The following is a 112223-nucleotide window of genomic DNA, read 5'->3' on the forward strand; positions in this document are numbered from 1 at the left end:
AGACCCCACGGAAGTGCCTGGGCTTCCGAACCCCCGCCGAAGTCTTCCGCGCCCATGTCCTTGGCCGAGGTCATCGCAAGGCGAAACTCTCCACCAAACCAAAGTCGCATCTGGGCTAGCGCGCCCATGCGAGGCCCCGTTTTTCCCCGTCTTCCGGGCTTATTTCATCAAGACCATCACAAGGACGAAGGCCAGCATCCCCAGCGGCGGAAGCAGCATCATCGCAGCGAAGCTCCAGGCGGTTTCGGTCACCTGGGCCTCTTGCGCCAAGCGGTCCACAGCGCTCTCGGGATGACCCGGCGCGCGGTTGATGCGGGTGCCCAGGGCCTTGACCTCGGCCTCCTCGAGCCCAAGGAGCGTCAGATCGAGCGTGACGTTCTTGCCCCCCGCCAAGGGCCGCAGGACGAGGTAATCGCCAACGCGGCCTCCACGCGAATGCATCGAATAGCCCCAGACCGAGCCATAGTCGGCGAGAAGCAGCTGCCGCCTGCGACCGTAGAGGCCGGTGTAGCAGATCATCTCGGGTGTCCAGGAAAGCCTTGGAGTTCCAATCACCTGGCTGTAAGCCATCGCTGCCAGCAGGCCCGTGAGCACGATCCGCACGAGCCAGGTTCCGAGACCCGCCTGGCTCCAAAGAGTCAGTGCAAGGACCCCGCCGACAAGGAGGTAATGTTTCGCCCGCTTCGCCGAGCTTGCACGATAGGTCTCCATCCCGCGACCCTGCCCGCGCGGCGTGAACCTTTCAAGCCCCTTCACATATTGCGAAACGACTATATATCTGCCATGCTGAGCCCATCCCCCGGAGGCCCCCATGTCGCCCGAAGTCCACAGCTTTTTCGACCCCGCCACCAACACGATCAGCCATATCGTCCGCGACCCCGGCAGCCTGGCCTGCGCCGTGATCGACTCGGTCATGGACATCGACTATGCCGCCGGGCGCATCACCACGAGCCATGCGGACGAGATGATCGCTTTCATCCGCGCCAAGGGCTGGGTGCTGGAGTGGCTGATCGAGACCCATGTCCATGCCGACCACCTTTCAGCGGCGCCCTATATCCAGGCGGCCTTGGGCGGCAAGATCGGCATCGGGGCGCAGATCACGGTGGTGCAAGAGGTCTTCGGCAAGATCTTCAACGAGGGCACCGAGTTCCAGCGCGACGGCAGCCAGTTCGACGCGCTGTTTCAGGACGGCGATACCTATCAGATCGGCGCGCTCACGGCGCGGGCGATCCATACGCCGGGCCATACGCCGGCCTGCATGACCCATGTCATGGGCGATGCGGCCTTCGTGGGCGACACGCTCTTCATGCCCGACGGTGGCTCGGCCCGGGCCGATTTCCCCGGGGGCGATGCCGGGCAACTTTATGATTCCATGCAGAAAATCCTCGCCCTGCCCGATCAGACCCGGCTTTTCATGTGCCATGACTATGGCCCCAATGGCCGCGACATCAGGTGGGAGACCACGGTGGCCGAGGAACGCGCGCACAACATCCACCTGGCCGGGCGCACGCGCGAAGAGTTCATCGCCATGCGCGAGGCGCGGGATGCGACGCTGGCGGTGCCCAAGCTCATCATCCCCTCGCTTCAGGTCAACATGCGCGCTGGAGAGATCCCGACCGACAGCGCGGGCCGCCCCATGCTGAAAGTGCCGATCAACGGTCTCTGACGCCTTGGCTTGCGAAAAATCCGGCTTCCGGGCATAGTATTGCCAAGGCCCGGAAAGGGTTTGGCAAGACAAGTCCTGCAAGATCGGGACAAAGAGGCAGCATGGTCGAAGTGGTGAAGAAAACCCGTGTCTTGACGGATGCGACACAATCCCCCCGGCCCGAAGGCGGCTGGTCGCATGCGATCCGCACGGTCAAGGATGCGGTGATCGCGACCTCGACCCTGCAAGACCTGGTGCAGCCTGCGGGGGTCTTCGACGCCAAGGGCGACTTTGTCCATGAATCCGTGCTCTGGCGCGGGCGGGCCTTGATGGTCCCGCCGGAAACCATGCCCGAACCGGTCGAAACCCTGCCCGGTCGCTGGCTTTGGGCGGGCGTGCTTCTGAACCATTTCGGCCATTTCCTGGTGGAATCCAGCGGGCGGCTTTGGGGGATCGACGCGGTTCAGGGCAAGCTGGACGGGGTCATCTTCATCTCCAAACGCGACGCCGACGAAGAGGGCGAGGCGCTGGAGCTTTCGGCCTTTCACCAGGGCTTCATGCGGCTTCTGGGCCTTGACCTGCCCTTCAAGGTGGTGACCCAGCCCACGCGGGTCGAGGTGCTGGAGGTGCCGGGCCAGGGCTTCGGCATCGGCGCGCTGGCCTCGGGGATCGCGCCTTTCCGCCAGTTCATCCGCAGCCGCTTCGCCAAGGATATCGCGCCGGAAGGCCCTGAAAAGCTGTATATTTCCCGCTCCGGTCTTTCGGCGGTGCGCGGCGGCATCCTGCATGAAGAGCGCATCGAAGAGCTGCTTTCCCCCCAGGGCTACGAGGTCTTCCACCCCCAGAAGCACCCGATGGAGGTGCAGATCGCCCGCTACAAGGCGGCCAAGCAGATCGTCAGCCTCGATGGCTCGGCGCTGCATCTCCTGGCCATGGTCGGGCGCGAGGATCAGCAGGTCGCCATGATCAAGCGCCGCGATTCCGGGGCTTCGACCTCGATTGTCGCCCATCTGACCGGCTTTACCGGGCGGGCGCCCGAGGTCATCGACGTGATCAAGCAGGATTGGGTGCGCTCCGACCGCAAGAAGGCCGACCGGACCTCGATCGGCGAGCTGGATTTCGCGCGGCTCGCGGGGGAACTGGTCGCACGCGGCTTCCTGCCCCAGGGCATCACGGCCGAGGCCTTGAGCCCGCGTCAGGCCGAAAGGGCTATCATCCAGGTCGAAAAAGACCTGCGGCGGCGGAACCTGACCTTCCGGCCGGTGCCGCGCGGGGTGGATCCCGCGACGATCCCCCTGCCCCTGCGCGCCACGCTCTCGCGGTCGGAGATGAAGGAAGCCAAGCGCCAGCGCCAGGCAGAGGAAGCGCCCAATCCCTTGAACGCCCGCCGGATGGAGCGGATCAATCGCCGCTCTGTGAAGGATGCGGCGGAGTAGGGCCTAGCCCCCCGCGTTTTCCGCTGCCCTGCGCGCCTCGCGGGCCAGTCGCCTTGGGTTGACGGGCTTGGTCGCATCCGGCTTCGCGCGGATCTTGATCTTCTTGCCCTTGGTCGCCTTGGCCTGACCCTCCGCCACGATGTCGCGCTTGCGCTGGCCGCGTTCCTTCTTGGCGGGCTTTGGGTGGTCCAGGCCAATGGGGCGGAAATACAGCCCCTTTTTCGGCATCTGCCCCTCGAGCCCGGCAATGAAGTCACCGACTTCGGGCGCCGAGAAGCCGGTCAAGGCCTGGTCCGGCGCCAGGAACCCGTGTTCCGCCAGCTTCTCGCCCAGGAGCTGGAAATCCACCTCGCCATAGGACATGTTGTCGGCAAAGCGGCGGTCCGACCGCATCCAGTGCCGCTGGATCGCATCCAGCACCACGGGGCTTTGCCCGGTGAAGCCCGCCAGGTGATCGACGATCCCATCCGGCGCCGAGCCCGGGCGGCGCTTGATCACTGCGACGCGCTGATCCGGCCCGGCCACCAGCGCGAAAAGATGCAGCGCCGAGCCGTCGATGCTGATGACCTGTTTCGCCGCCTTGTAGCGCGCGATCTGCGCCTCGAGCCCGTGTTCCTGCGGGTGGAAAGCCTCGTAGCCATGATCCTGCAACTGCGCCTCGAGCCGGCTTTCCAGCACGATCCCGCCCAGGTCCGCATCGAGCCTGCTGCGCGAGATGTAAAGCTTGTCGCCGCCCTGAGGCGCGATATCCTTGGCAAAGCGCGTTTGGACAAAGTGCCGGAAATGCGCCGCCCCGCCGATCAAGGGCCCGATGCCGAAACCCTGCCCCGGCACGACCAGCGTCTCGACCCGCGTGGGCCTGGTGACGATCCGCACCGGCAGGTCGGTCTGCAAGAGCCGCAGGAAGAGCCTCTGCCAGGGTTTCAACTCGGGCGATGGCCCGGAGGAAAAGCCGCTTTCCGGGATAAAGAGGATGCCATCGACCTTCTCATGATCGAGCCCCCAGAGACGGCCGAGGCTTTCCATGATGAAATGGCCGAAATGGTCCATCAGGACGCCGCCCCAAAGCCAGCGGCCCGCCAGGGGCTCGGCCTCTTCGGGGAAGGGCGGCGGGGTCATCAGCGCCCTGCCCCGCCAATGCACCGCCTGGGGCACATAGACCCGGTCGGCGTCGAAAACCCCCGAAGGGTGGACGAGATAACCCTGGTTGACATGGGCGATGGTGGCCTGATCCACCACGCGCAGGCTGCCCGACCAGCCACCCGCCGCATGGGGGGCGGTGTTGGGATCATCCGAGGGCGTGAACTTCCAGGCCATCAGTGCTGCGCCTCGCCTTCCTGTTCGACGGTAAAGAAGAAATCCGGCGCCAGGCTTTCGGCGAGCGCGATTTCATCGGGGATGACATGGGGGCCGATGGCAAAGACGGCCGAGCCGAAATGCGCCTGGCGATGGGTCAGGTTGCGCATCCTTTGCCCGGTCAGCTCCTGGTAAAACGCCATCTGGTCCTCGCGCGTTTTCAGCTCCGCGATCTTCTCGCGGTGCTTGGCGACGGAGTAGTCATGCGCCGCCCGGATCTCGGGGTCGGAGAGAAGCCGCTCTATCTCGGCCTGCAACCTTGGCAGCATCCGCATGATCGAGCGGTCCTGGTCGACGTTATGCGACATGCGGAACCAGTAGTTCTTGCCCTGGTCGCGGTCAGTGTGGTTCACGCGGCCCCGGTCGCGCTTCACGAGGAAGCTCTCGACCGACCTTACAGCGTAATGATTGAGCTGCACCCAATCATAGCCATAGGTCGAGGTCGTCGAGCGCCACCCGTTCCGCAGCGTGCTCTTCGGCATCGGCTTGCCGTTGCCGTTCACCCAATGGATCTTCTCCCAATGTTCGGGCTGAAGACCTTTGGGCCGATGGACCCCGAACTTGCGGAAAATGTCGATCCGGCGGAAGAGCGTCTTGAAGCCCCAGGCCTGGTGCGGCTTGCGGATCAGCTCGGGCGCGCAGCGGTCGAACTGGGCAATGATCGGCTGATCGACATAATCCACCACGCCTGAGTCTCCGAAAAGCCGCCAGGTCATCGAGATCAGGTTTGCGCCCTCGCAAGCCCGGTACAGGTCGGAGAGCGTGCCATCCCCGATCTTTATGTCAATGAATTCATCGACATCCATGCAGACGGCCCAGTCGGCCTCTTGCACCACCGGCTCGCTCTCGCTGGCCTCCAGCGCGGTATACTGCGGGCTCTGCGCATCGCCCTTTTGCCAAGGATTGGCGCGGTGCTGGCAGATCCCCTTGTCCTGCAACAGCTGAAGAAAGGTATCCGTCCCATCCGTGCAGTCATTGGTATAGACGATGAAACCATCCACCCCGATGACCCGGTGATAGGCGATCCATTCCAGCAGAAAGGGCCCCTCGTTCTTCATGCAGGTGACGATCGTGGTCTTGAGATCCTCGGGCGCCTTGTCGCCCGCCTCCTTGACCTCGGTCGCAGGCGCGCGGACCGGGTCGTGGCCCAAGGCGCGGGCCAGGTCCAGAAGCCGCGCATCCTCGATCACCGAGGTCTTGGGGACGAGCTTGGAGGTGGCTTGACCCGGCACCCGCAGCCCCATGGCGCGCCAGAACATCAACGTGGGGGCGTCGTCAGGCGTATCGGTCACCCGCACCAGCCGCCAAGAGCGCGAGAGCCCCGCAACACGCGGACAGACCGCCCAGCGGCTGATGCCGAAGCTTTGGTCGAATTGCCGGACGATGTGGTCGCCGAAAGCCGCCTCCCGTCCCGCCCGCACCCGCCAGGGGTAAGAGGGCACCCCGGCGAGGCGGATGGCCCCATGGCTCTGCACCAGGTCGAAAGGGTTGGCGCCCAAGGGCAGGATATCGCAGGCGTCAAGACAAGCCACCGCCCGCGCCTCGGCCAGGAAGCGCCACTTGGCAAGCTCATAGACCAGGGCCTCGGCGAGGTTTGAACGCCAGGGATCGGGCGCAGGCGCCTCCATCCGCCCGCGGCCCGGGGCGGCGGGGGCCATATAGACCTCGGTCAGGGCGGGCTCCGGCTTGCCCAAAGGCAGGGGGGAGGTCAGGAGGACGACGGTCATCTCGACCTCCAGCGCCTCCAGCGCCTGGGTCAGGGCCGCCTCGAACCCCGGCTCCGGGGTCTCGCATCGGTCGTAGAAAACCGCGCCGGAGACGCCAAAAGCCAGGGCGTGATGCGCCAGGCCTTCCGCCAGTTGTGCGGGCGTCTCGGCGAGGCGGCTGCCCAGGATCACATTGCGCCCCCGGAAGAGCCCAAGCTCCGCCGGGCTTTCGGTCAGGGCAACCCGGACGCCGGATTTCAGCGCCACCCCCCCCTCGCCCCGCGCCACGAGCATGACCGAGCCGCCCATCTCATGGGCCTCCTCGATGATGACGGCGCCCAAGGCGCGGGCCGGGTCGAAGCCCTGCACATCCGTCCCCGCGCCGAAAAAGACGCGGAGCCGCCCGTCCTCACCCCGGACGGCGTCCAGAAGCCGCGCGTCTTTGTCGCTTGCGCCAAGCTTGCGGCGCAGAACCTGAACCGCCATCAGCCCTTCTTCGCCTTCTGCCGCTCGGCCTTGCGGGCCTGGCGTTCCTCTTCCGACCTTTTGCGGGTCTTTTCCTCGGTCTCCGTCTCGGGCGCCGCAGCCCCGAGATGGGCGGCGGTAAAGACCTGCATGACCCTCGCCACGCCCGCCTCGGTGACCTGGCGGAAGTTGGGTTCGAAGAACGAGATCCCTGCCCTTGTCGAAGTCACGATTTCATAAGACGGGAAGTAGTCGACCTCGGGGAAGTCTTCGTAAAGCTCCCCCGCCACCGCCCGCAGCACCGATTTCGACCAGGTGGTCGCGGCCAGGATATGCCCGCCCGAGGCCGTCGCCGTCAAAGGCACCGGCGAAACCGTGAGCAAAACCCGCAGCTTGGGGTTGGTCTCTTTCAGCCGCGCGAGCGCCGCCACCAGGTCCGCCCGCACCTCTGCCGCGCGGAAATTTACAAAGCCATGGACCGACGGATCATAGACCCCCGCCACCGTCCCCGGCGCAATCGCATAGACCTGGCCCGAGGGCTTGTGCATCCAGGCCTCGGTCAGACCCAGGGTAAAGATGAAGACATCGGCCTGGGAGAAGACCTCCTTCACCGCCGCGAGGTGCTTGACGCGGGCGGCTTTCACCGCCTCGGCGCTGTCGAGGCCTTGCGGGTCGACATTGGGCCGCATCGCATCATGGAAGCGGCCGCCCTTGGTCCAGATCGCGTCGAAGTCGCGCGGGCCGTCCCAGGCTTCCTCCATCAACTGCCGCAGCTGGCGGGTGGTGTAGATGTTCCCATAGCGCGCCGAATACATGCCGTAGCCGTTCTCGCCATGCCGCTCCGGCGCCAGCCCTTCTGGTGCGGGTTCGGCATCCAGCACCGTGAAGCCATTCTTGCGGAGCGCCCGGCCGACATGCTGGGCAAAGCAGGAGCCCGCCGTGACGATGCGGTCAGTCTTCGACAGGGCCCATTTCGGACGGTAGAGATCAGCGGGGGGATAATCGCCCTCCTGATAGCCGGTGCGCCAGAAGGCGCGGGGCTCAAGGCCTTGATAGGGAGATATCTTTTCCATCCTGTCCTCACATGCGCTGCAGGGCGGGCAGAACCTCGGGCCAGATCGCGGCGCCGAAATCCCCGTTCATATGGGCGGCATCCGTGCCCCCACCCTCACCCGAAATCAGCCGCGAGGCGTCCTTGTTATAGGCGAGCCGCGTGGTGATCCCATGGGCGACGGTAACAGCCGGCTGCGGCAGAAATTGGGCATGGGGGGGGAGGCTCGCGGCCACCGTGTCACGGAACATCTGGCCGATGGCATCGCCGTCGCCCGCGCTGATCGCCGCCTCCCAGCCATAGTCCGGCACGCCCTTGGCGCCTGCCCGGATCCATTCGGCCCAGAGCGGCTCGGCCAGGGCCAGGACCTTGCGGCCCTGCAGATGCCCCGCCGTGACCCCCATCAGCGTATCGGCATAGCGTTCGGTCAGGAAGTCGCGGGCGAAACCGGGATGGACCAGGCCCTTGCCTTCCGTCCCCTTCAGGCCGACCCAGGCATGGCTCTTGTAGAACCTCAGGATGCGCTTGACCGAGACATTGAGGCCGATGAGGAAAAACGCTTCATAGTCGTCGAGGACGATGTGATCCGCGCCGCCCATGCGCTGGAAATGCTCGGCGATGTCCTTGCGTTTGGGCGTCAGGCGGCCATTCTCGGCGCGCAGATGGCGGACGCCGTCCGAGGGGGCACCGAAGAAAACAGGCGTCAGATCAGGGGCTTGGCCCTTGGCCTTCAACTGGTCCCAGCCAAGCTTCAGGGCCGCGATATGCGAATTGCCGATGACGCAGAGCCTCATTTCGCAAAGGCCTCCAAAAGTTCGTCCTCGCAGACCACCTTGGCGGCATCGCCTTTCTTGTCCTTGTTCCGCGCCCGGCGTTCCTTGCGGCGCTGGCGCTTTTCGCGGTCAGATTCCTCGGCGGCCACGGGGGCCGGGGTTCCGCCAAGGGTATCGAGGTCGCCCCCTTGTGCCAGATGGGCCAAGGCCGCAGCGCCTCCGCCCCCCGACAGGCGGCGGAGGAGCAGCGCGTCGAAGACCGGGTCATGGGTGACGCCGGGCACCGAGGTCAGGGCGCGCAAGGCCACTTCGATCGCCACGGGATCGGGCTGTTCCATCAGCGAGGGTTGCAGGGTCACCTGCACCACAATCCCGGGATGGGCCTTGCGCAAAAGCTCAACCAGCGCCGCAAGATCGTCCTGCATCTCTTTGACGGTAAAGGAAACCTCGGAGAGCTTCACCCCCGTGGGCAACGTCACCCCCTTGGGCCGCGCGCCAAAGACCGTGCCCGCGCCATCCACCATGGCGCGCGTCGTGCACAGCGGCAGGATCAGCCGGTCCACCTCGGCCGGGAGCCGCGCCACGGCGGCCAGATGCGCCAGGCGGTAAGCCAGCATCGCCTCTTTCGGCAAGCCCTCGGGATCGACCTCGGGGCGCAGACCATCGACGGCCAGCCCATCGGCGCCCTTCCATATCCAGCCCTTGGGCAGCTCGCAGCGCAAAAGCTGCAGGGCGGCGCGCGGATGGCCCAGAAGCCCGGCCCGCACCGTCGCCCGCCCGTAATGCCACTTGGCGGCGACCTCGGGCGCCACGGTCTTGGGCGCAGGCTCCAGATCGACCGGGGCCAGCCCTGCCGCCCGCAGCACCTCGGCCACCGACCAGAGCCCATCCCCGCCCAGAACCCCCACCTTGGAGCTTGCCAAGCCGGTTTCGGGTCCGGTTTCTTCGTCTTCCATCGGTCCTGCTCCGTTTTTGCCAAGATAGGCGGCAGGGCGGAGAATGGAAAGGGATTGTTGCCAAATCGTCTACAACACCGATTATTGGTGGCGCAGTGCCTCGATCGGGTCCAGACGCGCCGCCCGCCGCGCCGGGAAATAACCGAAGACCACCCCCACCACGGCGGAAAAGACGAAGGCAGCCCCGGTGATCCGCCAATCCGGCACGAAGGCGATGTTGAGCGCAGAGGACCCCGCCCAGCCGAGCCCCAGCCCGACGATCACCCCGATGAAGCCGCCGATCAGGCTCAGGACCACGGCCTCGACCAGGAACTGCATCAGCACCTGCCCCTCCGTCGCGCCGATGGCCATGCGGATGCCGATTTCCCGCGTCCGTTCCGTCACGCTGACCAGCATGATGTTCATGATCCCGATGCCGCCCACCAGCAGAGAAATCGCGGCCACGGCAGACAGCAAGCCCGTCAGCGTCCCGGTGATCCCGGTCAGCATCGAGGAAATCTGCTTCATGTCGAAGACGTTGAAATTGTCGTCCTGGTCGTCCGTCAGCCCCCGCCTTTCGCGCATCAGGGCCTGGATCTTGGGCGTGACCTCCTCGGCCGTCACGGCATCCGAAAAGGTCACCGAGATCGAGGAGACATTGGAATTCCCCGCGATCCGCCGCTGAAAGGCCTTCAGCGGCATGATCACCGTGTCATTGTCGTCCGACCCGAAGGTCGAGGCGTCCCGCTTGGTCAGAAGCCCCACGACCTCGCAGGTGATCTTGCCGATCCGCATGGTGATCCCCACCGGATTGCCCTGCCCGATCAAGGCCATGGAGGTCGACGTTCCGATGACGCAGACGGGCGTCCCGGCCCGCAGCTCTTGCTCGGTGAAGACGCGGCCTTCGGACAGGGTCCAGCCGCGCACCGGGAAATAGGCATTGTCGGTGCCGGTGACCGTCACGGCATGGGTCACATCGCCGTAAACCGCGTTCAGCGTCCGCGTGGCGGCAGGTGTCGCCGCCACCAGGTCGGGGATCTCGGTCAAAAGCGCCTCGACATCGGCGGCCTTCAGGGGTGGCGCGTCGTTCTGCCCGCCCCCCGGCCCCCGCCCCGGCTGCCCTGGCCGCACCATCAGCAGGTTCGACCCCAGGGAGGCCACATCCGACTGCACCCTCTGCGTCGAGCCCTGGCCCACGGTCACCATGGCGATGACCGAGGAAACCCCGATGACGATGCCCAAGACGGTCAGAAAGCTCCGCAGCTTGTTGCGGGCCACGGTCAAAAGCGCCAGGCGGAAGGTTTCAATGAGCATCTTGGCGAATGTCCGATTGCAGGCGGCCATCGACGAAGGTGGCGACGCGGGTGGCATAGGCGGCCATATCGGGCTCGTGGGTGACCATGAGGACCGTCATGCCCTCGTCCCGGTTCAGCTGCTGCAACAGAAGCATGATCTCGCGGGACCGCGCGGAGTCCAGGTTCCCCGTCGGCTCATCGGCCAGGATCAGCTGGGGCCGCGTGACGATGGCCCGCGCGATGGCCACACGCTGCTGCTGGCCGCCCGAAAGCTCGCTGGGCTTGTGGCCCGCCCGGTCCGCCAGCCCGACCTTGCCCAAGGCCGCCAGCGCACGTTCGCGGCGTTCGTCCTGGGGCACGCCCTGGTAGACCAGCGGCAGTTCGACATTCTCCAGCGCCGTGGTGCGGGGCAAAAGGTTGAAACCCTGAAAGATGAAGCCCAGGAAGTTGCGCCGAAGCAAAGCCCTCTGGTCGCGGTCCAGCCCGCCAACCTCTTGCCCCATCAAGAGATACTGCCCCGAAGAGGGCGTATCGAGGCAACCGATGATGTTCATCGTCGTGGATTTCCCCGAGCCCGAAGGCCCCATGACCGCGATGAAATCCCCACGGTCCACGCTGAAATCCACCCCATCCAGCGCCCGCACCATGGCCTCGCCCGTCCCGTAAGACTTGGTGATCCCCCGCAGCTCGATCATTCGGCGACCGTGGTCTGGGCCGTCACCACGAGGTCGCCAGCCTTGAGATCGCCCTCCAGCACCTGGGTCAGCGTGCCATCCGTGGCCCCGGTCTTGACCTGGACCTTGGCAGGCACCCCGTCGCGCAGGACGTAAAGCCCGCGGAAACCCTCGCGGTCGGGCTCGTTCGAGACCGTGGTCCGGTTGCCCCGATTGCCGCCGGGGCCGCCGCCCGAGAAGAGCACACCGAGGAGCCCACTGGAAGATTGCGTCGCAACTGATTGACGCGGAGGAGAAAAACGGAAGGCCGCATTGGGGACGGTCAAGACGCCCTTGACCTCTTGCACCGTGATATCGGCCGAGGCCGTCATGCCCGGCCGCAGCCGCAGGTCGGAATTGTCGATCGACAGGATGGTCGGATAGGTCACGATCCCGTCGACGGTCTGGGGCGCGTAATGCAGCTCTGACACCTGTGCCGGAAAGCTCTCCCCCAGCCAGGCGTCGACCGTGAACTCCGCCGGATTGTCCAGCGCCACCTTGCCGACATCGGCCTCGGCGACATCGACCGACAGCCGCATCTGCGCCAGGTCATGGGCCAGGGTGAAGAGAACGGCGGTCTCCGAGGCCGAGGCATTGACCGTCTGGCCCACATCGGCCGAGACCTCCAGAACCATGCCGTCGATGGGCGAGGTGATGACCGCCTTGGCCAAAGAGGTCTCCGACAGAAGTACATTGGCCTCCGCCACCTGGACCTGGGCCATGGCCTGGGCCAGACCGGCCTCGGCGCGGCGCGCGGCGGTGGCGGCGGTGCTCAGTTCGTCATCGGTGTTGAGCCCCTTGTCGTGGATCTTCTGCACCCGGGCGAGCGTGGCCCGCGCCGCCTCCAGCGCCGCCTCGGCATCCGCCACTTGCGCCTTTTGCGCGGCCAAGGTCGCCTGGTCGCGGGCAAGCTCGGCCTGCAAGGACGAGGTATCCAGCCGCGCCAGCACATCGCCCTTCTTGACCCGGTCATTCACCCGGACCGCCATCTCGGCAATCGTCCCCGAGATGAGGGACGAGACATCGACCTGCTCGATGGGCTCCACCGTGCCGACAGCGGTGATCTGCACGACGATATCGCGCGTGGCGACCTCGGAGCTCGTGTAGCTGACCGCAGGCGTCGAGTCCGAGCCCCGGCCATAAACCCAAGCCCCCCCGCCGCAGAGGGCGACCAGCAAGGCCAGCACCAGCCAGCCCTTCCATCTCCGCCTCTTGCGGCGCGTGATCTGTTGCAGCACCTCTGCCCCGGTCTCGGTCATCGTCGTCCCCTTGGAAGGCCCAGTCCCCTATCTGGGCCGGTCGGTCGTGGGGATCAACGCCCGGGCCACGGGATTCCGTCGCGGGCCGGCGATTATTCCACCTTGCAGGCCCTGACCAGCAAGAGCCCGGTCGCCGCATAGACGACTGCCGGGAAATCCTTCAAAAATTGCCCGACCGCGATCAGATTGGCCTTGCGCCCGGGATCGCTTTCTTCCGCCGCGGAGTCCCATGCGAAATAGCCCGAAGAGGCGATATCCGGATAGTTCGGCGGATAGAAGGCTTCCGCGCCATTCGGCATCGTGGCCGTCAGACTGCCATCAAAGCCCATGACCGTCGTGACCGCCCCCTCCGCCGTGTCCCGCCCCGGAGCCACGTCCGAGCGCCATTCGATCCGCCCCGTGTCACAATCCAGCCGGAACCCCAGCGCCAGGCTTTCCTCCGGCACCCAGATTGCAAGGCCGCCCCGCGCCCCGCCCTTCTCTGGCGCATAGTCCCGCAACTCCACCCGGAAGCCGCCGAAATCATGCGAAGCCATCAGCACCTCGGCGCCCGCCAAACCCGGCCACAGCGCCAAAACCACGATCCAGATCGTCTTCACGCCCGCCTCCTTTCCCAAGCCTGCAAATTCATCTGTTCACAAATATCCCACGGGAGGGTCCGGAGGGGTGTGAAACCCCTCCGGGCCTGCCGCAAAACAAGGGGCCGGAGGTTCGCACCCCCGGCCCCAAATTCGCCCGTCCGAACGACTCAGGCCTGGACCATCTTGGCCACTTCGGCCGCGAAGTCTTCTTCCTTCTTCTCGACGCCTTCGCCGACCATCACGCGGGCATAGCCGGTGATCTCGACGCCGGCTTCCTTGGCCGCCGCCTCGACCGTCAGGTCGGGGTTGATGACGAAGGCTTGGCCCAGAAGGGTGTTTTCCGCCAGGAACTTCTTCATCCGGCCCGGGATGATGTTGTTGTGGATCACGGCCTCGGGCTTCGGCTTGGCCGAGGAGGCGTTTTCTTCCAGCGCCTTGGCGGTCTGCACGGCCAGCTCACGCTCCACGACCACCGGGTCGAGGGTCGCTTCCGAGAGCGACAGCGGGTTGGTCGCGGCAATGTGCATGGCGAACTGCTTGCCGATCTCTTCGGCGCGGGCCGCATCGCCGTTCAGCGCGACCAGCACGCCGATCTTGCCCATGCCAGCGGTGGCGGCATTGTGGACATAGGAGACGACGGTCGAGCCTTCCAGCACATGCATGCGGCGGAAGTTCAGGTTTTCCCCGATCCGCGCCACGGCTTCCTGGATGACTTCCTCGACCTTCTTGCCGTTCAGATGCGCGGCCTTGCAGACCTCGACCGATTCGCCGACGGTCAGGGCCACATTGGCCACGTCACGCACCAGCGCCTGGAAATCGGCGTTCTTGGCGACGAAGTCGGTTTCCGAGTTGATCTCGACGGCGACGCCGCGCCCGTTCGACACGGCCACGCCCACCAGGCCCTCGGCGGCGACGCGGTCGGCCTTCTTGGCGGCTTTCGCCAGGCCCTTGGTGCGCAGCCAGTCCACGGCGGCTTCCATGTCGCCATTGGTCTCGGTCAGCGCCTTCTTGGCATCCATCATCCCCGCGCCGGTCGATTCGCGCAGTTCCTTCACCATCGCAGCGGTGATCGTCATGTCAGACTCCAGTCCTTGAAAGGGTCAGGGGAGCCCATAGACTCCCCCGATTTCCGTTTTATGACAGGCCCGATCCCGGGCCAGCCCTCAGGCTTCGACGGCTTCTTCAGCCGGAGCCTCGTCCATGGCACCGAGGTCGATGCCCGCAGCGCCCATCTGGGCCGACATGCCGTCCAGGGCAGCGCGGCTGATCAGGTCGCAATACATGGCGATGGCGCGCGAGGCGTCGTCGTTGCCGGGGATGATATAGTCCACGCCCTTGGGCGAGCAGTTGGTATCGACCACGCCGACGACCGGGATGCCCAGCTTCTTGGCCTCGGTGATGGCCAGGGCCTCTTTGCCAACGTCGATGACGAAAAGCAGGTCCGGAACGCCGCCCATGTCGCGGATACCGCCCAGGCTGGCCTGCAGCTTCTGCTGGTCACGCTCCAGGTTCAGACGCTCTTTCTTGGTCAGGCCCTCGGCGCCCGAGGCCAGGATTTCGTCGATCTGCTTCAGGCGCTGGATCGAGTTGGAGATGGTCTTCCAGTTCGTCAGCGTGCCACCGAGCCAGCGGTGGTTCATGTAATACTGCGCGCATTTCTCGGCCGATTCGGCGATCGACTTCTGCGCCTGGCGCTTGGTGCCGACGAAGAGGATGCGGCCGCCCTTGGCGACGGTGTCACGGACCACTTTCAGCGCCGCGTCCAGCATCGGAACGGTCTGGGTCAGGTCAAGAATATGGATGCCATTGCGGTCGCCATAGATGAACTCGCCCATGCGGGGGTTCCAGCGCGCGGTCTGGTGGCCATAGTGAACGCCAGCTTCCAAGAGCTGGCGCATGGTGAACTCGGGAAGAGCCATGCTCGTATCCTTTCCGGTTTGAACCTCGGCCCAAGTGTCTCAGGGTTTCCCCCAACCGGTGGACTGCATGGGATTTCTCCCCATGAAGCCCCACCTGAGCCTGTGAAGTGCGCCGCCTTTACGCCAGATGCGGCCCTGCTGCAAGGCCTTTTCCCGCAGTCAGGGCGCCTTTGCGCCCCGCAACAGCGCCAGGACCTCGGACTTGGGCCCCATCCGGCTGCCCTCTATCCAGGCGGCCAGGGCGGCGTTATAGGTCTCGTCCCAGGCCGAGTCCACCCAGTCGCGCATCTCTTCCGCCGAGATCGGTGCCGGGATCGGGGCGGAGGGCGGGCCTTCGCGCAGGCGCAGCGCGGCCCGGAGGGGCTCGGGGTGGTCCGAACGCGCAAGCATCGCATTCCAGCGCGGCGCGGCATTGGCCTCGAGCCGCGCGCGCCAGGTTTCGGGCAGGGTCAACCGCGGAAAGGCCAGCCCCGCGCGCTGGATCGCCCCGCGCAACAGGCCAAAGAGCCTTGGGTCGCTTTCGGGGCTGCGCGCTTCGCCCAGCCGCAGCAAGAGCGCCGAGGCCGCGGCCGGCATGGATTCGTTGGCCCGCAGCGCCCCCCCAAGATCGGGAAGCGCCCGGCCGCAGACCGCCCCGATCCATTGCGCGACATCGGCGGTGACATCGCCCCCCAGAAGGCTTTGACGCGAAAACACCCGCAGGCGCAGGGCATCCGCGCCATAGATGGTCTCGATCGTCTCCAGCCGGTCGAGGTGGTCGATCAGCGCCGGGTCGATCTTGTGGCCATAGCGCTTGACCTGCTGCTGGGCGGCCGAGGGGTAATGGTCGGTCACCGGGCGCAGATAGGCCAGGGCCGTGACCTGAACCCCATGGCGGGCGAAAAGCGCGGTCAGCCTCTTGCCCCCCGGGGCCGACATCGGATGGGACAGATGCTCTGCCGACAAAAGAACCACGCCGTCGCCATGGGCGCGGGCCTGGGCGATGGCGGTCTCCAGCGCCAGGGTCACCCGGTCGGCAGCGCCAGGCCCCATATGGCGCAGGCGCTCGGCCAGGTGATGGGCGGGCGGCAGGCTCTCGGCCCAAAGCGCTGCAAGCTGCCAATGGCCCGCGACCGCGTCCTCCCCGAGGCTCGGATAGAAGAACCCCTCGGCGGCAAGCTTCTCGCGCCCCTGGGCCAATTGCGCCTGGATCGCGCTGGAGCCTGTCTTCTGCATCCCCAGATGGATGATGGCGCGCATGGTCCGGCCCCCTTGCCTGCTGCCGACGTGCGGCCCGATCATTGGTCAAATTGCGCGCAAGTCAACGTCCTGCGGCCCCCCGATGCCGCTAGCCGACGCCTGAAGGACGGTTTCCGACCTTGCCTCGGCCTGCCTTCCGGCTAGAACCGCCTGTGACACGCAGGAGACGCGCGATGAAAGATCTGGATCAAGCCGAGACCACTTCCGATGCCCTGGTGATCTTCACCCCCTCGGGCAAGCGCGGGCGCTTTGCGCTTGGCACGCCAATCCTGACGGCGGCGCGGCAATTGGGGGTCGACCTGGATTCGGTTTGCGGCGGGCGCGGGATTTGCTCGAAGTGCCAGATCCAGCCCTCTTACGGCGAGTTCCCCAAGTTCGGCGTCACGGTCCAGGACGGCGCCCTGACCGAATGGAACGAGGTCGAGGCGCGCTACAAGCGCATCCGGGGCATGATCGACGGCCGCCGCCTGGGCTGCCAGGCCAAGGTTCAGGGCGATGTGATCGTCGATGTGCCGCCCGAAAGCCAGGTCCACAAGCAGGTGATCCGCAAGGCGGCCTCGGACCGGGTCATCGCGATGGACCCGGCGACGCGCCTTCTGTTCATCGAGGTCGCCGAGCCCGACATGCACGAGCCCACCGGCGATTTCGAGCGCGTCAAGCGCGCGCTGAAGGATCAATGGCAGGTCGAGGGGGTCGAGGCCGATCTGGGCCTTCTGCGCCGCCTGCAACCCGCGCTCCGCAAGGGCGAATGGAAGATCACCGTGGCGCTTTACAAGGGCAACCATGATACGTCGCACCGGATCCTGGACCTCTGGCCGGGCTTCCACGAGGGTCCGATCCTGGGGCTGGCCATCGACCTGGGCTCGACGACGATTGCCGCCCATCTGTGCGACCTGACCGATGGGCGGGTCCTGAACTCGGCCGGCCTGATGAACCCGCAGATCCGCTTTGGCGAAGACCTGATGAGCCGGGTGTCCTATGCCATGATGAACCCGGGCGGCGATGTCGAGATGACGACGGCGGTGCGGGCGGCCATCGACAGCCTGGCCCATACGATCTGCGAAGAGGCCGGGGTTTCGACCCAGGCGCTTTACGAGCTGGTCTTCGTCTGCAACCCGGTCATGCATCATCTTCTCTTGGGCATCGACCCGGTCGAACTGGGCCAGGCGCCCTTTGCCCTGGCGACCTCGGGCTCCATGGCTTTCCCGGCCCGTGACCTGAACCTTTCCAACGTCAATACCTCCGCCCGGGTCTATGTCCTGCCCTGTATCGCCGGTCATGTGGGGGCCGACTGCGCCGCCGTGGCCTTGGCCGAAGAGCCGCAGCATTCCGAAGACATGGTCCTGATCGTGGACGTGGGCACCAATGCCGAGATCCTTCTGGGCAACAAGACCAAGGTGCTCGCCTGTTCCTCGCCCACGGGTCCGGCCTTCGAGGGCGCGCAGATCTCCAGCGGTCAACGCGCCGCCCCCGGCGCCATCGAGCGCATCACCATCGACCCGGTGACCAAGGAGCCGCGCTTCCGCGTCATCGGTTCCGAACTCTGGTCCGACGAGCCGGGTTTTGCCGAGGCCGTGGGGGCGACGGGTGTGACGGGCATCTGCGGCTCTGGCATCATCGAGGCCGTGGCCGAGATGCGCATCGCGGGCCTGGTGGACCAGGGCGGCCTGATCGGCGGCCCCGACCAGACCGGCACGGCCCGCTGCGAGGCGGAAGGCCGCACCCATGCCTACCTGATCCACGACGGCTCTGCCACGGGCGGGCCCCGGATCACGGTGACGCAAGGCGACATCCGCGCGATCCAGCTCGCCAAGGCCGCGCTTTACGCGGGGGCCAGGCTCCTGATGGACGAGATGGGCGTGACGACGGTGGACCGCGTGGTCCTGGCGGGGGCCTTCGGCGCCCATATCTCGCCGCGCCATGCCATGGTCCTGGGGATGATCCCGGATTGCGAACTGCCCAAGGTCATCTCGGCCGGGAACGCGGCGGGGACGGGGGCGCGGATTGCGCTTTGCAACCGCGCGGCCCGCGACACGATCGAGGCCGTGGTCCACGAGATCCACAAGGTCGAAACCGCCATCGAGCCGCGCTTCCAGGAGCATTTCGTCAATGCCTCGGCCATCCCCAATGCGGTCGATGCCTTCCCGCACCTGGACCCGCTGCCCGAGGTGAGCTTCAACACCAATTCCGGCGCCGAGGGCCGTCGCCGCCGCAGGTAAAGAGAAAGCCGGGCTCGGGGGCATCGAGCCCCCTCGCCCGGCTGCTGCCGCAGGACCAGGGCCAAAGGGTCGGACGCCGCCCCCGAGCCAGCCGATCACGGCTTTCAACGCGCCCCCCAACCCGCGCGCGCCCTGCCTCTTTCAACTTGGCACAAATATCCAAACCCCGCGCCCAAGCAGCACCGCCCCGCGCCTTTCATGCTTGCCCAAATACTCCAGCCCTGCCCCTCGCGCGCCTCACCTCGCCCCTTTCAACTTGGCCCAAATACTCCCGCAGCATCCGCCGCAAGCGCCTCCCTATCCCCTTTCACACTGGCCCAAATATCCCCGCCGGAGGCTCCAACCGCCCCAGCAGCGCCACGCCCGGCGTTCTCTCCTGCCTCAGGTCCCGCCCAATGCCTTGACGCAGCCCTGCCTTACGCTACCCTGCCCCCATCGCCAAGGAGAACCCGTGTCCCCGACCCCGCCCCTTCATGCCTGAGGACGCGCTCACCCCGCTTCTCCTCTCGGTCGCAGCCCAGGACCGCGCCGCCTTCCGGGCGCTTTATTCGGCTGCCGCTCCGAAACTCATGGGGGTGCTGATCCGTATGCTGGGCACGAGGTCCGAAGCGGAGGATGCCTTGCAAGAGGTCTTTACACGGGTTTGGCTGCGCGCCCATCGGTTCGACGCCGCAAAGGGTGCGGCCATGGGCTGGCTGGTGGCGCTCGCGCGCAACCATGCCATCGACCGCATCCGGGCCCGCCATGACACGGTCTCGGACGACCTGGCCATGGAAGCCCTGCCCGACCTTGCCCCCCGTGCCGAGACCCGTCTTCAGGCCCAGGGCGAGGCGCGCCGCATCGGCGAGTGCTTCGACACGCTGGAGGCCGATCGCGCGGCGGCCATCCGGGGCGCCTATCTCGACGGCCTGTCCTACCAGGACCTTGCCACCCGCCATGACGTGCCCTTGAACACGATGCGCACCTGGCTCAGACGCGGGCTCTTGCGGCTGAAGGAGTGCATGGAGCGATGACCGCCACGGACCAAGACGATGACCTTCTGGCCGCGGAATATGTCCTGGGCACCCTGCCGCTCGAGGACCGCGCCCTGGCCGAGCGGCGCCTGCGCGAGCCCGGTTTCGCGGCGCGGGTCGCGGAGTGGGAGCGGCGGCTTTCCGGGCTGAACCCCGAGTTTGCCGAGGCCCCGGCGCCCGACCTGATGCCCGCCATCGAGGCGCGGCTCTTCCCCCAGGCCCCGGCACCCTCGCGCTGGCAGGGGCTGCGGCTGTGGGGCGCCTCGGCGCTTTCAGCTCTGGCGGTGGTGGCCTATCTTGCCCTCACCCCGGTGCAGCCCGATTTCACCGCCGTGATCCTGGCCGAAACCGGGGGGCTGGAATATGACGCCCAACTCAGCGGGCGTCAGATGGTCGTCAGCCTGAAATCGGGCAGCCTGCCGGGCCCCGACCAGGCGCATGAGCTTTGGCTGATCGTCGGCGATGCAGCGCCGGTCTCCCTGGGCCTCCTGGGCGCCGAGACCCGGATCGCCTTTGCCGCCCCGCCCGAGGGGGCGATCCTGGCCGTCTCGCTGGAGCCTGCGGGCGGCTCGCCCACCGGGCAGCCGACCGGGCCGGTCCTGGCCCTGGGCGCGCTCAAGCGGAGCTGACCGCCGTCCATGGCCACCCGCCCTGGCCGCCCCCCATGACCACGGCTGGACCGGGGCCTTGCCCGCCATCTCCCTTGGCGCCAGGCGGCCCGCAAGTCGGGCAGCGGCGCCTTCCCCCCCTCCCCAGGCGCAAAGAATCTCGCAGAAATTTTTCGCCCCCCTGAAACTCTTTCGCCCGCAGCCCCGTTTCCCCTTCAGAGCGACAGGATGAGCCTGCCGCCTTTGACATGGAGATGACGATGCTGAAATCCCTCTTGGCCGCCCCGCTTCTGGCCACCTCGCTCCTGGCCCTGACCGCCACCGCCGTCCTGGCCGACAATCCCATGGTGGGCGGCGCCGCGATGTTCCCCACCAAGAACATCGTTGAAAACGCGGTCAATTCGGCCGATCACACGACCCTGGTCGCCGCAGTGAAGGCTGCGGGCCTGGTCGAGACGCTGCAAGGCCCCGGCCCCTTCACCGTCTTCGCCCCCACCAACGCGGCCTTCGCGGCCCTGCCGGCGGGCACGGTCGACAACCTGCTGAAGCCCGAGAACAAGGACGCTCTGGTCAAGGTCCTGACCTGCCATGTCGTGGCCGCCAATGCCCTGGCCGAGACGGTGCAGGGCATGATCCAGGCCGATGGCGGCAAGCATGTGATCGAGACGGTCGGCGGCTGCAAGATCACCGCCTCGACCGAGGGCGGCATGGTCGTCCTGACCGACGAGATGGGCGGCAAGGCCAAGGTCACCATCGCCGACGTGGTGCAGTCGAATGGCGTGATCCATGTCATCGACGCGGTGCTGCTGCCGAAGATGTAAGCTCCACGGCGGGCTGCTGCCCCAAACGGCCGCCCCCTTGGCCCGGGCCCTGAACCGGGGTCTGGTCTCCCGCTTCAGGCCCGGCGCCCGAGGCGGGAGACCTTTGCACCGTCCCGGCGCGGGCCGGGTCGCGCCGGGATTTGGCCGGGGCCTGCGGGTCCCGGCCTTTTCATGGGCCGGGGACTTGGGGCCCGCGTCCCGGGGCTTGGGATTTGCGCCCTCTGGCGCAGCCCCGCCCAGGGGTCTAGCATGGGCCCCAAGCCCAGGACCCAAGATGACCCCGATCCCCGACACCGGCTACCGGCTCTGCCAATCTTCCGCCATCGCAGACTGGGCGCGCGCCGCCCATGGGCCCGCAATCCGCGCCTTGCAGGACGAGCCCCGGCGCCATGGCGGCACCTGGGCCGTGGGGCTTGACCTTCTGCCCAATGCGCCAGACGGGTCCATCGGCGCCGCCTTGCCCTGGCAGGACCTCGGGCTCGACCCGCAACCGCTGCACCCGGCCCAGCTTTCGGCGGTCTTCCAGGGCTATCCCCGCCGCGACCCCGACGAGACCGAGGCCGCCCACCGCTTCCGCATCACCCGCGACGCGACGCATCTGGACGGGCTCTTGCCGCTCGGCCCCGACAAGCGCCGCTTCATGAAAGAGCCCCATGCCTGGATCCTGGGCCTGGCCCTGACCGAAAGCGATGCCGCCCCGCTTGTGGTCTGGGAGGGCTCCCATCACCTGATCCGCGCGGCCCTGGCCCGGGCGCTGGCCCCCCATGACCCCGCGACCTGGGGCGATGTCGACCTGACCGAAGCCTATGCCGAGGCCCGCCGCGTGGTCTTTGCCTCCTGCAAGCGCGTCGCCCTGCCCCAAAAGCCTGGCCAGGCCGTGATCCTGCACCGCATGGCTCTGCATGGCGTGGCGCCCTGGGCCGAGGGCGCCTCTGCCCCGCCCGAGGGCCGGATCGTCGCCTATTTCCGCCCGCTCTTGCCCTCGGTCGAGGCGTGGCTCCGCCTGCCCTGAGAGGGGCTCTCGGCGGAACGCAGATTTCCGCCGAGAGCCCCTCTCAGGGGCCCAAGCCTAACGCCGCAGCTCCATCCTCTCGCCCGCGATGGAAATGTCGAAAAGCCCCAGGTAGCTCATCCCCAGAAGCGAGATATCCATCTCTCCCGTCGTCACCGCCGCCGGGATCTCGGCATCCGAAAACGGTCCGAAAGAGACATCACGCAGGGTGACACGCGCCGTCTGCACCATGCCATTGGCCGTCATCGCCGTGCCGGTATAGGCCAGGCCTTCGCCCGTGATCCCCAGCCGCGCCGCGTCGCGGGCGTTCAGCACGATCTCGGTGGCGCCCGTATCGGCCATGAACTGCACATCGACCCCGGCAATCGTCAGGGTGGCATAGTAATGCCCATCCTCGGCGCGGGGGAGGACGACGGAAGCCGCCCCCTCCTCCTGCCCCGGCCGGATGCCACGCCGGATGTCGCCCCAAAGCCCGTAAAGCGCCACGACGCCCAGGAAGATCATCCCCCAGGCCAGCGCCATCCGGCCCGTCCGCCCCGCGCCCTTGCGCATCTCGACCATGGCCCAGCCCGAAAGCGCCGCCAGCAAGAGCCCGATATAAAGCGCCCGCATCCAAAGATCGCCGTCCATCCCCGCCCCCTACAACAATCCGGTGCCCTTGACGCCATCGATGACGAATTGCACCGACAGGGCCGCAAGCAACATCCCCAGGAGCCGCGTGATGACCACGGTTCCCGTCCGCCCCATCAAGCGCTCGATGGGCGCGGCGGCGAGGAAGAAGAGGAAGGTCGCCGCCACCATCCCCGCCATGAGACCTATGACACCAAGGCGGATCGACCAGTCCTCGGCCTGGGCCATCAAGAGGATCATCGTGGCGATGGCCCCAGGCCCGGCGATCAGCGGCGTGGCCAGGGGGAAGACCGAAGGGTCATGGTCGGGCTCGGCATGCTGCCCCTCGCGCCGCTGGGTGCGGCGCTCGAAAAGCATGTCCAGCGCGGTCAGGAACAGAAGCATTCCCCCCGCGATGCGGAAGGCAGGCATCGAAATGCCGACGAAGCCCAGAAGCGCGTCGCCCAAAAGGCCAAAGGCCAAGAGGATGCCAAAGGCGATGACACAGGCCCGCAGCGCGAGCCGCCTGCGATGGGCGCTGTCCATCCCCCGGGTCAGCGCGATGAAAAGCGGAACCAGGCCCGGCGGGTCGATGACCACGAAAAGCGTCGCGAAAGCCGTGACGAAAAAGCCTGAACGCATGCGCCTCTCCTTTTGGCCCACCTTACCCAAGCAACCCCAAAGCGCCAGCCCCAAAGGGGGAGGCCGAGACCACGCCCCCGGGGATTGCGCGTGGCTTGCGGCCTTTGCCCTGTCCGGTCGAGGCCCGAGAGCTCAAGCCCGGGACGGCGGGGAGTAAGCGATACCGTGGGCCCGCGTAACCCGGGGTATACCCCGGGGCTCCGGGCAGCGGGTCGAGGCCCGAGAGCTCAAGCCCAGGACGGCGGGGAGTAAGCGATACCGTGGTCCCGCGTAGCCCGGGGTATACCCCGGGGCTTTGGACAGCGGATCGAGGTCCGAAGGCTCAAGTCCGGGGCGGCAGGGCGGCAGCCTCTTCGCGCCATTTGCGCCAGTCGGCCAGCCTGCGCCCGGTCTCGCGCGGGAAGGTCTCGCCGCGCGGCACGACCTCCAGCACCAGGTCCAGACCCAGGGCCGCGAAACCCTGGCCCTCGACCCAGGCCGCAAGCACCCAGGACCCCTCCAGGAGCAAAGCCAGCGGGCGGATGTCGCGCTCGGTCAGGCGGCCCTCCTCCAGAAGCGCCACGGTCAGCACCTCGCGCAGGCGGATCGCCTTGCGGATCAGCGGCAGTTGAGGCCCGCGCGCCGCCCCCGCCTCGGGGCGCGTGGCGAAAATGTCCTCGCCCTCTTCCCTCGGCCCCGGCGTCAGGCCCGCAAGCTTGCCCGCCAAGGACCGCGCCGCCCCCGCAAGCTCGCCCCCGCCCTCGGCCACCAGCCGCAACCCCGCCCGCAAAGCCAGCATCTCCGAGGCCTGGAGCATCATCGGCGGCAGGGTGATCGGCTGGCGCAGCACATAGCCCACCCCCCGCTCCCCCTCGACCGCCAGCCCCGAGGCCGCCAGAACCCCCATGTCGCGCCAGATCGTCCGCACCGAGACGCCAAGCGCCCGCCCCAGATCCTCGGCCCGGTGCAGGCGCCCGTCGCGCAAAAGCTGGATCAGGTCGAACAATCGGTCCGAACGCGGCATTTTCAGGCATCCCCGGGGACGAATTGGCCCGCTACTGACAGAATAATGTCAGTAGCCCCCCAAAAAGCCAAGGGGTCCGTCGCCATATCCCCTTGCGATGCGCTCTGCTTTGGCGCCACCGTGAGGTCAAGCCCGCACTTTCGCGGCCACCAAAGGGAATCTGAAAATGCATCCGCCTGGCCCCGTTACTATGATCCTCATCGCCGTTGTCGTCCTGGTCCTCTTCGGGCGCGGCAAGGTCTCGTCCCTGATGGGCGAGGTCGGCAAGGGCATCACCGCCTTCAAGAAGGGCATCAATGACGGCCAGGCCGAGGCCGCCAAGGAGCCCGAAGTGACGCCTCCGCCGGTCGTCGCCAAGGACGTGACGCCGCAAGACGACAAGCAGGCGTAACCTGTAAATGTTCGGATTGAACTGGCCTGAACTCGTGATCATCTCGGTCGTGGCGCTGATCGTCATTGGCCCCGAAGACCTGCCCAAGATGTTCCGCGAGCTGGGCCGCTTCACCGGCAAGCTGCGCCAGATGAGCCGGGAGTTTTCCCGCGCCATGGAGCAGGCGTCCAAGGACACCGGCGTCTCGGACATCGCCAAGGACCTGAAGAACGTGACCTCGCCCAAGTCGCTGGGCCTGGATGCGGTGAAGGGGACGATGGACAAGTTCGAGAAATGGGACCCGCTGAAGAACGCGGCCAAGCCCACTGGAACGAACACCATCGCCAAGCCCCTGACCCCGCCGCCCATGCCCGAGACGCCCGCCCCCGCAACCAGCAGCCTGACCTCGGTCGCGGCCCGGGATGCGGCCAAGGATGCGGCGGCGAAGGCTGACCTGCCCTCCATCGAGGACGAGATGGAAGACGACCTGGCAGAGCTGGCCGATCTGGAGGCGCTGGACGACCTCGACGCCCTGGCCGAGCTGGACGCCTTGGAGCCCGCCCCGGCTCCTGCTCCTGCTCCTGCTCCGTCACCCGCCACGGCGCATGGGCCCCATACCCAGGCGCTCTATGACAAGGCCGCGCTGAAGGCCAAGGTCATCGCGGAACAGACCGAAAAGCTGAAGGCCATCGAGGCCGGGACCTATGTGCCCGATGCCCCGGCGACCCCGGTTGTGGCGGCGCCCGCCGTGTCAGCTCCGCTGCCCCCCGAAGTCCCGCCCAATGCCCCGACCGCGGCCCCACAGGACGCCGCTGTCCCGGGCTTGACCCGGGACCTCGACGCTGAACAGAAGCCGAAAGCCACGCGCGCCAAGAAGGCCGTTGCCCCCGCCGAGGCCGCAGAGGTCAAGGCGCCGAAGACCAAGGCGCCCAAGTCCAAGGTCACGGAGTCCAAGGCCACGGAGTCCAAGGCTTCTGCGCTGGAGGCCGCCGAACCGGACCAAGCCTCCGCGCCGCCGGCAAAGACCTCCAAACCGCGCCGCAAATCCGCCGTCGAGGCCGAGATCGAGGCCAAGGCGCGCGACCTGAAGACATCCCGCTCGGCGGGTGAGGAGACGGCATGAGCCAGACCGAAGACCTCGACGGCTCCGCCGCGCCGCTGATCGAACACCTGAAGGAACTGCGCAACCGCATCCTGATGTCGATGGGCGCCTTCGTGGTGGCCTTCATCATCGCCTTCCTGATCTATGGCACGATCTGGGATTTCGTCTCGGCGCCGATCTGCCATGTGCTCAGCGCCAGGGGGGATGACTGCACCTTCCAGGTCCTGGCCCCGCAGGACAGCTTCTTCGTCGCCATGAAACTGGCGATGTGGGGAGGCCTGGTCTTCTCCTTCCCGATCATCGCCTTCCAGATGTGGCGCTTCGTGGCGCCCGGGCTCTACAAGAACGAGAAGCGCGCCTTTCTGCCCTTCCTCGTCGCCTCGCCCGTCATGTTCGTCCTGGGTGGCGGCTTCGCCTACCTGGTGGTCATCCCCACGGCCTTGAACTTCTTCCTCGATTTCCAGGACCAGATGGCCTCGTCCATGACGAGCGGTGATCAGAGCCTGGCCAACCTGCCCTCGGGCCTGGTCTTCCAGGGCTCGATCGACCGGCTTTATTCCCTGGTCATGCAGTTCGTCCTGGCCTTTGGCCTTTGCTTCCAGCTGCCGGTGCTTTTGACGCTGATGGGCAAGGCCGGGCTGATCGGGTCCAAGGCGCTGAAGGCCACGCGGAAATATGCCGTGGTGGGCATCCTGATCCTGTCCTCGATGATCGCGCCGCCCGATGTGACCTCGATGCTGATCCTCTTTGCGGCGATCTATCCGCTCTATGAGATCTCGATCTGGATCATCGTGCTCTTCGAACGCCAGGCCAAGGCACAGGCCATGGCGGATGGCACCTGGGAGCCGGAAGACGAGGAATGAAGACCCTTGAACGCATTGCGGCGGCGCTGGAACGCCTGGCGCCGCCGCCCGCCCCCGCGCCCGACTTCAGCGCCGAGGCCTTTGCTTGGGCAGTGGAGCCGGACCGGCTGATCCCGGTGGCCAAGGTTGCCCGCGTCGATGTCGGGCTTTTGGTCGGCATCGACCGCAGCCGTGACACGCTTCTGGCCAATACGCGGCATTTCGCGGCGGGTCTGCCCGCCAACAACGCCCTTCTGTGGGGCGCGCGGGGGATGGGGAAGTCTTCGCTGGTCAAGGCGATCCATGCCCAGGTGCGCAGCGAGGGCCATGACCTGAAAATCGTGGAGCTCTCGCGCGAGGATCTGCCCTCGGTCGGCCGATTGCTCGATCACCTGAGGGCGGCGCCGCATCGCTTCATCCTCTTTTGCGACGACCTGAGCTTTTCGGGCGATGACCAGCATTACAAGGCATTGAAGGCCGTGCTGGATGGCGGCATCGCGGGGCGGCCTGAGAATGTGGTGCTTTACGCCACCTCGAACCGCCGCCACCTGATGCCGCGCGACATGATCGAGAACGAAAGGTCCACCGCCATCACCCCGGGCGAGGCGGTGGAGGAGAAGGTCTCCCTCTCCGACCGCTTCGGGCTTTGGCTGGGCTTCCATCCCTGCACGCAGGACGAATACCTCGCCATGATCGCAGGCTATTGCGCGGCTTACGGCGTAAGGGTCGAGGCCGAGCGCCTGCGCGCCGAGGCGGTGGAATGGCAAGCGACACGGGGCTCGCGGTCGGGCCGCGTGGCCTGGCAGTTCTTCTGCGACCTCGCCGCAAGGGAAGGCGTGGCACTCAAGGCCTGAGGGCGGTGTTGCGGCACTACCGGGGGACTTCACGTCCCCCGGACCCCCTGTGGGATATTTGAGCCAATGTGAAAGACGCAACAGAGCAAGCGACCCGGTTGCACTCGATGCGACTGGCTTTGGTGTCGCTTAAGGGTTGGGAGTCAGCTGACACTGAGGATGGCCGGACGCGCGGCCCCTGTGGCCTCATGGCACCCGCGCCAGCCCCTGCTCCCTGCAAAGGTGCCCGACCTTCAGCCTTTCATACTGACCCAAATATCCCGGGGGAGGTCTGGAGGGGGCCCGCGGCTCCCTCCAGTCTTCTTACTGCAGATAGCTCAGCGGATCGACGGCCTGTTGTCCCTGGCGGACCTCGAAATGTAGCGTTCCCGCCCGCAGCGTGCCAAGGGCGGCGCCGCGTTTGACCGATGCGCCCTTTTCGACCGATGCGGCATCGAGGCCGGCATAGACGGTCAGGAGCCCGCCCTCGTGTTTCAGGATCACGATGGTCGAGCCCGAGCCTGCGTCCTTGGTCACCACGGCGACGGTGCCGGAGGCGGCGGCCTTGACGGTGGACCCTGCGCCTGCCGCGATGTCGATGCCCTGGTTGGACTTGGCGTCATAGGGTTTGATGATCTTGCCTTCGACCGGCATGGCCATGGCGGCCGCCGAGGCCGAGGTCCGCCCGCTCCCGAGGTCGGGCGCGGCCTGGCCGCTGGCGGCGGCCTGGGCGGCGGTCACGGTGGTCTCGTTCGGCAGGGGGGCGCTGGCCGAGGGCGGCAGGGGCGTGGGCGAGCCCTGGCCCGGCATGGTCTCGGTCACGCCGCCACGCGCCAGGTCGGCGGCGGTCGGGATGATCAGGTATTGGCCCTCGCGCACGGAAAGGTCGGAGGGCAGGCTGTTCCAGTCTGCCAGGGCCTTGGCCGAGATGTTGAACTGCCGGGCGATGGTGAAGGCGGTCTCGCCGCGCTTGACCTGGTAGCGCACCGGGACCGGGCCCGAGCCCGTGGAGGAAAACGGCACCTGGCCCGCGGGTTGCGCAGCGGCGGCAGGCGCGCCCGAACGGTCGATGGCGGTGGAGGCGATGGCCTCGACATCGATCCCGCCGGTGGCCACCCCGGCGCCAGGCATCGCGGCCCCCGGCAAGGTCGCGGGGCTGGCCGCAACGCGGACCGGCAGGGCGAGGATCTCGCCGTCGCGCAGGGCATCGGTGGGCGACAAGGCGTTGAACCGCGCCAGTTGATCGGGCGCCACGCCGACCCGGGCCGCGACCGAGGCCACGGTGTCCCCGCGCCGCGCCACGGCGACCTGGTAGCCGGGATAGGAAATGATCCCCCGCGCATCGGGCGAGGGCCGGGCCGAGACCGATTGCGCGGCACCCGAGGTGCCGCCATTGGTCCTCAGGTCCCAATCCAGCGCGCCGGTGTTCACGCATCCCTGCAAAGCCAAAGCTGCCAGCACGAACCCGGCCTTGCCGCCCCTGATCATCATCCTACCCCGTTTCATCCCAAAACACTCAGTCGGCCGCCAAGCCCTCGACCAGGGGCACGAAGCGCACTGGCCGCAATTCCTCGTAGTCATAGCCGCTGTCCAGCCGCCGCACCTTGATCAGGCTTTGCACCGCATCGGACTGGCCCACCGGCACGACCATGATACCGCCGGTCTTCAGCTGCGCCAAGAGCGGGCCGGGCGGGTCCTCGGCCGCGGCGGTCACGATGATTTTATCGAAAGGCGCCTGGTCGGGCAGGCCATGGGAGCCGTCGCCGGTCTGGGCGGTGATGTTCACCAGGCCCAGGTCGCGGAACACCGCTTCGGCCTCGCGCACCAGGGTCCGGTGGCGGTCAATCGTATAGACCCTTCGGCACAGAAGCGAGAGGATCGCCGCCTGGTAACCAGAGCCGGTGCCGACCTCCAGCACCTTGTCGCGCGGTTGCAGGTCCAGGGCCTGGGTCATCAGCCCCACGACCGAGGGCTGGCTGATCGTCTGGCCGCAGGCGATGGGCAGGGGCACGTCCTCATGGGCACGGGTCGCAAAGATGCCGCGCAGGAAGAGGCCACGGTCGATGCGCTCCATCGCGTCCAGCACCCGGGGGTTGGTGATCCCCTGGGAGCGCAGCGCGAAGAGAAAGCGCATCTTGCGGGTGGCCTCGTCTTCCATCAGGCCAGCGCCTTCGCGAGGTCGTCCAGCCGATCATGCGCCGTAAGGTCGGCGCGCAAGGGCGTGACCGAGATATAGCCCTCGACATTGGCGGCGACATCGGTGCCGGGCAAAGTGGGCTTGCCCTGCTCGCCGCCCTTGATCCAGAGGAACTGGCGGCCCGAAGGCGCCGTGGCGGGCTCCATCGAGAAGGAGGTATAGCGCCGGAAGCCCTGGGCCGCGACCTTGGTGCCCCGGACGCCCTCGGCCGGGGTGGCAGGGAAATTGACGTTGTAGAAGATCCGGTAATCGGCCTTGTCCCAGATCCCCCGGTCCAAAAGCGCGCGGATGACCTTGGGGCCATGGAGGGCAGCCGCCTCGAAGGGCTGGTCCAGCGTCGCATTGCCGGGGCCGAAGAACTGCGAGAGCGCGATGGCGGGCACGCCTTGCAGGGCCGCCTCGATGGCAGCACCAATCGTGCCCGAGTAAAGCACGTTCTCGCCCGAGTTGTTGCCCCGGTTGACGCCCGACAGAACCAGGTCGGGGCGGGCATCCTTCATCACATGATAAAGCCCCGCCAGCACGCAATCGGCCGGAGAGCCCTCGGCCGCGAAACGGCGCGGGGCAAGTTCGGCGATCATGGTGGGATGGGTATAGCTGATGCAATGGCCGACGCCGGATTGTTCAAAGGCCGGGGCCACGGTCCAGACCTCGCCGCCCGGGCCCGCGATCTCGGTGGCGATCTGGTGCAGGACGGCCAGGCCGGGGGCGTTGATCCCGTCGTCATTGGTGATGAGGATGCGCATGGGGGGTCTCCTTGCCCCCTGATAGACGAGGGGGCGCGGACGGGCAAGCGGCAGAGGGCGGGTTTCACCCCGTCGTTCGGGCGGGCGGTGGGTTGGCACTCCCGCTGCGCATGGGGCAGGTTTCACCTCTTGGTCCGGGCGGTGGGTTGGCACCCACCCTACCCCCTCGCCAGAGACAGCACTTGGGTTTATAGGGCGGCCCATGATGACAGAGCCCTCCTCCCAGGCCCACCGCCTCTCCGTCGCCCCGATGATGGACTGGACCGACCGCCATTGCCGCTATTTCCACCGGCTGATGACGCGCCGGGCGATGCTTTACACCGAGATGGTGACCGCCCCCGCCGTGGTCCACGGGCCGAAACCGCGCCTCCTGGACTATTCGGACGCCGAACATCCGGTGGCTTTGCAGCTCGGCGGCTCTGACCCTGCGGAGCTGGCCCAGGCCGTGAAGATCGCGGGCCCCTGGGCCTATGACGAGGTGAACCTGAACTGCGGCTGCCCCTCCGACCGCGTGCAGTCCGGCGCTTTCGGCGCAGTGCTGATGACCACGCCGGACCTCGTGGCCTCTTGCGTCAAGGCCATGCAGGCCGAGACCGATGCCCCGGTGACGGTGAAATGCCGCATCGGCGTCGATGACCAGGAGCCCACCGAAATCCTGCCCCGCTTCCTGGAGACCGTGGCAGCGGCCGGCGTGCGCCATTTCATCATCCATGCCCGCAAGGCCTGGCTGCAAGGTCTTTCCCCCAAGGAGAACCGCGAGATCCCGCCGCTGGACTACGCCCTTGTCCTTGCCATGAAGGCCCGCTTCCCCGAGCTGACGATTTGCCTGAACGGCGGCGTGACCTCGCTGGCCCAGGTGCAGAGGCTTCTGGCCCAGGGCCTCGATGGCGTGATGATCGGCCGCCAGGCCTATCATGACCCGGCCTCGGTGCTTTTGGGCGCCGATGCGCTTTGGGAACGCCCGATGGCAGAGGCGACAGACTCGAACTCTGTTGCCGCCCGCCTCGCCGTGGCCCAGGCCATGGAACCCTATATCGCCGAGCACCTCGCCACCGGCGGCCGCCTCCACCAGGTCACCCGCCACATGCTGGGCCTCTTCACCGGCCGCCCCGGCGCGCGCGGCTTCCGAAGGGTGCTGAGCGAAGGCGCCTCCCGCCCGGGCGCAGGGCTGGACCTCTGGCGCGAGGCCCTGGCCCAGATCGGACAGGACCCCGGCTGATCTCTTTCATACTGGGCTCAAAACTGGGCTCAAATATCCCCGCCGGAGGCTCCAATCGCAGAAAAGAGCCTCCGGCGGGGATATTTCGACCAAGTTGAAATCAGGCCGGGAAGACGAAGCAGCGGTCGCGGCGGATCATCAGCCAGAGCGCGGTCCCGGGCTTGGGCAGGAAGACCCCGGGCACGGCGGCGGTGAGGGTGGAGCCGTCGTGGTCCATGCGGAACTCCACCAGGCTCTCGTGCCCCAGGAACCGCGCCCGGGTGACGAGACCGCGGGCGGCGGTGCCATCCTGGATCGTCGGATTGGGGCCGCGCCCGGCCCGGTCGAAGTCGATCTTCAGATGCTGCGGGCGGATGACGATATCGACCGCTGCCCCGTCCGTCTGACCCGGCGTCAGGAAGGCGCCAAAGGGCGTCTGGGTCAGGGCGCCGCGCGACTGGCCCCGGATCACGTTGATATCGCTGAAGAAGGCCGCCGCAGCCCGGTCGACGGGGGCGTTGTATACATTGTAAGGCGCGCCCCTTTGCACGATGACCCCATCGCGCATCAGGGCGATCTCATCGGCCATCCGCATGGCCTCGCCCGGCTCATGGGTCACCAGGACCACCGCTGTCCCCTCTTCCTTCAAGAGGTCCAGCGTCGCATCCCGGATGCCATCCCGCAGCCGGTTGTCCAGCCCCGAAAAGGGCTCGTCCATCAGCATGACACGGGGGCGCGGCGCCAGGGCCCGGGCCAGCGCCACCCGCTGCTGCTCGCCCCCCGAAAGCTCATGCGGATGCTTGGCCTGAAAGCCCGAGAGATTGACCCGCTCCAAAAGCTCATCGACCCGGGCCGCCCGCCCCTCCCCCTTGCGCAGCCCGAAGGCCACGTTCTGCGCCACGGTCAGATGCGGGAACAGGGCGAAGTCCTGGAACATCAGCCCCACGCCCCGCGCCTCGGGCGGCAAGCGGACCCCGGGGCCAAAGACCTCCTCGCCGTCGATCAGGATGCGCCCCTGGTCAGGCTCCTCGACCCCCGCCACCATGCGCAAGGTCGTCGACTTGCCGCAGCCCGAGGGCCCAAGCAGGCAGGTCAACTGCCCCGCCTCGACGACCAGCGACAGGTCCCGCACCACGGCCCGGCCCCCGAAGGACCGGCTGACGTTTTGCACGACCAGGCGAGGCTTGTGGGACTGCATGGGATACCTTGGCATTGGACCTGGGGCTTCCCTAGCAGGCAAGCCACAGGGCCGCAACTCCTGCGGCCGGACAGGGCCCTTGCCCCAGGCAGCACGACCCCAATTCAAGGGCGCCAAAACAAGGGCTCCAGACCGCGAGCCTCCCCCGCCCACGCCATGGAAGTCCCCTGCCCCATCGTCACACCAAGGCCAGGCGCCAAGAGACCCCGCGCTCCCCCCCATCGCAGCGACCCCAGCCCCTTCGCCGCCAAAGCCAAGACCCCCAGCCGGAGGCCCGCGCCCCTTCCCCTTTCATCTTTTCCCAAATATCCCAGAGGGGGAGGGCCGCCCTGCGCGGCCCGGGGGAGGCAGCGCCTCCCCCCAAAGCATCTCTTGCGAAGCTCCGCTGGATCAGCGCGCCAGAAGAAGCTCCGCCTTCAGCCCGCCAAGCGCCTCGCTCTGCCCCAGCCGCAGCTCGCCGCCATGGCTGCGCGCGATATCGGCCGCGATCGAGAGGCCAAGCCCCACCCCTCCCCCCCGGTTCGGGTCGCGCGCCGCGTCCAGCCGGGCGAAGGGCTGCATCGCCTCCTCGCGCCGCGCCTGGGGGATGCCCGGACCGTCATCCTCCACCACGATCCGCAGAAACCGCTCCGAGGCCAGCGTCATGACCCGCACCCGGCTCCCATGGCGCAGCCCATTGCCGATCAGGTTGTCGAGCGCCCGCTCCACCGCCTGGACTCGCAGCCGCATCGGCCCGATCGGGGCCAGATCGCCCAAGGTTACCGCCTCCCCCCGCCGGGCCCAGCGGCCCACGAGCTCTTGCACGACCTCCGACGGCGCCGCCGTCACCGTCTCCTCCAGCGCATCGCCGCGGGCAAAGGCCAGGAACTCTTCGACCAGCCGCTCCATCGCCGTCACATCGGCCTGCAGGGCCTCGGTCTCCTCATCCTCGGGCAAGAGCGACAGGCCCAGCTTCAGCCGCGTGATCGGCCCGCGCAGGTCATGGCTCACCCCCGACAGAAGCAGCGTGCGCTGTTCGATCTGCCGTTCGATCCGCGCCCGCATGTCCAGAAAGGCCTTGCCCGCCGCCCGCACCTCCAGCGCGCCCCTTGGCTTGTAAGGCAAGGTCTGGCCCCGGCCAAAGGCCTCCGCCGCCTGGGCCAGGCGATTGATCGGCACCAGTTGGTTGCGCAGGAAAAGATAGGCCACCCCCGTCATCACCACCGAGGCCAGGATCGAGATCACCAAGAGCTGATGCGGATTCGACGCCGTGACCCGGGTGCGCGGCACATCGACCCGCATCAGGCCAAAGTCGGTGCGCAGCCAAAGCTGCACCTCGCGCGGGTTGGTCAGAAGATCGACGACCTCCAGCCCCGCCAGGCCCTCGTGCAGCACCGTTCCCACTTCGCGCCCCGACAGGTCCCACCAGAGCCGCTGATCCTGGGCCGGCGGCGCGCCGGTCGCGGGCAGCGCGGCCCCAAGCCCAAGCCCCGACGCGATGCGCCCCATCCCCGCCTGGGCCGCGCCCAGGTCGCGCGCCGCTTCCACCTCGGACAAGAGCCAGGCGACCTCGACCCGCACGGTCCGGCTCATCTGCCGCGTCACCCCGTCGAAATGGCGCTGGATGATGATCAGCGAGACGACAAGCTGCAAGGTCACGACCGGCAGGACCAGGATCAACAGGGCCCGGCCGATCAGGCCATGGGGCAGGAAGGATTTCATGCGCAGGGTCATGGGGTGAGCCTATCGCAAGCCGCAGCGCCTTCCCACCCCGGATTGCGCCGGGCTTGCACCCCGGGCGCTGCGGCGCCATGCTGCCGTCATGGACCCGATCTTGCGCCTCCTGGCCCCGAACCCCGGCCCCTGGACGGGCGAGGGCACCAATTCCTGGCTCCTGGGCGAGGACAACCTTGTCCTGATCGACCCCGGCCCCGACCTGCCCGCGCATGAGGCGGCCCTTGTCACCGCCATCGCCGGACGGCGGGTCGAGGCGATCCTTGTGACCCATGCCCACCGCGACCATTCGGCCCTGGCCCCGCGCCTGTCCCGGGTTCTGGGCGCCCCGATCTGGGCGGCCGGGGATCCCCATGGGGCCAAGACCCCGCGCCCCGACATGGTCGGCGGAGAAGGCGTCGACCGCGACTTCCGCCCCGACTTTGCCCTGGGCGATGGGCAGGTTCTGAGCCTCGCGGGGCTTCGGCTGCGCGCGCTGCATACGCCGGGCCATCTGGGCGGGCATTTCTGCTTTGCGCTGGGCGATCTGCTCTTTTCGGGCGACCATGTCATGGGCTGGTCGACCTCGACCGTCTCGCCGCCCGAGGGCGACATGGCGGCCTATCGGGCCAGCCTTGCGCGCCTCGCTTCCGAGCGCTGGCGACTCATGCTGCCCGGACATGGGCCCGAGATCCCCGATCCGGCGGCAAGGCTCGCCTTCCTCATGGCGCACCGCAACGACCGCGAGGCCCAGGTTCTGGACGCCCTGCGCGCAGGCCCCGCCCTTGCCCTGGACCTGGTGCCGCGCCTTTACCCTGGCCTCGACCCGGCGCTGACCCGGGCTGCGGCCGGCAATGTCCTGGCCCATCTGTTGCAACTGGAGGAAGAAGGCCGCGCCCATGTGCTGAAACCCGGGGCATCCAACCCCGCCGAATCCCGCTTTGCCCTTGGCCCCGGACCCCGCCCCCCCTGAAGACCTTGCCCCAAGCCTCTGTTTAAAATTATCTTTCCCCGAACCCCAACTTTTTTCATCTCCCCCCTTGCCGCCCCCGAAAGCCCCCGTTATACAGCCCCCCATGTTCCGGCGTAGCTCAGCGGTAGAGCAGCTGACTGTTAATCAGCTGGTCGTTGGTTCGATCCCAACCGCCGGAGCCAAATCCCCCCCTGATGGATGATTTGGCAGGAAACCCCAGGGTTTCCGTATGACGAGCGCCGCAAGAGGCATCCCCCCGAGGGGCCCGGTGCAGGCAGGTTCGCCAGGATACAACTGCGATGGACGCTTGACCCTTTGGGCCCTTGATGGGCAAATCGGAATGTCGGCCCGCCCTGCAGGGGAAAACCTGGGCCTGATCCTGGGGATTTGACGTGCAGCGGTTCATCCCACCCCTGTTGGCGCCTCGAAAGCAGCTGTCCCTTGGCTTGGCTGCAATCCTCGCGGCGCTGGCGCAGGCGTCTGGGGCGCAAGTGGCTTGCGGGCCCGAGGGCGGCTATGTCTACAGCCAGCTCCTGGATGACTTTACGACGTCCAACACCCTGTCCCTGGTTCTGTGGCGGGACACGCGGGATGCCAGGCACCGGCTGGGCATCGACCTTGCCGGACTTGGCCGTCCCACCCAACCGATCTACCCGATCAAGAACGGATGGATCGCGTCTTTCCATCTGGGCGGAGAGCCGCTCTTCAGTCTTGTGAAAGCCGGAATTGAGGCCGGGAGCCATGTGGCCGCCCCGACGACCTATCACGATGCCTGGGGCGCAAAGCTGGATGCGCTCGTGACGATTGACGGGCTGGTCAACGCGGGCGGGAGGTCGATTCTCTATGAATGGGGCGGCGACGAGGCCAAGCCCCCTCCGGATGAAGTGATCGTCACCTCGACCTGCGCCAATCTCATCGTGAATTTCCAATACGGCCCAAGGGGACGGCAGTGGGACAGCGAAGAGACAACCAGGGCCTATCTGGAGACGATGGATAGCCTGACAGAGGCCCTGGGGGCAGGCAGCCGGTCCACTTGCACCTGGGTGCTGACAGGCTGCGCCGAAGACCAGGGCGGGCCCTGAACCCTTTTCGGCCGGGCGCTGGATGGGCCGCGTGACCCGGTCGGCGAAAGATGAACCTCTTGCGGAGAGCCCGGGATGGAAGACCTGGCTGCCGCGCGCGGGATGGGCCTTCTGCGGATGGCAAAGCCTTACGCCCTTGCGGGGATGCGCTGGATCTGGACGGCCTCGGCGGCGTGGCGGCGGACCTCTTCCAGGGCGCGCTGGATCTGCTCCATACGCTCGCGCTGGTCGGTCACCTGGCGGCCCAGGGCCATCATCATCGGAATGACGAATTCCTCCATCAGCCGCGCCGAATCGGGCGGCAACTGACGTTCGGCCAGGGGGGCATCCGCCGCCGGGACCGGATCGCGGAACAGGACCTCGCGCCCCAGGTAGCGCTGGGCCACCTGGGCATTGCCCGCCGCATGCGCCGAGAGGATCGCGGCCCGATCCTCATGCGACAGCAAGAGCTTGGAGCCATTGGTCAAGAGATCCTCGTCCACCGCCATGGCGGCCAGCTCGAAGTAACGGCGGTCGGGGTCGCGCAGGCGGTGCAGCGGCAGGTGGCGGACGAATTCGCTCATCAGGGGCGACAGCGAGGAGTTCTGATGCACCTCGGGCCCGGTGAAGGAGGGATCGGCGATTCCCATCAGCCGCAGCACCGCCGCCGTGGGGCCATCGGGCATATCGGCCCGCTCGAACACGCCCGCCACGACCGAACCCGGGCCGAAGACCGTCTCGTAATGGGCAAAGCGGGCGGCGTAATCCATCCAGAAGAACTCGGCCTGCCGCGCCATGAAGGCGTCGAAGGACAGATTGGCGACCCTGGCATCCCATTGCCATTTCACGTTTTGCAGATACCAGCTTTCCAGCCAGAGATCCTGGCGCCGCATCATGGCGACGACCTTGACCTCGAACACCTCGGCCAGGGGGGCGAAGAGGTTGAAATCGCGGATCATCGACATGTCTTCATCCGACAGGATGATGTTGTCGACCGCCACGGGATGGGCATCGGCGCGGCGCGTCAGGTCTTCGGCCAGGTCGCGGGCCGAGAGCAGGCCGATGCGCAACCGGCGGATCAGGTCGTCATGGCGCACGGCGGCGAAGGGATACATGTAACCGCGCTGCAAGAGCCCGGGGAAATTGTCGCGCAGCACGCGCTGGGTCGAGGAGGTTCCCGTGCGATGAACCCCGACGTGAAGATAGAGCTTGCGCATGAGACCCCTTTCCTGCCCGTTCTGAGACTGGCTTCATGGGTCGCATGAACTGGTTACCAAATTCCCAACCAAAACGAAAAACGCCCCCCGGATCGCATCGCGGGGGGCGCTTTTTCAGCGGAACATCACCATGGCCCCGGGGCTCCAACCCACCCGGCAGCGGGTGCCGATATCCAGCACCGGGCGGCCAAAGACATTGCGCATCGACATGCGGATCGGGGCGTCGCAGTCATCCAGCGTGACATCGTAATAGGTCATGTCGCCGTAATAGACGACCTCGGAGACCGTGCCCATGCTTTCGCGGTCGGTGGCGGCCTGTCCGTCAAACAGCAGCGTCGCGGTCTCGGGGCGGAAGCCGATCGTGGTCTGGCCCGTCCCCGGCGCCGAGGAGATCTGCTTTTCGATATCGACCGTCAGGCGACCCAGGCCCGGGGCCTGGACCTCGGCGCGGCCCCCGGCCTCGGACAGGATCTCGGCCGGCAGGAAGTTCATCGTCCCGATGAAATTCGCCACCTGGCGGGTCTTGGGCAGACGGTAAAGCGTTTCCGGGTCGTCGAGCTGGGCGATATTGCCCTCGAACATGACGGCGATGCGGTCGGACATGACCAGCGCCTCTTCCTGGTCATGGGTGACCAGGACGAAGGTGATGCCGACCTCGCGTTGCAGCTTGATCAGCTCCAGTTGCATCTGCTCGCGGATCTTCTTGTCCAGCGCGGACAAGGGCTCATCCAAGAGCAGCACCTTGGGCTTGAGGATCAGCGCCCGGGCCAGCGCCACCCGCTGCCGCTGCCCGCCCGAAAGCGCATGGGCCGAGCGCTTGCCATAGCCCGCCAGCCCCACCATCTCCAGCGCCTGACCCACGGCGCGCATCTTCTCCTCTTTCGAGCGCGGATCGCGGCGCAGGCCGAAGCCCACGTTCTGCTCCACCGTCAAATGCGGGAAGATCGCATAGGACTGGAAGACCATGTTCGTGGGCCGCTTGTTGGCCGGCACATTGGCCATGTCCTTGCCATCGACCAGGACCACGCCCGAGGAAATCCCCTCGAACCCGGCAATGGTGCGCAGAAGCGTCGTCTTGCCGCAGCCAGACGGACCCAGCAGAGAGAAGAACTCCCCCGCCTTGATCGTGGCATTGATCCCCCGCAAGGCGTGGTAATCGCCATAGTATTTGTGAACGTCGCGGAACTCGATCATCACAGGCTTGTCGGATGAAGTCACAGGAAGCCTCCGGTATCCTTGGCACCAGTCCGGGCAAGGCCACGGCGGCGGAAAAATTCGGCAGTGGCCAGCAGAAGGACCGAGACGCAGACGAGGATGGTCCCCAGGGCCATGATATTGGGCACGTTCTTCGGAAAGCGCAGCTGGCCGAAGATATAGGTCGACAAGAGCTTCTGCCCCGAACCCAGGAAGTTCGCGATGATGAACTCGTCGATGGCGATGGTGAAGCAGATCAGCATGGCCGAGATGATGCCGGGCATCACCAGGGGCAGGATGACCAGGTAGAAGGTCGAGAACGGCCCCTCGCCCAGGTCCTGGGCGGCCTCTTCAAGGCTTTTGTCCAGCGACTGGAAGGCCGAGGTCAGGATCGCGACGGCAAAGGGCGTGCAGATCAGCACATCGCCCAGGATGATGGTGAAGAGGCTCAGCGGCACGCCGATCGACAGAAGCACGACCAGAAGCGCCATGGCCATGATCATCTCGGGCAGGACCATGGGCAGCATGATCAGCCCCGACAGTGACGCCGAACCCGGGAAGCGATAGCGCGTCAGGGCGCGGGCCGCGAGGATCCCCAGAAGCGTCGCGAAGACCGAGGTCGAGCCCGCCACGATGAGCGAATTCTTCAGGGCCTCTCCCAGGGCCGGGTCCGAAAAGACGCGGCCGAACCACTCCGTCGTGAAGCCCTTCAGCGGGAAGGCCGCCGTGGTCGAGTCGTTGAAGGCAAAGATCGGCAGGATCAGGATGGGGATATACAGGAATGCGAGGTAAAGCACCGCATAGCTGCGCAGGATCGGGAGTTTCATTTGTTCCCTTTCAGATAGCGGCGGTTGAGGAAGAGGAACAAGAGGCTTACCGCCCCCACGACCAGCATCGCCGAGACCGCAACGGCAGAGCCAAGCGCCCGGTTGTCGGCCTGCAGCATCTGAACCTCGATCATGTTGGCGATCATCGGGATCTTGCCGCCGCCGATCAGGTTGGGCGTGATGTAATCGCCGATGGTGGGGATGAAGACGATCAAGACCGCCGCGATCACCCCCGACATGGACAGGGGCAAGGTCACGCGCAGGAAGGTCGTAAAGCGCGTCTCGCCCAGGTCCTGGCCGGCCTCAAGGAGCGAGCGGTCGATCTTCTCCAGCGCCACATAGATCGGCAGGATGGCGAAGGGGGCATAGGCATGCGCCAGCGTCACGACCATGGCCTGGATGGTGAAGGCCATCCTCAGGGGCTCGTCGATGATGCCAAGGCTCATCAGCGTCGAATTGATCACCCCGGTCCGCGAGATCATCACGTTCCACATGAAGACCCGGATGACGTAAGAGGTCCAGAAGGGAATGGTGATCAGGAAGAGCCAGAGCGACTTCTTCGAGGGCTCGACATTGAACGAGACGAAATAGGCGACCGGATAGGCGAAGATCACCGTGGCCGCCGTCACGAAGATCGAAACGTAAAGCGACCGCCACATCAGCGTCATGACCACCGGGTCGGACCAGGCGCCCAGGTAGGTCTGATCCTGGACATATTCCCCCGTGGCCGCATCCAGCTTCAGCGAGGCGCATTCGCCGATATAGTTGCACAGCTGAAAGCGCGGGATGATTTCAAGGTAACCATCCGTGAAGACGGAATAGAGAAGCGTGGTCGCCAGGGGGGCGGCCAGAAGCAGAATGGCGAAAAGCGCCGTGGGAGAGATCAGATAGAGGCCGGTAGCGGCCTCCGATCTCCAGAAGCCCCGCCCTTGCGGTTCAGACATTGCACACCCTGTCGGATCGTTTCTTTTGATCAAATTAAGCAGCTTGCCCGCCACAGCGCAAGGCTTTTGCGCAAGCCGGGGCAAGCTGCCCAACAATTCGCCAGAAAACCGCGCCGATCAAGGCCTTGCGGCAGCGGTCCGGTTAAAAGACGCCGCTTTCGACGGCAATCGCCCGCTTTTTCAACTCGTCCATCAGCCGCGGCAGGACGTGACGCGCGCCCACGGCCAGTTGCATGGCCTCCACCAGGCGCTCATCGGGATGGGCCTCGGTCAGGCGCATGACGCGGCGTTGCGAGGCATTCTCGAAGACGATTTCGGTATGGCCGGTGCGATCCAGTCGCCAACCCAGAAAAGCCGCACCCTGCGGTGCGTGGAACGTGGCTTGAAGCCCCATGATATGACCCTCCGGGCGGTTTCTGCTCGAATTATATGCCCTTGGTCCAAAGCTGGCCCCACGGGGAGATTCCGTCAAGCCCTCCCCCCTTTTCCTCTGGCGGTTGAGTCAATCCGGTCACACTGGCTGGTCACACCGCCATATCGTCGGGCGGCGCGGACATCAGGCCCGCCAGGCGCCGCAGCCCCTCTTCCAGCCGCGCCAGGCTGACATCGCCCGCCAGGGCCATTCGCACCGCGTTGGGCGCATGACCGTTGACCATGACATAGTGATCCGAGGGCCGCAGCAGCACCCCCGCCTCCTCGGCCCGGCGCGCAAAGGTCGAACTGCGCCAGCCCTGGGCCAGAGTCATCCAGACGAAGGGCAGGCCCGGCTGCCAGGCGATGTCGAAAGAGCCGAGTATATTGGCGGCCATCCGCGAGCGGCTGGTGAAATCCTCCAGCACGCGGGTGCGGATCGCCTGGGCGGCGCCAGATTGGAAGAGGTCCAGCACCAGAGAGGCCACGGGCTGCGACAGGGCGAAATAGGCATGCTGCGCCGCAAGCCGTCCCGCCGTCCCCATCCCCGCCGGGCACAGCAGATAACCAAACCGCAGCGCCGCCGAGAGGGTTTTCGACAGCGAGCCGACATACCAGACCCGCGAGGGCGCAATGGCCCGCAGCGTAGGCACATCGTGGTCGCGGGGGGTATAGCATTCATCCTCGATGATTTGCAGATTGTACCTCTCGGCGATGGATACAATCTGCCGCCGCCGCTCCAGGCTCATCCGCGCGGTGGTGGGGTTCTGCGCATCGGGGGTCAGGCAAAGGACCTGGGGCATATGGCGGCGGCAAGCGGCCTCCAGCGCATCGGGGCGCATGCCCTCGGCGTCCATGGCGACACCAAAGACCTCGGCCCGGGCGAGGCGGGCGGCATAACGGAAGCCGGGGTAGCAGAGGTCCTCGACCAGGACAGCAGGACGATCCCCGCGCAAGACGCATTGCAAGACCAGGCTGACGGCCGACTGCCCGCCATGGGTCAGGACGACATCCTCGGGCGGCAAAGCGCCCAACATGCGGTCCGAGAGCCAGCGCACGACCGCGGCCCGCAGGGTGGACTCGCCGGATTGCGTCACATAGCCAAGCCATTGCGCGTCGATCTTCATGGAGATACGCCGCAGGCTCTCCCCCAGGGCCGCCACCTGCCCGACCTCGGGCAGCGACGGAGACCGCAGGTCCAGCCGCCCCGCAACGGGCCGCACATCGACCTCGGCCTCGGTCGGCGGAGGCGGCCCCAGACGCGGGGTTCGCGCCGCCACAAAGGTGCCGCGCCCCACCGTGGCCTCCAGGAGACCCTCTTGCGTCAGGATGCGATAGGCCCGCGCCACGGTGCCCGGGGTCACCTTGGCCTCCCAGGCCAGGTCGCGGACGGGGGGCAGCTGCGCGCCCTCGGCCAGGTCACCGCGCGCGATCCTCTCACGCAGATGCTGCGCCAGGGCCTGGTACTTCGGCCCCTCTCCCGTCAAAATTGTATCCATGACAATTCCACCTCTGGCCAAGCCGCAGCTGCGATTGTATCAATTCAATATCCGAATGTCCGGATTGTATCAATACAAAAGAGCGCATCATGTCGACCGCCGAGATCACCTTCCTGTCCCGTCACCCCCTGCCCGCCTTCTCGCGCGTGCTGGTGGCCCTGACCGTGACCCTGGTGACCTGGCAGTTGCGACGCCGGACCCGGGCCGATCTGCGCAACCTGCCCGATCATATGCTGCGCGACATCGGGATGAAACCGATGGAAGCCGAGGCCGAGGCACAGAAACCCTTCTGGCGCCCATAAGGCCCGGACCGCGATCAGAGCCCGCGCCGCCGCTCCCCGGCCGCGCCTCTGATCGCCCCAATTCGGAGCCTCGATTTTCCCCCGAGGTCTCCTGACCTGGGGCCGCAAGCGCGGCCCCCTTTTTCACATCAGAAAACCCGCGCCCTCAAAAGACGTTCGATTGCGCCACCGAGTCCTTCTTCACCACCAGGGTCCCGGCGATCATGTCATGCAGCCCCTGTTTGCGCTCGGTCCAGCCAACCATGAGAAAGCCGATGCCCAGGATCAGCGCCGAGGGGATCTTGGCGAAGTAGCGCCCCGTGGCGCGCCAGGGCGTCAGGCGCTGGCCGTTCAGATCGACGACGATCAGCCCAAGCGCCCGCTTGCCCACCGTTGCCTGCCAGGAGGACGCGGTCAGCAGGACATCGTACAGGATCGGAGCAATCATCGCGAGCAGCGTATACCCCAGCAAGAGCGGCCAATTTTCGATCAGCACCTGGAGCATGACCTCATCCTGAGAGGTCCCCGGCGCGATATTGGGCACGGTCATGAATCTCTCGATCGGAATGATGGCCCCCAGGACCATCTCGACGACCTTCTGGATGATGTTCAAGATCACCCCGTCGATCAGCGCCGCCCCCACCCGCCGCCAAAACCCGCCATATTCCGCCGTGATCGTTCCCGAATAACTCATCGCAATCTCCTTTGGCCAAAACTTGCCGCGCAAAGCCCCTGGCGCCAATCCCCCAAGAGTCACCGCCCCGCCCCTGTGGCAAGTCCGCGACACTTCCCCTTTCACCTTGGCACAAATATTCCACGGGGAGGTCCGGAGGGGTGTGAAACCCCTCCGGGCTTTCCGCAAGGCCCAGCCCAAAAGAAAAGGGCCCGCCGCAGCGAGCCCTTTCCACGAAACCTGAGAAGCTTAGCGCTTCGAGAACTGGAAGGACCGACGCGCTTTGCGCTTGCCGTATTTCTTCCGTTCGACGACGCGCGAGTCGCGGGTCAGGAAGCCAGCGGCCTTCAGCGCGGGGCGCAAGCTGGGGTCGTAAAGCTGCAGCGCCTTGGACACGCCGTGCTTCACAGCACCGGCCTGGCCCGAGAGACCGCCGCCGACCACGGTGGCCATGACGTCGAACTGACCTTCGACATTGGCGACGGTGAAGGCTTGCTTCAGGATCATTTGCAACACGGGACGGGCGAAATAGACCGCCAGTTCCTTGCCGTTGACGGTGACCTTGCCCGAGCCGGGCTTGACCCAGACGCGGGCGACCGCGTTCTTGCGCTTGCCGGTGGCATAGGCGCGGCCGAGCTTGTCACGGACCGGGGTGCGGACGATGGCGGCCGGAGCCGAGGGCGCCGCGCCGACGGCCGACTTCAGATCGTCGAGAGACTTGATATCGGCCATGTTCAGGCGCTCCGGGTGTTCTTCGGGTTCATCGCCTTGACGTCGATGACCGCGGGGGCTTGGGCTTCATGCGGGTGAGCGGCGCCAGCGTAGACTCGCAGGTTCGTCATCTGCTGACGGCCCAGCTTGTTGCGCGAGATCATGCGCTCGACCGCCTTTTCCACGACACGTTCGGGATGGGCGCCTTCGAGGATCTGCGAAGCGCTGCGCTCCTTGATCCCGCCGGGGTGGCCGGTGTGCCAGTAGTACTTTTTGTCCTGGCGCTTCTTGCCGGTCATCTGCACCTTGTCGGCGTTGATGATGATGACATTGTCGCCCATATCCATGTGCGGCGTGTAGGACGGCTTGTTCTTGCCGCGCAGGATGGTCGCCGCGATCGAAGCCAAGCGGCCCAGGACGACGCCTTCAGCGTCGATCAGGACCCACTTCTTCTCGATATCCGCAGGCGTTGCGGTGAAGGTTTTCATATCGGAACCCGTGGTTGGTGAAAGCGGAACCGGGGTCCCGCCGGGGATGGGGGCTTATCACCGCAAAGCCGCAGCGCGTCAAGTGGGTGAAGACCTTCAAATATCGTTCTCTTTCAATGCCTTGACGATATAGGTATTAATTTACCCCATGTTCAACGCAGTTTTGGCGGGCTTGAAGGGTCCATCCCCGGCGCCGGGCTGCTCCGGCCTTGAGCCGGAGCCTCGACCCGGGCGGGCCCTGCGAATCCCTGGCCCGCTTCGGCCATGCGGCGCAGGATCGGCGCATCGGGCATGACGAAGAAGACATCGAGGCTGGCGGCGTCCAGGCCCGAGAAGGCCAGAACCTCGGTGACCGCGCGGGCGAAACCCTCTTCGCGCGCGGGCTCCAGCCCGGCCACGGCCAGGGCATGGCCCCGCGCGCCCGTGTCATATTCCACCGCCGCCAGCGCCGCGAGGCTGCCCGGCGGCAAAAGCCCCGCCAAGGCCCCCGCGAGGCCCCGGGTCAAGCCCGGGGCACCCATGGCCTTGATCCGCGCGCTGGCCTGTTCGGGCATGGCCTGGGAGAGCATATCGGCCAGCCAATCGACCGAGGCGGGCGGCAGGATCGTCTCCGACGCCGCCCCGGAGCCGAGGTTCAACCCCAGCCCCAGGCCCTGCCCGGCCAGTTGTGCGGCAATCACCCGTCCGGGCAGCGCCGCATAGGGCACGGGGTCGGCCGAGAGCGTCCCCAGCCGCTCTTCGCTGTCGAAGACCAGAAGCAGGGGGCCGGAGGAGAGGTCAAAACTGCGCGGCTTGATCGTGGCGCCTTCGGCCTCCTCCTCCAGCACGAGGAAAAGCTCCGCATCGGCAAAGGCGCGCCAAAAGGCCAAAGCCTCGGCCTCGCCGCCGTCTTCCATTGCTTGATGGGCTGCATCCAGGGTCATCGCTTCCTCCAAATCGCTGCGCCGGTCTTGGGCAGAGACCCCGTCGGGGGCAAGAGAAAAATCTTCGGCGAAAATTATTTGCTGGGGCGCGGTGATTGGGCGGCTCGTTCCATGAAATCGCCGCGATCCCTTCAAAAAAAAACGAAATACAACGGCTTATGGCAGACAGGAAAAGGAGATTTTCAAATGGGCGCTGCAATGTTGATGGGACTCGGATTGGCCTTGGCTTTCAAAGGCGGTCGCCTTTGGCTGGTCCTTGGCGGGACGGTTGCGATCCTCGGGCTGGCCCTGATGGCCCTCGACTTCATGGTCGGCGCCGTGAGCGCCGGCCTGATCTGAGCCGCGCGGGCGGCCTACCGCTCCCGCCGCGCCAGAAAAGCCAGCTTCTCGAAAAGCTGCACATCCTGTTCGTTCTTCAAAAGCGCCCCATGCAGCCTGGGCAGGTTGCTCTTGGCGTCGCGCTTCAGGTCCTCCGGCCCCAGGTCCTCGGCGAGAAGCAGCTTCAGGCAGTCCAGCACCTCCGAGGTCGAGGGTTTCTTCTTCAGCCCCGGCGTCTCGCGGATCTCGAAGAACTGCGCGAGGGCGGCCGACAGAAGGGCCTCCTTGATGCCGGGGAAATGCATGCGGGTGATGGCGGCGAGGTCCTCGGGGGAGGGAAAGCGGATGAAGTGGAAGAAGCAGCGGCGCAGGAAGGCGTCGGGAAGCTCTTTCTCGTTGTTCGAGGTGATGATGACCAGGGGGCGATGGGTGGCGCGGATCGTCTCTCCGGTCTCGTAGACATGGAACTCCATCCGGTCGAGCTCTTGCAGAAGGTCATTGGGAAATTCCAGGTCGGCCTTGTCGATCTCGTCGATCAAGAGGACCACCCGCGAGGGCGCGGTGAAGGCCTGCCAGAGCTTGCCGGGGCGGATGTAGTTGGCCACATCATGCACCCGCGCCTCGCCCAGTTGGCCATCGCGCAAGCGCCCCACCGCGTCATAGTCGTACAAGCCCTGCGCCGCCTTGGTCGTGGATTTGACATGCCATTCCACCAGCTCCATCCCCAAGGAGCCCGCCACCTGCCGCGCAAGCTCGGTCTTGCCGGTGCCCGGTTCGCCCTTGACCAGAAGCGGCCGGCCCAGGGTCAGGGCCGCATTGACCGCCAAGGCGAGTTCAGGGGCGGCCAGGTAACCTGCGGTTGAGGCGAATTTTCCCGACATATCAATTCCCTGCGCGATTGTTGCCCGCTCAAGGTTAACCATGGGTTGAAATCTGCGCAACGGCTAGTGACATTCCCCGGCCCTTGGGGTAATCGGGCCCCAATCCGTCGGTGCATCCCTCAGGAGGGCTCCGACCGGGAGAAGGAGAGACGCGATGAAAGCCGAAATCTTCCTGCCAGAGGATTATCGCCCGGCCGAGGACGAGCCCTTCATGAACGACCGGCAGCTGGAATATTTCCGCCGCAAGCTGGTCGGGTGGAAACAGGACCTCTTGGACCAAAGCGCCGAGACGATCGACAACCTGCAGGACTCGGCGCGCTCGGTGCCCGATCTGGCGGACCGGGCCTCCGAAGAGACCGACCGCGCGCTGGAGCTGCGGACGCGGGATCGGCAGCGCAAGCTGGTCAACAAGATCGACGCGGCGCTGCGGCGGATCGAGAATGGCGAATACGGCTATTGCGAGGTCTCGGGGGAACCCATCAGCCTGAAGCGGCTCGATGCGCGCCCGATTGCCACCATGACGCTGGAGGCGCAGGAAAAGCACGAACGCCGCGAAAAGGTCCACCGCGACGACTGAAAGCGACGGAACAGCGCCGGGCCCCAGGGTCCGGCGTTTTCCTTTGGGGGGGCTGGGGCGGGTTTCAACCTTCCACTCCCTGCGGATGGCTTGGCCCGCAGGGCTGGTGCCGCACCCGCCCGAAGCGCGGGGGGGGCACACTCCCGCACCCAAGCGAAGAGCGGGGGTTTCACACCCCCGCACCCACACGAAGAGCGGGGGTTTCACACCCCCGCACCCCCGTGGGATATTTGAGCCAATGTGAAAGGGAAGACCGCGGCAGGGGCCGGGGTCTTTCGGGCAAGCTGGCGCTGCGGTGCGCGTCGAGGAGAGGGCGGGATGGGGCAGCTTTCGGGGCGGAAGGTGACGGTTCTGGGGGCCGGGGTGGCGGGGCTCTCGGTGGCGCTGGCGCTGGCGCGGCGGGGGGCGCTGGTCACCGTGCTGGAACAGGCCGAGGCGATCCGCGAGGTGGGGGCGGGCTTGCAGGTCTCGCCCAATGGGGCGGGGGTCTTGCAGGGGCTCGGGCTTGGGGCGGCCCTGGAGGCGGTGACCTCTCGGGGCGCTGCGGTGGAGTTGTGGGACGGGCTGGCGGAGAGCCGCCTCGTGCGGATGGCGGTGGGCGCCATCGACCCGGGCCGTGGCTGGCACTTCCTGCACCGCGCCGACCTGATCGAGATCCTGCGGGTGGGGGCCCTGGCGGCGGGGGTGGAGGTCAGGCTCTGGCACCGGGCGGCCTCGGTCAACCTCTCGGGCGCGCGGCCCGGGCTCGTCCTGGACCAGGGCCATGAGGAGGCCGATATCCTCATCGGCGCCGATGGGCTCCATTCGGTCACGCGGGCGGCGCTGAACGGGGCGGCGCGGCCTTTCTTCACCGGCCAGGCGGCCTGGCGGGCGGTGATCCCGGGCGATGGCGGCGACCGGGCGGAGGTTCACCTGGGCCCCGGGCGGCACCTGGTCAGCTATCCCCTGCGCGGCGGCCTCTTGCGCAACATCGTGGCGGTCGAGGAACGCGGCACCTGGGTCGAGGAGAGCTGGTCGCTGCGTGCCGATCCGCTGGAGCTGCGCCTGGCCTTTGCCGACTTCGGGCCCAGGGTGCGCGGCTGGTTGGACCGGGTCGAGGAGACCCACCTTTGGGGCCTCTTCCGCCATCCGGTGGCCGAGGTCTGGCAGCGGCGCATGGCCGGGGGCGGGGTGGCGATCCTCGGCGATGCGGCCCATCCGACCCTGCCCTTCCTCGCCCAGGGCGCCTGCATGGCGCTGGAGGATGCCTGGGTGCTGGCCGAGGCCCTGGATGCCCAGGGGCTGGAGGGGCTTGGGGCCTACCAGGAAGGCCGCGCGGCGCGCTGTCGGCGCATCGTTCAGGCCGCCAATACCAATGCGAAGCTCTGGCACCTGCGGGGGCCCCAGCGTGCCGTGGCGCATCTGGGGCTTCGGGCGATCGGGGCACTGGCGCCAGGGGCGCTTCTGGGGCGGTTCGACTGGCTTTACCGGGAGGATGTCACGACGGGCGCCGGGAAAGGTGCGGGGAATGGTGCGTGAAATCACGCAGCCTACGGGCGCCGGATGGTAGGGTGCGTGATTTCACGCAGCATGACGCGACTGAAAATCCCGGTTCCGTCCCGGCTTTGCCTTGATCTTGCCATGGCTTGGCGGTCAAATCCCAAGACAGTCCCGGAGGTCCGGGTGGGGGTGTTCATGCGGTTCGGTCTGGTTCTGGCCTGTCTTTCTGTTGCGGCCTGCGCCTCGGGCAACGTGACCAAAAGCGCCAGTGACCCGGGCGGGCTCGACCTTTCAGGCCCCGTGCTGCAATTCCCCGCCACCGATCCCATCCCTGTCTCCCGCGCCAACCAGGACCTCGCCCGCGACTTCCTCGACCTGGAGTTCCAGCTGGAATCCGGCCTTGCCCTGCCCGTCCTGACCCGCTTCCAGGGCCCCATCGCCCTGACCATGGAGGGCGCCGTTCCGCCCACCGCAAGGGCCGAGACCGAGGCGCTGATGGCGCGGCTCCGGGCCGAGGCGGGATTGCAGATCGACTGGGGCACCGGGGCTGCGGCCAATGTCATCACCTTGTCGTTCCAGCCCTCCAGCCGCCTGCGCCGGATGGAGCCCACGGCGGCCTGTTTCGTCGTTCCCAATGTCGCTGGGCTGGCCGATTGGACGGGGCGGCGCGGCAGCACGGCGCTGGACTGGGGGCGGATGTCCGAACGGCATGCGGCCACGCTTTTCCTGCCGCAGGATGCCGCGCCGCAAGAGCTGCGCGACTGCCTGCACGAGGAAATGGCCCAGGCGCTGGGACCGGTCAACGACCTCTACCGCCTGCCCGATTCTGTCTTCAACGACGACAATTTCCAATCCGTCCTGACCGAGTTCGACATGCTGATGCTGCGGCTGCATTATGCGCCCGAACTCTCCAACGGCATGGGCGCGGCGCAGGTGGCGGCCCTTCTCCCCGGGCTTCTGGCGCGGGAGAACCCGCGCGGCGAGGTGCGGGGGGCTGCGGGTGATGGGGGGCCGACGCCGCGTGTCTGGATCGACAGCGTGGCGCAAGCCATGTCGGCCTCGACCCCCAAAGCCGCGCGGATCGCTGCGGCCGAGCGCGTCCTCTCCCTGGCGCTGGAGGCAGGTTGGCAGGACAACCGCGCGGGCTTTGCCTGGTTCCTGCGCGGCCGCGTCCTCGCCCCCAGCGACCCCGCCGCCGCGCGTGACGCCTATGCCCAGGCCGCGCGGATCTACGAGACCCTGCCCGATGGCGGGGTGCACCTGGCCCATGCGCTGATGCAGCTCGCGGCGCTCGACCTCGCGCGCGGGGATATCGCGGGGGCCGGCGCCGGGGTGGACCGGGGCCTGCCGCTCGCTCACCGCGCCCAGAATGCCGCGCTGATCGCCACCTTCCAGATGATCAAGGCCGAGATCCTGATGGCCCAGGGCCAGGCCCAGGCGGCCGAGGGCTTGCGTCTCGACACTCTGCCCGCTGCAAGGTATGGCTTCGGTTCAAGCGCGAAGATCCGCGCAAGGGCCGCCGAGATCGCCGCAATCGCGAGGCTGGCCCCGGCAGGCTGATGGCGGCGGAGGGGCTTTCACATGATGTGGCTGGTCATTGCCGGAGCGGCGGCGGCAGGCGCGTTTTTCGCCCGCAAGAAGGGCGGGCGCGGCGTCGACATGGCGCAATATGCCGCCGTCTGGGGCATCTGCGCGGCCCTGGCCTCGCTGGTCGTCGTCGTCTTCGTCTCGCGGCTTCTGAACTAGGATGTTCCGGCCTTTTTTCCTGAACCTCAGGAAGCAAGGCCTGCCCGTCGGCCTGACGGATTACCTGTCCTTTCTGGGCGTCTTGCAGGCGGGGCTTGCCACCAATGACCCGGAGGGCTTCTACCACCTGGCCCGCATGAGCCTGGTGAAGGACGAGGCTTTGTTCGACCGCTTCGACCGCGCCTTTGCGGAAAGCTTCGCGGGGCTCGACGCCCTGCCCGATGCCGAGGTCCTCGCCGCCCTGGACATCCCCCGCGACTGGCTGGAGGCGGCCCTGGCGCGGCAGTTCACCGAGAAAGAGCGTGCGGCGGTTCAGGCCCTGGGTGGCCTCGACAAGCTGATGGAGACCCTGCGCCAGCGCCTGGCCGAGCAGAAGGGCCGCCACGAGGGGGGCTCGAAATGGGTGGGGACGGGGGGGACATCGCCCTTTGGACACTCTGGCTACAACCCCGAGGGGGTGCGGATCGGCGGGCCGGGCGGTCAGGGTCGCGCCGTCAAGGTCTGGGAGCGGCGCGAGTTCCGCGATCTGGATGCCGATGCCGAGCTGGCCCCGCGCAGCCTGAAGCTCGCGCTCCGCAGCCTGCGCCGTTGGGCGCGGGAGGGGGAGAAGCGCTTCGACCTCGAGGCCACGATCGCCGCCACCGCCCGGCAGGGCTGGCTCGATGTGCAAGAGCGGCCGGAGAAGCGCAACGGGGTCAAGGTCCTTCTGTTCCTCGACATCGGGGGTTCGATGGATGGCCATGTCCTGCAGACAAGGGCTCTGTTTGGGGCCGCCCAGGCCGAGTTTCACCGCATGACGGTCTTCTACTTCCACAACTGCCTTTACGAGACGCTCTGGACCGATGCGACCCGCCGCGCCTCGGTGCCGACGCTGGATGTGCTGCGCCGCTTCGGCCCCGACCACCGCGCGATCTTCGTGGGCGATGCGGCGATGAGCCCCTATGAGATCGAGGCCAGGGGTGGCAGCGTCGAGCACTGGAACCCCGAGCCCGGCCGCGCCTGGCTGATGCGGGCGCGCGTGGCCTGGCCAAAGTCGCTCTGGATCAACCCCACGCCTGAGCCCGGCTGGCGCTATGCACAATCCACCGCGATGATCGGCGACATCTTCGACGGAAAGATGGTGCCCCTGACGTTGAATGGGTTGACCTTGGGCCTGAAGGAGATCCGATGACCCGCACCGACCTTGCCCTTCTCTGGCGCCGCCACCGGGCCGCGAGCTTGGTGTTTCTTCTCGCTGCCGCCGTGACGCTGTTCTTCGTGGTCCGCATCGCGGTCTCGGCGGTCTATTGGGCGGGCCATCACGAGGAGCCGATCCAGCCCTGGATGACGGTGGGCTATATCGGCCATTCCTGGGACCTCCCCCCACGCGAGATCGATGCCCGCGCGGGACTGCCGATGCCGGTCGAGGGCCAACCCTTCACGCTGCAAGAGATTGCCGACCAGCGCGGCGTCCCGGTGGCCGAGGTGATCGCCCTGGTCGAGAAGACCCTGGCCGAGATGCGGGCCGCAGAGGGGATGGCGCCGTGAGGGGGAGCCTCGTGCGACCTGCGCAGGCGGAACCCCCGGGGCGCTGCCCCGGACCCCGGGATATTTATGAAAAGATGAAAGGGGGGCGCTGGCTTGCGGGCCTGGCCGGGCACCGGGGCGCCTCGGCATGCGTTCTGCGCAGGCCCCGTTGTGCACCCCGGGCCAGGCCGATGCTGCGAGAGCCCCTTCATGGCGCCGGACTGCGCTTGGGGACCGAGGATGGGGGCCGAGGTTGGTGGCGCGGCGATGGGCCCGGGGCTGCGCGCGCCCGGCGGCGGCCAGTCTTGCACACCCTGATGTGCCAAAGCCTGCGGCTGGGCGGGGACCTGCCCGCTGCCCCGCCGCCTCTCGTGGAGGGAGGGCCATGACCGACTGGCTCCTGGCCCTGGTGCCGACCTGGGGCGTCTGGCTCATGGCCCTTGCGACCTTCTTCTCCTGCCTCGCCCTGCCCGTCCCCTGTTCCGTCCTGATGCTGACGGCCGGGGGCTTCGCGGCGGCCGGAGACCTTGACCTTGGCGCCCTGCTCATGGGCTCGCTGGCCGGGGCGGTGGCGGGGGATCAGACGGGCTACCGGCTTGGGCGGCTTGGCGGGCAACCCCTCCTCGCGCGGCTGGCGCGCAACCCGACGCGCGCGGCGCTTTTGGACCGCGCCGCCCGGCTGATGGAGACCAGGGGCGCGCCGGGCATCTTCTTCACCCGCTGGCTCTTCGCCCCGGTCGGACCTTACGCCAATTTCACCGCCGGGGCGCTGGGCTGGTCCTGGACGCGCTTCACGCTTTGGGGCGTCCTGGGAGAGGCCGTCTGGGTCGGGCTTTACTGCGGCCTCGGCTATGGCTTTGCCGGCAATATCCAGGCCGCCACCGACTATGCGGGCTCGCTTCTGGGCATCCTCGCAGGCCTCGCCGCCATGGGAGCCGCCGCCTGGTGGCTGGTCAACAGCCTCAGGCAAGAGCGCGCCAAGGGCTGAACCACGCCCTCTTCCAATTCATCTTTTCATAAATATCCCGGGGGTCTGGGGGCTGGCCCCCAGTCAACCTCACCCCTCCAGCGCCTTGGAGAGCCGCCAAAGCTGCGCCTTCTTCAAAAGCCGCTTCAGGGGGATCTCCTCGCCCGCCATCTGGCAGGCCCTGGCATGGACGCCCGCCACCACCGCGCCGACCTCGGCGGGGTGATGCGACCAGAGCTCCCACAGGAAGCCATCCGGGTCGCGGCGGTCGAGCCCGTGATCGGCCAGAACGGGGCGCGGGAAGTCCTGGGCGTTGAAGGTCACGATCGCATCGGCATGGCCGCCGATCGCCACGGCCAGGACATGGTCGTCATTCGGATCGGGCAGCGAGAGGCGCGCCTCGATATTGGGCTGTTCCCGCACCAGGGCGCGGGGGAAGGCGGCTTTCACCATCAGGGCCTCGCCCTCGGCCAGGGCCTGGGCTTCGGGGCCGATCTTCGCCGTGGCCAAGGTCCATTCGCGCAGGATGCGGTCTGACACCAGGGGCTCGTAAAGCCCGCGTGCCGCGACGCCCAGAAGGATCTCGCGCAGCACGGATGGGTAAAGCACGCAGGCGTCGAGGACGGCTCTCATCAGTCCAGCCGGAAGAACAGCGCCTTCAGGTAAGCGCTTTCGGCCAGGTGCGGCAGCATCGGGTGATCGGGGCCGGCGAACCCGGTGTGGATCAGCTGGCTCCGGCGCCCTGCCCGCCCGATCCCGCGCGAGGAGGCATTGCGGAAAGCCTGCAAATCGGCCGCATGGCTGCAGGAACAAAGCCCCAGGTAGCCGCCCGGTGCCACCAGGGCCGCAGCCCCCCGCGCCACGCGCTCATAGGCGCGAAGTCCCGCCTCGAGGGCCGGTTTGGCGGGGGCGAAGGCGGGCGGGTCGCAGATCACCAGGTCGAACTGGGCACCCTCGGCGGCCAGCATCTCCATCACGTCGAAGGCATCGCCCTGGCGGGTCGAGAAACCGCTGAAACCCGCAGCCCTTGCGCCCTCTTCGGCCAGGCCCAGGGCGGCGGCCGAGGCATCGACGGCCAGGGCCGAAACCGCGCCGCCCGCCAGCGCCGCCAACCCGAAACCGCCAACATGGGAGAAGACGTCCAGCACCCGCGCGCCCTTGGCCATCCTTGCGGCAAAGGCGTGATTCGGGCGCTGGTCATAGAAGAGCCCGGTCTTCTGCCCGCCCATCAGGTCGGCCATATAGACCGCACCATTCATCGGCACAGGCACCGGGGCCGAGACCCCGCCCTGGACCACGACCATCTCTTCCGCCAACCCCTCCAGCACCCGAGACCGGCCCGAGCCGTTCTTGATCACGGTCGAAACCCCGGTGACCTGGACCAGGGCCGCGACCAGGGGCTCCAGGTGAGCTTCGGCCCAGGCGGCATTGGGCTGGACCACCACGGCGTCGCCGAAACGGTCGATGACGATGCCGGGCAGTCCATCGGCCTCGGCATGGACAAGGCGGTAATGGGCCGTGTCATGCAGCTTTTCGCGCAGGGCCAGGGCCTTGGCGATGCGGGTGGCGAACCAGGCCTGGTCGATCACGGCCAGGGGGTCGCGGTCCAGCATCCTTGCGATGATCTTGGACTTGGTGTTGACGGTCACCAGCCCCAGGGGCCGCCGCTCGCCATCCTCGAGGACGGCCAGAGCCCCGGGCTCCAACCCTTGGGTGCGGCGGTCGGTCACCAGCTCGTCGGCATAGACCCAAGGGAAGCCATGCCTGATGGCCCGCGCATCCCCCTTGGGGCGCAGGCGCACGACCGGGCGGTCGCCATAGGGACGGGTTTGGGGCTTTTGCGGGTCGGTGTCAGAAGAGGGGCTCATGCGCCCCCCTTTAGTCGCTTGCCAGGCTTTGCGAAAGCCTTATTGGATCAGGCCCAGGTCCGAGGGCTGGAAGGCGTTGCGGCTGACCGCAGCCTCGGCGCCCGGCAGGACGATGCGCCGCGACAACTCGCGCTGGAAGACGCCCGAGACATGGTCGACGATGACCATGCGCTGGGTGATGCCAGCCGCCTCTTCCTCCATCGCACGCTGCCCGCCCGAGGCCGGGCAATCGGCCACCACGATCCGGGGCCCGTCGATCACCGCACCCGAGCGCGCATCGCGCACCGTCAACAGGAAGCGGGTCGCGAAATTGCCGCCGAAGGTATAGCGCGCCTTGGGAGTCAGGGCGTGAAAGCGCATGATCTCGACCTGCACCGTGACCGGCGTGCCGCTGTGCATTCCCGCCGTGCCGCGCTGGGCCGCCTCGGTCATGATCGAGCGGACCTGCTCGTAGCGGTCGCCCAGCCTGTCGCCATGCCAGACGATATCGGCGCGCGGCACATAGGTGTTCTCTTCCGAGACCCGCAGGCTGCGCGGCACGATCACATCGAGCCGCGTCACATTGTAGGAAGCCGCGACCGGAACCTGTCCCGCCTCGCCCCCGATGAGCCCGGTGACGGCGCTTGCCGTCCCCGCGCTCCGGCTGACCACTTGTCCTGCGTCGCACCCGGCCAGCGCCAAAGCCGCCACCAGTGCCAGACCTGCCTTCAACTTCATCTCACAGCCCTCCGGCTTTTCCATTGGCCTCAACTTGGCGGGGGAATATGGCCGAATTTGGTAAATTTGCGCACATCTTCGCGGTGATCCCGGGGCTGATGCCTTGCAGGGGGCGCTTGGCGCGGGCAGGATGGGCCTTGGCGCGGAATTGGGTATTGTTAGCGCTAACGGCCCTTGCTATCATGGGCGGCGTAACCAAGAGGACATCATGGCGCTGCATCCGACCCTGGCCCGCGTGACCGACCGCATCCGCAAACGCTCTGAGCGCAGCCGGGGCGATTACCTGGACCGCATGGGCGCGGCCCATCAAAAGGGCGCGGTGCGTGCGCATCTGTCCTGCGGCAACCAGGCCCATGCCTATGCGGCGATGACCCAGGACAAGGCGGCGCTGGCCGAGGGGCGGGCGACCAACATCGGCATCGTGACCGCCTATAACGACATGCTCTCGGCCCATCAACCCTATGAGCATTACCCCGAGCTGATCCGTTCGACCGCGCGCCGGCTTGGGGCGACCGCCCAGGTCGCGGGTGGGGTTCCGGCCATGTGCGACGGGGTCACCCAAGGCCAGCCGGGGATGGAGATGTCGCTCTTCTCCCGCGATGTCATCGCCATGGCGGCCGGAATCGCCATGAGCCACAACACCTTTGACAGCTCGCTCTACCTTGGCGTCTGCGACAAGATCGTGCCGGGCCTGATCATCGCGGCGGCCACCTTCGGCCATATCCCGGCGGTCTTCGTCCCCGCGGGCCCGATGTCGACCGGCCTGCCGAATGAAGAGAAGAGCCGCGTCCGCAATGCCTTCGCCGCCGGTGAAGTCGGGCGCGAGGCGCTGATGGCGGCCGAGATGGCCAGCTACCACGGCATCGGCACCTGCACCTTCTACGGCACGGCCAATACCAACCAGATGCTGATGGAGTTCATGGGGCTCCACCTGCCCGGGTCTTCCTTCGTGAACCCCGGCACGCCGCTGCGCGAGGCGCTGACCATCGCCGCCGTCGAACGCGCCGCCGCGATCAGCGCGCTCGGCAACGACTACCGCCCGGCCGGAGAGATCCTGGACGAACGCGCCTATGTGAATGGCCTCGTCGGTCTGATGGCCACGGGGGGCTCGACCAACCTGGTCCTGCACCTGCCTGCCATGGCCCGGGCCTCGGGCGTGCTCCTCGACCTCGAGGATTTCGAGGATATCTCCCAGGCCGTGCCCTTGCTGGCCAAGGTCTATCCGAACGGCATGGCCGACGTGAACCATTTCCATGCCGCAGGGGGCCTGGGCCTTCTGATGCGCGAGCTGATGGATGCGGGGCTTTTGCATGAGGATGCGAAAACCGTGATGGGCGAGGGGCTGCAAGCCTATCGCCGCGAGCCCAAGCTGGTCATGGGCCGCCTGACCTGGGCCGATGGCGCGAAAGAGAGCCTGAACGACAAGATCGTCCGCCCCGTCTCGGCGCCCTTTGCGGCGACCGGGGGCCTGAAGCAGCTTGCGGGCAACCTGGGGCGCGGGGTGATCAAGGTCTCGGCCGTGGCGCCCGAGCGTCACGTGATCGAGGCCCCGGCCCGCGTCTTTCACAGCCAGGACGCCGTGAAGGCCGCCTTCAAGGCAGGCGAGTTCACCGGGGACACGGTGGTCGTCGTCCGCTTCCAGGGGCCCCAAGCCAATGGCATGCCCGAACTGCACTCCCTGACCCCCCTGCTGTCGATCCTGCAGGACAAGGGCTACAAGGTGGCGCTGGTGACCGATGGCCGCATGTCAGGCGCCTCTGGCAAGGTCCCCGCCGCGATCCACGTGGCTCCCGAGGCCGCCGCCGGTGGCCCCCTCGCCCGGGTGCAGGACGGTGATATGCTTCGCCTCGACGCCGTGGCCGGCACGCTGAGCGTCCTGGCCGAGGACTTCGAGAGCCGGACACCCGCCGAGGCCGACCTCTCTGCCAACCAATACGGCCTCGGCCGCGAACTCTTCGCAACCTTCCGCGCCCGCGTGGGCAATGCGACGGAAGGGGCCAGTTCCCTGTTCTGAAGCGGGAACATTGTTTGAAATGTGCGCCTCCGGCGGGGATATTTTAACAAGTATGAAAGGAATCAGGGTTAACGATTGAAGTGCGGTACAGGCGGGGACGCCGATGACCGACAAGTGTGAAAGGCCCCCCTTCTCCCCCGCGCAAGCGGCCCGAGTTGGGGGGTCAACACCGCTCTTCGACCTCTGCTTTTCTCTTTCATACTTGCCCAAATATCCCCGCCGGAGGCTCCAACCTCTCCGCCGCGCTGGCGGCCCAGAACCGGAGCCTGACATGACCCCCGCTGAACAATCCCTCAAAGCCGCCGAGATCTGCCGCCTCGCCCCCGTCGTCCCGGTGATCGTGGTCGAGGACCTCTCCCATGCTGCCCCCCTGGCCCGCGCCCTCGTGGCCGGAGGCCTCCCCGCGCTGGAGGTCACCCTGCGAACCCCCGTGGCGTTCGACGCGATCCGCGCCATGGCTGAGGTCGAGGGCGGCGTCGTGGGTGCGGGCACGCTTCTGACCCCTGCCGATGTCAAGGCCGCCAAGGCTGCCGGCGCCAAGTTCGGCGTCTCGCCCGGCGCCACGGAGCGTCTCCTCGATGCCTGCGCCGAACATGACCTGCCGCTTCTCCCCGGCGCGGCCACGGCCACCGAGATCATGGTGCTTCTAGAAAAGGGCTACACAGTCCAGAAGTTTTTCCCCGCCGAACAGGCCGGAGGCGCCGCCTATCTGAAATCCATCGGCTCGCCCATCCCCCAGGTGAAATTCTGCCCCACCGGAGGCATCAGCCTGAAGAACGCCCGCGATTACCTGGGCCTGTCCAATATCCTCTGCGTCGGTGGCTCCTGGGTTGCCCCCAAGGATGCCCTTGCCCGCGGCGACTGGGCCGAGGTCACCCGCCTCGCCGCCGAGGCCCGCGCGCTTCGTTGAGCCCAAGACGCGCGGGCGCCAGCCCGCGCGCCCCCCGCCGCCGCGCGGGCCCGATCCGAAGGCGAGGCCATCCGTCCCGCCAGCCGCACCCCTCGGGGATCAGCGCCCCCGCCGCCGCGCGCGCCCGAGCCGAAGGCGAGGCCATCCGTCCCGCCAGCACGCCCCTCAGGGATCAGCGCCCCCGCCGCCGCGCGGGCCGAGCCCGAAGGGCGAGGCCCCCTTACCCCCGCGCCGCCTTCTCGGATTTCTTCGCCCAGGGCCCCTCGGCATCGCTCCAGTACTGCGCGCCGAGGCCCCAGCCGGTGAACATCACCCAGGCCTCCCGTGCGCGCGACACCGCCGCCGCATCCGCGCCGTCGAACAGCACCCAGACCCGCTCGAGCCCCGCCATCTCGGCCTCGGACGCCCCCGCGCCGCCCAGGAGCATCAGCCCCCGCGCGCCATTTCCAATGGCGCCGGTGCCCAGAAGCACCGGCTGCAGCGCATCATGGGGCCCGCCCGCCAGGCCATGGGGCAGGAATCCCTCTTCGCGGCCGAGCCAAAGCTGGCGGTCGAGATGCTCCAGGAACCCGCTCTCGGGCGCGCGCAGCATGACCTGCCAGCCCTGACCCAGCGCCCGGGTCAGGATCATCGCCACGGTCTCTTCCAGCCCGGCATGGATCATGTGGTAGAAGACCGCCGTCGCGGAGGGGGCGCTCATCCACGCCTCCGCCCGAAGGGCACCATCCTTGGACGCTCAGCCCGGGTGTCGCCAAGGCCCCAGAACCGAGGGCCCCAAAACCGAGGGCCCCCGGTCACACGTCCAGGGCCAGGCCAGGCAACTCCCCTACTTGCCATCTCAGCGCTCCAGCATATCCGCCACCAGCCGGTTCAGGGACCGCACCCCCCAGCCCGTCGCCCCCTTGGGCGCGAGCCCGGTATCGCCCTTGGCCAGGGTCACCCCCGCGATGTCGAGGTGGATCCAGGGCTGGCCCTCCTTGATGAAGCGCTTGAGGAACTGCGCCGCCGTGATTGCCCCGCCCTCGCGGCCGCCCACGTTCATCATGTCGGCCAGGCGCGACTTCAGCTTCTCGTCATAGGCCGCGCCCATGGGCATCCGCCAGGCGCCCTCCTGCTCGGCCGCAGCCGCCTTGAGGAAAGCGCCACAGAGCGCGTCGTCATTCGAAAACACCCCGGCATTCTCGGACCCCAAGGCCACGATGATCGCCCCGGTCAGCGTCGCCAGGTTGATGATCCCCGTGGGCTTGAAGCGTTCCTGCGCATACCAGAGCACATCGGCCAGCACGAGGCGCCCCTCGGCATCGGTGTTGATCACCTCGACCGTATCGCCCTTCATGGACTTCACGATATCGCCCGGACGCTGGGCGCGGCCATCGGGCATGTTCTCGACCAGACCCACCAGGCCCACGACATGCGCGCGCGCTTTCCGCAGCGCGAGCGTCTTCATCACCCCCGCCACGACGCCCGCCCCGCCCATGTCCATGGTCATCTCTTCCATGCCACCCGCAGGCTTGATCGAGATGCCGCCCGTGTCGAAACAGACCCCCTTGCCCACCAGGGCGAAGGGCTCGGCGTCAGAGCCCTTCCAGGTCATCACCACGACCTTGGAGGGACATTCCGACCCGATCCCCACGCCCAGAAGCAGGCGCATGCCAAGGCGCTCCAGCTCTTCCTCGTCCAGGACCTCGACCTCGACGCCCAGGTCGCGCAGGCCCTCGAGCCTTGCCGCAAACTCCATCGTCGTCAGCACATTGGCGGGCTCGTTCACCAGGTCGCGGGTGAAGGTCACGCCCTCGGCCACGGCGCGGGCGGCCTCCAGCGCGGCGCTCGCCGCCGCGAGGTCGGTGACCGAGACGCTGACCGTGCCCTTCTCGGGCCTCTCGCCGGTCTTGTAGACCGCGAAATCATAGGACCGCAGCATCAGGCCAAGGAAGATATCCTCAAGCCGCGCCGCGCCCTCGGCGAGCACCAGCAGCCCCGCCTTGCCCCGCGCCCGGGCCAAGGCCGCACCCGCCTTGCGCGCCTCTTCCGCCGTGGGACGCCGGGGCAGGCGCACCAGCACCAGGCCCTCGGCCGCGAGGCCCGGCGCATGGGAGAGCTCCAGCGCCTCGCCGGGTTTCACCTTGCCCCAGGCCTCGGACCCCATGGCCTTGGTCACCATGCCCCGCGTCAGCCGGTCGAGCCTGCGCAGAAGCGCGGCCTTGGGCGCATCGCCCTCGGCGAAGACGGCGATCTTGGCCGTCACCGCCCCCAGGGTCTCGGGGACGGTGGTGACGAGGGCGGGGATCAGGACATCGGTCATGGGGGGCTCCAAGGGCAGGAATGGGCGGCAATGTGCGCGAGGCTAGGACGCGGCGGGGGAAATGGCCAGATGGCAGTTTTCCTTCCCCGCGCTTGGCTGTAGTGTCCCGGCCAAAGGAGAGCCAGCATTGCCACGGATCGACCGCTATATCTTGGGCCAGTTCCTGCAATACTTCGGCTTCTTCGCCCTTGTCATCGCGGGGGTCTATTGGGTCAACAAGGCGGTGGGGCTCTTTGACCAGCTGATCGGCGACAACCAGTCGATCTGGGTCTTCGTGCAATTCTCGCTTCTGACCCTGCCCCAGGTCATCAAGCTGATTCTGCCCATCGCGGCCTTCATCGCCACGGTCTATGCCACCAACCGCCTGATGGGCGACAGCGAGATGGTGGTCATGCAGGCCACCGGTTTCTCGCCCTTTCGCCTGGCGCGTCCGGTCCTGTATTTCGGCCTGGTCGTCGCGCTGATGGCCGCCGTTCTGACCCATGTCCTGGTGCCGCAAAGCCGCACCGCCCTGACCGAGGCCCGGGCCGAACTGTCCGAGAACCTGACCGCGCGTTTCCTGGAATCGGGGGTCTTCACCCATCCCGCCCCCGAGGTCACGCTTTACATCCGCGAGATCACCGAGAGGGGGGAACTCCGCGACATCTTCCTCGCCGATGCCCGCGACCCGGCCCAGAGCATGACCTATACCGCGCCCTCGGCGCTTTTGCTGCGCGGCGAGAACGGGCCCAAGCTGATCATGGTGGGCGGCATGGCCCAGGCGCTGGAGAAGGCGACCCTGCGCCTGTCGGTCACGCGTTTTGCCGATTTCACCTATGACCTGGGCGCCATGCTGGTGGGACGTGCGGCGCGGGGGCGGTCGGATGCGGAGCTGGGGACCTTCGAACTCTTGTTCCCGACCGAGGCTCTTGTGGCCGAGACCGGGCGCAGCCTCTTGGACCTGCGCTTCCAGGGCCATCAGCGGCTGGCAGAGCCCTTCCTGGCGCTGTCGGTCTCGCTCATCGGCTTTGCGGCGCTTTTGGTCGGGGGCTTCAGCCGCTTTGGCCTGTGGCGCCAGATCGCGCTGGCCGTGGGGATCCTGGTGCTGGTCCAGGGCCTGGCCACGGCGGCCGGGGGGGCGGGAGGCAGGCTCTCGCAGGGCTGGGCGCTGGCCTATGCGGCGCCGGTCCTGGGCTTTGCCCTGGCCTTCGGGCTCCTGGCCTGGGCGGGGCGTTCGCGGCGGATGGGGGCCTCCTGATGGTCCTGCATCTGTACATCGCGCGCCGCTTCCTCTGGCTGACCTTCCGCATCTTCGCGGGGTTCTTCGCGCTGATGGTGGCGCTGGACATGGTCGACGAGCTGCGCCGCTTTTCGGACGAGGGCCTGACGCTGTCGGGCGCGCTGATGCTGGCGGTGATGAATGTGCCTGCGACCTTCTACAAGCTTTTGCCCTTGATCGTCATCCTGTCGGCCATCTCGCTTTTCATCGGCCTTGCGCGGTCGTCGGAACTGGTCGTCATGCGCGCCTCGGGGCGGTCGGGGCTGGTGATCCTGCTGGCGCCCGCCGTCACGGCCTTCCTTTTGGGCGCGGTCTGCGTCACGGTGCTCGATCCGCTCGTCGCTGCCACCTCGCGGCGCTATGACGTGCTGAGCCAGGGCCAGTCGCGCGGCGGCTCGGTCCTGTCGGTGTCAGAGGCCGGGCTCTGGCTGCGCCAGGGCAGCGAAGAGGGCCAGACCGTGGTCTCTGCCGCCCGCGCCAACCTGGACGGGACCGCGCTTTACGAGGTCACCTTCCTGACCTTCGGCCCCGATGGCACGCCCGAAACCCGGATCGAGGCGCAAGAGGCGGTCCTGGGCGAGGGCGCCTGGGATCTCAGCGGCGCGAAGCGCTGGTCGCTGCGGCAAGAGAACCCCGAGCGCCGGGCCGAGGCCCTCGGCCCCGGGGCGAGCCTGCCCACCGACCTGACCCGCGACCGCATCCGCGCGGGCTTCGGCACGCCGGGCGCCATCGGCTTCTGGGCCCTGCCCGACTATATCGCGGGCCTGCACCGGGCGGGCTTTTCGGCGCTTGGCCACGAGGTCTGGTACCAGATGGAGCTGGCCCAGCCGCTGCTCTTCGCCGCCATGGTGCTTTTGGCGGGGGGCTTCACCATGGGTCATGCGCGGCTGAGGCGCGGCGGGCTCTTGATCCTGGGGGCGGTGCTGTCGGGCTTTGCCGTCTTCTTCCTGCGCAACTTCGGCCAGGTCCTGGGCGAGAACGGCCAGATCCCCATCCTTCTTGCCGCCTGGACCCCGCCCATCGCCGCCCTGCTCTTTGCCCTTGGGCTGCTCTTGCACCTGGAGGACGGTTGATGCGTCTGCTTGTCCTTCTGCTTTCGCTGCTCTGGGCCCTTCCGGCCGCCGCACAGGACCAGGCCACCCTGGTGGCCGACCGGCTGACGCTGCAAAGCAGCAAGGTCATGGTCGCCTCGGGCCATGTCGAGGTGTTCTACAAGGGCCAGCACATCACGGCCTCCCGCGTGGTCTATGACGCGGCCCAGGATCACCTGGTCATCGAGGGGCCGATCCTGATCACCGATGCCAGCGGCAGCCGCATCACCGCCGACAGCGCCGAATTCACCGCCGATCTGACCGAGGGCCTGATCCGCACCGCCCGCATCGTCATGGCCGAACAGTTGCAACTGGCCGCGGCCGAGATGCGGCGCGACGGGAGCGTCACTGCGATGCGGTCGGTCGCGGCCTCGTCCTGCCGGGTCTGCGGCGATGGCCCGCCCCTGTGGGAGATCCGGGCGCGGCAAGTGGTCCATGACGCCCAGGCGCAGCAAATCTGGTTCACCGGGGCCTCGTTGCGCCTGGCGGGCGTGCCGGTGATCTACCTGCCCGTCCTGCGTGTGCCCGACCCGACGCTGGACCGCGCCCAGGGCTTCCTCTTCCCCGAACTCAGCGCCTCGACCGCCTTGGGCACCGGGATCAGCCTGCCCTATTTCATCCCCCTCGGACGCTCGCGCGATCTGACCCTGACGCCCTTCCTGACCGACAACGGCGGGCGGACCCTGGGCTGGCGCTATCGCCAGGCCTATGCCAGTGGCACGCTGGAGCTTGCAGGCGCCTTCAGCCGCGACCGGTTGCTGCCCACCGACCTGCGCGGCACCCTGCGCGCCAAGGCCGCTTTCGACCTGGGCGGCGACTGGCACCTGGGCTTCGATGGCACCCTGGTCTCGGACCCGGCCTATCTGCAGGACTATGGCATCTCGGAGGAAGACCGCCTGGTCTCGACCCTTCGCTTGAGCCGGGTGACGCGCGACAGCTTCACCTCGGCCGAACTGACCTCGTTGCGCACCCTGCGCACGACCGAAAGCAACGCGACCCAGCCCTCGACCCTGACCGGGGCCGAGGCCGTGCGGCGCTTCACCCCCGGCGCGCTTGGCGGCACGGCCACGCTCTACGCCGAAATCTCGGGGCAAAGGCGCAATGCGACCTCGGGGGCGGATGGCGATGGCGACGGGATCGCCGATGGGCGCGACATGGGGCGGGTCAGCCTGGGGGCCGCATGGGCGCGGCGCTGGGTGACGCCGGGGGGCGTGACGCTGGATGCGGGGCTCCAGGCGGGGGCGGATTTCTACTCGATCGACCAGGATGACCTTTATGCGGGCGATGCGGCGCGGACCTCTGCGCGCGGCGCCCTGCGGCTGGGCTATCCGCTGATCCGGCGCGATGCGGGCGGCGTCACGCTTCTGGAGCCGCATCTGCAACTGGTGACCGCCCGGACCCGCGCCGATGCCGCGATCCCCAACGAGGACTCCGCGCTCGTCGAATTCGACGAGGCCAATCTTTACGCCCTTGACCGCTTCCCCGGCGCCGATGCGCTGGAAACCGGGCTGCGGCTGAACCTCGGGCTTTCGGTCACGCGGCAATCGGATGCCGGGCCGGATTGGGGCCTGACCCTGGGCCGGGTCATCCGGCTGGACGAGACCCGCGCGTTTTCCACCGCCTCGGGCCTGGGCGGGGCGGCTTCGGACTGGCTGGTGGCGGGCCAGGTGACGCTGGACAGCCGCCTGTCGCTGACCGCAAGGGCCCTGGTGGGCGAAGATGCCAGCCTCAGCCGCTTTGAAAGCCGCTTCGCGCTGACGGGTCAAAGGGCCGGCCTGTCGGGCGGCTATGAATTCGTGCCCGCCGATGCCACGCAGGGCCGGGCCGAGGACATCCGCGAAGTCGTCCTGGACGGCACGGCGCGGCTGGGCGACTTCTGGACGCTGTCGGCTTCCGACCGCTATGACCTGTCCAGCCAGACCACCCGGGCCAGCCTGGGGCTTGGCTTCCGCAACGAATGTCTGTCGGTCGATCTTTCCGTCTCGCGCCGCTTTACAAGCTCGTCTATTGTCGCCCCAAGCTCGGATTTCGGCCTGACGGTCGAGCTTCTGGGCCTGGGCGGGGCCTCCAAGGGCCGGGCCGCCACGACTTGCCGGAGGTGAAGATGACAGCGCTTTTGACCCATAGCTTGCGCGGCCTTGCGCTTTTGGCGCTTTTGGCGGGGCCCGTCTTGGCCGAGGTGCCGTTTTCGGGCAGCACCTCCGCCGAACCCGCAGCCCCGGCCCCGGTCGAGCCGCAGTCCTTCCCCACCGGCGCCGCCGATCCCATGGCGCCCCAGCCCCTGCCGCCGCCCATCACCTCGATCGCCCCGGTGATCATCGCCAATGGCGCCGCCATCTCGGATTTCGAGATCGACCAGCGCGTGGCCTTCCTGACCGCCCTGCAGCAGCAGGGCGACCTGCGGACCCTGGCGCTCCAGGCGCTGATCGGCGAGCGGCTGCAATCGGTCGAGGCGCGGCGCCTGGGGCTTTCGGTCACGCCCGAACAGATCCGCGGCGGGATGGAGGAATTCGCCGCCCGCGCGAAACTCTCGCTCGAGGCCTTCCTGTTCGAGATGGAAAAGGCCGGCGTCGCGCCCGAGACCTTCCGCGACTTCGTCGCGTCGGGGCTTCTGTGGCGGGCGGCTGCGCGCGAGAAATTCGCGGGCCGCATCGAGGTGACCGAGGCCGAGGTCGACCGGGCGCTCGGCATGGGCGCCTCGGCCGGAGAGGGGCGCCGGGTGCTTCTGTCGGAACTGGTGATCCCCGCCGATGGCAGCCGCGATGTCGTGGCGCTGGCCGGGCGGGTCAAGCTGGCGATCCGCACCGAGAAGGATTTCGCGCTGATGGCGCGGCAGTTCTCCAAGGCCACGACGGCCGCTTCGGGGGGCGAGCTGGGCTGGCTGGACGAAAGCGCCCTGCCCGGGCCGGTCCAGGCCGCGCTGTCGGGCCTGCGTCCGGGCGAGGTCACCAATGTCCTGCCCATCTCCGGGGGGGCGGCGCTTTACCTCCTGCGGCAAGAGGGGGCAGTGGCGGGCGAGGGCGCCTCGGTGGTGGAATATGCGCTGCTGGCAGGCGGCACGGGGACGCTGGCGGCCCAGGTCATGGGCTGCGACGGGCTTTACCCCGTGGCGCGCAAGGGCGCGGTCCTGACCCGCGAGACCCGGCCCGAGGCCGCCCTGCCCGCCGATCTCGCGGCGGCCGTTTCGGGGATGGATGGGGGCGAGGCCCGGGTTCTGGCCGATGGCCGCGTCCTGGTCCTGTGTTCGCGCAGCAAGGCCTCTGGCCTGCCCCAGGCCCGTGAGGCGGTGCGGACCGATATCCTGAACCGCAAGGTCGGGCTTCTGGCCGAGGCCTGGGCCGAAGAGCTGCGCTTCAACGCCTTTGTCGAAACGCCCTGACCCCAGGAGGCCCCGGGTCAAGCCCGGGGCAGCAGCTTGGGATCGGCACCGGGGTCGCTCAAGCCCGCCCCCTGGCGCCCCGAGCCCATGATGCCCCAACGTCACGAAAGACCCAAAGCATGATCGCACCGATTGCCCTGACCTGCGGCGAACCTGCGGGTATCGGCGCCGAGATCGCCCCGCTGGCCCGGGCCGCCCTGCCCGACCTGCCCTTCTTCTGGATCGGCGACCCGCGCCACCTGATCCCGGGGACCCGGTTCAAGGTCATAGGCTCCCCTGCCGAGGCTTTGCGCCTGGCCCCCGACACCCTGCCCGTCCTGGCCCATGACTTCGACGGCCCCGCCACCTTGGGCCAGGCGCGGCCCGAACATGCCAAGGATGTCATCGCCGTCATCGCCCGCGCCGTGGAGCTGGTGCAGTCAGGCCAGGCCTCGGCGCTCTGCACCCTGCCCATCCACAAGAAGGCACTGAAGGACGGCGCGGGTTTCGCCTTCCCGGGTCACACGGAATACCTGGCACATCTGGCAGGCGATGTGCCGGTGGTCATGATGCTGGCCTCCGACACCTTGCGCGTCGTGCCCGCCACGATCCACGAGGCCCTGTCCGATGTGCCCCGCCTGCTGACGGCGGACCTGTTGGAAGAGGTCATCCGCCTGACCCATGCCGGCCTGATCCGCGATTTCGGCATCGCCTCCCCCCGGATCGCCGTGGCGGGCCTGAACCCCCATGCGGGCGAGGGCGGCGCCATGGGGACCGAAGAGATCACCCTGATCGCCCCCCTCCTGACCCGCCTCAAGGCCGAGGGCCTCGACCTGCGCGGCCCCCTGTCCGCCGACACGATGTTTCACGCCCGCGCGCGCGCGACCTATGACGCGGCCATCTGCATGTATCACGACCAGGCGCTGATCCCGATCAAGACCCTGGCCTTCGACGAGGGCGTGAACGTGACCTTGGGCCTGCCCTTCATCCGCACCTCGCCCGACCACGGCACGGGCTTCGACATCGCGGGCAAGGGGCTGGCGCGGGCGGACAGCACGGTGGCGGCCCTGGCGATGGCGGCGCGCATGGCGGCGGCGCGGAGCAAGTAGGGGCGCTGCCCCTCGGCCTGCGGCCTCACCCCGGAGATATTTTTGCCAAATTGAAAGCACAAACGCATTGCCGCTTTCAATTTGGCCCAAATATCTCCCGCCGGAGGCAAGCGCCGGAACGGCGCTCTACTTGGGTTGGATCAGGTCCCAGCGGTGGCCGAATGGATCGCGCCAGACGGCGACCTTGCCGTAAGGCTCATCGCGGGGGGCTTCTTCGAAGATGCCGCCCACCGCCGTGATCCGGGCGGCATCGGCGTCGAAATCCTCGGTGGCGGCAAAGAGCCAGACGCGGCCGCCCATGGGATGGGCGAGGGCGGCAAGCTGCGCCTCGCCCTCGGCCCGGGCGAGGACCACGCGCAGGCCCGGGGCGGGTTCGATCGTCACCCAGCGCTTGCGGCTGCCATCAGGACGGGTCTGGTCGAAGTCTTCGATCAGCGGAAAGCCCAGGCCCTGGCAGTAAAATGCGATGGCGGCATCGTAGTCTGGGACGAGGATGGAAAAGCCAGACAGGCGCATCAGCTCTTGTCGCCGGGCAAGGCGGGGCGGGCGTCGGGGCGCGATTCCGGCAAAGCGATGCGGGCCACCTGTTCGGCGATGGGCTCGACCGAGAGGGGGTGCAGCTCGGCGCGGTGGGTCTCGGGGTCGCCGATGGGGGACCATTGGCCGCCCTTGTAGATCTCGAGCGCCGAAAACTTGGCCTTGTAGCCCATCTTGCGCGAGCCCGGCACCCAATAGCCCAGGTAGACGAAGGGCAGCCCCGCCTCGCGCGCGATCTCGATATGGTCGAGGATGGCGAAGGTCCCCAAGGACAGATCGGCCAGGTCGGGATCGTAGAAGGAATAGACCATGCTCAGCCCGTCATCGAAGACATCAGTCAGCGAGACGGCGGCGAGCGGACGGCCGCGCTCACCGGGGCGCGAGGGGCGGGTGTATTCGATCACGCGGGACTTGATCGGGGTTTCCTCGACCATGGCGGCGAATTCGAAGACATCCATATCGGCCATGCCGCCATCGGCATGACGCGCATCGAGGTAACGGCGGAAGAGGGCGAATTGGTCCTCGGTGGCCCAAGGCGAGGTCGCGTTGCGGCGCAGATGGGAGGCCGCCTTCATCACCTTGCGCTGTGTGCGGTTGGGCTGGAAATCGGCCACCCGGATGCGGGCCGAAAGGCAGGCCGAGCACTCGGCGCAGGAGGGCCGGTAAAGCACGTTCTGCGAACGCCGAAAGCCCTGCTTGGACAGGGCATCGTTCAGCTTCTGCGCATGTTCGCCCTGCAGCGCGGTGAAGAGCTTGCGCTCCATCCGGCCATCCAGATAGGGGCAGGCCTGGGGGGCCGTCACATAAAACTGTGGCGCGATGGGAAGGGTGTGACGCATATTGGCCCAAGTGCTTGCGGCCACAGGGTAGCAAGGCGCGGGCGCCGCGCCAAGCCCGTTTGCGCCCTCCGCTGCGCCGTTTACCAAAAGCCTGCGACTTTACGGCAAGAGAGAATTTACCTCTGCGGCCTCAGCGGAAGATCGGCGTCGGCCCAAGGGCCTCGCGGTTGACCAGCGCCGTGCCCAGCACGATGTCCGACAGGCTGCGGTGATCGCGGGTGAAGGCGATGAGCAGGACCGAGAGGACCTGGGGGATCACGAAAGCCACCGAGAGCGTGTAGAACAGCGTATGCAAAAAGGCCGTGCCGCCATCGATGGCTTGCGTGTCGCGGTCGATGAAGGTCAGGCCCATCATCCGCATGCCCAGGGTGGCGGAGTGGCGCGCAAGGCCGAGCCAACGGTAAAGGAAGTTCACCGCGACATAGAGCCCGCCCAGGAAGAACAGCGCCAGGAACCCGGTCAGCACGGTCAGGAAAGTGGTGATCACGGCGATCAGCACCGTATCGATCACCCAGGCCAGAAGCCGCCGCCCGGCCACGCCCTGGAAGAGGCGCGCCTCGGGGATGACATGCAGGGTCTGTTGGGCGTGGTTCATCGCGGTCTCCGCTGGGGCCCGGGTGCTCCGGGCTTGACCCGGAGCCTCTTGGGCAGGGATTGGGGGGCGGGGGATGGGGGGCTGCCCCCCCGGTGGAAAGACAGGGTCGGGGCCCCGGGTCGAGCCCGGGGCACCCATGGTCTTACGAGGCGGGCGCTTCAGGCGCCGCAGCCGGACGGGCCGTCTTGGCGCGGTCGTCCATGAAGGCGTCGAACTCGGTCTTGTCCTTGGCCTCGCGCAGGCGCTGGAGGAAGGACTCGAAGGCCTCCTGCTCGTCCATCAGGCGGCGGATCGTCTCTTCGCGGTAGGCGTCGAAGGCCGAGTTGCCCGAGGAACGGAAGGCGCCATTGCCGCCGCCGAAGCTGCGGCCGAAACGGTGCGATTGGTCGTGATTGCGGCAGGAACGGCCGAACATGCGTTTGCTCCAGATCATGTAGAAGAGGGTTGCGAGGCCCAGGGGCCAGAAGAAGATGAAGCCAAGGACCATGGCAGCGATCCAGGCGCCCTTGCCGCGCTGGTCCAGCCAGCCCTCGACATTGCGCGCCATGGTCAGGATGCCGCCCTTGGCCTTGGTGGCTTCGGGATAGGACTGGGTGTACATTGCGTCTCCATTGCGATGTGAATTCGTTTCACATCACCAAGATGGGAGACCTCAGCTTTTCGCGCAAGAGGGGATGTTATGATTATTTACATTAGGCCAAAATCCGCTGATTTGCCCCCGGCCAGCCCCTGCCCCGGCAGTCCGATTTCCACAAGTTGCGCTGCGCACACACCATCCGCAAGAAAACTTCAAAATATCACCCCCTTGCGACACTTTTCCCGTCTTTTTGCGGTTGACGCTGCCTTGCGGCGCCAATAGTGTCCCCGCCATCGGAAGCTTGAGGGTGAAATGGCTCCTCTTCTTGTAGAAAGACAGGTTGGGCGCTTGGGCCGGTAACGGCAGCCAGATTGGCATCCATGCGCCCCCGGGAAGCCCCCGGGGGTTTTTTGTTGGGTTGGAAAGGGAAGATCATGACGGTGATGACCGGTGCGAAGATGGTGGTTCAGGCGCTGAAGGAACATGGCGTCGAGGTGGTCTTTGGCTATCCGGGCGGCGCGGTGCTTCCGATCTATGACGAGATCTTCCAGCAAAACGACATTCGCCACATCCTCGTGCGCCACGAACAGGGCGCCATCCACATGGCCGAAGGTTACGCGCGCTCGACCGGCAAGGTGGGCGTGGCCCTGGTGACCTCTGGCCCAGGGGCGACCAATGCCGTCACCGGGCTGACCGATGCGCTCTTGGATTCCATCCCGCTGGTGGTTCTCTCGGGCCAGGTCCCGACCTTCATGATCGGCACGGATGGCTTCCAGGAGGCCGATACGGTCGGCATCACCCGCCCCTGCACCAAGATGAACTGGCTGGTGAAGGACACGGCCAACCTGTCGCAGACCATCCACGAAGCCTTCCATGTCGCCTCCTCGGGCCGTCCCGGTCCCGTGCTGATCGACATTCCCAAGGATGTGCAATTCGCCACCTCGACCTATGTCAAGGCCGAGAATGCCCGGCCCTCGCATTACGCCCCCCGCGTGCGCGGCGATGAAGAGGCGATCTCGCTTCTGGTCGAGATGATGGAGACGGCGGAGCGGCCGGTCTTCTACACCGGCGGTGGCGTGGTGAACTCTGGCCCCAGGGCCAGCGCGCTTCTGCGCGAGCTGGTGGCCGAGACCGATTTCCCGATCACCTCGACGCTGATGGGGCTGGGGTCTTATCCGGCCAGCGGCAAGAACTGGTTGGGGATGCTCGGGATGCATGGGCTTTACGAGGCCAACCTCGCCATGCATGGCTGCGACCTGATGATCAACGTGGGTGCGCGTTTCGATGACCGGATCACGGGGCGGATCAAGGACTTCTCGCCGGGGTCGAAGAAGGTTCATATCGACATTGACCCCTCGTCCATCAACAAGGTCATCCATGTCGATGTGGGTATCGTGGGCGACATCACCCTGGTCCTGGAAGAGGTCCTGAAACAGTGGCGCGCGCGCGGGTCGAAGACCGCCAAGGCCGCTCTGCCGAAGTGGTGGGCCCAGATCGCCGAATGGCGCGCGGTGAAATGCCTGAGCTACAAGCCCTCGACCAAGACGATCAAGCCGCAATATGCGCTGGAGCGGCTCGAGGCCCTGACCAAGGGCATGGACCGCTATATCACCACGGAAGTCGGCCAGCACCAGATGTGGGCCGCGCAGTTCCTGGGCTTCGAGGCGCCCAACCGCTGGATGACCTCGGGCGGGCTCGGGACCATGGGCTATGGGCTCCCGGCCTCGATCGGCGTGCAGATCGCGCATCCCGAGGCCCTGGTGATCAATGTCGCCGGTGAGGCATCGTGGCTGATGAACATGCAGGAGATGGGCACGGCGATGCAATTCCGCGCCCCGGTCAAGCAGTTCATCCTGAACAACGAGCGCCTGGGCATGGTGCGTCAGTGGCAGGAGCTTCTGCATGGCGAGCGCTACAGCCATTCCTGGTCGGAGAGCCTGCCCGATTTCGTCAAGCTGGCGGAAGCCTTCGGCTGCAAGGGCATCCTCTGCACCGACCCAGCCGACCTGGACGAGGCGATCAAGGAGATGCTGGCCTACAACGGCCCGGTGATCTTCGACTGCCGCGTGGAGAAGCACGAGAACTGCTTCCCGATGATCCCGTCGGGCAAGCCGCATAACGAGATGCTTCTGGGCGAGGCGGATACCCAGGGCGTCATCAAGGCGGGCGGCGCGGTGCTGGTGTGACCCCCCGGGAGGGTTTCACACCCTCCCGGACCCTCCCGTGGGATATTTGTGAAAAGATGAAATCAGGGCCGGGAGCGCAGGATGGCGCGGGGGCCCCTGGAGGAAGACGATGAATGCTTTGAACATCAAGAAGGGCTCCTCGAGCCATTCGGCCTATGAGCTGCGCGACCCCAATGGCGATCTGATCGAGAGCCATACCCTTGCCGTGCTGGTCGCCAACGAGAGCGGGGTTCTCGCCCGGGTCATCGGGCTGTTTTCGGGGCGCGGGTACAATATCGAGAGCCTCACGGTCGCGGAGGTGGATCATGAGGGCCACCGCAGCCGCATCACCGTGGTCACGCGCGGGGGCCCGGCGGTCATCGCCCAGATCAAGGCGCAGCTGGAGCGCATGGTCGTGGTCCACGAGGTCCATGACCTGACGGCCGAGGGGCCTGCGGTGCAGCGGGAACTGGCGCTCTTCAAGGTGCGCGGCAAGGGCGAGACAAGGGTCGAGGCCATGCAGCTGGCCGAAATCTTCCGCGCCAAGGTGGTGGATTCGACGCTGGAGAGCTTTGTCTTCGAGCTGACCGGCACGCCCGAGAAGATCGACGCCTTTGCCGACCTGATGCGGCCCCTGGGGCTTGCCGAGATCGCGCGGACCGGGGTTGCGGCGCTCTCGCGCGGGGTGTGAGTGAGAGCCCGGGGTATACCCCGGGCTACGCTGTTGAGGGGAAGCGACCTTGCCCGATGGGTCGCTCTGGTGACGCTGCGTGGCCCGGGGTATACCCCGGGTTTTCCTTTGCGCAGGCGGCGGGGTGAGCCCCGCCCTGCCCCGCCCGATACAGGGCCCGGCCGGGCTAGCCCCGGCCAATATAAGGCATGTCGCGGGCCATGATCGTCATGAAGGGCACGTTCACGTCCAGGGGCAGGCGGGCCATGTTCAGGACCGCCTCGGCCACAAGCGCCACATCCATCACGGGCTCGACCCGGATCTCGCCATCGGCTTGGGGCACGCCCTTGGGGAAGGCCGCGGCCATCTGGGTCGCGGCATTGCCGATGTCGATCTGGCCCACGGCGATGTCGAACTTCCGCCCATCGAGGCCCAAGGTCTTGGTCAGCCCCGTCACCGCATGTTTCGTCGCCGTATAGGGCGCCGAGCCCGGGCGGGGGACATGGGCGGAGATCGAGCCGTTCTGGATGATCCTCCCCCCCTGCGGCGCCTGCCGCCGCATCTGGCCAAAGGCCGCGCGGGCGCAGAAGAACATGCCGTTCAGGTTCACATTCACCACGTTCATCCAGGTCTCGACCGGGATTTCGTCGATGGGGGCTGCGGGCGCCGATTGGCCCGCGTTGTTGAAGAGGCAGTCGATGCGGCCCCAATGGGCCGCCGCCTTGGCGAAGGTGGCCTCGACCTGGGCGGGGTCGGTCACGTCGCAGGGCAGGATCAGCGCATCCGATGACCCGGCGGTTTCGCGCAGCGGGCCCTCGCGGCGGCCCAAAAGCCCGACACGCCAGCCGGCCTTCAGGAATGCCTGGGCCGTGGCCTGGCCGATGCCCGAGCCTGCGCCGGTGATGATGATGCTTTGGGTCATAGCGCGCTTACCTTGTGCGTGGAGTTCGCCAGGAACTCCGGGTTGATCTCGACGCCCCAACCGGGCGCATCGGGGACGGTCATCTGGCCGTCCTCGATGGCGAAGGGGTTCCCGAGGAAGAGCCCCTCCTGCCACGGGTAGTAGTCGAGGCCTTCGATGGAAAACTCAAGATACTTTCCGGCATTCGGAATGGCGCGCAGAAGATGGGCGGTGCAGATCGTCACCAGGGAGAGGTTGGCCGCATGGGGGGTGATGGGCAGGCCCGCCTTCTCGCCCATCTTGCAGACCATGAGCGTGCGGGTCATGCCACCCATATACATCACATCGGGTTGCAGGATATCGACCGACTTGCGGTCGATCATCAGCTGCCAGGAGGACAGTTCGCAATCCTGCTCTCCGCCCGCGACATCCATGGTCAGCGCCGCGCGGACTTGCGCCGTCTGGTCGTATTCCCAATAGGGACAGGGTTCCTCGAAATGGCCGATGCCGTGGTCCTGGAGCATATGACCCACCTCGATCGCGGCCTTGGGGCCGTAACAGGAATTGCCATCGACGAGCTTGTCCACATCGCCCAAGGCCCTGGAGACCACCTTGATGACTTCCGGCGTGCGGCCGGGCCATTCGTCCTGACCGCGCCCGCACTCCGCCCCCACGCGCCATTTGAAGGCGGTAAACCCGTCGCGGTCGCGCAAGCTGCAGAGCCGCGCGGCCTCGTCTTCCGGCGTGATATCGCGCTTCATCGAGGAGGCATAGGCGCGGACGCGGCCAGGCGAGCCGCCGAGAAGCTCGGCCACCGATTTGCCCTGGACCCTGCCGCGATGGTCCCAGACGGCCGTGTCGAAACCGGTCTGCGCGCGGCGGAGGTAGCTGCCGGGGAACTTGTGCTCTTTCTCATAGATGCGTTGGAGCGTGTCTTCCATCGCGTCGATATCGGTGCCCAGAACATGGGGCGCGACCTGGCGGTGGAAGATTTCCGCCGTGATATCGGCGTTATAGGTGGAAAGCTGGCCCCAGCCGGTGGCGCCGTCTTCGGTCGTCACCCGGGTGAAGGTGACGAAGGGATTGCCGAAGGTTTCAAGCTTGGTGATCTTCATGGGCGCGCTCCGTTGGAAGAAAGGCTGGGGGACGCTCGCGCCCCCCAGACCCCCCGAGGATATTTTTGTCAGTATGAAAGGGGCGAGGCAGAGGTTCTGTGACTTTCGCGACTTGGCTGGTCGCGGGCGTTACAGCCACTTCTTCCATTTGAAGATGCCGAAGGTCACCAGCGCCGAAAGCACCATCAGGACCAGGGCCGCAGGATAGCCCCAAGGGTAATCCAGCTCCGGCATCTGGCGGAAGTTCATGCCATAGACCGAGGCGATCAGGGTGGGCGGCAGGAAAAGCACGGCCACGACCGAGACGATGCGCACGGTGGTGTTCTGCGCCAGGTTGATCATGCCCAAGGTCGCATCGGTGACCTGGGCCACGCGGGCGGTGAGGTAATCGCCATGGACCTCCAGCGCCTGCACATCGCGGGAGAGGCCGATGATCGTGGCCTTGTGGGGCTCGGCCTGGCCGCGGTCCTCCAGCCCCACGCGGAAGAAGCCAAGCGCGCGGTCCAGGGTCAGAAGCGAGAGGCGGCAATTGGCCACCATGTCGGATTGGCGGCCGGCGGTCTCGAGCGCCTCTTGCAGGAAGGCGGCGGTGGGGGCGGCCTTGGGGGCGAAGAGGTCATGGGTGATCCGGTCCAGCGCGCGCCCCGCCCCCTCCAGCAGGTCGGCGATGCGGCCGATGATCTCTTCGCAAAGGCCCAGGAAGATGCGTTCGGGCGTCGCACAGCCAAGGCCGAGCTTGCCCGCGCGGGCTGGATAGGTCTCGAAAGGGCGCGGGATGTGGTAGCGCACGGTGACCAGGCGGCCACCGCCCTTCAGGAAGGCCACCGGGCCGTTGATCGGGGTGACGAGGTCGTCGCGGCTCAGGCCCGGCACCAGGATCGTCATGATGTCGAAACCGCCCTCGCGGTAAAGCCGGGCGGAGATCTCGATTTCCTCGAGGTCTTCCAGCGTCGGGATCTCGGGGACGAAGGGCGCGACCAGGGCCGCCTCCTCTGCCTCGGGCTTGGCGAGGTCGATCCAGAGCGCGGCCTCGGGCAGGGTCTGGATCAGGGTTTCCCCTTCGGAGCGATAGGCGAAAAGCATGGGCGGACCTCCTTCATCTTGGGTGGCACAGGCTTGCTCTGGACAAAAGGGGCGAAAACGGGGGAAACCGGGAAAAAGGGGTGGTTCATGTTCGACCTGGTGATCTTTGACTGCGACGGGGTGCTGATCGACAGCGAGATCATCAGCGCGCGCATGCTGATCACCGAGCTGGCGCGGCTGGGGGTCGTGATCGACATGGACTATGTCGCGCGCAACTTCCTGGGGCGGTCCTATCCCACGGTGATGAAGGTGATCCGGGCCGAGTTCGGGCTGGAGCTGACACCAGAGTTCGAAGAGCAATACCGCGCCAGGCTCCTCGCGGCATTCGAGACCGAGCTGCGGGTCATGCCGGGGGTGCGGGAGGTGCTTGTCGCGCTGGACCTGCCCTGGTGCGTGGCGACGTCTTCCTCTCCGCGCCGGGCGGAGCGGAGCTTGCAGATCGCGGGGCTCTCGGACCTGACCGGGGACCGGGTCTATACCGCCTCCTTGGTGGCGCGGGGCAAGCCTGCGCCGGACCTCTTTCTGCATGTGGCGGGGGTCTACAAGGCCAAGTCCTGCCTGGTGATCGAGGACAGTCTGAACGGGGTGCGGGCGGGGCTTGCTGCGGGGATGGAGGTCTGGCGCTTCACCGGGGGCAGCCATCTGAAGGGGCCGCTGGAGACGCCGGACGATGCGCGTGCCGCCATGGAGTTCAATGATTTCGCGGGGTTTTTCCCCCTTTTGCAGCGGAGACAATGATGGCGAAAGTGCCGCAAGCCGATGAACCCTCTCTGCATGACGAGGCCGCGCGGGCCGGGTGGCTTTACTACCTCGGCGGGCTGACCCAGGACCAGATCGCGGCCGAGCTTGGCGTCTCGCGGCAGCGCGCGCAAAGGCTGGTGTCGAGGGCGGTGGCCGAGGGGTTGATCCAGGTCCGGCTTTCGCACCGGATCGGCGCCTGTCTCGACCTTGAAGCCGCCCTGACCGACCGCTTCGGCCTGACCCGGGCCCGCGTCGCGCCCTTTGCCGGGCCGGGGGTGGATGCGGTGCGCGCGACCTCTCCGGTCGCTGCGGCAGAACTCGAGCGGGTTCTGCGCATGGCCGAGGGCAAGGTCATCGCGCTCGGCACCGGGCGCAGTCTGCGCGGCATGGTCGATGCGATGGACGAGATTGCTGCGCCGCAGCATCGGCTGGTGAGCCTGATCGGCAACATCGCCCCCGACGGCTCGGCCAGCTTCTTCGACGTGGTCATGCGGCTGGCCGACAAGGTCCGCGCGCCGCATTACCCGATGCCCGTGCCGGTGATCTCGACCACCGAGGCGGAAAACGACGCCTTCCACGCCCTGGCCCCGGTGCAGCGCGTGGTCGAATTGGCGCGGCAGGCCGATGTGATCTTCGTGGGCGTCGGCCAGATGTCGGACGATGCGCCGCTTCTGAAGGACGGCTTCGTCACCCGGGCCGAGCTGGATGCCATGCAGGCGGCGGGCGCTACCGGGGAAGTCGCGGGCTGGGTCTATGATTCGCAGGGCGCCTACCTGGATCTCGGCACGAATCGCCGCACCGGCGGGGTCCGCGTCGAGCCCGGCCTGCCCCGGCCCGCCATCGGAATCGCCGCCGGGGTGCAGAAAACGCCCGCCCTTGCTGCAGCGCTGAAAGCCCGGATTATTAACGGTTTGGTCACAGATGAGCCCACCGCGCGGGCGCTTCTGACCCTCTGACCTTCGCAGGTGCAGCGAGGGATGGGGCTTGACGGATCACGCCCCAATATGAGTAATTGCCCGGCAAGCGATGAAATGCTCAATCGCTGCTTTGGGAGGATACCAATGAACATGACGCTGCGCGCCCTTTTGGGCGCCACGGCTTTGCTCACCCTGACCGGGGTGGCCATGGCCGAAACCGAGATCACCGTCGCCACCGTGAACAACGGCGACATGATCCGGATGCAGGGGCTGATGGATGACTTCTACGCCAAGCACCCCGACATCAAGGTCAACTGGGTGACGCTGGAAGAAAACGTTCTGCGTCAGAATGTTACGACCGATATCGCCACGGGTGGCGGCCAGTATGACGTGCTGACGATCGGCACCTACGAGGTTCCGATCTGGGGCAAGCAGGGCTGGCTCGCCTCGCTGAACGACCTGCCGGCCGATTATGACGTCGATGACCTTCTGCCCGCCATGCGCGGCGGCCTGACCGTCGATGGCAACCTCTTGGCCTCGCCCTTCTACGGCGAAAGCTCGATGGTCATGTATCGCACCGACCTGATGGAGAAGGCCGGGCTGACCATGCCCGAGGCCCCCACCTGGGCCGATATCGAAAAGGCCGCGGCCGCGATGACCGACCGCGCCAATGACATCAACGGCATCTGCCTGCGCGGCAAGGCCGGCTGGGGCGAGAACATGGCCTTCCTGACCGCCATGTCGAACTCCTTCGGCGCGCGCTGGTTCGATGAAAACTGGGTGACCCAGTTCGATCAGCCCGAGTGGAAGGCCACCTTGGACTTCTACCTGAACCTGATGACGCAATACGGCCCCGCTGGCGCCTCCAACAACGGCTTCAACGAGAACCTGACGCTCTTCAACCAGGGCAAGTGCGGCATGTGGATCGACGCGACCGTTGCGGCGTCCTTCGTGACGGGCAAGGATTCGACCGTGGCCGACAAGGTGGGCTTTGCCTTGGCCCCGGACAATGGCCTCGGCAAGCGCGGCAACTGGCTCTGGGCCTGGTCGCTGGCGATCCCCGCCTCCAGCCAGAAGCAGGACGCCGCCAAGGCCTTCATCAACTGGGCGACCAACAAGGACTACCTGGCGCTCGTCGCCTCGAAGGAAGGCTGGGCCAACGTTCCCCCGGGCACGCGCACCTCGCTCTACATGAACGAGGAATATGCCAAGGTCCCCTTCGCCAAGATGACGCTGGACTCGATCAACGCGGCTGACCCGACCAACCCGACCGTCAAGCCGGTGCCTTACGTCGGCGTGCAGTTCGTGGCGATCCCCGAGTTCGCGGGCCTTGGAACCACCGTGGGCGAGATCTTCTCGGCCGCCCTGGCTGGCCAGAAGACCGCCGACGAGGCCCTGGCCGAGGCGCAAGCCGCCGTCAGCGAAGAAATGGCCGCCGCCGGCTATGTGAAGTGATCGACCGATCCGGGCCGGGGGCTCCCTCCCCGCCCGGGTCGCCTCCCAAGCCTGCGGGCGCCCGGACTTGGCGCCCGCAGGTCTTCCCCTTCGCGCCCAGATCCTTCGCGCCCAGATCATCGGAGCCGCTGCCCCATGTCGACGCAATCCACCCGCTTTGCCGCCCGCCTGATGGTCGCGCCTTCGGTCCTCGTCCTTTTGGTCTGGATGATCGTGCCCCTGGGCCTGACGATCTGGTATTCCTTCCGCATCTTCCGGCTTCTGTCGCCCGAGCGGACGGGCTGGACCTATCGCAACTACACCTGGTTCTTCAACGCCCCCGACTTCTGGCTGGCCCTGGTCAACACGCTGCTCCTGGTGGGCGGGGTCCTGATCATCACAGTCATCCTCGGCACGCTGATCGCCCTTCTGATCGACCAGCCGGTCCATGGTCAGGGCGCGCTGCGCATCCTGGTCATCGCGCCCTTCTTCGTCATGCCCCCGGTCGCGGCCTCGATCTGGGAGAACCTCTTCATGCATCCGCAAAACGGGCTCTTCGCCGCCCTGTCCCGAGGGCTGGGCTATGAGCCGATCCTCTTCCTCGAGGACTATCCCATGGCCTCGGTCATCGGCATCGTCTCCTGGGAGTGGCTGCCCTTTGCGACGCTGATCCTGTTGACCGCGCTGCAATCGCTGTCCTCCGAACAGCTCGAGGCGGCCGAGATGGATGGCGCCGGTGCCCTGAACCGCTTCCGCTATATCATCCTGCCGCATATGACGCGGGCCATCACGGTCGTCATCCTGATCCAGACCATCTTCCTGCTGGGCATCTTCGGCGAGATCTTCACGACGACGCAAGGAGGGCCCGGCTCGGCCTCGACCACCCTGCCCTACATGATCTTCAAACAAGCCATCGTCGCCAAGGACATCGGCCGCGCCGCTGCCGGAGGCATCATCGCCGTCATCCTTGCCAACCTTGTGGCCATCGTCCTGATGCGCGGCATCGGCAAGAACCTGGACGCCTAAGGAGCCCCCATGGCACGTGCAACGACACCCCGCCGCAAGGCCCTGACCACCCTGGCCGCCTGGACCGTCGCGCTGATCATCTTCTTCCCGGTCCTGTGGATGATCCTGACCTCCTTCAAGACCGAGGCTTCTGCCGTGGCCATGCCGCCCGAGTTCCTCGGCGCAAGCTGGACGCTGGAGAACTATGCGGAAGTCTGGCAGCGGTCCGATTATCCGCGCTTCTTCTGGAATTCGGTCGTCATTTCGGTGGGGTCCACGCTTCTGGGTCTGGGTCTCGCCATCCCCGCCGCCTGGTCCATGGCCTTCGTGCCGGGGCGGCGGACCAAGGACCTCTTGATGTGGATGCTGTCCACCAAGATGATGCCCGCCGTGGCGGTCATGATCCCGATCTACCTTCTGTTCCAGTGGCTTGGCATCTATGACAGCAAAATCGGCCTGGTCATCGCCCTGATGCTGATGAACCTGCCGATCATCATCTGGATGCTTTACACCTATTTCAAGGAAATCCCCTCCGAGATCCTGGAGGCCGCGCGGATGGATGGCGCGAACCTGTGGAACGAGGTGCTTTACGTCCTGACGCCCATGGCGGTGCCGGGCATCGCCTCGACCCTGCTTTTGAACGTGATCCTCGCCTGGAACGAGGCCTTCTGGACCATCACGCTGACCACGACCAAGGCGGCCCCCCTCTCGGCCTTCATCGCCTCCTTCTCGGCGCCGCAGGGGCTGTTTTACGCGAAACTCTCGGCGGCCTCGACCATGGCCATTCTGCCGATCCTGATACTGGGCTGGTTCAGCCAGAAGCAACTCGTCCGCGGCCTGACCTTCGGCGCGGTGAAGTGAGGTAAAATGGGCAAGATCGTTCTGAAATCCGTCCGCAAGGCCTTTGGCGAGGTCGATGTCATCCCGGGGCTGGACCTGACCATCGAGGATGGCGAATTCGTCGTCTTCGTCGGCCCCTCGGGCTGCGGCAAGTCCACGCTGCTGCGCCTGATCGCGGGGCTCGAGGACCTGACCTCGGGCACCATGCATATCGACGCCCGCGAGGTGACCAGCGCGCCGCCCGCACAGCGCGGCCTAGCCATGGTCTTCCAGAGCTATGCGCTTTATCCGCATATGTCGGTCAGGAAGAACATCGCCTTCCCGCTGAAGATGGCCGGGGCCAGTCCTGAAGAGCAGGAGAAAAAGGTCACCGCCGCCGCCAAGGTCCTGAACCTGACCAACTACCTCGACCGCCGCCCAGGCCAGCTTTCGGGCGGGCAAAGGCAGCGCGTGGCCATCGGGCGGGCCATCGTGCGGGAGCCCTCGGCCTTTCTCTTCGACGAGCCGCTCTCGAACCTCGATGCCGCGCTGCGCGTCACCATGCGGCAGGAGATCACCGAACTGCACCAGTCGCTGAAAACCACGATGATCTACGTGACCCATGACCAGGTCGAGGCCATGACCATGGCCGACAAGATCGTCGTGCTGAACGCAGGGCGCATCGAACAGGTGGGCTCGCCCATGGAGCTTTACCACAAGCCCGCCAATACCTTTGTCGCGGGCTTCATCGGCTCGCCGAAGATGAACCTGATCGGCGGGGCGCTGGCCGCGGCCGAGGGCGCCGACCAGATCGGCATCCGCCCCGAACATCTCGGGATCGTCACCGAGGGCGGATGGGAGGGGACCGTGGGCCTGTCCGAACACCTCGGCTCGGACACGTTCCTCAAGGTCACCACGGGTCAGGCCGGTGTCCTGACCGTCCGTGCCCCGGGCGAGGTCATGCTGCGCCATGGCGACAAGGTCCGCCTTGCGCCGATGCCGGGCAAGCTGCACCGCTTCGGCAAGGACGGGGTGGCGCTGTGAGACTTGCGGGGAAAGTCGCCCTGATCACCGGCGCCGCGCGCGGCATCGGCCGTGCCTTCGCCGAGGCCTATGCGCGCGAAGGCGCCGTGGTCGCCGTGGCCGATATCCAGGGCGCGGCCGAGACCGCCGCCCAGATCCCCGGCGCCTTCGGCATCACGATGGATGTGACCGACCAGGCCTCGATCGACGCCGCCGTGGCAGAGGTGGTCAAGGTCGCGGGCGGCATCGACATCCTGTTGAACAACGCCGCCGCCTTCGACCTGGCCCCCATTGTCGAGATCACGCGGCAAAGCTATCAGCGCATCATGGACATCAATGTCGCAGGCACGCTCTTTCCCTTGCAGGCCGTGGCGCGGCAGATGATCAAGCAGGGGCGCGGCGGGCGGATCATCAACATGGCCAGCCAGGCGGGCCGTCGCGGCGAGGCGCTGGTCGGCGTCTATTGCGCCTCCAAGGCCGCCGTGATCTCCTTGACGCAGTCGGCGGGCCTTGATCTGATCAAGCATGGCATCAAGGTCAATGGCATCGCCCCCGGCGTCGTCGACACGCCGATGTGGGACCAGGTCGATGCGCTTTTCGCGAAATACGAAAATCTCCCCCTGGGCGAGAAGAAGCGCCAGGTGGGCCTGGCCGTGCCCCATGGCCGCATGGGACGGCCCGAAGACCTGACCGGAATGGCCGTTTTCCTCGCTTCGGACGAGGCGGATTACATCGTCGCCCAGACCTACAACGTCGACGGCGGGAATTGGATGAACTGAGATGACCTATACAACGCCCCTCTATGACCGCTCGAAACTGACCCCGGGCATCGTCCATATCGGCCTGGGGAATTTCCACCGCGCCCATATGGCCGTCTACCTGGACGATCTCTTCGCCCTGGGTGAGGGGCATGACTGGGCCATCCTCGGCGCCGGCGTGCGCGCCCCCGATGCGCGGATGCGCGAGGCGCTCCTGGCGCAGGATTGCCTCTCGACCGTGATCGAACTGGACCCATCGGGCCGATCGGCGCGGCGCGTGGGGTCGATGATCGACTTCCTGCCCGTGCAGGAGGACAACGCCGCCCTGATCGCCGCGATGTCCAACCCCGCGATCCGCATCGTCTCGCTGACCGTGACCGAGGGCGGGTATTTCATGGATTCGGCCGGGGCTTTCGATCCCTTGGCACCCGAGATCCTTGCGGATGCTGCGGCGCCGCATCGCACGGCCTTTGGCGCCATCATCGCGGCCCTGCGGGCGCGGCGCGCGGCGGGCGTGGCGCCCTTCACGGTCATGTCCTGCGACAACCTGCCCGGCAACGGCCATGTGACCCGCGCGACCGTCTGCGGCCTGGCCCGGCTCTCGGACCCGGACTTCGCCGCCTGGATCGAGGCCAATGTCGCCTTCCCCAATGGCATGGTCGACCGCATCACCCCGGCAACCGGCGACCGCGAGCGCGCCATGGCCGCCGATTTCGGCCTGTCGGACCCGGTGCCGGTGACCTGTGAACCCTTCCGGCAATGGGTGCTCGAGGACAATTTCCCGCTGGGCCGCCCGGCGCTGGAGAAGGTCGGCGTGACCTTCACCAACCATGTCCACGAATACGAGACGATGAAGATCCGCATCCTGAACGGCGGCCATGCGATCATCGCCTATCCCGGCGGGCTCAAGGGCATCCATTTCGTCCATGAGGCGATGCAGGACGCGACGATCCGCGGCTTCCTCGATGCGGTCGAGACCCGCGAGATCCTGCCCGTCGTCCCCCCGGTCCCGGGCGTGGTGCTGGGGGACTACAAGTCCCTGATCATCGAGCGCTTTTCCAACCCCGAAGTGGCCGACACCGAACGGCGGCTGTGCCTTGACGGCTCGAACCGCCAGCCCAAGTTCATCATCCTGTCGATCCGCGACAACCTCGCGCGCGGGGTCATGCCGCATGGCTTGATCCTGGAAAGCGCGCTCTGGTGTCGCTATTGCTTCGGCACCGACGAGACCGGCGCCGAGATCGCGCCGAACGATCCGAACTGGGACATGCTGCAGGCGGCGGCCCGGGCGGCCAAGGCGGACCCCTCCGCCTGGATCGCGATGGAGCCGATCTATGGCGACCTGGCCCGGAACCCGGATTTCGTCGCGGCCTTCGGCGCCGCGCTGGACAAGGTCTGGGCCGAAGGCAGCGAGGCTGCGATGCGGGCCTATATCGGGTAGCCTTTCGCGGTTGGCCCTGCCGACTGGGAGGCTGCGCCAGTCCTTCAAGCCTCGCCCCGCCGACTGGGGGCTTGTCACGGGCGGAATGGGGGCGCGGCATCAGGGGCGTGATCCGGGGGCTACGGGGGTGAGTGCCCTCTTGCCCCTAGGTCACCGCCTCAATGGCGAGTGATCCGGGGGCGTGCAAGCTGAGTGCATGGCAGGCAATTCGGCTTTGACGATTGCGAGTGTGACCCTGGGGCGCGCGGAGTGAGTGAGGCAGTCACGCATCGAGGCGCCAGAACGTTCATCCCGCTTGGCGGGGAGGCTCGAAGACAGCGCCTCCCGCCATCCCCGCTCCGCAGGGCCTGGATTTCCTTCTGAGCTGTCCCTCCGTGCCGGGCTGAGGCGGCAAACCGATCCTTCGCCCGTTTGGCACCGGCGGCTGCGGGGTCTTCTGGGGACAATGGCGCGAGCGGGCTGCGCCGGAGAGGGTGGCGCCTCTCTCCCTCGCGGGGCCCGTCCGGGACCTTCGGGGGCGGGGCGTCCTGGCGTCAATCGGCCCAACAGGACCTGCCCCCGAGACGGTGGCACCCTTCCCCCTTTCGGCGACCGGTTTGGAGGATCCGTGGCGGGGCCTTCAGCGATCAATCGTCGCAACGAATGGCTGCGTCAGGGAAGGCGGCACCCGTCCACCTCCGGAGGCCACTTGCGACCTTAGGTTGGGGTCTTAAGCGATCATTCGCCGCAACGAAGGGCTGCATCAGGGAAGGCGGGACCCTCCCCCCTCCGGCGCCCACTTGGGTCCTTCGGGTGGCGGGTCTTTTGCGATCAATTGCCGCAACGAAGGGCTGCGTCAGAGAAGGCGGCACCCGTCCACCTCCGGCGCCCGCTTTGGTCCTTCGGGTGGCGGGTCTTATGCGAACAATCGCCAAGTCAGGGGGCTGCATCAGGGAAGGTGGCACCCATCCACCTCATAAGACTACTTGGGACCTTCGGGTGGGGGGGGGCTTCTGCGATCAATCGCCCCAACGAAGGGCTGCGTCAGGGAAGGCGGGACCCGTCCACCTCAGAAGACTACTTGGGTCCTTCGGGTGGGGGGTCTTCTGCAATCATTCGCCGCAACGAAGGGCTGCGTCAGGGAAGCCGCCACCCTCCCTCCCTCCGGCGCCCGCTTTTGTCCTTCGGGTGGCGGGTCTTATGCGATCAATCGCCAAGTCAGGGGGGCTACATCAGGGAAGGCGGCACCCGTCCACCTCAGAAGACTACTTGGGACCTTCGGGTGTGGGGTCTTCTGCGATCAATCGCCGCAACGAAGGGTTGCATCAGGGAAGGCGGGACCCTCCCCCCCTCCGGCGCCCGCTTTGGTCCTTCGGGTGGGGGGTCTTCTGCAATCATTCGCCGAAACGAAGGGCTGCACCAGGGAAGCCGCCACCCTCCCCCCTCCGCCCGCTTTGGTCCTTCGGGGGGGAGACCCCAGGACGCCAGAGCGCGTCCTCCCTGCACAGGCAGTCGGCAGGGCCAGGGACGGCGGATGTGAGGCTGGGTCCAGTCGGCGGGGCTGGCCTATTGCATCTGCATCTGGCCCTGAACCGTCGCGGTCAGGTCACCCAGCGAGAAGGGCTTGGGCAGGAAGACCGAGTTCGGGATCCGGCTCTGCGTCTCGGAGAGCGCGTCCTCGGCATAGCCAGAGACGAAGATCACCTTCACATGGGGCCGCTCTTCCAGCGCCTGGCGCACCCAGCTCGGCCCATCCATCCCCGGCATCACCACATCGGTCACGAAGACATCGACATTCAAGGAGGGGTCCTCCAGCGTCCTCAGGGCCTCTTCGGCATTCTCGGCCTCGAGCACCGTGTAGCCCCGCATCCGCAGCGCGCGCGAGGCGAAGGCGCGCACCGGCGCCTCGTCCTCGACCAGGAGAACGACCCCCTCGCCCTGTTTCAACACGACTTTCTTCTTCTCTTCGACCAGGTCGGCGGGCCCCGAATGGATCGGGAAATAGAGCGAGAAGGTCGAACCCGCCCCCACTTCGCTGTCGACGAAGATGAAGCCGCCCGACTGTTTCACGATGCCGTAAGCCGTGGAAAGACCAAGACCCGTGCCCTCGCCGACCTTCTTGGTCGTATAGAAGGGCTCGAAAATCTTCTGCAAACGGTCGGCCGGGATGCCGCTGCCCGAATCCTGCACCTTGATCACCGCATAATCCCCCGCGGGCACCGTGGCCCGGTCGCGCACCAGGGGTTCGCTCAGCGAGATCGCCTCGGTGTCGACCCGGATCACCCCGCCCTGCGGCATGGCATCGCGGGCGTTCACGACCAGGTTCATCAGGACCTGCTCAAGCTGGCGCTTGTCGGCCCGGATCGCGCCCAGTTTCAGCCCATGGTTCAGCTGCAGCCGGATGCGCTCTCCGACCAGCCGGTTCAAGAGATGCGCCAGTTCCGAGAGCACATCCTCGAGGTCCAGCCTTTCGGGCTTCAGCGTCTGCTTGCGGCTATAGGCCAGGAGCTGGCTGACCAGCGAGGCCGCGCGGTTGGCGTTCTGGTGGATCTGCACCAGGTCGCCGTAATCGGAATCCTCGCGTTCGTGGCGCATGAGCAAAAGGTCGCAATGGCCTGAAATCGCGGTCAGAAGATTGTTGAAGTCATGGGCGATGCCCCCTGCAAGCTGGCCGATGGCCTGCATCTTCTGGCTTTGGACGAACTGCGCCTCCAGCGTCTTGAAGGCGGTGGCATCCTGCAGGACGGCCAGAACCTCGGGGCGGCCATGTTCGACGATGCGCCGCAGCATGACCTGGAGGAAGACCTCGCCATCCACCAGGCGCGCCCGCAGCATTTCCGACCGCGAGGGCGCGCGTTCGCTCACGATATCGTCCAGCCAATCCGAGACCGGGCGGCCCAGCCCCTCGAGCAGGTCATGGAACATGACGCCCGGCTCGCCCGTCAGGTTCAAGATTGCCCGCGCCGCCGCATTGGCCACGATCAGCGCGCCATTCGGCCCGAATTTCGCAAGCGGCACCGGCACATGTTCGAAATCGGCCATGGCCGAGGGCAAGGGCGTGCCCTCGGGCACCGGGAGAAGATAGATCTCGCGCCTTTCGCCGGGGCCATCCAGTTCGGCCAGGATCGCCCTTGTCGGGCCATCGACGCCCTGAACCTCGACCTCTTCGCCGGAGTGAAGGATCGGGGTGTTGAAAATCCGGTCGAGCCGCTTGGGTCGCCCCCCGACCAGCCGCCGCATCGCCTCGTTGCTGTAAAGGATCACGCCCGCCTTGTTGGCGGTCAGCATCGGCAGCGAGAGGGCATCGGCCCCACCGCGACCGGCCCCGCGATCCTGGAACTCTTCGAGCCGCCACATGAAGCGGTCATCGCCCATCCTGGCCACCGAAAGCCGGATGTGGCCGCGTCGCGTCACGACATCCTCACGCCCCGATCCGCCATGCAAGGCCCTGTTCTGCAAACGGAAAAGCACAGAAGAGGGCGAGGCGAACTGTTCGGACATCGTGGCCACCAGCGTGGCCCCCATCCGCGACTGGAACCGCGCCTCGGCCGCCGCATTCTGATAGCGGATCTCGCCCAGGCGGTCGGTCATGAAACAGGGCGTCGCGTCCTGGCCCACAAGCTCGGTCAGTTGCCGCAGGCGCGTCCGCTCGGCCCGCGTGCCCGCCCAGGCCCGCAGCCGCAGCCCAAGCGCCAGGAAGACCAGGCTCAGCGCCACCAGCGCCCCCCCCATCCGCATCGCGGCCGTGGGCGCGGCCCAAGCCACCACCCCCGCCGCCAGGGCCGCAGCCACCGCCATCAGCGGCAACCCCAGTCCCGGAAGGGTCCTCTTGCCAATCACCGTCACATCACCCAATTGCCCGGCCCCCGGTCACCCGATTCCCTTCGGAACCCTTTGTGAACATGGGGGGCCAGAAGGGTTAATCAGGCATTAACATTCGCGGGAGCCTCGCAAAATTCGCACAAGAATACAACTGGCAGTTGCTTCAAACCCTTTTCATTCGGGCAATGAAGAGGCCATCGCCCTCCGTCCCGGGCAGGAACTGCCGCCGCCCCAGCTCGACCAGACCATGTCGCTGCATCGCAGCATCAACTTGGACGCCGTTCTCGGCCGCAAGGATCGAGCAGGTCGCATAGGCCAGGACCCCTCCCGGCGCGACCATCCCAAAGGCCCGATCCAGGATCTGCGCCTGGAGCGCCAGGGTGGCCGCCAGCTTCGCCTCGGTCAGGCTCCACTTGCCCATCGGGTCGCGCCGCCAGCTGCCGGAACCGGAACAGGGCACATCGGCCAGGACCAGGTCGAAGGGCGCGAGGCGCTCGGGCGCGTCGGTCAGGGCGATGCGCGCACCCGCCCGCGCCGCCCGCAGCGGCAGGTCCGCCATCCGCCGCGGCGCCGCGTCATGGGCCGTGACCTCGGCCCCCAGAGCCGCCATGGCCAGCGCCTTGCCCCCGCCACCCGCGCAAAGGTCCAGCACCCGCAGCCCCTTCAGCGCACCAAGCTCGGCCACGACCGCCTGCGAGGCCGCGTCCTGCAGCTCGACCAGGCCCTGGGCATAGGCCTGGCTCGCCTGGACCTTGCGCGCCCCTGCCGTCACTTCCAGCGCCGAGGCCACGAGGGCCTCGCGCGTCGCGATCCCCTCCTCCTGCAGATGGAGCGCCGCCGCCGCGCGGGTGGTGCGGGCAAGGTTCACCCGCAGGAAGACCGGGGCGCGGTGTTGCAGCGCCTGGCAGGTCGGCACGAAAGCCGCGCCAAGGTCGGCCCGCAGCCTGGGCGCCAGCCAGTCGGGGCAGTCCAGCGCCTCGGTCTCGGAGGGCGCGCGCGGCGGGGACACGGCAGCCCCAGGCGCATGGGGCGCATCGGTGAAGACCTGCGCCAGGACCCCGGCCTCGCGCGCCCAGCCCAGCATCAGCCCGCGCCCGGTCAGGCTCCCCCCCAGGGCCGCCCAGGACGCACGGCGGCGCAGCGCGTCGAAGACATGGTCGCGGATGGCATGGCGGTCGCCCGAGCCCGCGAAGCGATGGGCGCGGCCCCAGTTGGTCAGGGCGGGTTCTGGCGCTTCTCCGGCGAGGATGCGGTCGAGGATCTCGATGGCGGCAGAGACGCGGGCGGCAGGGGTCATGGGGGCCTCGGGGGATGGGTCGGGCGGGGAGTAGCACCAAGCGGCGGAATTGGACAGGTGGAACGGGGGGCTTGCGAAAGGGGGGCGCTGCCGACTGCGCCCACGGCGCGTGCCGCCCAGCGGAGGCTCCGCCGACTGTGGGGACAGGGCCCTGGCGCATCACGTCCAGTCGGCGGTGCTTGGGGGAGACGTGGAAACCCCGTCGGCGCAGTCGGCGGGACCCCGCTTGGCAGTCGGCGGGGCAAGGCCACCAGGTCAGACCCCGGGGCCCAGTCGGCAGGGCCCAACGCCGCAGTCGGCAGGGCGACGCCACCGGAACAGGGCCGAGGCCGCAGTCGGCAGGGCCTAGCCCTTCTTCTCCTGCAAGGAATTCCCGCCATCCACCACCAGCACCGCGCCATTCACATAAGACGCCGCCTCGGAGGCCAGGAAACCCACGCAGGCCGCCACTTCCTCGGGCCGCCCTGCCCGTCCCATCGGAGACTTCCTGGCCGCCACAAACTCGCCCTCCTGCGTTGCCTCGGTCGCGATCCAGCCCGGTGCCACGGCATTGACCGTCACGCCCTTCTTGGCCACCTCCAGCGCCAGGGCATGGGTCAGCCCCACCATCGCCGCCTTGGCCGCCGAATAGGCCGAAGACCCCGCGATGGACACCACGGGCCCCGTCACCGAAGCCATCATCACCACCCGCCCAAACCCGCGCGAGAGCATCCCGGGCAGGAAGGCCCGTGTCACCAGGACCGCCGTGGTCAAGGAGAGGTCCATCTCGCGCCGCCAGCGCGTCATGTCGTCCTTGGCGAAAGAGGTCAGCCCCCCAGGCTCGGCCTGAGACCCCATGCCCGCATTGTTCACGAGGACATCGACCGGCCCCAAAAGCGCCAGCCGCCCGACCTCGGCAGGATCGGTCAGGTCGCCCTGGTGGGCGCGCACCTCGAAGCCCTCGGCAAGAAGCTCCGCCGCCCTTGCATGGATCCGCCCCGAGGCCCCGGCAATCACCAAGCGGTGCCCCGCAGCCCCCAAGACGCGGGCAGAGGCCATGCCGATCCCCCCCGCAGCCCCCGCCCCGGTCACCAAGGCGACACGCTTTTCCATCTTTTCCCCCATCCCAGGCCAGCCCAAGCTTCCGCCAAAGTTTATGATTGACGCAAGCCCTGCAACCGCCAAACTCTGCACACGCATTTCATGGAGGTTTCCTTGCGCAAAATCGCCCTTGCCCTGACGCTCGCCGCCAGCCTGGCCCCCGCTGCCACCCTCGCGGGCGGCGTCCCCGAAGTCGAACCGGTCGTCGTCTGCGGCGATTGCGGTGCGCCCTCCTCCTCCTCGGGCGGACTGATCGTCCCGCTGCTGCTCCTGCTCGTCATCGGTGCAGCCGTCGCGAACTGAGGCGGCAAACCATGCGCAAGATCCTTCTTGCTGGCCTTCTGGCTGCAACCCTTTCCCCCGGAGCGGTGCTGGCGGGGGGCGTGCCGGAGATGCCGGAGGCCTATGCCACGCCGCACTACTCTTCCGGCGGCGACATCATCGTGCCGCTGCTGCTTCTCCTGGTGATCGGCGCTGCCGTCGGCGGCTGAGGGCAAGACCATATGGTCGAGGCCCCGGGTCAAGCCCGGGGCGGCGGGGCGCTTGGGGCAAAGCGCTTTCGCTCCGCTGCGTAGCCCGGGGTCGTGACCCCGGGTCCCCTTTCATCTGCGCCGAACCGCCCCGCAAAACCAAAGCGGCCCCGGGCTTGAGCCCCGGGGCCTCGACCTTCGCAAAGCGACCGCGTCTCAGCCCACGCGGTAGTTCGGGCTTTCCCGCGTGATCTGCACGTCGTGAACGTGGCTCTCCTTCAGCCCCGCCCCGGTGATGCGCACGAATTGGCAATTGGCCCGCATCTCGGCAATGGTGCGGTTGCCGGTATAGCCCATGGCGGCGCGCAGGCCCCCCACCATCTGGTGCAGGACCTGGCCAACCGTGCCCTTGTAGGCCACCTGGCCCTCGATCCCCTCGGGCACCAGCTTGTCGGAAGCCGCGTCCTTCTGGAAATAGCGATCCGCCGAGCCCCGCGCCATGGCGCCAAGCGAGCCCATCCCACGGTAAGCCTTGTAGGACCGCCCGTTCCACAGGATCACCTCTCCGGGGGACTCATCCGTCCCCGCAATGGCCGAACCCACCATGGCGCAGGAGGCCCCCGCCGCAATCGCCTTGGCGAAGTCTCCGCTGAACTTGATCCCGCCATCCGCAATCACCGGCACATCGCCCGCAGCCCGCGCCGAATCCATGATCGCGGTCAACTGAGGCACGCCGACCCCCGCCACGATCCGCGTCGTGCAGATCGACCCCGGCCCGATCCCCACCTTGACCGCATCGGCCCCCGCGCCGATCAGCGCCCGCGTCGCCTCCCCGGTCGCGACGTTCCCCGCCACGACCTGCACGGTATTGGAGAGCTTCTTGATCCGCTCCACCGCCCGCGCCACCCCTTCGGAGTGACCATGGGCCGTGTCGATCACCACCATGTCGACACCCGCCTCGATCAGGGCCTGGGAGCGCTCAAACCCCGCATCCCCGACCGTGGAGGCCGCAGCAACCCGCAGCCGCCCCATCTCGTCCTTGCAGGCATGGGGGTTCAAGACCGACTTCTCGGTGTCCTTCAGCGTCAAAAGCCCCGTCAGATGGCCCGCGCCATCGGTGACCAGAAGCTTCTCGATCCGGCGCTGCTTCATCAGGGCAATGGCCTGGGCGCGGTCAATGGGCTCGCGCAGGACAGCGAGGTTATCCCGCGTCATCATCACCGAGACCGGCGTCTTGTCGTCAGAGGCAAAGCGCATGTCACGGTTGGTCACGATGCCCAGAACCCGCCCCGCCTCGTCCACCACGGGAAAGCCCGTGATGTTGTAGCGCTCCATCAGCTCCTTGGCATCGGCCATGGTCTGTTCGGGGCGCAGCGTGATCGGCGCATAGACGACGCCGCTCTCGAACCGCTTGACCCGGCGAACCTCGCGGGCCTGGGCCTCGATATCCAGGTTGCGGTGGATCACCCCGATCCCGCCCGACTGCGCCATGGCAATCGCCATCCGCGCCTCGGTCACCGTATCCATCGCAGAGGACAGAAGCGGAATGTTCATCCGGATCGACTTGGTGACGAAAGTGGACGTATCCGCATCCGAGGGCAGCACGGAACTGGCTGCGGGAACAAGCAGGACGTCATCGAAGGTCAAAGCCTCGCGAATCTCCATGGGTCTCTCCATCGGCATGATCGGTTGGCGATTTCCCTTTGCACCATCGCGGGGAAAGGGCAAGGGTGAAACCGAAAGGGAGAGGATGGCGATGCGATGTACGGCTTGGGGACTGGCCCTGGTGCTCTCGGCGCAGGCGGGGGTGGCCGAGGACTGCACCCGCTGGCGCTATGCCATGGTGGACAAGGCGGGAACACCACGGGACGGGCTCGACCTGATCCTGGAACGGGTAACGTCCGGACTGGTGGCCCGGACCCCCGGCTTCCCCCGGCAGATCGACGGGCCCGACCCGGTCTGGATCGCCAACGGCCAATGGCTCGCAGGCCTTGCCCTCGACGGTGAGGTCCTTGGCCATCTCGCCCAGTTCAACCGTGTCGGAAACTTCCGCAAGGATCACACGGTCTGGTTCGACGCCTCGGGGGTCCAGTTTTCCGAGGGGGGCTTCGACATGATTTTCCTGTCGCGAAAGGGTTCGGCCTGGTTGCAGGACGACTGGGTCACCCTGATGGACACCCCCGACGCCGCGCCGCCCGACGAGGTCCTCCTCTCCCTCGACACCTACAGGTTCCTCGACCGCCCCATCTACAACCGCTGGTTCGACACGCTGACCCAGGACGAGGCCATTGCCCGCACCGACCGCCTCCAGGACCTGCTGCACGCCTCCACCGGCACCTGGATCAAGACAGGCTGCGCCCCCTGATCCCCTTTCACACTGGACCAAATATCCCGGGGTGAGCGGCAAAGCCGCGAGGGGCAGCGCCCCTCTTGCGCCCGCGGCCCCAAGATGCTGCAAAGGGGCACGGGAAAATCAGGAAGCTCCATGCGCATTGCCATCGTCGAGAATACCCAAGTCACCCATCACGGCCAGGTCGGCGTGGCGCTGCACGAAGCCGCTGCCGTCATCGACCTCTACCGCCCCTTCACCGACGGGCTCTTGCCTGCGCCGGGGTCCTATGACGGGCTCCTGGTCTTTGGCGGCGAGCAATCGGCGCTGGATGACCAGATTCACCCCTATCTGCCGCGCCTTGCCAACCTGATGGCCGAAAGCGCCGCGCGGGGGACGGCGGTTCTGGGCGTGTGCCTGGGTGCGCAGCTCTTCGCCCGGGGCCTTGGGGCCGAGAACCGCATTGGCATCGCGCCCGAGTTCGGCTGGACCGGCGTCTCGCGCCTCGCCCCCGACCCGGTGCTGGACCAGGTGCCCGAGGCCTTCCCGATCTTCCAGTGGCATTCCGACACCTTCACCCTGCCCCAGGGCGCCCAGCACCTGGCGCGCTCCGACATGGCCGAGGTCCAGGCCTTCCGCTATGGCCGCGCGGGCTATGCGACCCAGTTCCATTTCGAGGCCTCTCGCGCCGTGGCCCGCGACTGGCTCAAGCGCTTCCCCGAGGTGATCGAGCGCATGGCCCCGGGCTTTGCCGCAACCCATGCCCAGGCCGAGGCCGCCCATGGCCAGGCCGCCGATGACCACGGCCTGGCGCTGGCCCGGGCATGGGTCGGGCTGATCTGATGCGGCTGGCGCTGGCCTTCTGCCTGACCATGGCGCTCGATGTGCTTTTGACCCTGGTCTCGTCGAGTGTCATCCTCATGGTGGTCTTTGCGACACAGGGCGTCTTTCGAGACGGGATGGACGGCGCCCAGGCGGCGGAACTGATGCGCGACGAGGGGCTGCACCTGGCGCTTCAGCTCGGCGTCGGCCTGCCCTGCACCTTCCTCGCCGCCTGGATCGGCGCCAGGGTCGCCCGACGGGCCGAACGACTGATGCCGCCCCTGGCCTTCCTGACCCTGTCCCTGGCCTCGTTCCTCTGGTCGAACTCCCCGGTCGAGCCGCTGAAAGACACCTTGCTCCTTGTCATCTCCCTTCTCGCCGCGCTGGCAGGCGGAGCGCTCGCCCGGCGCGGGAGGCTCAAGCGCGAGGCGGCCAAGGCCCGCAGCCTCGCGGCCCAGTTCTAGGTCGCAACCTCAGGCCCTGGCGGCGTTGGTCTTGGTGGCCAATTGCCCGCCCGGCCAAAGCTTCAAGACCCGCCAGGCGATCCAGGGGTTGACGACCAGGGCCGCCAGGGTGATCACCAGCCCGACCTCTGCCCAAGCGGCCAAAAGCGCCTGGGCCAGGGCCGCCAGCGGAAAGGTCAGCGCCCCCCAGGAGGGCGAGAACCCCGCCACCAGGATCCAGCGCCCCGAGGCCACCAGCGCCACCGCGATCACGAGCCCAAGGGCCAGAAGCACCAGTTGCAACACCTCCATCCCCAGCGCCCCGAAGCCCAGCGACAAGAGCGCCGCCGGGGCGAGGTGAATGGCCAGCATGGGCCGCAAGGGCGCGGGCGGCACCTCGCGCCACAGCTGCGCCAGCGACAAAAGCCAGATCGTCAGCGCCGAAATCAGCGCGAGCCAGCCGATCACGGCGGCAAGCCCGCCCCAGCCCAGGCTCGCCAATCCCGGCATGGCCACGACGATGCCGGTAAAGCTCAGATGCCAGGTCGGGTTGGGCACCAGCCCCTCGGCCCCCTGCGCCCGCATCACGCGCAGGACCATCCCCGCCAGCACCAGATGCGCCACAAGCGAACCGAGGATCAGCACCAGCCCCAGGCCCGGCGCATAGGGCGCCACGACCGCACCCATGGCCATGCCACTCATCGCGGCCGCAGCCATCCCCGCCCGCCCCGGCAAGGGCCGCAGGTCCTCGGCCAGAACCCCGAAGCGGCGCCAGACCTTGACCTTGATCGCCACCACCGCCAGGACCCAAAGCCCCAAGGTCAGCCCCAGGGCCAGCTCCGCCAGCCCCGCGCCGAAGCCAAGGACCGCAGCCGCCCGCCGCAGGGCCAGGCCCAAGCCTATCAGCCCCAGCACCACCGGAAACACCGCCGGAGGCGTCGTGGCAAACAAGGCCGGGCGGCGCGGCGGAAACTCGGGCGGCGGATAGCGCTTGGGACGGGGCTCGGACATGGGGGCCTTCCTTGGAAACCGTCACCCCCCGCAACACGAGAGGCGCAGGCCAAGCCTATCCCCCCGCATCCGTCCCGGCAAAGCCGCAAAGTGACGCAGAAGGGGCGCGAAAACGGGGCCCCATCCGACCAGGACGGGGAGAATCGCTTGCGCCTGGCAAGGCGCTCCGCCGGGTCAGCCGATGCCGCCGCCCGCGAGGTAGGCCGCGCAGCCCGTCAAGGCGGCGAAATCGTCCTCCACCACCCAGACCGGGAAATCCATGAGGAAGTCGTGGAACCGCCCCTTGTCGCAAAGCGCCTCCTTCAGCCCGAACTCAGCCATCCAGGGCGTCAGGGCCCGCGCCATGCCCCCGATCAGGAACATGCCCCCGTAAGGCAGATGCGTCAGCGCCTGGTTGCCCAGGACATTGCCCAGGACCTTGATGTAAAGCCGCGCCGCCTCGCGGGCCAGGGCGCCGCCGGCAGCAAGCTCCGCCATGATCTCGGCCGAGGACCTGGGCGCCAAGGCCCCCGCCTCTTGTGTCACAAAGGCATAGACCCGCTCGAAACCGCGCCCGGCCAGGGCATCCTCGATCCCGGCAAAGCCATGGGCATGATCGCCATGGGTCTCGATGAACTGCGCCAGGGCCAGGTCCCTCGCATCCCGGATCGGCATGGAACTGTGCCCGCATTCCGAGGGCGGCACGACCCGACCCCAGGGCGTATTGTGGACCGGAGCCGCATTGACCCCCGTTCCCAGCCCCACGACCAGCATCGAGGCATTGGGCACCGATTTCCCCGCGACCACCGGACGCAGGAATTCGGGCGCGATATGGCCCAAGGCCTGGCCCTGGGCCTGCAGATCGTTCAGGATCGCCACCTTGGAGGCCCCGGTCGCCCGGTTCAAAAGCGCCCGGTCGATGACCCAGGAGAGGTTGGTCATCTCGGCCACGCCATTCACCACCGGCCCCGCCGCCGCCACGCAGGCGCCCTCGACCGCAGAAAGGCCCGCCTCGGACATGTAGCGCCGCAGGATCGGTTCCAGCCCGTCGAACTCCGCATTGGCGAATTTGGCAATGCTGCCTTCGCGCAGGTGGCGCCCATCGGCCAGGGCCACCCTGGTGTTGGTTCCCCCGATATCGGCGAGGATTGCGGTCATGATGGCTCCTTCCCGTCACGCTTTGGCGGCCTGGGGCCAAGGGCCCGGGCATCGCCCTTCATTTCACCGCGCCATCAACGACTTGCGCGGCCTTTCTCATCCCTTGCCCGAAGCCCGGGCCCCTCAGACCGGAACCGGCCCGGTCGATTGGCCCAGGATCAGCTCGGCCTCCAGCATGCGATGCTGCGCCGGCAGTTCGGGCTGGCCGATCACCTGCAAGAGCATTTCGGCCGCCAGCCGCCCCGCCTCCTTGACCGAAGAGCGGGTCGCGGTAAAGATCGGCACATCCTCGCCATTGCGCAAATAGCTCAGGTCGTCGTCAAAGATGATGACGCTGACATCGCGCCCCATCTTCAACCCCCGCCCCTCGATCGCGCGCCGCACCCCCATGCCCTGCAGCATCGAGGCGCAGAGGAAGGCCGTGGCAGGCTCGGGCAGCGACAGCCCCGCCTCGGCGGCGCGGTGGCCATGGGTCTCGGTCATCTCGGCCGAGGCGAAGATCAGGCCATGGTCCAGCGTCAAGCCCCGCGCGGCCATGGCATCGGTCAGCCCGGCCCGGCGGCGGACGGCGAAATCCATGGTCTCGTTGCCGTTCACCAGCGCGATGCGACGGTGGCCGAGGTCCAAGAGGAACTCCGCCGCCCGCTGAAAGGCGCGGCGGTTGTTCACATCGACCCAGTTGTAATCCAGCTCCGCCCCGGTCGAGCGGCCATGCACGACAAAGGGCATCCCCATCTCGCGCAGCGCCCGGATGCGGGGATCGTTCACCTTGGGCGCATGCACGATCACCCCATCGACCGAACCGCGCGACATGAGGTCCCGGTAGGTCTGCTCCTCGGCCTCGTCCGGCACGATCGACAGGATCATGTCATAGCCGTTGCGCATATAGGTCTCGCCCGAGCCGGTGATGAAATCGGCAAAGATCGGGTTCATCATCTCGGAGCGGTGATTCAGCGGGATGACATGGCCCACGGCGAGCGCGCGGCCCGTGGCCAGACGGATGGCCCGCGCGTTGGGCCGGTAATTGTGGCGGCGGGCGGCGGCGATGACGCGTTCGCGCGTGGTCTCGTTGACCTCGGGGTAGCCGTTCAGGGCCCGGCTGACCGTGGTGGGCGAGAGCCCGAGCTTGGCGGCGAGTTCCTTGAGGTTCATCTGGGCTATCGGGTCAGGACGGTGAAAGCTGTCAGCCCCGAGTTTACCCGATTTCCCGGGCTCCCAAAGCGTCGTCTTGTTCCGTAAACGATTTAGAAATGGATGAATAGGGGATTTTTCATGCTGCTTTGCGGCATTAAAGCGGTTTGAATGGGGGAAATTGCGACGTCAAAGCGCTTTGGCGATTTCCGGCGCCACCGGCGGCGCCACTGACACTGACATCGGTGCCAGTTCAAGGGTCAGGAATCGGGCCACTTCGGCGATCCCCGGGGGACTTCCGGCCACGGCCAGAACCACCGCCTCGGTCGGCGCATCCACGACCGGACGCAGCACCAGGGGCCGCCCGTCATGGCTCTGGCGCGGCGCGGGCTGGGTCCAGGACAGGCCCAAGCCCAGGCCATTGGCGGCGAAAGAGCGCATCAGGTCCAGGCTCGCACAGCGATGGGCGATGCGCGGCGAGAGGCCCGCCGCATGGAACAGGCTTTGCACATGGGCGATCGAGAGGTCCTGGTCGGTCAGCACCAGGGGATGGGCGGCGATCTCGGCCAGGGTCAGGGCGGGCTTTTCGGCCAGGGGATGGTCCGGCGCCATGACCGCCCGGGGCGCGATCCGCGCCAGGTCATGCAGCACCCAGGGCCCCGGCGGCAGCCCCAGCGCCCAGGTCAGGGCGGCGTCGATCTGGCCCTGCTCCAAAGCCTCGGCGAGGGGGCGAAAGCCCATGGGACGCGGGGCGATCTGCGCGCTATGGGCGATCAGGGGCGCGAGGGTTGCCGGCGCCAGATCCTCGAAGATCCCCAGCCGCAGGGGCGCCCGGGTCTGGCCCTGCATCAGGGCGGCCAGCCCCGCGACATGGGTCGCGGCCTCGGCCAGCCAGGCGGTGCCGAAGGCCGTGGGGGTCAAGGGCCCCCCGGGGCGGCGCAGGAACAGGGGCTGGCCAAGCGCGGTCTCCAGCTGCGCCAAGGCCACCGACAAAGCGGGCTGGCTGACATGCAGCGCGAGCGCTGCCGAGGTCAGCCCGCCATGTTCAGCCACGGCCAGCGCATATTCCAGTTGGCGGAGCGTCAGGGATAACATGGGATTATGGCCTTCTTCCAAAGGTATTATTGGAACGAAAGCCCGCGCCATGGCAAGAGGGTCCAAACAGGAGGCGCGACATGGTGACGGATCAGATGGTGGAAGACTTCCAGCGCGACGGGGTCGTGCTGGTCAAGGGCCTGTGGAAGGACTGGGTGGAGCCCCTGCGCGCCGGCATCGCGCGCAACATGGCCGAGCCGGGGCCCTATGCGGCCGAGAACCTGAAACCCGGCGAGCCCGGCCGCTTCTTCGACGACTATTGCAACTGGGAGCGCATCCCCGAGTTCCGCGATGTGATCTTCAACTCGGGCGTGGCCGATGTGGCGGCAAAGCTCATGCGGTCGCAGCGTGTGCAGATGTTCCACGACCATGTGCTGGTGAAAGAGCCCGGGACCTCGAAGCCCACGCCCTGGCACCAGGACGGGCCCTATTACTTCGTGGCGGGCCGCCAGACGATCAGCTTCTGGTCGCCCCTGGACCCGGTGACGCAAGCCTCGCTGCGCTGCGTGGCGGGCAGCCATCTCTGGCCGAAAGAGGTCCTGCCCAAGCGCTGGCTGGCCGATACCGCCTTCTACCCGGACCCCGAGAAATACATGCCCGTCCCCGACCCCGATGCCGAGGGGATGAAGGTCCTTGAATGGGAGATGGAGCCCGGCGACGCCGTGGCCTTCGACTACCTGACCCTGCACGGCGCGCGCGGCAACGAGGCGGCCACCCGCCGCCGCGCCTTCTCTTTGCGGCTGGTGGGCGAGGATGCCCGCGTCGTCGACCGCCCCGGCCGGACCTCTCCGCCCTATCCGGGTCACGATATGAAGGCGGGCGAACGGCTGCGGGAAGACTGGTTCCCGGTGCTGCGGGCTTAGGTCTGGCGGAAAGCGCTGGAGGGGCCGCCTGCCCCTCCAGACCTCCCCGGGGATATTTATGAAAAGATGAAAGACGCAGAGCCCCCTTTTCGCCCTTGCCGCTTGCCCCGACGAGTGCCCAATGCCTTGCGGCTCCGTCATCGCAAGGGTCTCGCGCCTGTTGGCTGGCACTCTCCTCCCATTCATCTTTTCACAAATATCCCACGGGGGTCCGGGGGTGTGAAACCCCCGGGCTCAGCCACAAGGCATGCACCTCGGGGGATCGGGAGAAACCCGTAGCCCGGGGGATACCCGGGGCGCCCCGGGCCCGAAAAGTGGCGCGCCCCCCAGATTTCCCTTGGGTTTGGGGTTTCGCGCTGCTAGAACGCCGCCCATGACGGATATGCGCATCATCGACATCTGCTGCATTACCGACTGACATCGTCAGGCGGTCCGTCCTTCGTATCCCATCGAAATCGGCCCGCCTGGCACTCAGGCTTTGGAGGGATCATGGGGATCAGGCTGCACAATTCGGCGACGCGGGCGAAGGAAGACTTCGTTCCGATCGATGCTTCCAATGTGCGGATGTATGTCTGCGGACCCACGGTCTATGACCGCGCCCATATCGGCAATGCGCGGCCCGTTGTGGTCTTCGACACGCTTTATCGGCTTTTGCGCCATGTCTATGGTGAGGCCCATGTGACCTATGTCCGCAACTTCACCGATGTGGACGACAAGATCAACGCCACCGCCCAGGCGCGGAAGGCCGCCGGAGATGCCCGGCCCCTGGAGGCCCTGATCCGCGAGCGCACCGAAGAGACCATCGGCTGGTATCATGCCGATATGGACGCCTTGGGCGCGCTGCGGCCCAAAATCGAGCCTCGGGCGACAGACTACATCGGGCAGATGGTGGCGATGATCGCGGGGCTGATTGCCGGGGGCCATGCCTATGCGAAAGAGGGCCATGTGCTCTTCCGCGTGCGGTCTTATGCGGAATATGGGCGGCTTTCGGGGCGGTCGGTGGATGACATGATCGCAGGCGCACGCGTCGAGGTCGCGCCCTTCAAGGAAGACCCGATGGACTTCGTGCTCTGGAAGCCCTCGGATGCCGATCTGCCGGGTTGGGAGAGCCCTTGGGGTCGGGGGCGGCCGGGTTGGCATATCGAATGCTCGGCCATGGCGCATGAGCTTCTGGGGGCGGAGTTCGATATCCATGGCGGAGGCTTGGACCTGCAATTCCCCCACCACGAGAACGAGATCGCGCAAAGCTGCTGCGCGGGGCACGGCTTTGCGCGCGTCTGGATGCACAACGAGATGCTGCAGGTCGAGGGCAAGAAGATGTCCAAGTCCTTGGGGAATTTCTTCACGGTGCGGGATTTGCTGGAGAAGGGTGTGCCGGGGGAAGTGATCCGCATTGTGTTCCTCGGCACGCATTACGGCAAGCCGATGGACTGGACGGCGGAGAAGGCGGCGCAAGCCGAAGCCACCTTGCGCAAGTGGCGAGGGCTTGTCGCGGGGATTGACCCCGCTCCAACCCCGCTGCCGGGGGTGGTGGCGGCGTTGTCCGATGATCTCAACACGGCGGGCGCGCTGGCCGAATGCCATGCGGCGGCGGGGCGCGGGGATTATGCGGGGCTTCTGGCCTCGGCGCGGGTGATGGGGCTTTTGACGGAGGAGATGGGGGAATGGGCGCGGGGCGTCGATCTCTCGGGGCTCGCGGCCAAGCTTTCCACCTTGCGCGAGGCGGCCAAGGCCTCCAAGGACTTCGCCCCGGTCGATGCCCTGAAATCCGCGCTCCTGGCGGCAGGGGTCGAGGTGCGGATGAGCAAGGACGGGGTGGAGCTCATGCCCGGCGCGGGCTTTGACGCCACGAAACTGGAGGCACTGTGATGGAGGCCACCCAAGGGCCCAAGGCAGCGCTGCGGATGATCGCCCAGGCTCCTGGGCACGATCTTTCGCCGAAAAATGGTAGGGCCCGGCTGGGCAAGGACAGGGTCTAACATGGAACGACTTTATCTTTTCGACACGACCCTGCGGGACGGCCAGCAGACCCAGGGCGTCCAGTTCTCCACCGCCGAAAAGCAGCGCATCGCGCGGGCGCTGGATGACCTGGGCGTCGATTACATCGAGGGCGGTTGGCCGGGAGCGAACCCGACCGACAGCGACTTCTTTGCGGCCGCACCGCAGACCCGCGCCACCATGACCGCCTTTGGCATGACCAAAAGGGTCGGGCGCTCGGCTGCCAATGACGACGTTTTGGCCGCCGTCCTGGATGCCGGGACGCCTGCGGTGTGCCTGGTGGGGAAATCCCATGAGTTCCATGTGGTCACCGCCTTGGGCGTCACGTTGGAGGAAAACCGCGAGGCCATCGCCGAAAGCTTCGCCCATGTCACGGCCAAGGGCCGCGAGGCGCTTTTCGATGCCGAGCACTTCTTCGACGGCTACAAATCCAACCCGTCTTACGCTGTAAGCTGCCTGCGCGCCGCGCTGGAGGCTGGCGCCCGCTGGCTGGTGCTTTGTGACACCAACGGCGGCACCCTGCCCGCCGAGGTCCACCGTATCGTGACGGAAGTCATCGCCCAGGGCATCCCCGGAGACCGCCTCGGCATCCATTGCCATGACGACACTGGCCACGCCGTTGCGAACTCCCTGGCGGCGGTCGATGCGGGGGTGCGCCAGATCCAGGGCACGCTGAACGGGCTGGGGGAGCGCTGCGGCAATGCCAACCTGACCACGATCATCCCGACGCTGCTCTTGAAGGAGCCCTACCGCAGCCGCTATCAGACCGGGGTCTCGCCCGAGGGCCTGCGGGGCCTTCTGCGCGACAGCCGGATGCTGGACGATATCCTGAACCGCGTCCCCGCGCGGCAGGCTCCTTACGTGGGCGCCTCGGCCTTTGCCCATAAGGCGGGGCTCCATGCCAGCGCGATCCTGAAGAACCCCACCACTTACGAACATGTTGACCCCGCCCTGGTCGGCAACGAGCGCGTCATCCCGATGTCGAACCAGGCGGGACAGTCGAACCTGCGCACCCGCCTCGCCCAGGCCGGGATCGAGGTCCCCCCGGGCGATCCGCGCCTTGGCCGCATCCTCGACCTGGTCAAGGAGCGCGAGGACCAGGGCTATGCCTATGACGGCGCCCAGGCCTCGTTTGAACTCTTGGCGCGGCGGGAGCTGGGTGCCCTGCCCGCCTTTTTCGAAGTGCTGCGCTATCGCGTGACGGTCGAACGGCGGAAGTCGGCCTCGCAGGGGATCGTGACGATCTCGGAGGCGGTCGTGGTGGTCAAGATCGGCGACCAGGTGATGATGTCGGTCAGCGACTCGGCCTCGGACACCAAGGACGACAATGGGCCGGTGAATGCGCTGTCCAAGGCGCTGGCCAAGGACCTCGGCCCCTATCAGGCGGTGATCGACGACATGAACCTGGTGGATTTCAAGGTCCGCATCACGGGCGACGGCACGGATGCCGTGACGCGGGTCATCATCGACAGCGAGGACGGCCAGGGCCGCCGCTGGTCCACCGTGGGGGTCAGCGCCAATATCGTGGACGCCTCTTTCGAGGCGCTTCTGGACGCGATCACCTGGAAGCTGGTGCGGGATGCTCGCTGACCTCGTCCAGCGTGGCGACCCCGACCGCTTTGCCGCGACCCTGGCCATGCCAGCCGCCTTGCGCGAGAGGCTCTGGGTGCTTTGGGCCTTCAACCTCGAGGTCGCCCGCGCGCCTTGGGTCTCGACCAACCCGCTGATCGCCGAGATGCGGCTGCAGTTCTGGGCCGATGTGGTCGAGGAAGCGACCCCGCGCGCCCATGAGGTGGCGGGGCCGCTGCATGAGGTGATGACGGCGACGCCTGCCCTGCGTCCGGTGCTGGCCAAGCTGATCGCCGCGCGGCGTCTGGACATCGCCCGCGAGCCCTTCGCCGACAGCGCCTTCGACGCCTATCTCGAGGACACCGCTGCGGGGCTCCTCTGGGCCGCGGCGCTCTCCTGCGAAGCCCCGCCCGAGGCCGAGACCGCCTTCCGGGCGCTTGGCTGGGCCATGGGGCTCGCAAATTTCCTGCGCGCCCTGCCCGAGCTGCAGGCGCGCGGCTGGGCGGCCCTGGACATGGACCCCGCCGCCCTGCGGCTGAAGGCGCAGGAGGGGCTGAACCACCTGGCGATCGCCCGGGCGCAAAGGGCCGCGATGGGCCGCGCTGCTCCGGTGGCCTTGGTCGGCTGGCAGGCGGGCGGGCTCCTTCACCTGGCCGAGGAGAACCCGCTTCGGGTGGGCGAGGGGAAACTGGCCCTGTCGGAATTCCGCAAAAGGGGCGGGCTGCTCTGGCAGGCCTTCACGGGGCGCTTCTGAACCCTTGGGGGCGCTGCCCCCCATGCCATTGGTTTCCCGAACCAATGGCGAAACCAAAGGCATAGCCCGGGATATCTGCGCAAGCATGAAAGCAGAAAAAGAGTGCCTCGGGGAGACTGCCGCAGGGTAGGAGCCTGAACGCCGGCGCGAAAGGCGGGGCCCCGAGGTCTTTTGCGATACGGGCAGACTAAAGCTGCCTCATGAACCGCCGCGCGGGGTTGGGTATCGGTTGATAGTCCTGTGCCATGTAAAACGCATGGGCGGAGGCATTCTCGGCATGGGTTCCAATGATCAGATAGGAACACCCCATCGCGCGGCCCAAATCCTCGCAGGCCGCAAGCAGCGCCCGGCCGAGGCCGCGCCCCCGCGCATGGCCCTCGACGTAAAGGTGATGCAGGTCCAAGCCGCGCTCGCCGTGCTGGAGCCGCGCCAGGGGCAAAAGCGCGGCATAGCCCAGAAGGGCGCCCTCTTCCTCGACCACCAGCACATGAAACCAGGGCACCGGCCCGAAGAGATCGCCCTCAAGGCTCTCCTCTGTCAAGCGCGGCAGATCGTCATGATGCCGCGCCAAGCCCTGAACCATGGGCAGCAGCCCCGGCAAATCCCGGCGCTCGGCCTTGCGGATCTTCATCGCCCCCGCCCTTTCATACTTGCCCAAATACTCCCTTGCCCCGGCATCCCATATCCCCTGGCTTTCAATTTGGCCCAAATACTCAAACCGCCCTGCCGATCCTGCGCCTTGGGGCTTTCATACTGGCCCAAATATCCCCGCCGGAGGCACCGCCGCGCAAACGGCCCCCAAAAGCAATGAGGCGGGCCCTGGCCCGCCTCTCCGCTGGATCAACGGTTCAGCGCCGCGACGCCGGGGAGTTCTTTCCCCTCCATCCATTCGAGGAAAGCCCCGCCCGCCGTCGAGATGAAGGTGAAGTCCTCGGCCACGCCTGCGTGATGCAGGGCCGAGACCGTGTCACCGCCCCCCGCCACCGAGACGAGCTTCCCCGCCTTGGTCAGCGCCGCCGCTGCCTTGGCCGCAGCCACCGTGGCGGCGTCGAAGGGCGTCAGCTCGAAAGCGCCCAAGGGCCCGTTCCAGATCAAGGTCTTGGAGGCAGCAAAGACCGCCTCGATCGCCTTCACAGTGGCGGGGCCCGCGTCCAGGATCATCTGATCCGCCGGGCAATCCGCTGCGGCCACCGTCTGGTTGGCAGCGCCCGCCTTGAACTCACCCGCCACGACGACATCCACCGGCAGATGGATCGTGCAGCCCGCCGCCTTGGCCTTCTCCAGGATTTCCAGCGCAGTCGGCGCCATATCGCGTTCGGCCAGGGACTTGCCGACCTCGATGCCCTGCGCCACGAGGAAGGTGTTCGCCATCCCCCCGCCGATCACCAGGTGATCGACCTTGGTCACGAGGTTGCCCAGAAGGTCCAGCTTGGTCGAGACCTTGGCCCCGCCCACCACCGCAACCACCGGGCGCTGCGGCGTGCCCAAGGCGGCCTCCAGCGCCTTCAACTCCGCCTCCATCAGCCGGCCAGCGGCAGAGGGCAAGAGATGCGCCAGGCCTTCGGTCGAGGCATGGGCCCGATGCGCGGCCGAGAAGGCATCGTTCACGAAGACATCGCCAAGGGCAGCCATCTCGGCCGCCAGAGCCGGGTCATTCTTCTCTTCGCCCGCGTGGAAACGGGTGTTCTCCAAAAGGACCACATCACCCTGGCCCGCAGCCGCGATGGCCTCGCGCGCGGGGGCGCCGACGCAATCCGATCCGAAGACCACCTTGCGCCCCAGCGAAGCCGCAACCGCCGAGGTCAGGCGACCAAGGCTCATCTCCGGCACGACCTTGCCCTTGGGCCGGTCGAAATGCGCCAGGAGCACGACCTTGGCGCCAAGCGCAATCAAGTCCTCGACCGTGGGCTTGATCTTGTCGATCCGGGTCGTGTCGGTGACACGCTCCCCCTCCATCGGCACATTGATATCCACCCGCACGAGCACCGTCTTGCCCGCCAGCGCCATGTCGTCAATCGTCTTCCAGGCCATCATCGCCTCCTGAACCGGAACGCTCTCGGTCCCCTCTTTCCGCGCAAAGCGGGCAAAGGTCAACGCCTGCCCTTGGACTCGGCTGGCCCTTCGGCTAGTTTCGCGCCCAATCAGGAAAGGAGCCAAGATGGCCGATATCAAAGACCCCGAGAACACCATCATCATGACGCTGAAGGGCGGGGATGTGGTGATCGAACTTCTGGCCGACATCGCGCCGAAGCATGCCGAGCGGATGAAGGTCCTGGCCCGCGCCGGGGCCTATGACAACGTGGCCTTCCACCGCGTCATCGAGGGCTTCATGGCCCAGACCGGCGACGTGGAAAACGGCAACATGGAGAAGGACTTCAACCTGCGCCGCGCGGGCACGGGCGGGTCGGATCTGCCGGATCTGCCGGCCGAGTTCTCCAACGTGCCGCATGACCGTGGGACCCTGGGGGCTGCGCGCTCGTCCAATCCGAACTCGGCCAACAGCCAGTTCTTCATCAACTTCAACGCCAATCACTTCCTGAACCGGCAATACACGGTCTATGGCCGCGTGATCTCGGGCATGGAACATGTCGATGCGATCACGCGGGGCGAGCCGCCGATGTCGCCCGACCGGATGATCAAGGTGCGGGTGGCTGCCGATGTTGCGTAAGGTCCTTGCAGCGCTGATCCTGACGGCAGCCCCGGCCCTGGCCGAGGGCGATGGCCCGGGTCCGAACCTGGTGATCGAGGTCTCGGGCGAGGCCAATGGCACGGTGGTCATCGACCTGGCCCAAGACATCGCCCCGAACCACGTGGCGCGGATCGTCGAGCTTGCCAAGTCGGGCGCCTATGACGGGGTGGTCTTCCACCGCGTCATCGACGGTTTCATGGCCCAGACCGGCGATGTGAAATACGGCAAGACGGGTGCCGACCTGACCATGGCGGGGATGGGGGGCAGCGATCTTCCCGACCTCAAGGCCGAGTTCTCGGACGTGCCCTTCGAGCGGGGCGTGATCGGCATGGCCCGCGCGCAAGACCCCGACAGCGCCAACAGCCAGTTCTTCATCATGTTCGCCCCGGGCGATTTCCTGAACGGCCAATACACGGTCGTGGGCAAGGTGATCTCGGGCATGGAGGTCGTCGATGCGATCAAGCGCGGCGACGGGGCCAATGGCGAAGTGACCGAGCCCGATGTCATGACCAAGGTGACCGTGGCCGAGTAAGTCACCGGTCCACGCGCTTTGGGGGCCCTGCCGGATGGCGGGGCCCCTTTGCTTTCCGGCACGAAAAAAGCCGCCCCACAGGGGGGCGGCGAAGTGGCGTCTCGGCAGGCAGGGGGCGGGACGGCCCCCGGGTCGGAAACGCGGGCAGAGATCAGATCGAGCCAGAGAGGGTGAGCCCGAGGAACAGGAGGACAAAGAGGCTGACGACGCCAAGCGCATCCTCGAGGGCAGCAAGGCTGGGGTCGGGCTGGCGGGTGAAACGAACGATGCGGGCGATCATGCTTTCCTCCTTTGGTGTTGCCCTATTGTTCTCATGAGATTCGCAGCCTGTAAAGAACTTTTTAAGAACTCTTAACGAACGGAGACGGAATCTGACACCCTTGTGGCCAAGCCCCCGTGGCTCGCCACATCTTGTGGGGCAGGCTCCGTGGCTGGTCGATGTGGCGCTTGCGGCGAGGTGGCCCCTCGGACTCCGGGCCGAAACGGGGGGAGCCTCGGCTCCCCCCGTGCCCCCCACGACCGGGGAAGGCTGCGCCTCCCCCGGACCCCCGGCCACTTTCGATTTGACGCGAATGCCCATGGGGGTTCAAAGGGCGTACCAAAGGTGGAGGTTGCATGGTTCTCCCCTCGGCGGGAAAAGCCTGCCTCCACCAAAGCCCCTGCCCCCATTCATCTTTTCATAAAATCCACGGGGTTTCCAAAGGGGAGCGTGCTCCCCTTTGGGCAGGGGGCTCGGGGGGCGGCAGCCCCCCGCTTCCTCCGGGAGGTTTCGCTGGCATTTCATGCCTGCAAAACCCCCCGGACCCCGCTCAGCCGATGGTCAAGAGCCGGATCGCGCGGTCCTGGTCGAGAAGCCAGAGCAGCACCCGCACCGCCTGGCCCCTTGGCCCCGTCAGGCCCGGGTCATCGCCCAAGAGCCGCCGCGCATCGGTCTGGGCGACCGCCATGAGCCCCGCCTGCCGCTCGAGGTCCGCCACCCGGAACCGGGGCAAACCCGATTGCGCCGTGCCGATCAGGTCGCCCGCGCCGCGCATGGCCAGGTCCTCCTCGGCGATGCGGAACCCGTCCTCGGTGTCGCGGATCACCGCAAGCCGCCGCTCGGAGCTGCCCTGCAAGGGCGCCTGGTACATCAAGAGGCAGGTCGACTCCGCCGAACCCCGCCCTACCCGCCCGCGCAGCTGATGCAATTGCGCCAGGCCAAAGATCTCGGCCCGCTCGATCACCATGATCGAGGCATTGGGCACGTTCACCCCCACCTCGATCACCGTCGTCGCCACCAGAAGCCGCGTCTCGCCCGCCACGAAACGCGCCATGGCGGCATCCTTCTCCTCCGGCGCCATCCGCCCATGGACCAGCCCGACACGGTCCCCCAGGGCCGCCCGCAGCATCTGGAACCGCGCCTCGGCGGAGGCATAATCAAGGACCTCGCTGTCCTCGACGAGCGGGCAGACCCAATAGGCCTGCCGCCCCTCCGCCATGGCCCGCGCAAGCCGCGCCACGACCTCGTCAATCCGCCCGTCCGAGATCATGACTGTCTTGATCGGCTTTCTGCCGGGCGGCTTTTCATCGAGGACCGAGACATCCATGTCACCGTAACTCGCCAGGGCCAGGCTGCGCGGAATGGGCGTCGCGGTCATTACCAGCACATCGACCGCCTCGCCCTTGGCGCCGAGCTCCATCCTCTGCGCCACGCCAAAACGGTGCTGCTCGTCGATGACCGCAAGTCGCAGGTCGGCGAAGTCCACGTCCTTCTGAAAGACCGCATGGGTACCGACCAAGATGCCGATCTCTCCCCCCGCGAGGGCGGCAAGCTTGCGCGCCCGCTCGCGGCCCTTGTCGCGGCCGGTGAGGAGCTCCAGCCTGACCCCCGCGGCCTCAGCCAGCGGCGCCAGACCCTCCAGGTGCTGGCGGGCAAGGATCTCGGTCGGCGCCATCATGACCCCCTGCCCGCCCGCCTCGACCGCATTGACCAAGGCGAGGAAGGCCACCAGCGTCTTGCCCGCCCCCACATCGCCCTGCAGAAGACGGCTCATCCGCAAGGGATTTTCCATGTCCAGCGCGATCTCGCGCACGGCGCGGGCCTGGGCGCCGGTCAAGGCATAGGGCAGGCTTTTCAAGACCTTGGCGGCCAGGCGCCCATCGCCCTTGGTCACCCGCCCCTTGGCGCGGCGCTGCGTGGCCCGCGCCAGGGCCAGGGTCAGCTGATGGGCGAAAAGCTCGTCATAGGCCAGGCGCTCGCGGGCCTTGGCCTCGGGGCGCAGGTCCAGGGCGCTGGAGGGCGCATGGACGGAATGCAAGGCGCTGGCCCAATCCGGCCAACCCTCCCGCGCGAGCAAAGGCCCGTCGATCCACTCCGGCACCGGGGGCAACCGCGTCAGCGCCGCCGTCACCGCCTTTTGCACCTGGCGCTGGGTCACGCCCGCGACCAGGGGATAGACCGGCTCGAAAGGGGCCAGCGTCTCACCCGGCTCCAGCACGTGATCGGGATGGACCATCTGGGCCACGCCGTCGAAAAGCTCGATACGCCCCGAGATCAGGCGGCGTTCGCCAATGGGCAGGGTCTTTTCCAGGTAATCGCGGCGGGCGTGAAAGAAGACCAGGGCGAAATCCAGCTTCTCGTCCCGCACGATGACGCGGTAGGGCTTGCCCTTCTGCCGGTTGGGCTGATGGGCGACCACCGTCACTTCGACCGTCAGGATACAGGGCGGCACGACCTCGCGCACCGAGCCCCGCCTTGTGCGGTCGATGCCGGAATGGGGAAGCAGAAACAGGAAATCCTTCGGCTTTTCAATGCCCAAGGAGGGCAGGACCTTGGCCGCCTTGGGGCCGATGCCCTCCAGCGTCTCGAGGCCCGCAAAGAGGGGGTTGAGGCTGGCGGGACGGCTCACTGGCCACCCGCGAGCGCGATCCAGGTGTCCTCGTCGATGATCTTCACCCCGTGCTTCTCGGCCTCTTTCGCCTTGGACCCCGCGCCCGGCCCTGCGATCAGAAGGTCGGTCTTGGCGCTGACCGAGCCCGCGACCTTGGCGCCGAGCGCCTCGGCCCGGGCCTTGGCCTCGGCGCGGGTCATCTTCTCCAAGGTGCCGGTGAAGACGAGCGTCTTGCCCGCGATCTCGGAGTCCACGCGGGCGCGGGGGATGACGGGGGTGACGGTCAGTTGCGCGACAAGCGCGTCGATGGCCGCGCGTTCTTTGCTGTTCGAGAAGGTTTCCACGAGCGAAAATGCGATCACTTGGCCAATCCCATCCGCAGAAAGGAGGTCATCCCAGGCCGCCCCGACCCGATTGTGAGACTGAGCAACAGCGCTTTCGAAGCTTTCCCACGTCTGAAAGTGTTGTGCGAGAGTCTTCGCAGCCACTTCCCCCACATGGCGGATCCCCAGCGCAAAGATCAGCCGGTCGAGGCCGATGGTGCGGCGCGCCTCGATGGCGGCGAAGAGCTTTTCGGTGGATTTCTCGCCGAAGCCGTCGCGGTTTTTCAGCTTCTTCAGGGGGCTCGCGGCATCGCGGGCGGCAAGCGTGAAGATATCGGCGGGGGTTTTCACCGGCAGGTCAGCGTCACTGTAGAACATCTCGACCTGTTTGGCGCCGAGCCCCTCGATGTCGAAAGCCCCGCGCGAGACGAAATGCTTCAGCCTTTCAACCCCCTGCGCCGGGCAAATCAGCCCCCCGGTGCAGCGGCGGACCGAATCACCCTCTTCGCGATGGGCCGGGCTGCCGCATTCCGGGCAGGTGTCGGGGAAGACAAAGGGTTGGCCGGTCCGTTGCGAGATATCCACATCGGCAATCTTGGGGATCACATCCCCCGCGCGGTAGACCTGCACCCAATCGCCCTCGCGGATATCCCGCCCTTCGCGAATCACCCCGCCCTTCGAATCACGGCCCGCGATGTAATCCTCGTTGTGCAAGGTCGCATTCGAGACCACGACCCCGCCCACCGTCACCGGCTGCAACCGCGCCACCGGAGAGAGCGCCCCGGTGCGGCCGACCTGGATGTCGATGGACAGAAGCCTTGTCCAGGCGAGCTCGGCGGGGAATTTATGCGCAAGCGCCCAACGAGGGGTGGTGGAGCGGAAGCCAAGCCGCGCTTGCAGGCCAAGGTCGTCGACCTTGTAGACCACGCCGTCGATGTCATAGCCCAGGGTCGCCCGCTGCGCCTCGATCTTGCGGTAATGGGCGAGCATGGCATCGGGCCCGTCGCAAAGCTGGGTCAGGGGATTGGTCGGAAAGCCCATCGCGGCCAGGCGCCGGATCGCGCCCATCTGGGTCGCGGCCAGGGGTTCGGAGAGCTCCCCCCAGGTATAGGCGAAGAAGCGCAGGGGACGGGCGGCGGTGATCTGGGCGTCCAGTTGGCGGAGCGAGCCCGCGGCGGCATTGCGCGGATTGGCGAAACTCTTGTCTCCCTTGGCCACCTGCGCCGCATTCAGCGCGGCGAAATCGGCGTGGGAGATATAGACCTCGCCCCGCACCTCCATGACCTCGGGCGCGCCGGGGACTTCTTGGGGAATTTCCTTGATTGTCCAAGCGTTGTCAGTGACATCCTCCCCGGTCTCGCCATCGCCCCTGGTGGCGGCGCGGACCAGGCGGCCAGCTTCATAGCGCAGCGACAGCGAGAGCCCGTCGATTTTGGGCTCGGCCGTGAAGAGGCCAGCGGGGGCGCCGAGGAACTTCTCGACCCGGTCAGTGAAGTCGGTCAGGTCTTGCGCAGAGAAGCCGTTCTCCAGGCTGAGCATGGGCACGGCATGGGTGACCTTGCCAAAGCCCGAGCTTGGCGTGCTGCCCACCTGCTCGGAGGGACTGTC

At 67.1% G+C, this 112223-nt stretch carries 108 protein-coding genes, 1 tRNA gene and 1 pseudogene (1 of these 110 running past the window's edge); 53 read left to right on the forward strand and 57 right to left on the reverse strand.

Annotated elements, in window-relative coordinates; translation table 11 throughout:
- Positions 1 to 119, forward strand: a pseudogene (locus tag GV832_RS22680) (IS30 family transposase); the annotation flags it as partial.
- A gap of 40 nt (positions 120 to 159) precedes the next feature.
- On the opposite strand, the gene GV832_RS07475 reads toward GV832_RS22680, so the two are convergent.
- The gene (locus GV832_RS07475; protein ID WP_168774230.1) at positions 160 to 711 is read right to left on the reverse strand and encodes a hypothetical protein; all 552 of its coding nucleotides are present in this window, start codon (positions 709 to 711) and stop codon (positions 160 to 162) included.
- 100 nt (positions 712 to 811) lie between these two features.
- Here GV832_RS07475 and GV832_RS07480 point away from each other — a divergent pair, with 100 nt between their 5' ends.
- Together GV832_RS07480 and GV832_RS07485 are read left to right on the forward strand one after the other, a co-directional pair.
- Positions 812 to 1666, forward strand: coding sequence for an MBL fold metallo-hydrolase (locus GV832_RS07480; RefSeq protein WP_168774231.1), 855 nt, complete (start codon positions 812 to 814; stop codon positions 1664 to 1666).
- 101 nt (positions 1667 to 1767) lie between these two features.
- On the forward strand, positions 1768 to 3081 hold the full coding sequence (locus tag GV832_RS07485; protein ID WP_168774232.1) for a glycosyltransferase family 61 protein: 1314 nt from the start codon (positions 1768 to 1770) through the stop codon (positions 3079 to 3081).
- A 3-nt stretch (positions 3082 to 3084) separates the two neighbouring features.
- Here the strand turns inward: GV832_RS07485 and GV832_RS07490 are convergent, their stop codons facing one another.
- From GV832_RS07490 to GV832_RS07545, 12 genes are all read right to left on the reverse strand, one after another.
- Positions 3085 to 4398: a glycosyltransferase family 61 protein gene (locus GV832_RS07490; RefSeq protein WP_168774233.1), complete on the reverse strand. Its 1314-nt coding sequence runs from the start codon at positions 4396 to 4398 to the stop codon at positions 3085 to 3087.
- The gene (locus GV832_RS07495; RefSeq protein WP_168774234.1) at positions 4398 to 6629 is read right to left on the reverse strand and encodes a glycosyltransferase family 2 protein; all 2232 of its coding nucleotides are present in this window, start codon (positions 6627 to 6629) and stop codon (positions 4398 to 4400) included. Before GV832_RS07495 ends, GV832_RS07490 begins: the two co-directional genes overlap by 1 nt.
- Positions 6629 to 7681 (reverse strand): GSCFA domain-containing protein, encoded by a 1053-nt coding sequence (locus GV832_RS07500; protein ID WP_168774235.1) that lies wholly within the window; start codon positions 7679 to 7681, stop codon positions 6629 to 6631. Before GV832_RS07500 ends, GV832_RS07495 begins: the two co-directional genes overlap by 1 nt.
- A 7-nt stretch (positions 7682 to 7688) precedes the next feature.
- Entirely contained in the window at positions 7689 to 8453 is a 765-nt protein-coding gene (locus GV832_RS07505; protein WP_168774236.1) for a hypothetical protein, read from the reverse strand.
- Positions 8450 to 9388 carry a GSCFA domain-containing protein gene (locus GV832_RS07510; protein ID WP_168774237.1) on the reverse strand — a complete coding sequence of 313 codons (939 nt, stop codon included), beginning with the start codon at positions 9386 to 9388 and terminating at the stop codon, positions 8450 to 8452. The genes GV832_RS07505 and GV832_RS07510 overlap by 4 nt, the downstream gene beginning before the upstream one ends.
- Before the next feature lie 81 nt (positions 9389 to 9469).
- A complete protein-coding gene (locus GV832_RS07515; protein WP_168774238.1) occupies positions 9470 to 10681 on the reverse strand; it encodes an ABC transporter permease in 1212 nt (403 codons plus the stop codon).
- Positions 10671 to 11357 carry an ABC transporter ATP-binding protein gene (locus GV832_RS07520; protein ID WP_168774239.1) on the reverse strand — a complete coding sequence of 229 codons (687 nt, stop codon included), beginning with the start codon at positions 11355 to 11357 and terminating at the stop codon, positions 10671 to 10673. The genes GV832_RS07515 and GV832_RS07520 overlap by 11 nt, the downstream gene beginning before the upstream one ends.
- Positions 11354 to 12634 carry an efflux RND transporter periplasmic adaptor subunit gene (locus tag GV832_RS07525; RefSeq protein WP_168774240.1) on the reverse strand — a complete coding sequence of 427 codons (1281 nt, stop codon included), beginning with the start codon at positions 12632 to 12634 and terminating at the stop codon, positions 11354 to 11356. The genes GV832_RS07520 and GV832_RS07525 overlap by 4 nt, the downstream gene beginning before the upstream one ends.
- 92 nt (positions 12635 to 12726) lie before the next feature.
- A complete protein-coding gene (locus GV832_RS07530) occupies positions 12727 to 13233 on the reverse strand; it encodes a hypothetical protein (RefSeq protein ID WP_168774241.1) in 507 nt (168 codons plus the stop codon).
- Between the two features lie 149 nt (positions 13234 to 13382).
- Positions 13383 to 14291, reverse strand: a complete 909-nt coding sequence (gene tsf, locus GV832_RS07535) for a translation elongation factor Ts (RefSeq protein ID WP_168774242.1) — start codon at positions 14289 to 14291, stop codon at positions 13383 to 13385.
- 87 nt (positions 14292 to 14378) lie between these two features.
- Positions 14379 to 15134 carry a 30S ribosomal protein S2 gene (gene rpsB, locus GV832_RS07540; RefSeq protein WP_168774243.1) on the reverse strand — a complete coding sequence of 252 codons (756 nt, stop codon included), beginning with the start codon at positions 15132 to 15134 and terminating at the stop codon, positions 14379 to 14381.
- A 159-nt stretch (positions 15135 to 15293) separates the two neighbouring features.
- The gene (locus GV832_RS07545; protein WP_168774244.1) at positions 15294 to 16373 is read right to left on the reverse strand and encodes a hypothetical protein; all 1080 of its coding nucleotides are present in this window, start codon (positions 16371 to 16373) and stop codon (positions 15294 to 15296) included.
- A 173-nt stretch (positions 16374 to 16546) separates the two neighbouring features.
- On the opposite strand from GV832_RS07545, the gene GV832_RS07550 reads away from it, so the two are divergent.
- The 5 genes from GV832_RS07550 to GV832_RS07570 all read left to right on the forward strand — a co-directional run bounded on the left by GV832_RS07550 (position 16547) and on the right by GV832_RS07570 (position 22046).
- Entirely contained in the window at positions 16547 to 18592 is a 2046-nt protein-coding gene (locus GV832_RS07550; protein ID WP_168774245.1) for an ASKHA domain-containing protein, read from the forward strand.
- Positions 18593 to 19065: 473 nt separating this feature from the next.
- On the forward strand, positions 19066 to 19605 hold the full coding sequence (locus tag GV832_RS07555; protein WP_168774246.1) for a sigma-70 family RNA polymerase sigma factor: 540 nt from the start codon (positions 19066 to 19068) through the stop codon (positions 19603 to 19605).
- Positions 19602 to 20234: an anti-sigma factor gene (locus GV832_RS07560; RefSeq protein ID WP_168774247.1), complete on the forward strand. Its 633-nt coding sequence runs from the start codon at positions 19602 to 19604 to the stop codon at positions 20232 to 20234. Before GV832_RS07555 ends, GV832_RS07560 begins: the two co-directional genes overlap by 4 nt.
- A 233-nt stretch (positions 20235 to 20467) precedes the next feature.
- On the forward strand, positions 20468 to 21034 hold the full coding sequence (locus tag GV832_RS07565; protein WP_435531753.1) for a fasciclin domain-containing protein: 567 nt from the start codon (positions 20468 to 20470) through the stop codon (positions 21032 to 21034).
- 274 nt (positions 21035 to 21308) lie between these two features.
- Positions 21309 to 22046, forward strand: coding sequence for a hypothetical protein (locus GV832_RS07570; RefSeq protein WP_168774249.1), 738 nt, complete (start codon positions 21309 to 21311; stop codon positions 22044 to 22046).
- A 57-nt stretch (positions 22047 to 22103) separates the two neighbouring features.
- Here the strand turns inward: GV832_RS07570 and GV832_RS07575 are convergent, their stop codons facing one another.
- The 3 genes from GV832_RS07575 to GV832_RS07585 all read right to left on the reverse strand — a co-directional run bounded on the left by GV832_RS07575 (position 22104) and on the right by GV832_RS07585 (position 24300).
- Entirely contained in the window at positions 22104 to 22676 is a 573-nt protein-coding gene (locus GV832_RS07575) for a retropepsin-like aspartic protease family protein (RefSeq protein ID WP_168774250.1), read from the reverse strand.
- Positions 22677 to 22685: 9 nt separating this feature from the next.
- The gene (locus GV832_RS07580) at positions 22686 to 23297 is read right to left on the reverse strand and encodes a MarC family protein (RefSeq protein ID WP_168774251.1); all 612 of its coding nucleotides are present in this window, start codon (positions 23295 to 23297) and stop codon (positions 22686 to 22688) included.
- Positions 23298 to 23619: 322 nt separating this feature from the next.
- The gene (locus tag GV832_RS07585) at positions 23620 to 24300 is read right to left on the reverse strand and encodes a helix-turn-helix transcriptional regulator (RefSeq protein WP_168774252.1); all 681 of its coding nucleotides are present in this window, start codon (positions 24298 to 24300) and stop codon (positions 23620 to 23622) included.
- 190 nt (positions 24301 to 24490) lie between these two features.
- Here GV832_RS07585 and GV832_RS07590 point away from each other — a divergent pair, with 190 nt between their 5' ends.
- From GV832_RS07590 to GV832_RS07605, 4 genes are read left to right on the forward strand one after another with little or no spacing between them, the layout of a single operon-like run.
- Positions 24491 to 24691, forward strand: a complete 201-nt coding sequence (locus GV832_RS07590; protein ID WP_265332502.1) for a twin-arginine translocase TatA/TatE family subunit — start codon at positions 24491 to 24493, stop codon at positions 24689 to 24691.
- Positions 24692 to 24698: 7 nt separating this feature from the next.
- On the forward strand, positions 24699 to 25793 hold the full coding sequence (locus GV832_RS21990; protein ID WP_227754300.1) for a twin-arginine translocase TatA/TatE family subunit: 1095 nt from the start codon (positions 24699 to 24701) through the stop codon (positions 25791 to 25793).
- A complete protein-coding gene (gene tatC, locus GV832_RS07600) occupies positions 25790 to 26635 on the forward strand; it encodes a twin-arginine translocase subunit TatC (protein WP_168774254.1) in 846 nt (281 codons plus the stop codon). Before GV832_RS21990 ends, tatC begins: the two co-directional genes overlap by 4 nt.
- On the forward strand, positions 26632 to 27468 hold the full coding sequence (locus tag GV832_RS07605; protein ID WP_168774255.1) for an ATP-binding protein: 837 nt from the start codon (positions 26632 to 26634) through the stop codon (positions 27466 to 27468). Before tatC ends, GV832_RS07605 begins: the two co-directional genes overlap by 4 nt.
- Before the next feature lie 303 nt (positions 27469 to 27771).
- Here the strand turns inward: GV832_RS07605 and GV832_RS07610 are convergent, their stop codons facing one another.
- From GV832_RS07610 to surE, 3 genes are read right to left on the reverse strand one after another with little or no spacing between them, the layout of a single operon-like run.
- Positions 27772 to 28938: a M23 family metallopeptidase gene (locus GV832_RS07610; RefSeq protein WP_227754301.1), complete on the reverse strand. Its 1167-nt coding sequence runs from the start codon at positions 28936 to 28938 to the stop codon at positions 27772 to 27774.
- Positions 28939 to 28963: 25 nt separating this feature from the next.
- Complete coding sequence (locus tag GV832_RS07615; RefSeq protein ID WP_168774256.1) at positions 28964 to 29605, reverse strand: protein-L-isoaspartate(D-aspartate) O-methyltransferase; 642 nt, start codon at positions 29603 to 29605, stop codon at positions 28964 to 28966.
- Entirely contained in the window at positions 29605 to 30390 is a 786-nt protein-coding gene (gene surE, locus GV832_RS07620; RefSeq protein WP_168774257.1) for a 5'/3'-nucleotidase SurE, read from the reverse strand. The genes GV832_RS07615 and surE overlap by 1 nt, the downstream gene beginning before the upstream one ends.
- Positions 30391 to 30592: 202 nt before the next feature.
- Here surE and dusA point away from each other — a divergent pair, with 202 nt between their 5' ends.
- Positions 30593 to 31609, forward strand: a complete 1017-nt coding sequence (dusA, locus tag GV832_RS07625) for a tRNA dihydrouridine(20/20a) synthase DusA (protein ID WP_435531747.1) — start codon at positions 30593 to 30595, stop codon at positions 31607 to 31609.
- A gap of 100 nt (positions 31610 to 31709) precedes the next feature.
- Here the strand turns inward: dusA and GV832_RS07630 are convergent, their stop codons facing one another.
- Positions 31710 to 32786 carry an ABC transporter ATP-binding protein gene (locus tag GV832_RS07630; RefSeq protein WP_435531748.1) on the reverse strand — a complete coding sequence of 359 codons (1077 nt, stop codon included), beginning with the start codon at positions 32784 to 32786 and terminating at the stop codon, positions 31710 to 31712.
- Between the two features lie 390 nt (positions 32787 to 33176).
- Positions 33177 to 34499: an ATP-binding protein gene (locus tag GV832_RS07635; RefSeq protein WP_168774259.1), complete on the reverse strand. Its 1323-nt coding sequence runs from the start codon at positions 34497 to 34499 to the stop codon at positions 33177 to 33179.
- Between the two features lie 88 nt (positions 34500 to 34587).
- Here GV832_RS07635 and GV832_RS07640 point away from each other — a divergent pair, with 88 nt between their 5' ends.
- The 3 genes from GV832_RS07640 (at position 34588) to GV832_RS07650 (ending at position 36533) form a co-directional block, all read left to right on the forward strand.
- Positions 34588 to 35451, forward strand: a complete 864-nt coding sequence (locus GV832_RS07640) for an MBL fold metallo-hydrolase (protein ID WP_168774260.1) — start codon at positions 34588 to 34590, stop codon at positions 35449 to 35451.
- Positions 35452 to 35558: 107 nt separating this feature from the next.
- Positions 35559 to 35633 (forward strand) — tRNA-Asn (locus tag GV832_RS07645).
- A 264-nt stretch (positions 35634 to 35897) separates the two neighbouring features.
- Entirely contained in the window at positions 35898 to 36533 is a 636-nt protein-coding gene (locus GV832_RS07650) for a hypothetical protein (RefSeq protein WP_168774261.1), read from the forward strand.
- A gap of 128 nt (positions 36534 to 36661) precedes the next feature.
- Here the strand turns inward: GV832_RS07650 and GV832_RS07655 are convergent, their stop codons facing one another.
- From GV832_RS07655 to GV832_RS07680, 6 genes are all read right to left on the reverse strand, one after another.
- Complete coding sequence (locus GV832_RS07655) at positions 36662 to 37729, reverse strand: hypothetical protein (RefSeq protein WP_168774262.1); 1068 nt, start codon at positions 37727 to 37729, stop codon at positions 36662 to 36664.
- Positions 37730 to 37843: 114 nt separating this feature from the next.
- Positions 37844 to 38947 carry an ABC transporter ATP-binding protein gene (locus GV832_RS07660; RefSeq protein WP_168774263.1) on the reverse strand — a complete coding sequence of 368 codons (1104 nt, stop codon included), beginning with the start codon at positions 38945 to 38947 and terminating at the stop codon, positions 37844 to 37846.
- Positions 38944 to 39750: an ABC transporter permease gene (locus GV832_RS07665; RefSeq protein WP_168774264.1), complete on the reverse strand. Its 807-nt coding sequence runs from the start codon at positions 39748 to 39750 to the stop codon at positions 38944 to 38946. Before GV832_RS07665 ends, GV832_RS07660 begins: the two co-directional genes overlap by 4 nt.
- Positions 39747 to 40694, reverse strand: coding sequence for an ABC transporter permease (locus GV832_RS07670; protein WP_168774265.1), 948 nt, complete (start codon positions 40692 to 40694; stop codon positions 39747 to 39749). The genes GV832_RS07665 and GV832_RS07670 overlap by 4 nt, the downstream gene beginning before the upstream one ends.
- A 142-nt stretch (positions 40695 to 40836) precedes the next feature.
- On the reverse strand, positions 40837 to 41088 hold the full coding sequence (locus GV832_RS07675) for a hypothetical protein (protein ID WP_168774266.1): 252 nt from the start codon (positions 41086 to 41088) through the stop codon (positions 40837 to 40839).
- 130 nt (positions 41089 to 41218) lie between these two features.
- Entirely contained in the window at positions 41219 to 42604 is a 1386-nt protein-coding gene (locus tag GV832_RS07680) for an aminotransferase-like domain-containing protein (RefSeq protein WP_168774267.1), read from the reverse strand.
- Positions 42605 to 42693: 89 nt separating this feature from the next.
- On the opposite strand from GV832_RS07680, the gene GV832_RS07685 reads away from it, so the two are divergent.
- Complete coding sequence (locus GV832_RS07685) at positions 42694 to 42906, forward strand: DUF1127 domain-containing protein (protein ID WP_168774268.1); 213 nt, start codon at positions 42694 to 42696, stop codon at positions 42904 to 42906.
- 145 nt (positions 42907 to 43051) lie between these two features.
- Here GV832_RS07685 and GV832_RS07690 read toward each other — a convergent pair whose 3' ends face one another.
- The 4 genes from GV832_RS07690 to GV832_RS07705 form a co-directional block, all read right to left on the reverse strand.
- Entirely contained in the window at positions 43052 to 43579 is a 528-nt protein-coding gene (locus tag GV832_RS07690; RefSeq protein ID WP_168774269.1) for an RDD family protein, read from the reverse strand.
- Between the two features lie 228 nt (positions 43580 to 43807).
- Complete coding sequence (gene rpsI, locus GV832_RS07695; protein ID WP_168774270.1) at positions 43808 to 44290, reverse strand: 30S ribosomal protein S9; 483 nt, start codon at positions 44288 to 44290, stop codon at positions 43808 to 43810.
- 2 nt (positions 44291 to 44292) lie between these two features.
- Positions 44293 to 44757 (reverse strand): 50S ribosomal protein L13, encoded by a 465-nt coding sequence (gene rplM, locus GV832_RS07700; RefSeq protein ID WP_168774271.1) that lies wholly within the window; start codon positions 44755 to 44757, stop codon positions 44293 to 44295.
- A gap of 152 nt (positions 44758 to 44909) precedes the next feature.
- Entirely contained in the window at positions 44910 to 45680 is a 771-nt protein-coding gene (locus GV832_RS07705) for an SseB family protein (RefSeq protein WP_168774272.1), read from the reverse strand.
- Between GV832_RS07705 and GV832_RS07710 the strand changes: the two genes are divergently transcribed.
- Positions 45657 to 46019, forward strand: a complete 363-nt coding sequence (locus tag GV832_RS07710) for a hypothetical protein (RefSeq protein WP_168774273.1) — start codon at positions 45657 to 45659, stop codon at positions 46017 to 46019. The genes GV832_RS07705 and GV832_RS07710 overlap by 24 nt on opposite strands.
- Before the next feature lie 14 nt (positions 46020 to 46033).
- Here GV832_RS07710 and GV832_RS07715 read toward each other — a convergent pair whose 3' ends face one another.
- Positions 46034 to 46879 (reverse strand): AAA family ATPase, encoded by an 846-nt coding sequence (locus tag GV832_RS07715; RefSeq protein WP_168774274.1) that lies wholly within the window; start codon positions 46877 to 46879, stop codon positions 46034 to 46036.
- A 154-nt stretch (positions 46880 to 47033) separates the two neighbouring features.
- Here GV832_RS07715 and dksA point away from each other — a divergent pair, with 154 nt between their 5' ends.
- The 7 genes from dksA (at position 47034) to GV832_RS07750 (ending at position 53175) form a co-directional block, all read left to right on the forward strand.
- Positions 47034 to 47456, forward strand: coding sequence for an RNA polymerase-binding protein DksA (gene dksA, locus GV832_RS07720; protein WP_168774275.1), 423 nt, complete (start codon positions 47034 to 47036; stop codon positions 47454 to 47456).
- A gap of 318 nt (positions 47457 to 47774) precedes the next feature.
- Positions 47775 to 48974 (forward strand): FAD-dependent monooxygenase, encoded by a 1200-nt coding sequence (locus GV832_RS07725; protein ID WP_168774276.1) that lies wholly within the window; start codon positions 47775 to 47777, stop codon positions 48972 to 48974.
- A 156-nt stretch (positions 48975 to 49130) separates the two neighbouring features.
- A complete protein-coding gene (locus GV832_RS07730) occupies positions 49131 to 50495 on the forward strand; it encodes a DUF2927 domain-containing protein (RefSeq protein ID WP_168774277.1) in 1365 nt (454 codons plus the stop codon).
- Positions 50496 to 50516: 21 nt separating this feature from the next.
- Positions 50517 to 50681 carry a hypothetical protein gene (locus GV832_RS07735; RefSeq protein WP_168774228.1) on the forward strand — a complete coding sequence of 55 codons (165 nt, stop codon included), beginning with the start codon at positions 50517 to 50519 and terminating at the stop codon, positions 50679 to 50681.
- A 1-nt stretch (position 50682) separates the two neighbouring features.
- The gene (locus GV832_RS07740; RefSeq protein WP_168774278.1) at positions 50683 to 51852 is read left to right on the forward strand and encodes a vWA domain-containing protein; all 1170 of its coding nucleotides are present in this window, start codon (positions 50683 to 50685) and stop codon (positions 51850 to 51852) included.
- Positions 51849 to 52208 carry a hypothetical protein gene (locus GV832_RS07745; protein ID WP_168774279.1) on the forward strand — a complete coding sequence of 120 codons (360 nt, stop codon included), beginning with the start codon at positions 51849 to 51851 and terminating at the stop codon, positions 52206 to 52208. The genes GV832_RS07740 and GV832_RS07745 overlap by 4 nt, the downstream gene beginning before the upstream one ends.
- A gap of 364 nt (positions 52209 to 52572) precedes the next feature.
- A complete protein-coding gene (locus GV832_RS07750) occupies positions 52573 to 53175 on the forward strand; it encodes a DedA family protein (RefSeq protein ID WP_168774280.1) in 603 nt (200 codons plus the stop codon).
- Positions 53176 to 53244: 69 nt separating this feature from the next.
- Here GV832_RS07750 and GV832_RS07755 read toward each other — a convergent pair whose 3' ends face one another.
- Genes GV832_RS07755 through GV832_RS07765 form a run of 3 tightly spaced genes read right to left on the reverse strand, consistent with a single transcriptional unit; the run spans position 53245 to position 55739 of the window.
- Positions 53245 to 53787 carry an RSP_2648 family PIN domain-containing protein gene (locus tag GV832_RS07755; protein ID WP_168774281.1) on the reverse strand — a complete coding sequence of 181 codons (543 nt, stop codon included), beginning with the start codon at positions 53785 to 53787 and terminating at the stop codon, positions 53245 to 53247.
- The gene (locus tag GV832_RS07760) at positions 53787 to 55022 is read right to left on the reverse strand and encodes an RSP_2647 family RNA methyltransferase (protein WP_168774282.1); all 1236 of its coding nucleotides are present in this window, start codon (positions 55020 to 55022) and stop codon (positions 53787 to 53789) included. Before GV832_RS07760 ends, GV832_RS07755 begins: the two co-directional genes overlap by 1 nt.
- Positions 55023 to 55061: 39 nt before the next feature.
- Positions 55062 to 55739, reverse strand: a complete 678-nt coding sequence (locus GV832_RS07765; protein WP_168774283.1) for a DUF6778 family protein — start codon at positions 55737 to 55739, stop codon at positions 55062 to 55064.
- 208 nt (positions 55740 to 55947) lie between these two features.
- Between GV832_RS07765 and edd the strand changes: the two genes are divergently transcribed.
- Complete coding sequence (gene edd, locus GV832_RS07770; RefSeq protein WP_168774284.1) at positions 55948 to 57753, forward strand: phosphogluconate dehydratase; 1806 nt, start codon at positions 55948 to 55950, stop codon at positions 57751 to 57753.
- A gap of 271 nt (positions 57754 to 58024) precedes the next feature.
- Positions 58025 to 58663 (forward strand): bifunctional 4-hydroxy-2-oxoglutarate aldolase/2-dehydro-3-deoxy-phosphogluconate aldolase, encoded by a 639-nt coding sequence (gene eda, locus GV832_RS07775; RefSeq protein WP_168774285.1) that lies wholly within the window; start codon positions 58025 to 58027, stop codon positions 58661 to 58663.
- A 220-nt stretch (positions 58664 to 58883) separates the two neighbouring features.
- On the opposite strand, the gene GV832_RS07780 is transcribed toward eda, so the two are convergent.
- Together GV832_RS07780 and GV832_RS07785 are read right to left on the reverse strand one after the other, a co-directional pair.
- The gene (locus GV832_RS07780; RefSeq protein WP_168774286.1) at positions 58884 to 59363 is read right to left on the reverse strand and encodes a DNA polymerase III subunit chi; all 480 of its coding nucleotides are present in this window, start codon (positions 59361 to 59363) and stop codon (positions 58884 to 58886) included.
- Between the two features lie 138 nt (positions 59364 to 59501).
- Positions 59502 to 60965, reverse strand: coding sequence for a leucyl aminopeptidase (locus tag GV832_RS07785; RefSeq protein WP_168774287.1), 1464 nt, complete (start codon positions 60963 to 60965; stop codon positions 59502 to 59504).
- 127 nt (positions 60966 to 61092) lie between these two features.
- On the opposite strand from GV832_RS07785, the gene lptF reads away from it, so the two are divergent.
- From lptF to pdxA, 5 genes are all read left to right on the forward strand, one after another.
- Positions 61093 to 62202: an LPS export ABC transporter permease LptF gene (gene lptF / locus GV832_RS07790; protein WP_168774288.1), complete on the forward strand. Its 1110-nt coding sequence runs from the start codon at positions 61093 to 61095 to the stop codon at positions 62200 to 62202.
- Positions 62202 to 63296, forward strand: a complete 1095-nt coding sequence (lptG, locus tag GV832_RS07795; RefSeq protein ID WP_168774289.1) for an LPS export ABC transporter permease LptG — start codon at positions 62202 to 62204, stop codon at positions 63294 to 63296. The genes lptF and lptG overlap by 1 nt, the downstream gene beginning before the upstream one ends.
- Complete coding sequence (locus tag GV832_RS07800; RefSeq protein WP_168774290.1) at positions 63296 to 65416, forward strand: LPS-assembly protein LptD; 2121 nt, start codon at positions 63296 to 63298, stop codon at positions 65414 to 65416. The genes lptG and GV832_RS07800 overlap by 1 nt, the downstream gene beginning before the upstream one ends.
- Before the next feature lie 2 nt (positions 65417 to 65418).
- On the forward strand, positions 65419 to 66693 hold the full coding sequence (locus tag GV832_RS07805; protein ID WP_168774291.1) for a peptidylprolyl isomerase: 1275 nt from the start codon (positions 65419 to 65421) through the stop codon (positions 66691 to 66693).
- Positions 66694 to 66812: 119 nt separating this feature from the next.
- Entirely contained in the window at positions 66813 to 67781 is a 969-nt protein-coding gene (gene pdxA, locus GV832_RS07810; protein WP_168774292.1) for a 4-hydroxythreonine-4-phosphate dehydrogenase PdxA, read from the forward strand.
- 126 nt (positions 67782 to 67907) lie between these two features.
- Here pdxA and GV832_RS07815 read toward each other — a convergent pair whose 3' ends face one another.
- From GV832_RS07815 to GV832_RS07830, 4 genes are all read right to left on the reverse strand, one after another.
- Complete coding sequence (locus GV832_RS07815) at positions 67908 to 68300, reverse strand: VOC family protein (protein WP_435531754.1); 393 nt, start codon at positions 68298 to 68300, stop codon at positions 67908 to 67910.
- Positions 68297 to 69157 carry an arginyltransferase gene (locus GV832_RS07820; RefSeq protein ID WP_168774294.1) on the reverse strand — a complete coding sequence of 287 codons (861 nt, stop codon included), beginning with the start codon at positions 69155 to 69157 and terminating at the stop codon, positions 68297 to 68299. Before GV832_RS07820 ends, GV832_RS07815 begins: the two co-directional genes overlap by 4 nt.
- A 130-nt stretch (positions 69158 to 69287) precedes the next feature.
- Positions 69288 to 69752 carry an RDD family protein gene (locus GV832_RS07825; RefSeq protein ID WP_168774295.1) on the reverse strand — a complete coding sequence of 155 codons (465 nt, stop codon included), beginning with the start codon at positions 69750 to 69752 and terminating at the stop codon, positions 69288 to 69290.
- Positions 69753 to 69894: 142 nt separating this feature from the next.
- A complete protein-coding gene (locus GV832_RS07830; RefSeq protein WP_435531749.1) occupies positions 69895 to 70353 on the reverse strand; it encodes a DUF2852 domain-containing protein in 459 nt (152 codons plus the stop codon).
- A 407-nt stretch (positions 70354 to 70760) separates the two neighbouring features.
- On the opposite strand from GV832_RS07830, the gene GV832_RS07835 reads away from it, so the two are divergent.
- Positions 70761 to 72515: an acetolactate synthase 3 large subunit gene (locus GV832_RS07835; RefSeq protein ID WP_168774430.1), complete on the forward strand. Its 1755-nt coding sequence runs from the start codon at positions 70761 to 70763 to the stop codon at positions 72513 to 72515.
- Positions 72516 to 72624: 109 nt separating this feature from the next.
- A complete protein-coding gene (gene ilvN / locus GV832_RS07840; RefSeq protein WP_168774296.1) occupies positions 72625 to 73185 on the forward strand; it encodes an acetolactate synthase small subunit in 561 nt (186 codons plus the stop codon).
- 166 nt (positions 73186 to 73351) lie between these two features.
- On the opposite strand, the gene GV832_RS07845 is transcribed toward ilvN, so the two are convergent.
- The 3 genes from GV832_RS07845 to GV832_RS07855 all read right to left on the reverse strand — a co-directional run bounded on the left by GV832_RS07845 (position 73352) and on the right by GV832_RS07855 (position 76263).
- Positions 73352 to 74086, reverse strand: coding sequence for an SDR family oxidoreductase (locus GV832_RS07845; RefSeq protein WP_168774297.1), 735 nt, complete (start codon positions 74084 to 74086; stop codon positions 73352 to 73354).
- A complete protein-coding gene (locus tag GV832_RS07850) occupies positions 74083 to 75180 on the reverse strand; it encodes a mandelate racemase/muconate lactonizing enzyme family protein (protein WP_168774298.1) in 1098 nt (365 codons plus the stop codon). Before GV832_RS07850 ends, GV832_RS07845 begins: the two co-directional genes overlap by 4 nt.
- Positions 75181 to 75309: 129 nt before the next feature.
- On the reverse strand, positions 75310 to 76263 hold the full coding sequence (locus tag GV832_RS07855; RefSeq protein ID WP_168774299.1) for a magnesium transporter CorA family protein: 954 nt from the start codon (positions 76261 to 76263) through the stop codon (positions 75310 to 75312).
- Between the two features lie 87 nt (positions 76264 to 76350).
- On the opposite strand from GV832_RS07855, the gene GV832_RS07860 reads away from it, so the two are divergent.
- From GV832_RS07860 to GV832_RS07895, 8 genes are all read left to right on the forward strand, one after another.
- Positions 76351 to 77001 (forward strand): HAD family hydrolase, encoded by a 651-nt coding sequence (locus tag GV832_RS07860; protein ID WP_168774300.1) that lies wholly within the window; start codon positions 76351 to 76353, stop codon positions 76999 to 77001.
- Positions 77001 to 77960, forward strand: a complete 960-nt coding sequence (locus GV832_RS07865) for a sugar-binding transcriptional regulator (RefSeq protein WP_168774431.1) — start codon at positions 77001 to 77003, stop codon at positions 77958 to 77960. Before GV832_RS07860 ends, GV832_RS07865 begins: the two co-directional genes overlap by 1 nt.
- Before the next feature lie 105 nt (positions 77961 to 78065).
- Positions 78066 to 79376, forward strand: coding sequence for an ABC transporter substrate-binding protein (locus tag GV832_RS07870; protein ID WP_435531750.1), 1311 nt, complete (start codon positions 78066 to 78068; stop codon positions 79374 to 79376).
- A gap of 135 nt (positions 79377 to 79511) precedes the next feature.
- Entirely contained in the window at positions 79512 to 80381 is an 870-nt protein-coding gene (locus GV832_RS07875) for a carbohydrate ABC transporter permease (RefSeq protein ID WP_168774301.1), read from the forward strand.
- Positions 80382 to 80390: 9 nt separating this feature from the next.
- Complete coding sequence (locus GV832_RS07880) at positions 80391 to 81221, forward strand: carbohydrate ABC transporter permease (protein ID WP_168774302.1); 831 nt, start codon at positions 80391 to 80393, stop codon at positions 81219 to 81221.
- A 6-nt stretch (positions 81222 to 81227) separates the two neighbouring features.
- On the forward strand, positions 81228 to 82223 hold the full coding sequence (locus GV832_RS07885) for an ABC transporter ATP-binding protein (protein WP_168774303.1): 996 nt from the start codon (positions 81228 to 81230) through the stop codon (positions 82221 to 82223).
- On the forward strand, positions 82220 to 82981 hold the full coding sequence (locus GV832_RS07890) for an L-iditol 2-dehydrogenase (protein ID WP_168774304.1): 762 nt from the start codon (positions 82220 to 82222) through the stop codon (positions 82979 to 82981). The genes GV832_RS07885 and GV832_RS07890 overlap by 4 nt, the downstream gene beginning before the upstream one ends.
- A gap of 1 nt (position 82982) precedes the next feature.
- Positions 82983 to 84401 carry a mannitol dehydrogenase family protein gene (locus tag GV832_RS07895; protein WP_168774305.1) on the forward strand — a complete coding sequence of 473 codons (1419 nt, stop codon included), beginning with the start codon at positions 82983 to 82985 and terminating at the stop codon, positions 84399 to 84401.
- 1545 nt (positions 84402 to 85946) lie between these two features.
- On the opposite strand, the gene GV832_RS07900 is transcribed toward GV832_RS07895, so the two are convergent.
- The 3 genes from GV832_RS07900 to GV832_RS07910 form a co-directional block, all read right to left on the reverse strand.
- Entirely contained in the window at positions 85947 to 88178 is a 2232-nt protein-coding gene (locus GV832_RS07900; protein ID WP_168774306.1) for an ATP-binding protein, read from the reverse strand.
- Positions 88179 to 88365: 187 nt separating this feature from the next.
- Positions 88366 to 89499, reverse strand: a complete 1134-nt coding sequence (locus GV832_RS07905) for an RsmB/NOP family class I SAM-dependent RNA methyltransferase (protein WP_168774307.1) — start codon at positions 89497 to 89499, stop codon at positions 88366 to 88368.
- A gap of 345 nt (positions 89500 to 89844) precedes the next feature.
- Positions 89845 to 90591, reverse strand: a complete 747-nt coding sequence (locus tag GV832_RS07910; RefSeq protein ID WP_227754303.1) for an SDR family NAD(P)-dependent oxidoreductase — start codon at positions 90589 to 90591, stop codon at positions 89845 to 89847.
- Between the two features lie 102 nt (positions 90592 to 90693).
- Here GV832_RS07910 and GV832_RS07915 point away from each other — a divergent pair, with 102 nt between their 5' ends.
- Complete coding sequence (locus GV832_RS07915) at positions 90694 to 90882, forward strand: hypothetical protein (RefSeq protein WP_168774309.1); 189 nt, start codon at positions 90694 to 90696, stop codon at positions 90880 to 90882.
- Between the two features lie 11 nt (positions 90883 to 90893).
- The gene (locus GV832_RS07920) at positions 90894 to 91070 is read left to right on the forward strand and encodes a hypothetical protein (RefSeq protein WP_168774310.1); all 177 of its coding nucleotides are present in this window, start codon (positions 90894 to 90896) and stop codon (positions 91068 to 91070) included.
- 195 nt (positions 91071 to 91265) lie between these two features.
- Here the strand turns inward: GV832_RS07920 and guaB are convergent, their stop codons facing one another.
- Complete coding sequence (guaB, locus tag GV832_RS07925; protein WP_168774311.1) at positions 91266 to 92714, reverse strand: IMP dehydrogenase; 1449 nt, start codon at positions 92712 to 92714, stop codon at positions 91266 to 91268.
- 91 nt (positions 92715 to 92805) lie between these two features.
- Here guaB and GV832_RS07930 point away from each other — a divergent pair, with 91 nt between their 5' ends.
- The 3 genes from GV832_RS07930 (at position 92806) to GV832_RS07940 (ending at position 94664) form a co-directional block, all read left to right on the forward strand.
- Positions 92806 to 93414 carry a hypothetical protein gene (locus GV832_RS07930; protein WP_168774312.1) on the forward strand — a complete coding sequence of 203 codons (609 nt, stop codon included), beginning with the start codon at positions 92806 to 92808 and terminating at the stop codon, positions 93412 to 93414.
- Positions 93415 to 93534: 120 nt separating this feature from the next.
- Positions 93535 to 94221, forward strand: coding sequence for a type 1 glutamine amidotransferase (locus GV832_RS07935; RefSeq protein ID WP_168774313.1), 687 nt, complete (start codon positions 93535 to 93537; stop codon positions 94219 to 94221).
- Complete coding sequence (locus GV832_RS07940) at positions 94203 to 94664, forward strand: hypothetical protein (protein WP_168774314.1); 462 nt, start codon at positions 94203 to 94205, stop codon at positions 94662 to 94664. The genes GV832_RS07935 and GV832_RS07940 overlap by 19 nt, the downstream gene beginning before the upstream one ends.
- Positions 94665 to 94673: 9 nt before the next feature.
- On the opposite strand, the gene GV832_RS07945 is transcribed toward GV832_RS07940, so the two are convergent.
- The 4 genes from GV832_RS07945 to GV832_RS07960 form a co-directional block, all read right to left on the reverse strand.
- Positions 94674 to 95654: a TDT family transporter gene (locus GV832_RS07945; RefSeq protein ID WP_168774315.1), complete on the reverse strand. Its 981-nt coding sequence runs from the start codon at positions 95652 to 95654 to the stop codon at positions 94674 to 94676.
- Between the two features lie 174 nt (positions 95655 to 95828).
- Complete coding sequence (locus tag GV832_RS07950; protein WP_168774316.1) at positions 95829 to 96791, reverse strand: glucokinase; 963 nt, start codon at positions 96789 to 96791, stop codon at positions 95829 to 95831.
- A 123-nt stretch (positions 96792 to 96914) separates the two neighbouring features.
- Entirely contained in the window at positions 96915 to 97943 is a 1029-nt protein-coding gene (locus tag GV832_RS07955) for a LacI family DNA-binding transcriptional regulator (protein ID WP_168774317.1), read from the reverse strand.
- Positions 97944 to 98111: 168 nt separating this feature from the next.
- Positions 98112 to 99017, reverse strand: a complete 906-nt coding sequence (locus GV832_RS07960; RefSeq protein WP_168774318.1) for a LysR family transcriptional regulator — start codon at positions 99015 to 99017, stop codon at positions 98112 to 98114.
- An 80-nt stretch (positions 99018 to 99097) separates the two neighbouring features.
- On the opposite strand from GV832_RS07960, the gene GV832_RS07965 reads away from it, so the two are divergent.
- The 4 genes from GV832_RS07965 (at position 99098) to GV832_RS07980 (ending at position 104201) form a co-directional block, all read left to right on the forward strand.
- On the forward strand, positions 99098 to 99880 hold the full coding sequence (locus GV832_RS07965; protein ID WP_168774319.1) for a phytanoyl-CoA dioxygenase family protein: 783 nt from the start codon (positions 99098 to 99100) through the stop codon (positions 99878 to 99880).
- A gap of 486 nt (positions 99881 to 100366) precedes the next feature.
- Entirely contained in the window at positions 100367 to 101749 is a 1383-nt protein-coding gene (gene cysS, locus GV832_RS07970; protein ID WP_168774433.1) for a cysteine--tRNA ligase, read from the forward strand.
- 75 nt (positions 101750 to 101824) lie between these two features.
- Entirely contained in the window at positions 101825 to 103468 is a 1644-nt protein-coding gene (gene cimA / locus GV832_RS07975; protein WP_435531751.1) for a citramalate synthase, read from the forward strand.
- Positions 103458 to 104201 (forward strand): squalene/phytoene synthase family protein, encoded by a 744-nt coding sequence (locus tag GV832_RS07980; protein ID WP_168774321.1) that lies wholly within the window; start codon positions 103458 to 103460, stop codon positions 104199 to 104201. Before cimA ends, GV832_RS07980 begins: the two co-directional genes overlap by 11 nt.
- 187 nt (positions 104202 to 104388) lie before the next feature.
- Here the strand turns inward: GV832_RS07980 and GV832_RS07985 are convergent, their stop codons facing one another.
- Together GV832_RS07985 and GV832_RS07990 are read right to left on the reverse strand one after the other, a co-directional pair.
- Positions 104389 to 104832, reverse strand: coding sequence for a GNAT family N-acetyltransferase (locus GV832_RS07985; RefSeq protein WP_168774322.1), 444 nt, complete (start codon positions 104830 to 104832; stop codon positions 104389 to 104391).
- A 209-nt stretch (positions 104833 to 105041) separates the two neighbouring features.
- On the reverse strand, positions 105042 to 106232 hold the full coding sequence (locus GV832_RS07990; RefSeq protein ID WP_227754314.1) for a phosphoglycerate kinase: 1191 nt from the start codon (positions 106230 to 106232) through the stop codon (positions 105042 to 105044).
- A gap of 127 nt (positions 106233 to 106359) precedes the next feature.
- On the opposite strand from GV832_RS07990, the gene GV832_RS07995 reads away from it, so the two are divergent.
- Positions 106360 to 106869, forward strand: coding sequence for a peptidylprolyl isomerase (locus GV832_RS07995; RefSeq protein ID WP_168774323.1), 510 nt, complete (start codon positions 106360 to 106362; stop codon positions 106867 to 106869).
- The gene (locus tag GV832_RS08000; protein WP_168774324.1) at positions 106859 to 107422 is read left to right on the forward strand and encodes a peptidylprolyl isomerase; all 564 of its coding nucleotides are present in this window, start codon (positions 106859 to 106861) and stop codon (positions 107420 to 107422) included. The genes GV832_RS07995 and GV832_RS08000 overlap by 11 nt, the downstream gene beginning before the upstream one ends.
- Before the next feature lie 151 nt (positions 107423 to 107573).
- Here the strand turns inward: GV832_RS08000 and GV832_RS22315 are convergent, their stop codons facing one another.
- The 3 genes from GV832_RS22315 to ligA form a co-directional block, all read right to left on the reverse strand.
- Complete coding sequence (locus tag GV832_RS22315) at positions 107574 to 107702, reverse strand: hypothetical protein (RefSeq protein WP_265332504.1); 129 nt, start codon at positions 107700 to 107702, stop codon at positions 107574 to 107576.
- 529 nt (positions 107703 to 108231) lie between these two features.
- On the reverse strand, positions 108232 to 110310 hold the full coding sequence (gene recG, locus GV832_RS08005) for an ATP-dependent DNA helicase RecG (protein ID WP_168774325.1): 2079 nt from the start codon (positions 110308 to 110310) through the stop codon (positions 108232 to 108234).
- Positions 110307 to 112223 carry the 3' portion of an NAD-dependent DNA ligase LigA gene (gene ligA, locus GV832_RS08010; RefSeq protein ID WP_168774326.1) on the reverse strand. Its footprint extends 189 nt past the window's final position, so 1917 of the gene's 2106 nt are visible here — the last part of the coding sequence; its start codon lies beyond the right edge, outside the window — the gene reads right to left on this strand; it ends in the stop codon at positions 110307 to 110309. The genes recG and ligA overlap by 4 nt, the downstream gene beginning before the upstream one ends.

The sequence above is a fragment of the Stagnihabitans tardus genome (assembly GCF_009925085.1).
GTDB lineage: Bacteria > Pseudomonadota > Alphaproteobacteria > Rhodobacterales > Rhodobacteraceae > Stagnihabitans > Stagnihabitans tardus.

Coding starts and splice junctions, on each gene's coding strand:
- GV832_RS07920 (WP_168774310.1), top strand. CDS start 90,894: ATGCGCAAGATCCTTCTTGCTGGCCTTCTGGCTGCAACCCTTTCCCCC.
- edd (WP_168774284.1), top strand. CDS start 55,948: ATGGCGCTGCATCCGACCCTGGCCCGCGTGACCGACCGCATCCGCAAA.
- GV832_RS07565 (WP_435531753.1), top strand. CDS start 20,468: ATGACGATGCTGAAATCCCTCTTGGCCGCCCCGCTTCTGGCCACCTCG.
- GV832_RS07640 (WP_168774260.1), top strand. CDS start 34,588: ATGGACCCGATCTTGCGCCTCCTGGCCCCGAACCCCGGCCCCTGGACG.
- GV832_RS07820 (WP_168774294.1), bottom strand. CDS start 69,157: ATGCGTCACACCCTTCCCATCGCGCCACAGTTTTATGTGACGGCCCCC.
- GV832_RS07575 (WP_168774250.1), bottom strand. CDS start 22,676: ATGGACGGCGATCTTTGGATGCGGGCGCTTTATATCGGGCTCTTGCTG.
- GV832_RS07705 (WP_168774272.1), bottom strand. CDS start 45,680: ATGACCCTGGATGCAGCCCATCAAGCAATGGAAGACGGCGGCGAGGCC.
- GV832_RS07515 (WP_168774238.1), bottom strand. CDS start 10,681: ATGCTCATTGAAACCTTCCGCCTGGCGCTTTTGACCGTGGCCCGCAAC.
- GV832_RS07955 (WP_168774317.1), bottom strand. CDS start 97,943: ATGAACCTCAAGGAACTCGCCGCCAAGCTCGGGCTCTCGCCCACCACG.
- eda (WP_168774285.1), top strand. CDS start 58,025: ATGACCCCCGCTGAACAATCCCTCAAAGCCGCCGAGATCTGCCGCCTC.
- tsf (WP_168774242.1), bottom strand. CDS start 14,291: ATGACGATCACCGCTGCGATGGTGAAGGAACTGCGCGAATCGACCGGC.
- GV832_RS08000 (WP_168774324.1), top strand. CDS start 106,859: ATGTTGCGTAAGGTCCTTGCAGCGCTGATCCTGACGGCAGCCCCGGCC.
- GV832_RS07985 (WP_168774322.1), bottom strand. CDS start 104,832: ATGAAGATCCGCAAGGCCGAGCGCCGGGATTTGCCGGGGCTGCTGCCC.
- ilvN (WP_168774296.1), top strand. CDS start 72,625: ATGAATGCTTTGAACATCAAGAAGGGCTCCTCGAGCCATTCGGCCTAT.
- GV832_RS07905 (WP_168774307.1), bottom strand. CDS start 89,499: ATGACCCCTGCCGCCCGCGTCTCTGCCGCCATCGAGATCCTCGACCGC.
- GV832_RS07670 (WP_168774265.1), bottom strand. CDS start 40,694: ATGTCTGAACCGCAAGGGCGGGGCTTCTGGAGATCGGAGGCCGCTACC.
- GV832_RS07745 (WP_168774279.1), top strand. CDS start 51,849: ATGACCCGCACCGACCTTGCCCTTCTCTGGCGCCGCCACCGGGCCGCG.
- GV832_RS07485 (WP_168774232.1), top strand. CDS start 1,768: ATGGTCGAAGTGGTGAAGAAAACCCGTGTCTTGACGGATGCGACACAA.
- GV832_RS21990 (WP_227754300.1), top strand. CDS start 24,699: ATGTTCGGATTGAACTGGCCTGAACTCGTGATCATCTCGGTCGTGGCG.
- GV832_RS07780 (WP_168774286.1), bottom strand. CDS start 59,363: ATGAGCGCCCCCTCCGCGACGGCGGTCTTCTACCACATGATCCATGCC.
- GV832_RS07680 (WP_168774267.1), bottom strand. CDS start 42,604: ATGGATACAATTTTGACGGGAGAGGGGCCGAAGTACCAGGCCCTGGCG.
- GV832_RS07855 (WP_168774299.1), bottom strand. CDS start 76,263: ATGCTTTTCGCCTATCGCTCCGAAGGGGAAACCCTGATCCAGACCCTG.
- lptG (WP_168774289.1), top strand. CDS start 62,202: ATGGTCCTGCATCTGTACATCGCGCGCCGCTTCCTCTGGCTGACCTTC.
- GV832_RS07980 (WP_168774321.1), top strand. CDS start 103,458: ATGCTCGCTGACCTCGTCCAGCGTGGCGACCCCGACCGCTTTGCCGCG.
- GV832_RS07860 (WP_168774300.1), top strand. CDS start 76,351: ATGTTCGACCTGGTGATCTTTGACTGCGACGGGGTGCTGATCGACAGC.
- GV832_RS07870 (WP_435531750.1), top strand. CDS start 78,066: ATGAACATGACGCTGCGCGCCCTTTTGGGCGCCACGGCTTTGCTCACC.
- GV832_RS07900 (WP_168774306.1), bottom strand. CDS start 88,178: ATGGCGGTGGCTGCGGCCCTGGCGGCGGGGGTGGTGGCTTGGGCCGCG.
- guaB (WP_168774311.1), bottom strand. CDS start 92,714: ATGGAGATTCGCGAGGCTTTGACCTTCGATGACGTCCTGCTTGTTCCC.
- GV832_RS07910 (WP_227754303.1), bottom strand. CDS start 90,591: ATGGAAAAGCGTGTCGCCTTGGTGACCGGGGCGGGGGCTGCGGGGGGG.
- GV832_RS07845 (WP_168774297.1), bottom strand. CDS start 74,086: ATGACCCAAAGCATCATCATCACCGGCGCAGGCTCGGGCATCGGCCAG.
- GV832_RS07930 (WP_168774312.1), top strand. CDS start 92,806: ATGCGATGTACGGCTTGGGGACTGGCCCTGGTGCTCTCGGCGCAGGCG.
- GV832_RS07940 (WP_168774314.1), top strand. CDS start 94,203: ATGGGTCGGGCTGATCTGATGCGGCTGGCGCTGGCCTTCTGCCTGACC.
- GV832_RS07585 (WP_168774252.1), bottom strand. CDS start 24,300: ATGCCGCGTTCGGACCGATTGTTCGACCTGATCCAGCTTTTGCGCGAC.
- GV832_RS07935 (WP_168774313.1), top strand. CDS start 93,535: ATGCGCATTGCCATCGTCGAGAATACCCAAGTCACCCATCACGGCCAG.
- GV832_RS07755 (WP_168774281.1), bottom strand. CDS start 53,787: ATGAGAGCCGTCCTCGACGCCTGCGTGCTTTACCCATCCGTGCTGCGC.
- surE (WP_168774257.1), bottom strand. CDS start 30,390: ATGCGCATCCTCATCACCAATGACGACGGGATCAACGCCCCCGGCCTG.
- GV832_RS07950 (WP_168774316.1), bottom strand. CDS start 96,791: ATGACCGCAATCCTCGCCGATATCGGGGGAACCAACACCAGGGTGGCC.
- GV832_RS07730 (WP_168774277.1), top strand. CDS start 49,131: ATGCGGTTCGGTCTGGTTCTGGCCTGTCTTTCTGTTGCGGCCTGCGCC.
- tatC (WP_168774254.1), top strand. CDS start 25,790: ATGAGCCAGACCGAAGACCTCGACGGCTCCGCCGCGCCGCTGATCGAA.
- GV832_RS07665 (WP_168774264.1), bottom strand. CDS start 39,750: ATGAAACTCCCGATCCTGCGCAGCTATGCGGTGCTTTACCTCGCATTC.
- GV832_RS07850 (WP_168774298.1), bottom strand. CDS start 75,180: ATGAAGATCACCAAGCTTGAAACCTTCGGCAATCCCTTCGTCACCTTC.
- GV832_RS07510 (WP_168774237.1), bottom strand. CDS start 9,388: ATGGAAGACGAAGAAACCGGACCCGAAACCGGCTTGGCAAGCTCCAAG.
- GV832_RS07630 (WP_435531748.1), bottom strand. CDS start 32,786: ATGCAGTCCCACAAGCCTCGCCTGGTCGTGCAAAACGTCAGCCGGTCC.
- GV832_RS07735 (WP_168774228.1), top strand. CDS start 50,517: ATGATGTGGCTGGTCATTGCCGGAGCGGCGGCGGCAGGCGCGTTTTTC.
- GV832_RS07805 (WP_168774291.1), top strand. CDS start 65,419: ATGACAGCGCTTTTGACCCATAGCTTGCGCGGCCTTGCGCTTTTGGCG.
- dksA (WP_168774275.1), top strand. CDS start 47,034: ATGAAAGCCGAAATCTTCCTGCCAGAGGATTATCGCCCGGCCGAGGAC.
- GV832_RS07690 (WP_168774269.1), bottom strand. CDS start 43,579: ATGAGTTATTCGGGAACGATCACGGCGGAATATGGCGGGTTTTGGCGG.
- GV832_RS07580 (WP_168774251.1), bottom strand. CDS start 23,297: ATGCGTTCAGGCTTTTTCGTCACGGCTTTCGCGACGCTTTTCGTGGTC.
- GV832_RS07560 (WP_168774247.1), top strand. CDS start 19,602: ATGACCGCCACGGACCAAGACGATGACCTTCTGGCCGCGGAATATGTC.
- GV832_RS07995 (WP_168774323.1), top strand. CDS start 106,360: ATGGCCGATATCAAAGACCCCGAGAACACCATCATCATGACGCTGAAG.
- GV832_RS07800 (WP_168774290.1), top strand. CDS start 63,296: ATGCGTCTGCTTGTCCTTCTGCTTTCGCTGCTCTGGGCCCTTCCGGCC.
- GV832_RS07500 (WP_168774235.1), bottom strand. CDS start 7,681: ATGGAAAAGATATCTCCCTATCAAGGCCTTGAGCCCCGCGCCTTCTGG.
- GV832_RS07555 (WP_168774246.1), top strand. CDS start 19,066: ATGCCTGAGGACGCGCTCACCCCGCTTCTCCTCTCGGTCGCAGCCCAG.
- GV832_RS07490 (WP_168774233.1), bottom strand. CDS start 4,398: ATGGCCTGGAAGTTCACGCCCTCGGATGATCCCAACACCGCCCCCCAT.
- pdxA (WP_168774292.1), top strand. CDS start 66,813: ATGATCGCACCGATTGCCCTGACCTGCGGCGAACCTGCGGGTATCGGC.
- GV832_RS07740 (WP_168774278.1), top strand. CDS start 50,683: ATGTTCCGGCCTTTTTTCCTGAACCTCAGGAAGCAAGGCCTGCCCGTC.
- GV832_RS07545 (WP_168774244.1), bottom strand. CDS start 16,373: ATGCGCGCCATCATCCATCTGGGGATGCAGAAGACAGGCTCCAGCGCG.
- dusA (WP_435531747.1), top strand. CDS start 30,593: ATGATGACAGAGCCCTCCTCCCAGGCCCACCGCCTCTCCGTCGCCCCG.
- GV832_RS07495 (WP_168774234.1), bottom strand. CDS start 6,629: ATGGCGGTTCAGGTTCTGCGCCGCAAGCTTGGCGCAAGCGACAAAGAC.
- GV832_RS07965 (WP_168774319.1), top strand. CDS start 99,098: ATGGTGACGGATCAGATGGTGGAAGACTTCCAGCGCGACGGGGTCGTG.
- GV832_RS07675 (WP_168774266.1), bottom strand. CDS start 41,088: ATGGGGCTTCAAGCCACGTTCCACGCACCGCAGGGTGCGGCTTTTCTG.
- GV832_RS07990 (WP_227754314.1), bottom strand. CDS start 106,232: ATGGCCTGGAAGACGATTGACGACATGGCGCTGGCGGGCAAGACGGTG.
- GV832_RS07605 (WP_168774255.1), top strand. CDS start 26,632: ATGAAGACCCTTGAACGCATTGCGGCGGCGCTGGAACGCCTGGCGCCG.
- GV832_RS07590 (WP_265332502.1), top strand. CDS start 24,491: ATGATCCTCATCGCCGTTGTCGTCCTGGTCCTCTTCGGGCGCGGCAAG.
- GV832_RS07475 (WP_168774230.1), bottom strand. CDS start 711: ATGGAGACCTATCGTGCAAGCTCGGCGAAGCGGGCGAAACATTACCTC.
- GV832_RS07525 (WP_168774240.1), bottom strand. CDS start 12,634: ATGACCGAGACCGGGGCAGAGGTGCTGCAACAGATCACGCGCCGCAAG.
- GV832_RS07825 (WP_168774295.1), bottom strand. CDS start 69,752: ATGAACCACGCCCAACAGACCCTGCATGTCATCCCCGAGGCGCGCCTC.
- GV832_RS07550 (WP_168774245.1), top strand. CDS start 16,547: ATGAAAGATCTGGATCAAGCCGAGACCACTTCCGATGCCCTGGTGATC.
- GV832_RS07480 (WP_168774231.1), top strand. CDS start 812: ATGTCGCCCGAAGTCCACAGCTTTTTCGACCCCGCCACCAACACGATC.
- cimA (WP_435531751.1), top strand. CDS start 101,825: ATGGTAGGGCCCGGCTGGGCAAGGACAGGGTCTAACATGGAACGACTT.
- GV832_RS07615 (WP_168774256.1), bottom strand. CDS start 29,605: ATGGAAGACGAGGCCACCCGCAAGATGCGCTTTCTCTTCGCGCTGCGC.
- GV832_RS07685 (WP_168774268.1), top strand. CDS start 42,694: ATGTCGACCGCCGAGATCACCTTCCTGTCCCGTCACCCCCTGCCCGCC.
- GV832_RS07635 (WP_168774259.1), bottom strand. CDS start 34,499: ATGACCCTGCGCATGAAATCCTTCCTGCCCCATGGCCTGATCGGCCGG.
- GV832_RS07880 (WP_168774302.1), top strand. CDS start 80,391: ATGGCACGTGCAACGACACCCCGCCGCAAGGCCCTGACCACCCTGGCC.
- GV832_RS07610 (WP_227754301.1), bottom strand. CDS start 28,938: ATGATGATCAGGGGCGGCAAGGCCGGGTTCGTGCTGGCAGCTTTGGCT.
- GV832_RS07505 (WP_168774236.1), bottom strand. CDS start 8,453: ATGAGGCTCTGCGTCATCGGCAATTCGCATATCGCGGCCCTGAAGCTT.
- GV832_RS07715 (WP_168774274.1), bottom strand. CDS start 46,879: ATGTCGGGAAAATTCGCCTCAACCGCAGGTTACCTGGCCGCCCCTGAA.
- GV832_RS07960 (WP_168774318.1), bottom strand. CDS start 99,017: ATGTTATCCCTGACGCTCCGCCAACTGGAATATGCGCTGGCCGTGGCT.
- GV832_RS22315 (WP_265332504.1), bottom strand. CDS start 107,702: ATGATCGCCCGCATCGTTCGTTTCACCCGCCAGCCCGACCCCAGCCTT.
- rpsB (WP_168774243.1), bottom strand. CDS start 15,134: ATGGCTCTTCCCGAGTTCACCATGCGCCAGCTCTTGGAAGCTGGCGTT.
- GV832_RS07830 (WP_435531749.1), bottom strand. CDS start 70,353: ATGTACACCCAGTCCTATCCCGAAGCCACCAAGGCCAAGGGCGGCATC.
- rpsI (WP_168774270.1), bottom strand. CDS start 44,290: ATGGCCGATATCAAGTCTCTCGACGATCTGAAGTCGGCCGTCGGCGCG.
- rplM (WP_168774271.1), bottom strand. CDS start 44,757: ATGAAAACCTTCACCGCAACGCCTGCGGATATCGAGAAGAAGTGGGTC.
- GV832_RS07885 (WP_168774303.1), top strand. CDS start 81,228: ATGGGCAAGATCGTTCTGAAATCCGTCCGCAAGGCCTTTGGCGAGGTC.
- GV832_RS07570 (WP_168774249.1), top strand. CDS start 21,309: ATGACCCCGATCCCCGACACCGGCTACCGGCTCTGCCAATCTTCCGCC.
- GV832_RS07895 (WP_168774305.1), top strand. CDS start 82,983: ATGACCTATACAACGCCCCTCTATGACCGCTCGAAACTGACCCCGGGC.
- GV832_RS07725 (WP_168774276.1), top strand. CDS start 47,775: ATGGGGCAGCTTTCGGGGCGGAAGGTGACGGTTCTGGGGGCCGGGGTG.
- GV832_RS07750 (WP_168774280.1), top strand. CDS start 52,573: ATGACCGACTGGCTCCTGGCCCTGGTGCCGACCTGGGGCGTCTGGCTC.
- GV832_RS07785 (WP_168774287.1), bottom strand. CDS start 60,965: ATGACCGATGTCCTGATCCCCGCCCTCGTCACCACCGTCCCCGAGACC.
- GV832_RS07520 (WP_168774239.1), bottom strand. CDS start 11,357: ATGATCGAGCTGCGGGGGATCACCAAGTCTTACGGGACGGGCGAGGCC.
- GV832_RS07765 (WP_168774283.1), bottom strand. CDS start 55,739: ATGAAGTTGAAGGCAGGTCTGGCACTGGTGGCGGCTTTGGCGCTGGCC.
- GV832_RS07865 (WP_168774431.1), top strand. CDS start 77,001: ATGGCGAAAGTGCCGCAAGCCGATGAACCCTCTCTGCATGACGAGGCC.
- GV832_RS07760 (WP_168774282.1), bottom strand. CDS start 55,022: ATGAGCCCCTCTTCTGACACCGACCCGCAAAAGCCCCAAACCCGTCCC.
- GV832_RS07945 (WP_168774315.1), bottom strand. CDS start 95,654: ATGTCCGAGCCCCGTCCCAAGCGCTATCCGCCGCCCGAGTTTCCGCCG.
- GV832_RS07875 (WP_168774301.1), top strand. CDS start 79,512: ATGTCGACGCAATCCACCCGCTTTGCCGCCCGCCTGATGGTCGCGCCT.
- GV832_RS07655 (WP_168774262.1), bottom strand. CDS start 37,729: ATGCGCAAGCTCTATCTTCACGTCGGGGTTCATCGCACGGGAACCTCC.